This is a genomic window from Herbiconiux daphne (assembly GCF_024979295.1).
GTDB lineage: Bacteria > Actinomycetota > Actinomycetes > Actinomycetales > Microbacteriaceae > Herbiconiux > Herbiconiux daphnes.
Genome location: NZ_JANLCJ010000002.1, coordinates 396,075 through 509,796 on the forward strand (window position 1 = coordinate 396,075; position 113,722 = coordinate 509,796).

The following is a 113,722-nucleotide window of genomic DNA, read 5'->3' on the forward strand; positions in this document are numbered from 1 at the left end:
ACCACGACCGGACTGTCGGCGACCCGCGATCCGCTCACCACCGTGACGATTCTCGACGCCGGCGGTGCACCAGATGGCATCCTCTACAAGAACCTCGCGAGCGCGGTGGCGAGAGCGTCGGCCCGCGCGCGGAGCGGCTCCGCGGATGCCGCCACCACCGACATCCGCATCGACAGCGACGAGTTCGTCGTGCAGGCGCCCACGCACGACAGCGCCGTCGAGCTCGCTCTCGACCGTTTCGATCGAGATCATTCCTCGACGTCGGCCAGCCTTACCAGCGAGTTGCTCGCCGTCTGATATACAACAATTTTCACTTCCGACGCATGGAATAGGTCATACACACCGTATAGTGAGTTTTGCTCTCTCGGCTCCAGCGATATAGGGGAATTGCTATGACCATTGACGACGCTCACGCGACGGCACACCAGCCCGCTCGATCCTTCCGCGCAGTCCGTCGTCCGGCGGTGATAGGCCTGGCGTTGGCGGCGTTGATCGGGGCCGTCGTCGTCGCTCCGGCTTCCGCCGAGGCTGCCGCACCGGCGGGTGTCATCTCCGACACGGCGGCTCCCGAGACCCTCGCGCTCGACGACAACTCGAAAGTCGAGCTGGGGCTCAAGTTCTCCCCCGCAACCGACGGCACGCTGTCGGGGGTGCAGTTCTACCAGAACGCGGCCAACTCGGGCGTCACGAGCGTCTCGGTCTGGTCGGCCAACGGCTCGCTGCTCACCAGAGCCACCGTGAACCCCTCCGCTCCCGTCGGCTGGCGCACGATCCCGGTCGACGTCGACCTCACAGCCGGCACGACCTACACGGTCAGCGTGTTCGACTCGAACTCGCGGTTCCCCGCCACCTCGAAGGCCTTCACCCAGGCGTCGACGATCAACGGCATCAACCTGCCGGTGAACGCGGGCGTCTACCGCTACGGCAACTCGAGCGGCTTCCCCTCCACCACCACGTGGGCCGAGGGGTACAGCTTCCTCGTCGACGTCGCATTCGCGCCCGAAGCGCCCGTTGCGACCCCGACTCCGACGCCGACTCCGTCGGCCACGCCGACGCCCGATCCCTCGCCGACGGCCACGCCGGAGCCGAGCCCCACCGCCACGCCGGAGCCCACGGCGACGCCGGAGCCGACCGCCACGCCCGAGCCGACGACCACGCCCAAACCGACGCCGACTCCCGAGCCCGAAGCTCCGGCCGAGGCTCCTGAGCCGCCGGTCACCGCTCCGGCGCCGGTCGCGGCGATCTTCGGTCCTGACGGAACCCACTGGCCGCTCAACACGCCTCGGGCCTCTGCGGCTCGCGTCGTCAACGTCGCGGCAACCTGGTCGGCGATCTCGTCGGCGATCGTGGCCAACGCGGCATCCGCCGACCCCGTGGTGATCTGCGTCGCTCCGGGAACGATCGCGGGCGGCAACGGTGCCGGCTCCTCGGCCAAGGGCGTTCTGCAAGACATCGGCAACGCGGCTCGTGCCTCGCGCATCCTGGTTTCGGCCTGCAGCGGCGTGGGCACGGTGAAGGTCGGGTCGGGCACCGGCGTGGCCTTCGTGGGAGTGAAGGGCGTGTCGATCATCGGCATCGACTTCTCGGCCCAGCCCGTGATGGTGCGCAACACCGAGTCGTTCGCCATCGGCTACTCGATCGTTCCCCGGCTCCTCATCACCGCGAACGGCGGCAACGGCGTGCGCAACGTCGAGGTCGTCGAGATCGTCGCGGGGCCGAGCGCCGTGAACGGCGTGGCCTACGACCGGGTCGAGGTGAAGTCCGCCGGCGGGTTCAACGTCAACGGTCTGCGGTTCGACGGCTTCTACGCGGCGCCGAACTACAAGCCGAACAAGGCCACCGAGCACGTCGACACGCTGCAGTTCGTCACCACGTCGGGCAGCGGCACCATCACGAACGTGACCATCCAGGACTCGGCGCTGTTCCAGTCGAGCGACCAGGGCATCATGGCGGGCAGCAACGGCGGCGGCGCCCTCGTGCACTCCGCGTTCTTCGGCGGCACCACCGGGCAGCTGCGCTACCCGATGTACCTCGGCGGCGACCCGATCCGGCTCGCCAACACGATGAACGGCTCGTGGTCGAACGCCACGGTCACCGGCTCGATCGTGGCCGGCACGATCGCACCGACGTTCTCGTTCGCGGCGGTGGTCGACTCGAAGAGCACGGCGGGTGCGCTCGGGTTCACTCCGCTCGGCAACCTCACCCTGGCCGACATCAACCGCCTGGTGCCTCTGCCCAACGCGGCGCGGCTCGCGGCCATCTGGCACTGATCCGGCGGGGCTAGGCCCGAACGGGTCAGCCCCGAACGGGGCTAGCCCGAACGGGTCAGCCCCGAACGGGGCTAGCCCGAACGGGTCAGGCCCGAACGGGTCAGCCCCGAACGAAAAGAACCCCGCCCGAGGTGATCGGGCGGGGTTCTTTTCGTTATCTGGTGGACCTGAGGGGATTCGAACCCCTGACCCCCTGCATGCCATGCAGGTGCGCTACCAACTGCGCCACAGGCCCAAACCTGTCACCCGAACCAGCCGGGCTGTCGATTCCGTTTCAGCGGAAACAACTTGTCTAGATTACTACACCCGGAGAGTGCTCGCGAACCATCGCGCACCCCGGGCGTGGCATTCAGGCATCCGCTGCGGTGACCTGCAGGGGAACGACCGGGCAGTCCTTCCAGAGCCGCTCGAGCGAGTAGTACATGCGGTCTTCCTCGTGGAAGACGTGCACCACGAGGTCGCCGAAGTCGAGCAGGATCCAGCGGCCCTCCGACATGCCCTCGCGCCGCAGCACCTTCGTGCCGGCCTCGGCCAGTCGGTCGAGGATCTCTTCGGCGATGGCCATCACGTTGCGCTCGTTGCGCCCGGATGCCAGCAGGAACACGTCGGCGAGCGGCAGCGGCCCGGAGACGTCGAGTGCGACGAGGTTGTCGGCCTGCTTCGAGTCGGCCGCGACGGCGGCGAGCTGAGCGAGTTCGATCGAGTGAGTTGAGGCGGTCACGAAGACTTTCTGTCGGTGCGGAGCGAGCGGTGTTTCGACGCTCAGAAGACGCGGAAGACGAAGACGGCCAGCAGCAGGCTGACGACTCCGACGGCGAGAACGCCCGCCGTGATGGCGAGCACGACGGGAGCGTTCGCACGCGCCCGTTTCGGAGGGGCGATGATGGAGGTCGACGAGGTGTTCGTGCTGATCGCACGGCTCGCACTGACCGGGGCGACGGTGGAGCCGCCCTGTTCGGCCTCGGAGCGCTCCAGGAACGTGTCGAGGTCGTTGGATTCGAGACCGGATGCCGGTGCGCCGATTGTGCCGAAGCTGGCGGGCAGGTCGATCGACCCGGTGATGATGACCTCTCCGGTCTCGTCGAGCGCGGTGCCGACGTCGCCGGAACCCGGCACGTTCGGCAGCACGAGCGCGCTCGTGGTCGAGATCGAGTTGGTGGCGGCCGTGTTGCGCAGCGAGATGAGGTCGTCGAACGACGACGGCAGCTCGTCGCTCGAGGCCTGGCGGGCGCGGTCGGCGGGGCTCTGGAACAGCGGCGCGAGCGTGGGGCCGGCGGCGGCTTCGCGCTCCTCGGCTTCGACGTGCGCGGCGGCCTCGGCGGTGGGGTCGACGGTCTCGGCGATCGGAACATCGATCACCATCTCTTCGACCACGGTCTCGCCGGAGTCGTCGGACGAGGTCACGATCTCGGCGTGCTGCGCCTCGTCGTCGTCGCCCTCGTCGGCGAACTGCAGGTCGTTCTGGCTCGAGGCGACCACGATCGGCTCCGACATCGGCACGATGTCGATGATGGGCTCGGCGGTGGCGGGCTCCGGGTCGTCGACGGCCTCGTCGTCGGAGGTGACGATCTCGGGGATGATGGTGTCTTCGACGATCTCGGCGTCGACCGGGGCATCCGCGTCGTCGTTCTCGGCATCGACCGGCACGGCGACCGCGGGGCCCTGCTCGCGCACGACACGGCGCGAGGGCGCGCCGGCGACGGGCGCCTCTGCGGCTGCCTGCGCCTTGCGGGCGGCTTCGGCCTCTTCGGCGGCCTTGGCATCGGCCTCGCGCTCTTTGCGCGGCTTCTGCCGCTCCATTTCGCGTAGCTGCCGCCTTGTCAGCGGCGGCTGCTCATCGTGGGACGAACTCATTCAACACTCCGATATAGATGGTGCTTGGTGATGTACTGAACGACACCGTCGGGTACCAAGTACCACACCGGAAAACCCCGGCCAACCCGGCCGCGACAGTCAGTGGACGATATCGCAAGCGCCGGAACTTCCAAATAGCTTACGTCTTTACTGGGTAAAGATGAAATGGCGAAGGTGTGCCCCGGCCGTGAGACAGCCACGAAATGGGCGAGATCCCACAGCTCGTCGATGTCTTTCCAGCTCAGGATCTGCGCGATCGCGTCGGCCCCCGAGATGAAGAACAGGTCGGCATCCGGATGCGCGGTGTGCAGATCGCGCAGGGTGTCGATGGTGTAGGTGACGCCGCCGCGGTCGATGTCGACGCGGCTGACCGTGAACCGCGGGTTCGACGCGGTGGCGATGACGGTCATCAGGTAGCGGTGCTCCGCCGGCGACACGGGCGTCTTGTGCCACGGCCGACCGGTGGGCACGAACACCACCTCGTCGAGATCGAACGAGATCGCGACCTCACTCGCGGCCACGAGGTGACCGTGGTGGATGGGGTCGAAGGTGCCGCCCATCACCCCGATCCGCTGTCGCCGCGGCTCGCGCGAGTCGATCGTCACCGGCGTCAGTGATCGGCGCCCGTGCGGTCCGCGTGCCCGTGAACGTTGTGGGTCTGCGCGAACTTCGCAGACTTCTGCGGGTGGCGGTTGGCCACGTCGCGGTAGCTCCAGGTGACGAACCCGAGGGCCACGAACACGATCGCGGCGATCAGGCCGAACACGATGGGAGGGAAGGGCAGCTGGACTGGCTCATCCACGGCAGCGAGCACATTGACCAGATCAAGCATTTCTTCTCCCAGGGGATCGATTCGACGAACCCTCTTACGATACCGCTAACTGCGGAATTGACCCGAACCACGCACCAGCCACTTCGTGCTCGTGAGCTCGGGCAGGCCCATCGGCCCACGGGCGTGCAGTTTCTGGGTCGAGATGCCCACCTCGGCTCCGAAGCCGAACTCGCCGCCGTCGGTGAACCGGGTCGAGGCGTTGACCATCACGACCGCCGAGTCGACCTCGTTGAGGAACCGCTCCGCGTTGCCGAGGTCGTTGGTGATGATCGACTCCGTGTGGTGCGTGGAGTAGCGGCGGATGTGCTCCATCGCCTCGTCGACGTCGCGCACGACCCGCACCGCGATGTCGAGGCTCATGTATTCGGTCTGCCAGTCGTCGTCGGTGGCGACCACGGCATCCGGGAACACGGCGCGGGTGGCGTCGTCGCCGTGGATCACGACGCCTGAGCGCGCCAGGCGATCGAGCACCGGGCCGAGCAGGCGGTCGGCGGCCTTCTCGTGCACGAGCAGGGTCTCGAGCGCGTTGCACACGCTCGGGCGCTGCACCTTGGCGTTGTGCACGATGTCGACGGCCCACTGCTCGTTGGCCGACTCGTCGAGGAACACGTGCACGACCCCCGCGCCGGTCTCGATGACGGGCACCTTCGACTCGCTGACGACGGTCTCGATCAGGTGTGCGCTGCCCCTGGGGATGAGCACGTCGACGGCGCCGCGCGCCTGCATGAGGCGCTTGGCGCCGTCGCGGCCGAATTCGTCGATGGTCTGCACGGATGCCGCCGGCAGGCCCACCGAGGTGAGGGCTGTCTGGATCAATCCCACCAGCACGCGGTTCGTGTTCTCGGCGGCCGAGCCGCCGCGCAGCACGACGGCGTTGCCGCTCTTGAGCGCGAGAGCGGCGATGTCGACCGTGACATTCGGCCGGGCCTCGTAGATCGCGCCGACCACACCGAAGGGCACCCGCACCTGATCGATGCGCACGCCGTTCGGCAGGCTGCGCCCGCGCACCGACTCGCCCACCGGGTCGGTCAGCGACACGATCTCGCGCACGGCGGCGGCGAGTGACACCAGGCGGGCCTCGTCGAGGCGCAACCGGTCTTGCAGCGCGTCGGACAACCCGTTCTCGCGCCCGTTGGCGAGGTCGAGGTCGTTGGCGGGCACCACGTCGGCGGCCGCGCACTCGATCGCCCGCGCGACGGCCTCGAGCGCCCGGTTCTTGAGGTCGGTGTTCGCGGTCGCCAGCACCAAGGACGCGGCGCGGGCGTCGGCCAGCTTCTCGTCGAAACCCGACGCGGTGACGGACTCCAGAACGGTAACCTCAGGCATGCCCGAAGTCTACGCGAACGCCCCGCGCAGGCGTCGGGAGGGCGGTCGCCCGTGATCGTCGTGGTCGTGCTCAGCCTGGCGTCGAGCCTCTTCTACGGCACCTCCGACTTCCTCGGCGGGCTGGCCGCGCGCCGGCTCGCGGTGCTTCCGGCGACCCTCGTCACCTACCTTCTCGGCACGGCGGTGATCGGGGTCGCGCTGCTCGCCGGCGGCTGGAGCGCGACGCCCGACGCCCTTGCAGCGGGCGGAGCCGCGGCCGTGCTGGCGATCATCGGGTTCATCACCTTCTACGCCGCGCTCTCGATCGGGCCGATGAGCCTGCTCTCCCCCGGCATCGCGCTCGTGCAGGCGGTCGTTCCCGTGACCGCCGCGCTCGTCACCGGCCAGAGCCTCAGCGCGCTCGGCTGGGGGGCGGTCGCCCTCGCGGTGGTGGCCACGATTCTCATCTCGCTGCAGCATCCGGATGCCGCGGTGCGCGTCACACCGCGCGCCGCCGTGCTGGCTGCCGTCTCGGGCGTCGCGCTCGGCGCCTCGGTGGTGGCGCTCGACGCGTCGCCGGCCGACTCCGGGCTGCTGCCCGCTTTTCTCGAGATGGCGGGCGGCCTCGTGGCGCTCGCCGCGCTCATGCTGCTGCTTCGCCTCACGCGCCTCCGGCCCGCCTGGCTCGCTGCGGCGCCGCCCCTGCCGCCCGCGCCGCCTCCGGGCGGCCCAGACACCTCCCCCGCGGCCCCCTCCCCCGCCGCAGCTGCGGCCGACGCCTCTCGTCCCGCGGGCGCCGCGGCGCCCGCGGCGGCGTCTCGATCCCAGCGGGGGGCCTGGCTCGCGGCCGTCGCAGCGGGGGTTCTGCTCGGCGCCGCGAATGCGCTGCTCATGACGGCGTTGCACGCGGGCAACCTCGCGGTCGTGTCGGTGCTCTCGAGCCTCTACCCGCTCGCGACGGTGCTGCTCGCCGCGCTCGTGCTGCGCGAACGCGTCACCCGCCTGCAGATCGCGGGCATCGCCCTCGCCCTCGTGGCCGCGCTGCTCCTCAGCCTCTCCTGACCCCTCGCCGAATTGCGCCAAAGTGCCCTTTCCCGCGTGCGGGAAGGGCACTTTGGCGCAATTCGGCGGAGGGGACGGGGGGGCGGGTCAGGGGGCGGCGGGCTCGAACCAGGTGCCGATGGGGGCGCCCGCGAGTGCGTCGGCCACCAGGGTTGTCGAGGTGACGAGCACGGCGGTGCCCGAGGCGGCCGCCAGGCGGGCGGCGGAGACCTTGGTGGCCGCTCCCCCGGTGCCGACGCCGGCGGCGCCGATGTCGCCGAAGGTGACGCCCGCCAGGTCGTCGCCGACCGGCACATCCGTGATCTTCACCGCGCCGGGCTCCTGCGGAGGCCGGGTGTAGAGCGCATCGACGTCGGAGAGCAGGATGAGTGCGTCGGCACCCACGAGCTGCGACACCATCGCGGCCAGACGGTCGTTGTCGCCGAACCGGATCTCGTGGGTCGCCACGGTGTCGTTCTCATTGACGATCGGCAGGATGCGCAGGCCAAGCAGGCGGTCCATGGCGCGTTGCGCGTTGGAGCGGTGGGTCGGGTTCTCGAGGTCGCCCGCGGTGAGCAGCACCTGGCCCGCGACGATGCGGTAGCGGCGCAGGCTCTCCTGGTAACGGAAGATCAGCACGTTCTGCCCCACCGCCGCGGCCGCCTGCTGGGTGGCCAGGTCGTTCGGCCGGGCGTCGAGCTGCAGGTAGGGCATGCCCGTGGCGATCGCACCCGACGACACCAGGATGATCTCGGTGCCCCGCGCGTGCGCCGTGGCCAGCGCGTCGACGAGGGGGGCGATCTGGCCGGCGTTGTCGCCGCTGATCGACGACGAGCCCACCTTCACGACGACGCGACGCGCGGCCGGGATGTCGGCGCGCGAGCGGATGACGCTCCGCGTCACGACTCGTCCTCGTCTTGCCAGAGCCCCGCTTCCTTCTCGCGCACGAGCTCGGCGCGGGCCTCGGCCTTCGCGTCCATCAGCTCGAAGTACTCCTCGCGGCGCTGGTTGCTGGTGCGACGGCGCTTGTCGTCGAGGCGGGGATCGGAGCCGCGGGGGCTCGTGACGAGCTCGGCCGTCGAGGTGAGCGTGGGCTCCCAGTCGAACACGACGCCGTTGCCCGAGCCGATCACCACGGCCGAACCCGACTCGGCCCCGGCCTTGAAGAGCTTCTCTTCGACGCCGAGCTTCGCGAGCCGGTCGGCGAGGAAGCCGACGGCTTCGTCGTTGGTGAAGTCGGTCTGCTGCACCCAACGCTCGGGCTTCGCCCCGATGATGCGGAACACGTTGCCGTGCGTGCCGCCTTCGACGCGGATGACGAAGCCCGCGTCGTCGACGGCCTTCGGCCGCATGACGATCTTGGCGGGCTTCGGCTCGTCGATGGCCTTCTGACGTGCCGCCTCGACGATCTCGGCCATCGCGAACGACAGCTGGCGCAGGCCCTCGTGGCTCGCGGTCGAGATCTCGAACACGCGGTAGCCGCGCGCCTCGAGCTCGGGCTTCACGAAGTCGGCGAGCTCGCGCGCCTCGGGCACGTCGATCTTGTTGAGCGCGATGAGCTGCGGCCGGTCGAGCAGCGGCACCTGACCCTCGGGCACCGGGTAGGCGGCCAGCTCGGCGAGGATGATGTCGAGATCGCTGATCGGGTCGCGCCCGGGCTCGAGTGTGGCGCAGTCGAGCACGTGCAGCAGGGCGCTGCACCGCTCGACGTGGCGCAGGAACTCGAGGCCGAGCCCCTTGCCCTCGCTCGCGCCCTCGATGAGACCGGGCACGTCGGCGACGGTGTACCGCACCGAGCCGGCCTGCACGACACCGAGGTTCGGGTGCAGCGTGGTGAAGGGGTAGTCGGCGATCTTCGGCTTGGCGGCCGAGAGCGCGGCGACCAGGCTCGACTTGCCGGCGCTGGGGTAGCCCACCAGGGCGACGTCGGCGACCGTCTTGAGCTCGAGCAGCACGTCGCCCGTGAAGCCCTCGGTGCCGAGCAGCGCGAAGCCGGGCGCCTTGCGCTTGGTGGTGGCGAGGGCCGCGTTGCCGAGGCCGCCCTGGCCGCCCTCGGCGACCACGTAGCGCATGCCCGGCTCGGCCATGTCGATCAGCTCGACCCCGTCGGCGTCTTTGATGACGGTGCCGACCGGCACCAGCAACTCGCGCTCCTCGCCGTTGGCGCCGCTGCGGTGGTCGCCCATGCCGGGGCCGCCGTTGTCGGAGGAGACGTGCGGATGCCGGTGGAAGCCCAGCAATGTCGTCGTGCCCGGGTCGCTCACGAGCACGATGTCGCCGCCGTGACCGCCGTTGCCGCCGTCGGGGCCGGCGAGAGGCTTGAACTTCTCACGGCGCACCGACACGCATCCGTTGCCGCCGTTGCCCGCTCGCAGGTGGAGGGTGACGTGGTCGACGAAAGTCACCATTCCGGTTCCCTCACCATTCTTTGATCACAGTGCATGTATTTCGGTGCACGACGACTCATTCAGAGGTCGTGCAAAAGAAGAAGCAGGGGCAGGCATCGTGCCCACCCCTGCTTCATCGCGGTTCTTCGAGCGTGCTACTCAGCAGCCGCTACGACGATGTTGACGACCTTGCGGCCACCCTTGGTGCCGAACTCGACCGCACCGGCGGAGAGGGCGAACAGCGTGTCGTCGCCACCACGGCCGACGTTCAGGCCGGGGTGGAAGTGGGTGCCGCGCTGGCGGACGATGATCTCGCCCGCGCCGACGACCTGGCCACCGAAGCGCTTGACACCCAGACGCTGTGCGTTGGAGTCGCGACCGTTGCGAGTGGAACTCGCACCCTTTTTGTGTGCCATTGCTCTGTTATCCCTACTTGATTCCGGTGACCTTGACGCGGGTGAGCTCCTGGCGGTGGCCCTGGCGCTTCTTGTAGCCGGTCTTGTTCTTGAACTTCTGGATGATGATCTTCGGGCCGCGGAGGTCTTCGAGAACCTCGGCGGTGACCTTCACCTTGGCGAGCGACGAGGCGTCGGAGGTGATGTTCTCACCGTCGACGAGCAGCACAGCCGCCAGCTCGATGTTGCCGTCTTTGTCAGCCTTGATGCGGTCGAGGGTGACGATCGTGCCGACCTCTACCTTTTCTTGCCGACCACCGGCGCGCACAACTGCGTAAACCAATTTACGTACCTAACTCTTCAGGGTCCTCAAAAGCGCAATCTGCGACGCTTGGAAGTCTTGGCGAAAACGAGGGCGGAGCCCTACGCACACCAGCGGTCAAGCCTACTCGATTCCTCGATTTCGGTCAAACCGACACGGGTGGGATACTCGGGCTCGTGACCGTCTTGATCGATCGGCCGATGTGGCCGGCCCATGGAACCATCTGGGGTCACCTCGTGAGCGATGAATCGCTCGACGAATTGCACGCCTTCGCGGCCCGAGCGGGACTTCCGCCGCGCAGTTTCGACCTCGACCACTACGACGTTCCGGTCGACCGCTACGACGAGCTGGTTGCCGCCGGAGCGCTGCCCGTGAGCTATCGCGACCTCGTGGTGCGCCTGCGCGACAGCGGCCTGCGCGTGCGCGGCCGGGACCGGCACTGACGCCCGCGCAAGCACAGCCGCTGCGGTGACCACCGCGACGCTCAGGAGTCGCTGGGCTCCACGGGAGCCGAGACGGCAGCCGTGGAGACGCGGCGGCTGCGCGAGCGGCCCTGGCCGGGCTGCTTGGGCTCGGGAAGGGCGTCGAGCACCGAGTCGAGCAGGTGCGACGCGTCTTGAGCGCTGACGCGCGGTGCGCGGGCCGCCTTCGTGACCGGGATGTCGAGGATCTCGATGGCCGGCTCCGACGCCGCGACGGCCGCAGCGGCCTCGATCACGTCGGGCACGTGGCGGTCGCCCAGGGGCTCGCTGCTCAGCTGCGCCGGGAAGTCTCCGGATGCCGCCGACCCCGACGACCCCGTCGGCTCGCCGTTCGGCGCCGACTCGTTGTCGCCGCGCGTGTGACGCGCCTTGCGCCGGCGCGACGACTGGCTGGCCGCGCGGCCGGTGTCGGGGAGGGACGACTCGGGCTTCTCGGCACTGCTCTGGTCGGCACTGCTCTGGGGGGCACTGCTCTGACCGGCACTTGTCTGCGCGGCACTGCTCTGGTCGGCATCGCTCTGGGCGGCGGGCGACCCGTCACCGGCGACCCGCTCGGCCGGGGTGGACACCTCGGGTGCCGAATCGATCGGCCCGGTGGAGGCTGCTGCCGCGGCATCCGTCGACACCGGCTTCTCGTGGGCGGCGGACGCGGCCGCGATCGTGGAGGCCGCGATCTGGGCCAGCGCGTTCTTCGCGTCGTCGGTGATGGCGTGCGTCACGCCGGTCGCGGGGCTGCTGCCACCGTGCGATCCGTTGCCGCCGGAGCCGTTGCCGTGCCCGTTCGAGCCGCCGTTGCCGTTCGACGAGGCGCCTGTCGAACCGCCGCGACCACGACGGTTGCCGTTGCCGGCGTTGCCGCCGTTGCCCGCGGGCTGCTGCCCGGCGCCGCCCGACCGGTGCTTCACGACCGGGTCGTGGTGGATGATGATGCCCCGCCCGGCACAGACCTCGCAGGGCTCCGAGAACGACTCGATGAGGCCGAGGCCGAGCTTCTTGCGGGTCATCTGCACGAGTCCGAGCGAGGTGACCTCGGCCACCTGGTGCTTGGTGCGGTCGCGGCTCAGGCACTCGATGAGCCGCCGGAGCACGAGGTCGCGGTTCGACTCGAGCACCATGTCGATGAAGTCGACCACGATGATGCCGCCGATGTCGCGCAGCCGCAGCTGGCGCACGATCTCTTCGGCCGCTTCGAGGTTGTTCTTGGTGACGGTCTCTTCGAGGTTTCCGCCCGAACCGACGAACTTGCCGGTGTTGACGTCGACGACGGTCATGGCCTCGGTGCGGTCGATCACGAGCGAGCCGCCCGAGGGCAGCCAGACCTTGCGGTCGAGGGCTTTCTCGATCTGCTCGCTGACGCGGTATTCGTCGAAGGCGTCTTTCTCGCCCTCGTAACGCTCGACACGGTCGAGCAGGTCGGGTGCGACGGCCGCGAGGTAGTTCTCGATGGTGGCCCGGGCGTCGTCGCCCGAGATGACGAGCTTGTGGAAGTCCTCGTTGAAGACGTCGCGCACGATCTTGATCAGCAGGTCGGGCTCGGAGTGCAGCAGAGCCGGGGCCTGGAGCTTCTTGACCTGCTCGGAGACGTGCGCCCACTGGGCCGTGAGGCGGTTGACGTCGAGCGTCAGCTGCTCCTCGGTGGCGCCTTCCGACGCGGTGCGCACGATGACGCCCACGTTGTCGGGCAGCACCTCTTTGAGGATGCGCTTGAGGCGCGCGCGCTCGGTGTCGGGCAGCTTGCGCGAGATGCCGTTCATCGAGCCGTTGGGCACGTAGACCAGGTAGCGGCCGGGCAGGCTGACCTGGCTGGTGAGCCGGGCGCCCTTGTGACCCACCGGGTCTTTGGTGACCTGCACGAGCACGGTGTCGCCCGACTTCAGGGCGAGTTCGATGCGGCGGGCCTGGTTGCCCTTGCCCTCGTTGTTCTCGGCGGCGGCATCCCAGTCGACCTCGCCGGAGTAGAGCACGGCGTTGCGGCCCCGGCCGATGTCGACGAAGGCGGCCTCCATGCTCGGCAGCACGTTCTGCACGCGGCCGAGGTAGACGTTGCCGATGAGCGAGGCGTCTTGCGCCTTCGCCACGTAGTGCTCGACCAGCACGCCGTCTTCGAGAACGCCGATCTGGATCTTGTCGTTCTTGGCGCGCACGACCATGACGCGGTCGACGGCCTCGCGACGGGCGAGGAACTCGGCCTCGGTCACGACCGGGCGGCGGCGGCCCGCGTCGCGGCCGTCGCGGCGGCGCTGCTTCTTGGCCTCGAGCCGCGTGGAGCCCTTGACCTTCTGCGGCTCGGTGATGAGGTCGGGCTCGCGCGGGGTGCGCACCTTGACGACGGTGTTCGCGGGGTCGTTGTCGCCTCCGCGGTTCTCTTCGCCCGAGCGGCGGCGCGAGCGGCGGCGCACGGTCGACTCGCCGGCCTGGTCGTCGCGCGGGTCGCGGTCGCGGGGCTCGCGCGGGTCACGGTCACGCGGATCACGGTCGCGGGGGTCGCGGTCACGGGGCTCACGCGGCCCGTCGGCGCGGGGCGGCAGCGGCGGGAGCTCGGGTAGGTCGGGCGCCTGGAAGATGAGCGACGTGGTGCTGAGCGCACGCACGACGGGCTTCGAGGGGTCGGCCGCGGCATCCGGTGCCGGCGTGGCGGGAACGGTGAACGGCGACAGACCGGGCTCGTCGTCGTGCGCGGTCGCGCGCGCCGCCGAGCGATCGGACTGGGTGGGAGCGGCCGGCGCGGTGACGGCCTGGGCGGTGGGCTGAGCAGCGGCGGGCTGTGCAGCGGCGGGCTGAGCAGCGGCGGGCTGAGCAGCCTCGGCCGGCGCCGCAGGCGCGTCGGGAGCGGGTGCGGGCGGGGTGGTCGCGGCGGGCGGGGTGACGGATGCCGCGGCATCCGGCTTCTTCACCGCTCGACGGCCGCCGAACAAGCGACCCTTGCGCCGCGCTGTGCCCTCTCCGTTGCCGTTCTTGTCGTCATTGTCATTGTGTGAATTTTTCTCCACCATCTCTGGTGCACTCCTTGCCAGCCGGAGGCTTTCGCCTGCCGGCAGGTACTCTCACGAGCGAGCCTCCGCGTTCACGGAGCGCCTCGCTGATCTTTCACTAATGCGCCCGGTCGGCGTCTGGCCGGCCCTGGTCGCTCTGTCTCGTTGTAGTCGGGCCCAGCCCTGGTTGCGTCTGGCCCGAAAAGTCATCGTTGGTGGTTTTCGCGACAATCGCGAAGACCTCTCTCGATTATCGCATGCATTCCCAGAATGCTTGCGATCGCGCTATGCCATAATCCGAAAGTGCCCGATGAGACCCGAGAATACCGCCGCCCGATCGGCCTCGCCGTGTTGCTCATCGTGGCCGGCGTCATCGGCTGGTACTCGGCGTTCGACCTCACGCTGGAGCGCATCCAGACGCTGATCAACCCCGACTACGTGCCGTCGTGCAACATCTCGCCGTTGGTGACCTGCGGGCCCAACATGGCCAGTTCGCAGGGCTCGGTGTTCGGGTTCCCGAACCCCATCATCGGCGTGGCGGCGTTCGTGGCCCCCATCGTGGTGGGCGTGGCCATCCTGGCCGGGGCGCGCTTCGCGAAATGGTTCTGGGTGCTGTTCAACGTCGGCGTCGCGCTCGGCCTCGCCTTCGTGATCTGGCTGATCAGCCAGTCGATCTTCGTGCTCGGCACCCTGTGCCCCTATTGCATGCTGGTCTGGCTGGTCGTCATCCCGCTGTTCTGGTATGTCACGGCCTACAACGTCAAAGAAGGGCATTTCGGCAACGGCGCCGGCAGCCGCGAGATCGGCGCTCTGGTCTACCCGTGGGTCTGGACCGTCGTCGTGCTCAGCTATCTTGTGATCGTGGTGCTCGCCCAGCTGCGGCTCGAGGCGATCACGACCATCCTGCGGGGCTTCTAGCGCGGGGCACGACCCGCGCGGCTTCGCGTCGCGCATCCGAGATCTGGGGGATCCACATGACGGCACGGCCGACCATCGCGCTCTTCGGAGCGGCCGTTCCGGTGCTGCTCGCGTCGGCGCTGCTCGGAGCGACGGGGCCGGCTGCGGCTGCGGCTGCCGCTGCCCCCAGCGCCTCTGTCGCCGTGCCGGTGTCGTTCGCCGTCGAGTCCGGCGCCAGCGGGCGGTTCTACCCCACGGTCGACATCCTGCTGGGCTCCGATCCCGACCCCTACACCGTCATCCTCGACACCGGGTCGACCGCGCTGGTGATGACCGTTCCGGTTGCCGGCGCCACGGTGACGGATGCGCCGGCCTCCGTCACCTACGACGGCTTCAGCGTCGACGGCACCATCGCCACCACGGATCTCACGATCGGCGGCGCCACCGCCACCGGCGTGAACCTTCTGGCCGGAACCTGCTCGGGCTGCGACTTCGGCGGCGCGACCGGCATCGACGGCATCATGGGTGTGGGCCAGGCGTTGCAGACCCAGACCAGCCCGTCGACGGGCACCGCCTACCCGTGGTTCAGCCCGCTCATGCAGCTCGACGACACCGCCCTCGCGCAGGGCTTCACGATCGACCTCGGCGCGGGACCGGGCGCGAGCGGCGGCACCGGCGCCGGCTCGGGCACGGGCACGGGCGCCGGCACGCTCACGCTCGGTGCGCCCACCATCACCACCGGCGAGACCGGGGTCACGTCGATCGCGGCGGCCAAGACCTCGCAGACCTATCCCACCGCGCTCGCCTACCCCGTGTTCGACAAGCCCTTCCCGCTCTGCTGGCAGGTCGAACACGTCACACCGCTCTGCCAGGTGACCACGGTCGACACCGGCGCACCCACCGGTCTGCTGACGGGCGCCCAATTCGACGGCCTCCTGCCCGGACTGCCGGCCGACCCGTCGACTCTGCCGGCGCAGACCGACCTGGGAGCCCTGCCGACCGGCACGGCCCTGAAGTTCTCCGCGCCCGGATCGACCACCTCGTTCGCGAGCTGGCTGGCCGACGACACGACCCAGGAGATGCACCTCTACAACTCCATCACCGACGGGCACCTCAACACCGGCAACGCGTTCTTCCTCGACCGCACGGTCGCATTCCACTACGAGACCGGGCGCATGCTCGTGCAGGCCGGCACCACGGGCCCGGGGGCGCCCGCGACCGTGACGACCACGGCATCCGACAGCAGCGTCAAGGCACTCTGGGCCGACGCGGCCGATGGGGGCGGCACAGCCGGCACGGCCGCGTCCGGCGCGGCCGGCTCTGCCCTCGAGTCGCAGTCCGCGACGGCCGCCGCGTCGGTGACCGATCGGCTCGTGCGGGTTCGGGATGCCGCGACCGGCGCCGTCGTGCAGCGCTTCAACCTGCCCGGCTCGGCCACGAGCACCGTGATCACGGGTCTCACGAACGACCGGGCCTACGTGGTGGACATCGCGTCGGCGAGCCGGCACGGCATCAGCGACTACACCTCCGCCGAGGCGGTCACCCCGCGGGCCGGCGGCACCGGAGCGGCACCCGGCCCGGCAACGACCAGTGCGACCGATGCAGCCGGCGCGCCTCGTCTTGCGGCGACGGGCTCGTCGCCCGAGGGACTTCTCGCCATCGTCGCGAGCCTGCTCGCCGCCGGGCTACTGCTGCTGTTCACCCGCCGCTCACGACGGTCGTCGTAGCGGGCCGCCCCGCCTCAGAAAGCCTCAGCCGAATCGGCGGGCCCGGTGAGACCGGAGCTCAGTCGAACCAGAGAGCGAGCTCGCGCTCAGCCGACTCGGGCGAGTCGCTGCCGTGCACGAGGTTCTGCTGCACGGCGAGGCCCCAGTCGCGGGCGAGATCGCCGCGGATGGTGCCGGGAGCAGCCGTAGTGGGGTCGGTGGTGCCGGCCAGCGAGCGGAAACCCTCGATCACGCGGTTGCCCGCGATGCGCAGCGCCACGATCGGGCCCGACTCCATGAACTCCACCAGGGGCTCGTAGAACGGCTTGCCCTGGTGCTCCTCGTAGTGCTGGGCGAGCAGTTCGCGATCGGGCTCGACCAGCTTGATGTCGACCAGCTGGTAGCCCTTGGCCTCGATGCGGCGCAGGATCTCACCCGTCAGGTTGCGGGCGACCCCGTCGGGCTTGACGAGAACGAGGGTTTCTTCGACGTGCGTGGTCACGATGATCCTTCCGGGTTGCCGCGATCGCGGCTCGATCTTTCCGATGCCACCCTAGCGGGCGAACACGAATCCTGAATCCGGGTGCGCCAGGGCGCGTGCCGGGCGGCCCCAGGCTCGCGGCAACCGACCGCACTAAAAGACCTTCTCGGCCGGCCCGACGGTGAGAGTCACGACTCCGAGGTGCTGCGCTGGGGCGACCTGGAGGCCTGGATGCCGGCCGGCCGCGTGGGCGAGCTGAGCCTGCCGATCTCCGCCCGATCGGTAGAGCAGCTGCTCGACGGCGCTCGCGCCTCCGGCCGTCACCATTTCGTGTGGCACCCGGTTTCCGGAGTCACCGTCGTGGAGTTCGAGGGCCCGGTCAGCGTCTGCCGGAGCGACGAACAATGCCTCCTGCTCTGGCGCCGCCTCGTGCACGACCGGCAGCGGCACATCATGGCGCGGGTGGCGCCGGGCGGCGGCACCCCGTCGATCTCCCGAGCACGTCGCCGCCCCCGCCTGCGGTGGGCGGCCGTCATGGCCATCGACCACTACTGCGACGAGCACTCCCTGGCCGAGCACGAGTCCGAGAGGCTGCACCGCTTCCTGGTCGAGAGCGCGGCGGATGCGCGGGTGCGCGCCAGCGTCGACCGCGTGCTCCGGCGGCATCCGGCCCTCGCCTGAGGCCCGCCCGTGCCCCGATGATCCGAGCGGCGGTCAGCTCGTGGCGGCGGGCGGCTCGTGCGCCTGCGCCGAGGCGGCGGCGGCCGCGTTCTGCCGGTCGATGGATGCACCCTTGACCATGCAGTAGACCCAGAGGCCGATGAAGATGGCCGCGACGATCGAGAGCAGCGGAACCAGGAAGCACGCGGCCACGATCACGGCCTGCAGCACCCAGCCGAGGGCATAACCCCAGCGGAATCGCAGCAGTGCCGCGGTCGCGATCAGCAGCACGCAGAGCGCCGCTCCCCCGATCAGGGCGACCGGCGCGGGCAGCGCCTTCAGCCCGAAGATCACGAGCGCGGCGAAGAACATCACGATCGACTCGAACCCGAGCACGATCGCCCCGAGGCTCTGCCTGACCGAGCCGCCTCTCATTTCCAGCCCTCCTCCGCCGCGAGCGAGATGACCTCGCCGACGAGGGTGATCGAACCGGTCACGAGCACGGCGCCCTGCTCGCTGTCGCCCGCGATCTCGCGCGCCTGATCGAGCGCGGCCACGAGGTCGGGCTCGACGAGCACCCGGTCGGCGCCGACGACGCCCACCACCACCGAGGCCAGCTCGTCGGGGTCGATCGCGCGCTCGCTCGACGAGGTCGTCACGACGAACTCGGCGACGGCCGGGGCGAGGGCGCGGATGATTCCCTCGACGTCTTTGTCGGCCAGCACCGCGATAACGGCCACGACCTTGTCGAACGTGAAGTACTCCCCGAGCGCCGCGGCGAGGGCCTCGGCGCCGCCGGGGTTGTGCGCGGCATCGACGAGCACGGTCGGCTCGGTGCCGACGAGCTGCAGGCGGCCGGGCGACGTGGCGGTGGCGAAGCCCTCGGTGATCACGTCGTCGGTGAGCGCCTGGGTGCCGCCACCGATGAACGATTCGACAGCCGCGACGGCGACCGCCGCGTTGTGACCCTGGTGGTTGCCGTAGAGCGGCAGGAAGATCTCGCGGTAGGTGCCGGCGAGCCCTTGAATCGACACGAGCTGTCCGCCCACCGCCACCGTCGACTCCAGCAGGCGGAAACCGGCGTTCTCCGACACGAAGGTCGACTCCGTGAGCTCGGCCGCACGCGTGAGCTCGGCCAGCGCCTCGGGCGGCTGGGCCGCGCTGACGACCTGGGTGGCCGGCTTCACGATGCCCGACTTCGTGCGGGCGATCTCGGCCACCGTGTTGCCGAGCCGCGCCGTGTGATCGAGCGAGATCGGCGTGAAGACCGCCACCTGGCCGTCGCCGACGTTGGTCGAATCCCACTCGCCACCCATGCCGACCTCGATCACCGCGACATCCACCGGCGCGTCGGCGAAGCTCGCGAAGGCGAGCACCGAGAGCGCCTCGAAGAAGGTCAGCGCCGGTTCGCCCGCGGTCTCGAGCTCGGTGTCGACCAGGTCGAGGAACGGCTCGACGTCGCGCCAGTTGGCGGCCAGCGACTCGTTCGAGATCGGCACCCCGTCGATCATGATGCGCTCGTTCACGCGCTCGAGGTGCGGGCTCGTGAAGAGCCCCGTGCGCAGCCCCGACGCACGCAACAGGCTCTCGATGATGCGGCTCGTGCTGGTCTTGCCGTTGGTGCCCGTGATGTGGATGATCGGGTAGGCCCGCTGCGGGTCGCCGAGCAGCTCGACCGCCCGGCGCGTGGCCGAGAGCCGGGGCTGCGGCGCCGCCTCGCCGAGGCGCGAGAGCAGCGCTTCATAGACGGCGTCGCCCTCTTCGACGAACTCGTCGGGCGCGTCGAGGCCCGCTGCCTCGAACTCGTCTTCACCGCGCGAGTTGTAGCGCTCGGCGATCGAGTCGTCGCTGTTCTCCGGCTGCTCGCCGAAGTCGAGCTCGCTGTCGAACTCGTCGTCGGCGTCGCCGTCGCCGAACGGGTTGAAGGGACCGCCGGAACCGTTCCGATCAGACATTCTGGGTCACCGACTTCCGGCTCACGGCGATCACGAAATCGTCTTGGTTGGCATATCTCCCGGCCGCGATCCGGGCGAAGTGCTCGGGAGCCGCCGAGGCCACGCCCGGCAGCCACTCCGAGGCGAGCACGTCGCGGTAGTCGTCGATCGACGGGTTGTCTCGGGGCGAGAGCACCTCGAAGTCGGTCGCGAGGGTCTCCCCCGCGATGTCGACCGCCCCGGCGAGACCCGCCACGGCGGCGGCATCCGCGTCGGAGAAGAACACCAGGTCGAGCGCGATGCGGTCGCTGACGTCGAATCCGGCCGACTTGCGGGCATCCTGAACCGCGCGGATGACGTCGCGCGCCAGCCCTTCGGCCTCGAGCTCCGGGGTGAGTGTGGTGTCGAGCAGCACGAAGCCGCCCGCGGGCAGCAGCGCCAGGGCGGTGCTGCGGCCCGATCCGTCGTCGCCGGCGCCCGAGGCGGCTTCGAGCACGAGCTCGTATTCGCCCTCGAGCAGGTCGATGCCGCCCGACGTCACCACGCCGTTCGCCTCGCTCCACTGGCCGGTGCGGGCTCCCTGGATGGCCTGCTGCACGCTCTTGCCGAGCCGCGGGCCCGCGACCCGCGCGTTGACGGTGAGGCGCGACGTGATGCCGAACTCCGCGGCGCTGGTCTCGGCGAGCTCGACGAACACCACGGCCTTCACGTTGAGCTCGTCTTTCAGGATGCCCTCGAACTGCGCGAGCGCCTCGGCGTCGTCGGTCACGATGGTGAGCGACGCGAGCGGCAGCCGCACGCGCAGGCCGTCGTGCTTGCGTAGCGACAGCACCGTCGACGAGATGGCGCGCACGGTGTCCATCGTGTGCACGAGACCCGCGTCGGCCGGGTAGTCGTTCTCGTTCGGCCAGTCGGTCAGGTGCACGCTGCGGCCACCGGTGAGGCCCTTCCACATGGCGTCGGAGACGAGCGGGATGAGCGGCGCGGCCACCCGGGTCACGGTCTCGAGCACCGCGTAGAGGGTGTCGAACGCGGCGCGGTCGTCGCCCGACCAGAAGCGGTCGCGCGACCGGCGCACGTACCAGTTCGTCAGCACGTCGGCGAAGTCGCGCAGCTTGGCGGCGGCGAGGGTCGCGTCGAGCGCCTCGAGGTCGGCCGTGACCGACTGCACGAGTTCGCGGGTCTTGGCCAGCAGGTAGCGGTCGAGCACATCGGTGGAGTCGGTGCGCCAGGATGCCTCGTAGCCGGTGCCGCCGTCATCCGACGTCGCGCTGTTGGCGTAGAGGGTGAAGAAGTAATAGGTGCTCCACAGGGGCAGCAGCAGTTCGCGCACGCCCTGCCGGATGCCCTCCTCGGTCACGATCAGGTTGCCGCCGCGCAGCACGGGCGACGACATCAGGAACCAGCGCATCGCATCCGACCCGTCGCGATCGAACACCTCGCTGACGTCGGGGTAGTTGCGCAGCGACTTCGACATCTTCTGCCCGTCGTTGCCGAGCACGATGCCGTGACTGATCACGTTCTTGAACGCGGGCCGGTCGAACAGCGCGGTCGAGAGCACGTGCATCACATAGAACCAGCCGCGGGTCTGCCCGATGTACTCGACGATGAAGTCGGCCGGGCTGTGCGAGGCGAACCAGTCGCGGTTCTCGAACGGGTAGTGCACCTGGGCGAACGGCATCGAGCCCGAGTCGAACCACACGTCGAAGACGTCGGAGATGCGGCGCATCGTCGACTTCCCCGTGGGGTCGTCGGGGTTCGGCCGGGTGAGGTCGTCGATGTAGGGGCGGTGCAGGTCGACCTGGCCGTCGCGGTTGGTGGGCAGCGTGCCGAAGTCACGCTCGAGCTCGTCGAGCGAGCCGTAGACGTCGACGCGCGGGTGGTTCGGGTCGTCGCTCTTCCACACCGGGATGGGCGAGCCCCAATAGCGGTTGCGCGACACCGACCAGTCGCGCGCCCCGGAGAGCCACTTGCCGAACTGGCCGTCTTTGACGTTCTCGGGCACCCAGTCGATCTGCTGGTTGAGCTCTTCCATGCGGTCGCGGATGGTGGTGACCCGCACGAACCAGCTCGACACCGCCTTGTAGATCAGCGGGTTGCGGCAGCGCCAGCAGTGCGGGTAGCTGTGCTCGTAGCTCGCCTGACGGATGAGCCGGCCGTTCGCCCGCAGCAGCTGCGTGAGCGGCTTGTTGGCGTCGAACACCTGCAGGCCCTCGACATCCGGAACGCTCGAGAGGAACCGGCCGCCGTCGTCGACCGAGATGATGACGGGGATGCCCGCGGCCTCGCAGACCTTCTGATCTTCTTCACCGTAGGCGGGAGCCTGGTGCACGATGCCGGTGCCGTCGCTGGTCGACACGTAGTCGGCCACGAGGATCTGCCAGGCGTTCTGGGTGCCCCACTTCTCGGTGTCGGCGTAGTAGTCCCACAACCGGTCGTAGGCGACGCCCTCGAGCTCACGCCCGACGATGGTGCGTGACACGGCGGCACGGGCCTCGTCGGCCGAGTCGTAGCCGAGCTCTTTCGCGTAGTTGCCCACGAGGTCGACGGCCAGCAGGTAGTCGGCGCCGAGCACCGTCGGGTCGCCGGGGGTGGCCGACTCGCGCTTGACCTCGGAGTCGGCGGTTCCGTTCGGGCCCGCCGGCACCACGGCGTAGGTGATGTCGGGGCCCACGGCGAGCGCGAGGTTGGTGGGCAGGGTCCAGGGCGTGGTCGTCCAGGCCAGGGCGCGCACGCCGGTGAGCCCGAGCGACTCGGCCCGGCTGCCGACGAGCGGGAAGGTGACGGTGACCGTCTGGTCCTGCCGCATCTTGTAGACGTCGTCGTCCATCCGCAGCTCGTGGTTCGACAGCGGCGTCTCGTCGTTCCAGCAGTAGGGAAGCACGCGGTAGCCCTCGTAGGCGAGGCCCTTCGTGTGCAGTTCTTTGAAGGCCCAGATCACGCTCTCCATGAACGTGACGTCGAGCGTCTTGTAGTCGTGCTCGAAGTCGACCCAGCGGGCCTGGCGGGTGACGTACTCCTGCCATTCCTTGGTGTACTGCAGCACCGACTTGCGCGAGGCGGCGTTGAACACCTCGACGCCCATCTCGTCGATCTGCGACTTCTGGGTGATGCCGAGCTGGCGCATGGCCTCGAGCTCGGCGGGCAGGCCGTGGGTGTCCCAGCCGAAACGGCGTTCCACCTTCTTGCCGCGCATGGTCTGGAAGCGCGGAAAGAGGTCTTTGGCGTAGCCGGTGAGCAGGTGGCCGTAGTGCGGCAGACCGTTCGCGAACGGCGGGCCGTCGTAGAACACCCACTCCGCGGCATCCGCCCGGTTCTCGATCGAGGCACGGAAGGTGTCATCGCCCTTCCAGAAGGCGAGCACGCCCTCTTCGACGGCGGGGAAGCTCGGCGAGGGCACGACGGCCGAGAAGTCGTCGGAATCTTTGGGGTACGTCATGGGCTCTCCTGGACGGCGGATGTCGGCTGCCTGTTCCACGAGGACGGATGCCCGCATTCGGCGCTCATCCGTGGTACCACCTCGCTTGCCGGCCAGGCTCCTCGCGGAGGTCTGGTCGACCGCTTGTTCTTAGGCGCTGACGGGCCCGACCCGTCTGGTTCTACTGAGTGCCCGCTCGTGTCGCCACGCGGTGCCGGACACCGTTCTTCCAGAGGCTCACCGGTGATTGCCGGATCACAGCCATACAGCACACCATGTTACCTGCTATTGCAGCGTGCCGGCATCCGGTTCGAAACCGCGCACGACCGGATGCACCACGCGCTCCACGTAGGACACCAGCGGCTGGCGCGCGGGCCCGTCGGAGGCCCACCGCCCCACCGCGGCCGCCGCGGCCCCCACCACCGCGAGGGCGATCGCGCGGGCGCGCAGCGACGCGTCGACGCCGGTGAGCCGCGAGGCGAGGAAGCGCTCGATCACGTCGGCGTGACCCAGGGCGCGCGCGAGCCCGGCGGCGCGGAGTTCGTCGTCGATGCCCATCACGTCGTATTGCGTCAGCACGAGTGGCGCCCGGTCGGCCGTGAACCCGCGAGCCGTGGCCGCGAGCGCGATCTCGACCTGCTCGAGCGGGTCGCCGGTGGGGGCGGCGTCGGCGAGCGCCTCGTCGAGCGCGCGGATGCTGGCATCGAGCTCCACCCAGAGCAGCTCGCTCTTCGACGAGAAGTAGTTGAAGAAGGTGTTGCGGCTGACGCCGGCGCGCCGGGTGATCTGCTCGATGGTGGTCTTCGCGTAGCCGTTCTCGACGAAGAGCTCGGATGCCGCCTCCTCGAGCATCTGCTGCGACGACGCCCTCGGGCGGCCCGCTCGGCCCGTGCTGATGGCCACTCGACACCTCCGGGAATGACGATCGGGAATAAATAGATTCAGTACAACAATTAGACTCAAGAGCGATCACCGCAGATCGCCTTTCACACCTTGCCACAGCACCATCCCACAGAGACAGGCTTTTCCGTGCCACTGCGTCGTCACTCCGGGCCCCCCCGGCCCGCCATCCTCCGCTCGCTCGCCGCCCTCGGCGCCGCCGCCCTGCTGCTGGCGGGCTGCGCGGCCGGGCCGGCGGCGACCACCGCCACCCCGGCATCCGGTGGCACGCTCACCTACGCGACCGGCTTCGGCGAGCCGACCTGCCTCGACCCCCACGTGGGCGGCAACATGCCGCAGGCGCTCGTGGGCACCAACTTCGTGGAGTCGCTGTTCTCGCAAGACGCCGACGGCACGATCGTGCCGTGGCTCGCGACATCCGGAACCCCGTCGGCCGACGGGCTCAGCTGGGACATCGCGCTGCGCGACGACGTGACCTTCACCGACGGAACGCCGTTCGACGCGGCCGCGGTGAAGGCCAACGTCGAGCACATGCAAGACCCGGCCACGGCGTCGTCGACCGCCATCCTCGCGCTCGGCAAGGTGACCGAGGTGCAGGTCGTCGACCCCACCACCGCCCGCTTCGTTCTGAGCGAGCCCGACAGCGCCCTGCTCGAGTCGCTCGCGCAGACCTGGCTGGCCATGGAGTCGCCCACCGCGCTCCAGCGCACGCAGGAGGAGAACTGCGAGTCACCCGTCGGCACCGGCCCGTTCGTGGTGTCGAGCTGGACGAAGCAGGACAACATCACCCTCGTGCGGAACGACGACTACAACTCGCCGCCCGCGGGCTCGGCGCACGAGGGGCCGGCCTACCTCGACGAGATCGTCTGGCGCTTCATCCCCGACTCGGCCACCCGCTTCGCGGCGCTGCAGTCGGGTCAGGTCGACGTGATCGACGAGATGCAGCCCGACAACGTCGTGGCCGCCGAGTCGTCAGACCAGCTCGACGTGCTGACGGGCGCGCTGCCCGGCGCGTCCATCCGGCTCGAGCTCAACGCCGGCTACGCGCCGTTCGACGACGAGAAGGTGCGCAAGGCGTTCATCGCGTCGGCCGACGTGAACCCGGGCATCGAGAGCCTGTTCTTCGGCACGGTCGACCGGTCGTACTCGGTGCTCTCGAGCGGCACGCCGTTCGGCGCCAGCTACCCCGACGACTTCGCGATCGACCCCGACCGGGCGAACCAGCTGCTCGACGAGGCCGGCTGGACGGGCCGTGACGCCGACGGCTACCGCACCAAAGACGGCCAGCGCCTGACGGTCGACTTCCCGATCTCGACCAACCAGTCGATCCCGGCCGAGCAGTCGTTGTTCGAGCAGATCCAGGCCACCACCAAGGAGGTCGGTTTCGACGTGGAGCTGCACCCGCTCGACCTGTCGAGCTGGTATGCGGCCCTCGGCGCGTGGGACTTCGGGGTGACGAGCGCGATCTACACGAAGAACTCCCCCGACGTGCTGCGCATTCTCTACCACTCGTCGAACATCATCCCGGCGCCGAGTGGTTACCACCCCAACAACGCGCACGTGTCCATTCCCGAGCTCGACGCCGACCTGACCGAGGCCGGGCAGACGACGGATGCCGACCAGCGCGAGGCCCTCTACGCCGACGCGCAGAAGATCCTGTCCGACGGCGCCTACGTGCTTCCGCTCTACGACCACCTGCAGAAGATCGGCTACGGGCCGCGCGTGCAGGGGCTGTCGCTGTTGCCGACGTTGCAGATTCCGACGTTCTACGACGCGTGGGTGCAGCAGTAGGGGCGGCCTCCGCGGCGGGGGCGGGCGGGCTGGGTGGCGCGGGCGGCCTGGGTGGCCCGGCCGGCGCGGGCCGTGCGGGCGGGCTGGGTGGGCTGCGCCGGGGTCGTGCTCCCGGAGGGTCGGCCGGAGGTCGGGGTGCCGGTGGGGCTGCCGCGTCGCGCCGTGGCGGCATCCGGTTCTGGCCCGTCGTCAGAGGGGTGCTGGTGCGCCTGGTGGGCGCCGTGTTCGTGCTCTGGGCGGCGGCCACGCTCACCTTCTTCGGGTTGCGGCTCATTCCCGGCGACCCGGCGCAGGCCATTCTGGGCGGGCCCGGGTCGCAGGCGAGTGCGGAGGCGCTCGCGCAGGTGCGGGCGGAGTACGGGCTCGATCAGCCGATCGGGGTGCAGTACGTCGCGCAGCTCGGGCGGTTGGCCACCGGCGATCTCGGCACGTCGTATTCGCTGAAGAGCCCCGTCGCCGACATCATCGGATCGCAGATCGGCGGCACGCTGCTGCTCGCGGCGCTCGCGCTCCTGGTGGCGTGGGTGATCGCCCTCGGGCTCGCCGTGTGGTCGACCCGCGGTGGGCGGGTCGCCGCTGCGGTCGGATCGACCCTCGAGATCGTCGCCGCGGCCGTGCCGCACTTCTGGCTCGCGACCGTGCTGGTGCTGATCTTCAGCACGGCGCTGCGGTGGTTCCCCGCAGTGAGCACGGCAGGGCCCGAGGGGCTCGTGCTGCCGGTGCTGACCCTCGCGCTGCCGCTCGCCGGATTTCTCGGACAGGTGATGCGCGAGTCGGTGCTCAACGCGCTCGAGGCGCCGTTCACCCTGTCGGCCCGGGCCCGCGGCGAGAGCGAGACCGGCGTGCGGTGGCGGCACGTGCTGCGGCACGGGGCGCTGCCGGGCGTCGCGCTGTCGGGGTGGGCGTTCGGCTGGCTCATCTCGGGGGCGGTGGTGGTCGAGACCGTCTTCGCGCGTCCGGGGCTCGGGCGCACCCTGCTCAATGCCGTGCAGCTGCGCGACGTGCCGCTCGTGGTGGGGGTGGTGCTGGTCGTGGCCCTCGGTTACGTGCTGATGACGCTGGCGACGGATGCCGCCACCCGGCTGGTCGACCCGCGGGCGAGGTTCTCGTGAGCCTGCCGACGAGCGCGCTGGGCGCGGGCGAGCCGGCGTCGCCGCGGGGAGTGGGGGGCGCGGCGGGCGACGTGGAGGCCTTCGGGGTGGGCGGCGAGGCTTCTCGTGCGGGCGGCTCGGGCGGCGGCATCCGGGGGGCGGGGCCGGACGGATCGGGTGGGCTCGCCGGCACTTTAGGGCGCGGGAGTGGTGGCGCTGGGCGCGGGCTCGGGGCGCGGGGGCCCGGTGCTCGGGGATTCGTGGGGCGGCGGTTCGGGGGGCTCGGGGCGCTCGGGGCGCTCGGGGTGCCGCAGTGGATCGCCCTCGGGTTTCTCGTGCTGCTCGTGGTCGCGGCGGTCGTGCCGTGGTTGCTCGCGCCCGGCGATCCGCTCGCCATCGCACCGGCGGAGGCTTTTCGCCCGCCGGGGTGGGGGCATCCGTTCGGCACCGACGAATCGGGGCGCGACATCTACACCCGTGTCGTGCACGGAACGGGGGCGTCGCTCGTGATCGGCGTGGCCGCCACGGCCATCGGCGTGGCGCTGGCGCTCGTGCTCGGGGTGGCGGCGGCGCTCGGCGGGCGCGTGGTCGACTTCGGGGTGAGCCGGTTTCTCGAGGTGCTGTTCGCGTTTCCGGGACTGTTGCTGGCGCTGCTCGTGATCACGGTCTACGGGCCGGGCATCGTGACGTCGACGATCGCCGTGGGGCTCGCCACCGCGCCCGGGTATGCACGCATCATCCGGGCGCAGACGCGGTCGGTGGCGTCGTCGGCGTATGTCGAGGCGGCGGTGGTGCTCGGGCGGTCGAGGGGGCGCATCCTGGGGCGGCACATCCTGCCGAATGCGATCGCGCCGGTGTTCGTGCTGGTGACGCTCGGGGTCGGGCAGGCGATCGTGTGGGCGGCGGCGCTCAGCTACCTCGGGCTCGGTGCCGAGCCGCCGGCAGCCGAGTGGGGCGCGATGCTCTTCGCCGGCAAGAACTACGTGGCTACGGCGTGGTGGATGACGTTCTTCCCGGGCCTCGCGATCGTGCTGAGTGCCGCCGCCGCGACCGTGCTGGGGCGGGCGCTGCAGCGGCGGGGCCCGCGGTGAGCGGGGCGGGGCGCGAGCTCGGGCGCGCGGGTGGTGCGGAGGGTGACTCGGGATGGGCTGGCGCAGGAACGGCTGGCTCGGGCACGGGTGGCGCCGGCGGCACGGGCGGCTCGGGCGGCTCGGACGCGCGTGGCTCGGACGCGGCTGCCGCTGGCGGGCGTCGGGGTGAGGTCGTGCTGCGGGTCGAGGACCTGCGGGTGGGATTCGGGCGCATCGGTGCCGCGCCGGTGGTCGACGGGGTGTCGTTCGAGTTGACGGCGGGTCGGGCGATCGCGATCGTCGGCGAGTCGGGTTCGGGAAAGAGCGTCACGGCGCGATCGCTGGTGGGGCTGGCCGGCGCGGGATCGTGGCAGACGGCGACGGCGCTGGAAGTGCTGGGCGAGTCGCTGCTCGAAGAGCAGCCGGCGCGGGCTCGAGCAGGAGCGGCGGGTGGTGGCCCGGGGCGTGCGGACGCGGCATCCGGAGACCTCCGCCTCGGTGCGGGTGACAGCGGTACAGGGGCGCAACGGCTGGCGGGCCGGGGGCTCGGCCTGTCGGCGCGGGCCTGGCAGCGGGTGCGGGGGCGCCGCATCGGGCTCGTGGTGCAGGACGCCCTGGTGTCGCTCGACCCGCTGCGCCCGATCGGGCGTGAGATCGGTGACGCTCTGCGGCTGCACACGCGGCTCGGTGTCGGCGAACGGCATGCGCGGGTGCTCGAGCTGCTCGAGGCGGTCGGGATGCCGGAGCCCGAGGTGCGGGTGCGTCAGCGGTCCGGGGAGCTCTCGGGGGGCCTCCGGCAGAGGGCGCTGATCGCGTCCGCTCTCGCGGCCGACCCGGCGGTTCTCATCGCCGACGAGCCGACTACGGCGCTCGATTCGACGGTGCAGGCGCAGATTCTCGACCTGTTCGACACCATCAAGGCCCGCGGCACGAGCCTGCTCTTCATCAGCCACGATCTTGCCGTGGTGTCGCGCATCGCCGACGAGGTGCTCGTGATGCGGGGCGGGCGGGTGGTGGAATCCGGGCCGATCGACCAAGTGCTCGGGTCGCCACGACACGACTACACGCGCGCCCTCCTGCGCGCCGTGCCGACGGGCGTGCCCCGCGGGCTCCGGCTGGCGGCGCCGCCCGCCGGGGCAGTGACGGCCATGCCGGTCACCACCGCCGAACCCCCCACGACCACCCCTGTCACCTCACTTCCCACGACCACCGCCGTCGGCGGGCCCAGTGCGCCCGTGCTCGAGGTGCGTGGGGTGACCAAGACATTCCCGGTGCGAGGGGGGCCGCGCGGCGGCATCCGCAGCGCTGTCGACGACGTGACGCTCACTCTCGAGCGCGGCGCCACGCTCGGCATCGTCGGCGAATCCGGATCGGGCAAGACCACCCTCGCCCGCATCGTGCTCGGACTCACCGAACCCGACTCCGGCAGCGTGTCGCTGCTCGGCGAGCCGTGGGTGCCTGGCGCCGAGAAGCTGCGGCGCCCTCGCCGGCGCCTGGTCGGGGCCGTCTATCAGGATGCGTTGTCGTCGTTCGATCCGCGGCTCACGGTGGGGCAGATCCTCGCCGATGCGCTCGGCGCCACCGACCTCGACGGGGCCTCCTCGTCAGCGCACCCCTCGGCCGAGCGCGTCGCCGCGCTGCTAGCCGACGTCGCCCTCGACCCCGCGCTCGCCCGCGTGCGACCGCTGCAGCTCAGCGGTGGTCAGCGGCAGCGGGTCTCGATCGCGCGGGCGCTCGCGCCGCAGCCCGACATCCTGGTCTGCGACGAACCCGTGTCGGCGCTCGACGTGTCGGTGCAGGCGCAGATCCTCGACCTGCTCGACGAGCTGCAGCAGCGCCGCGATCTCAGCTACCTCTTCATCTCGCACGATCTCGGCGTGATCGGTCACATGAGCGATCGGGTCGCCGTCATGAAGAACGGCCGCGTGCTCGAGCAGGGCGCCACCGCCGACGTGTTCGCCGACCCGCACCACGACTACACACGGGCGTTGCTCGCCGCGGCGCCGCGGCTGCCGGCTCGGGGCTGATGGCGCCGGGCCGGGTCACCGATATCGGGCGTATCGATCGCGTACCTGGGGGGCAAGGCGGTTGGCATAGTCCACCACAGCGATGTTGAGAAGAATCCGCAGCATCCCGACCTGAGCGAAACGCTCCGGCATCTCGGAATGCCCGACTTTCGGCGGATTTTCGAGCTCGAATCGCTCGGCAGCCCCTCGGTATTCGTCGACGACATTTTCAAGGGCACCGACCGTCTCGATGGTCGTGTACGCCGAGATGTCCTCCATCAGCCCGGAGACGAACGAGTCGTCCGGAGGCGTGCGGTCCGGAAAGAACTTTTTCAGCGCGGCAGCCAGCGTGTCCGCGTTCAGCGGGATCTCGCTCGCCGTCAACGCGGCAAGATCGTCGGTGGCTGCCTGTTTCGAGTTCTGAGACGCCTCATAGAACCGTTCGAAGCTACTGTCCGCGACATAGAACAGTGCGCTCAAGGCGTTGAAGTCCTTCCTCAACTCTTTCGGAATGCTCGATTCGCCTTTGTAGTCGATGTGGTGCGAGACATTTGCCCAGGCGTCCATCAAGATCGTCCGAAGTTGGATTTCGAACTCGACGTCATGCAGCCCGTCGTAATGCGGCCCGCTGAGTGAGGAGTTGAAGCGGCACACCGAGTGCACCGACATGTAGCCGAACGAGTCCTCGTCGGCATCCTCGATCTTGTTCTCTGTGCCGACGACGACGAAGACGTCGCCGAGCTTGTCTTCGAGTCGCCTGAGGTCGGATCGGAAGAGCGTGACGACGCGTCCCCCCACCAAGTCCTGGACGTCTGTCGGCCGCGCGAGGTGCTGCTTCCGGTCGAACTTCTCGAGGTAGGAGTCGAGCGACTTCTTGCGCGCCGAGATGTGGTGCACCTTCACCCCTGCCGTATCGGCCACCTTGGTCAGGATCAAGGTCAGGGACGCGGTCAGCCGATCGAACCGAGTCTCGTTCGCCTCGAAGTATGCCCGTGCGCTGTTCTGAGTTTCACTCACATCCACAACGACAGCTTACCGAGCGCGGATCGCCTCGCCCAGCGTGAATCACCACCTCCGCGTGAACGGCAGCGGCTTGCGCATGCGCACCAGCAGCAGGATCGGAATGATCACATACGGCAGATTGAACGCCAGGAACTTCACCGGATTCTCGGTGCGATACTCCGGCTCGCCGAAGAATTCGACGCCGAACACCACGACCCCCGTGATCATCGAGATCGCCGACGCGTAGATCACCGCGGGCAGCTGAATCCAGTTGCGCCCCGTCAGCAGACAGAACGCCAGCAGCAAGTAGAACGGCCCGTAGACGAACGCCGACAGCCCGGTCACGAACCGCATCCACACCGGCGGGTCGATGAACAGCGGATCGGCGTCGTGCCCATACCAATAGTTCGACTGCGCCAGCCAGTTGGTGGAGTCGGCCGTGATCGGAATGCCGATCGTCGGCACGAGATCGCTGATGCCGCTCGTCACCGTGAACAGCAGAAACACCACCGCGAACGCAATGTCGAACGGCCGCTCCCGAAGCGGCAGATTCAGCGGCTTGGCCGGCGGAACGGCACGCGTGTCGAGCGTCACCTCGAGCGGCGGGCGCGCGCCCGCGGGGTCGCCGGGTCGGTCTTGGTCACGAGAGGCAGCGGTCACGCGTGAATTCTATGACCGCGCCCGAGCCCGACCCCTCCTGCACATTCCGTGGTGCCCGAAACTCGTCCACAGCTGCGGGACCCACTGTGAGCGCCGACCGAACAGTCCGGCACGATCGACGGATGCCGCTCCTCACGCTCCAGGCCCTTGGCGGTGTGGCCTCGTGCCGCACCCTCGAGGCGCACGGCGTCACCCCCGCCGCCATCGCGGCCGCAGTGCGCCGCGGCGACGTGCTCCGGGTGCGCCAGGGCTGGCTGGCCCTGCCCCGAGCCGACCGCGACGTCGTCGCTGCTGTGCGTGTGGGCGGGCACCTCACGTGCACATCCGTTCTGGCCAAGCACGACATCTGGTGCGAGCGCGACGAGCGCCTGCACGTGCGCACCCGCCCCACGGCCCAGCATCTCGGGTCGCCGATCGACCGATCACGCTCCCTGGCCCCGAGGCACCCGGTGGTCGTGCACCGCACCGGGCGGCTGGCGCTTCCCACGGCGGCGATCGACGATCTTCCTTCGGCTGTCGCCGTCGCAATGACCTGCCAGAACCGATTCAACGCCATCGCCACGCTCGATTGCCTGCTCAACAAGCGCATCATGTCCACCGCCCAACTTCACGAGGTGCTGGCGCCTATGCCCGCGAGCGCCCGCGGCTACCTGGCACTCACCGACGCCGGGTCGCAGTCGGGGCTGGAGACCAAGGCGCGGCTGTCGTTCCGGGGCCGCGGCATCACCGTTCGCACCCAGGTGCACATCTCGGGCGTCGGCCGAGTCGACATGCTCATCGGCGATCGGCTGGTGATCGAGGTCGACGGCTACCGCTGGCACTCCTCGAGGAGCGCGTTCGCCGAAGACCGACGCCGCGATCTCGAACTGGCACGCCAGGGCTACCTGGTCATCAGGCTCACCTACGACCAGGTCATGTTCGGCTGGGCAGCCGTCGAAGAGGTCGTTCTCGCCCACCTCCGCCGGCGCGAGCACCTCTGGGCGGTGCGCCATCGTCGCGCCGGATTCGGAACGGACTAATTTTCCGGTCGCCGTCCATGATCGATGGACGGTGGTGGGAAAATTATCCGATTCGAACGGAAGCGGCGGCTAGGCCGTCACGACCTCCGGGGCGCCGACCGCGCCGGCGGGCATCTCCGCCGCCAGGCGGTTCGCCTCTTCGATCAGGGTGGCCACGATATCCGACTCGGGCACGGTCTTGATGACCTCGCCCTTGACGAAGATCTGCCCCTTGCCGTTGCCCGACGCCACTCCGAGGTCGGCCTCGCGGGCCTCGCCCGGCCCGTTGACGACGCAGCCCATGACGGCCACGCGCAACGGAACGGTCATGCCCTCGAGCCCGTCGGTCACGTCGTTCGCGAGTTTGTAGACGTCGACCTGAGCGCGGCCGCACGACGGGCACGACACGATCTCGAGCTTGCGCTCGCGCAGGTTGAGCGACTGCAGAATCTGCAGGCCCACCTTCACCTCTTCGGCCGGCGGGGCCGACAGCGAGACGCGGATGGTGTCGCCGATGCCCTCCGAGAGCAGAATGCCGAACGCCGTGGCGCTCTTGATCGTGCCCTGGAACGACGGGCCGGCCTCGGTCACGCCGAGGTGCAGGGGCCAGTCTCCGCGCTCGGCGAGCAGGCGGTAGGCCTTCACCATGACGATGGGGTCGTTGTGCTTCACCGAGATCTTGAAGTCGTGGAAGTCGTGCTCCTCGAACAGCGATGCCTCCCACACGGCGCTCTCGACGAGCGCTTCGGGGGTGGCCTTGCCGTACTTCTCGAGCAGGCGCGGGTCGAGCGACCCGGCGTTCACACCGATGCGGATCGAGACCTCGGCGGCCTTCGCGGCGGCCGCGATCTCGCCGATTTTGTCGTCGAACTTGCGGATGTTGCCCGGGTTCACGCGCACCCCGGCACAGCCGGCGTCGATCGCGGCGAACACGTAGTTCGGCTGGAAGTGGATGTCGGCGATCACCGGAATCTGCGACTTCTTCGCGATGATCGGCAGCGCCTCGGCGTCGTCACGCGACGGCACCGCGACGCGCACGATGTCGCATCCGGAGGCCGTCAGCTCAGCGATCTGCTGCAGCGTGGCATTGATGTTGGGCGTGGGCGTGGTGGTCATCGACTGCACGCTCACCTGCGCGTCACCGCCGACCAGCACCTTGCCCACTTTGATCTGCCGGGACTTGCGGCGAGGGGCGAGGGTTTCGGGCGGGGGCTTGGGCATTCCCAGGTTGACTGCTGGCACGGATTCAGTCTAGAACCGCTGTCTGGATGCGCGGTCAGCGCGAGGGCGATCAGCCGAAGATGTTCACCGGCTTGACGATGTCGGCGTAGACCAGCAGGGCCGTCATGCCGCCGAACAGGATGACCACCGCGAACGTCAGCGGCATGAGCTTCGCCGCGTCGACCGGGCCCGGGTCTTTGCGGCCGAACAGCTTCGCGAAGAACCGGCGGATGCCCTCCCACGCCGCCGAGACGACGTGCCCGCCGTCGAGCGGGGTCAGCGGCACGAGGTTGATGACGAACAGCGCGATGTTGAGCGACCCGAGCAGGCCCAGCAGGCTCGCGATCTTCGAGGCGATGGGGATGGTGTCGATCGACGCGATCTCGCCCGCCACGCGGCCGACGCCCACCACGCTGATCGGCCCGTTGATGTCGCGCTCCCCCGGCCCGAACGCCGCCTGAGCCACGTCGTAGAGCCGCTGCGGCAGGTTGGCCACGAGTGCGACGGTCGATCCGATGTTCTCGCCGATCATGGCCGGCACGGCGGTGATCGGCTGGGGAACGAGTTCGCTGGCGGCGCCGATGCCCACGAAGCCGACCTCCTGGGTCTGCTTCGTGCCGTCGGCGTCGAGCGCCACCTTGCCCTCGTCGTCGACCACGTAGCGCTCGGTGAGCAGTGGGGTGATGGTCAATTCGACGTCGGAACCGTCGCGCGACACCACGACCGGCAGCGCCTGCCCGGCGGCTTCGCGGATGATGGCGGTCGACTGATCCCAGCTGGTGATCTCGGTGCCGCCGATGCTGACGAGCCGATCGCCCGGCTGCAGCCCGGCCGCGGCGCCGGGCGACTGCTGATCGCCTGCCTCGCAGGTCTGCCGGTCGCTCGTGGCCGGCAGCACGCACGCCGAGACGCTGCCGACGGTGGTCGACACCTGCGCGGTGCCGAAGCCGACCAGCACGATCGAGAAGAACACGACGGCCAGCACGAGGTTCATGAACGGCCCGCCGAGCATCACGATGATGCGCTGCCAGACCGGCTTGCGATAGAAGGCCCGGTCTTCTTCGGTGCCGATCGTGAGCTGTGACGCCTGGCGGGCATCCTGCACCATCGACTGGAAGAAGCCGGTGCTGTTGGCGACCGCCTTCTCGCCTGCCCGCCGCGGCGGGAACATGCCGATCATCGAGATGTAGCCGCCGAACGGGATGGCTTTCAGCCCGTATTCGGTCTCGCCGCGCTTGCGCGAGAAGATCGTCGGCCCGAAGCCGATCATGTACTGCGTCACCTTGATGCCGAAGAGCTTGGCCGGCACGAGGTGGCCGACTTCGTGCAGCCCGATGGAGACGGCGATGCCGACGGCGATGACGAGCACGCCGATGATGAACTGAAGGACCGTTTCCACACCAGGACCCTACCCTGGCGAAAACCGCGAGCGCTGATCGTTCGCTGAACGAACGTTGAGGAGTTCCGGCGGCGCTCAGGCCTTCGCGATGAGGGCGTCGGCGGTGGCGCGCGCCCAGGATTCCGCCTCGGCGAGCGACTCGATCGTGACGACGTCGGAGGGCATCTCGTGCGCATCGACCACGCGCTGCACCGTGTCGACGATGTCGAGGAACCCGATGCGCCCCGAGTGGAACGCCGCGACGGCCTGCTCGTTCGCGGCGTTGAACACGGCCGGGAAGCTGCCCCCGGCCCGCCCGACCTGCTTGGCCAGGGCGACCGCCGGGAAGGCGGACTCGTCGAGCGGCTCGAAGGTCCAGGCGTGGGAGGCCGTCCAGTCGATCGGCACGCCGACCCCCGCCACCCGCGAGGGCCAGTCGAGCCCGAGCGAGATGGGCAACCGCATGTCAGGCGGCGAGGCCTGGGCGATGGTCGACCCGTCGACGAACTCGACCATCGAGTGCACCACGGACTGCGGATGCACCGTCACCTCGATGTCGGCATAGGCCACGTCGAACAGCAGATGCGCCTCGATCACCTCGAGCCCCTTGTTCACGAGTGTGGCCGAGTTCGTGGTGACCACGAGCCCCATGTCCCAGGTGGGGTGCGCGAGCGCCTCGCGCGGTGTGACCCCGTGCATCGACTCGCGGCTGCGTCCGCGGAAAGGGCCTCCGGATGCCGTGAGCACCAGACGGGACACCTCACCGGCGGTGCCCGACCGCAGCGCTTGAGCGATGGCCGAGTGCTCGGAGTCGACGGGCACGATCTGCCCGGGCTCCGCGGCATCCTTCACCAGGTCGCCGCCGACGATCAGGCTCTCCTTGTTGGCCAGCGCGAGGGTGCGCCCGGCCGCGAGCGTCGCGAGCGTCGGTCCGAGCCCCACGGATCCGGTGATGCCGTTCAGTACGACGTCGGCCTCGACGTCGCGCACGATCTGCTCGGCGTCGGTGACCCCGAGCCCCGTGTCGGCCACCCCGAACTCGGCGGCCTGCGCGTCGAGCGCCTCGCGATTCGTGCCCGCGACGAGCCCCACCACCTCGAACCGCTCGGGATTGGCCCGGATGACGTCGAGCGCCTGAACCCCGATCGACCCGGTGCTGCCGAGGATGATTACGCGTCTCACAGAACCAACCATCTCACTGATCCCCTGCCAAACCCATTCGACGGCACCGAACGCAACAGGCCTTTGTCGACGACCCAAGGTGACGGCGTGGCCGCGCGAGCGACCGCGTCGTCACATGTCGCGCGGCGCCGGGCAGAGACCGGCGACGCCCGGTGCAGCCGCGCGAAGCACGGCCGCACCGGCAGCTAGCACAGCCGCATGAGCCTGCCACGAACTGCCGCGCCACGGTCGCGCGCCGTAGTGCCCGAGGGGCCGCCAGCTACCGCGCCACGATCACGCGCCGCAATGCCCCAGCCCCCATGCCCGCCCCGCTACTGCGTGGGCGCCGACGCACTCGCCAGGATGTCGATCACGAACACGAGCGTGTCGGTGCCCGAGATGCCGGCGGCGCTGTTGCCGTCGGTGCCGTAGCCCTGGTCGGGCGGGATGATGACGAGCACCTGCGAGCCGACCGTCTGGCCGATCATCGCGGCGGCGAAGCCCTTGACCACGCCGGTGGTCTGGAACGTGCGCGGCCCGCCGTTGCCCCAGCTCTGATCGAAGATCTTCGCGTCGGGTCCCCAGATGAGGCCCTGGTATTGCACGGTCACGTTGTCGCCGTCGCCCACGGTGGCGCCGTCGCCCTTCTTCAGCACCTCGGTCTGCAGCGTGGTCGGTGCCGCGGTGTCGGGGATGACGACGGTCGGCGCGCCGGTCTCGTCCAGCGTCACGGTCGGGAAGCCGTCCTGCGCGGGCTGGTCTTCGCCGTCGGCCTTGGTCGGGATGATCGCCTCGACGTCGGCCACCATCACCATCGAGTCGGTGGCGGCGATCCCGAGGTCGGTGTTGCCGGTGTCGCCGAAGCCCTCGGCCGGCGGGATGACCGCGACGACGCGCGAGCCCACGGTCGAGCAGGCGACGGCGTTGACGATGCCCGGGATGAACTGGGTGTCGTCGACGGTCAGCTGCAGCTGCGTGCCGCCCGCGTCCTTCGTCGAGAACACCTGGGTGCCGCTCGTGCCGTTGTAGATGGTGAAGTCGATCGTGGCGACATCGCCCTGCTGCACGACCTCGCCGTCGCCCTTGCTGACGACGGTGCGCTGAGTGGTGTCGACGGTGAGGGGGCCCTGGAAGGCGGTGGTGGGCAGCGCTTCGAAGTCGCCGGTCACGGTCACGCCGTCGGAGGCGCTTCCGGATGCCGCAGCGGTGCACTCACCGGAGTCGGCGGCGTCGGTGGCCGAATCGGTCGTCGACGCGGAACACCCCGCGAGCAGGAGGGCGGCGGCGACGGCGGCAGCGGCCAGGGCCGGAATTGAGCGCATGGTTCCTCTTCGTCAGAAATCGGGGGGATCGCTGACAGTCTGGCTCAGTCGCCTTGCGTCAAGCTGGTGGCCGGCTGGGAGGCAATCGTGTGCTTGGGGTTCTGGATGCCGATGAGCGACACGACTCCCCCGGCGATGAAGAAGATCGCCGTCACCAGCACCACCCGGTGGAAGCCCGCCAGGTCGAGCGTCGCCGCGCCGGCGATCAGGCTCGCGAGGGCGATCGCGATCAGCCCGGCGACGCGCGAGACGGCGTTGTTGACCGCCGACGCGATGCCCGAGCGCGCCGGCTCGATGGCTCCGAGAATGGCCGACGTCAGCGGTGCGACGGTGAGCGCCATGCCGAAGCCGAACACGACGACGGCGGGCAGCACCTGCGTCCAGTAGTCGGCCTGCTGGTCGAATCGCAGCATGAGCAAGAACCCGCCGCCGGCGATGAACGGCCCGATCGTCATGAACAGGCGCGGGCCGATGCGCCCGCTCAGGCGCCCGAACAGCGACGACAGGCCGATCAGCAGCAGGCTGGTCGGGATCATGGCGAAGCCCGCCGCGATCGCGCTGTAGCCGGCGACCTGCTGCAGGAAGACGGCGACGCTGAAGAACCCGAGCGAGAGGGCGCCGTAGATGAGGAAGGTCGAGACGTTGCCGACCGAGAAGTTGCGCACCCGGAACAGGCTGAGCGGCAGCATCGGCTGCTTCGTGCGCCGCTCGTTCACGAGGAACAATGCGAGCGCGACCACGCCGACGATCAGCGGCACCAGCACCACCGGCGACCCCCAGCCGAAGTGCGCCTGCTCGATCAGCGCGAAGACGGGCAGCCCGAGACCCACGATGCCGAGCACGGCGCCGAGGTAGTCGATGCGGGCGCCGGGGGCATGCGGGTGGTCGGGCTCGAGCTTCATCAGCAGCACGAGCGTGACCACGATCGGCAGCACGTTGATGCCGAACACGAAGCGCCACGACAACGTGTCGACGAGCACCCCGCCGAGGATGGGGCCGGCGATGTTGGCGACGCTCGTGAACGCCGTCCAGGTGCCGATCGCCCGGGCCTGGGCGGCGCCGGAGAAGTTCGCCAGGATCAATGCGAGCGACGACGGCACCAGCAGGGCCCCCGCGATGCCCTGCAGGGCGCGGGCGCCGATCAGAAACTCCGCCGACGGCGCGAACGCGCAGAGCAACGATGTGACGCCGAAGCCGATGAGCCCGGCGAAGAGCACCTTCTTGCGGCCGTAGACGTCGCTGAGCGACCCGGCCAGCAGGATGACGGCGCCGAGCGTGATGAGGTAGGCGTCGACCACCCACTGCTGCGAGGTGAGCCCGCCGCCGAGGTCTTTGCTGATCGCCGGCAAGGCGACGTTGATGACCGTCGCGTCGAGGAACGACACGAAAGCCGAGAGGATCGCGACCGCGAGAACGAACCGCTGCTGCCTGGACATTGCCTCAGTCAAGTGCATCGTGGCGGCATCCGCGAGCCTTCGCCGCCGATCGGGGTGTCCCCGATGGGGTCACCCGCCGCGACTGCCGGCCCCTGTCGGCCACCGCCGTCAGTCGCCCCGGCCAGCAGCTGCGCGTCAGCCGATCGTGTCGTCGGGCACGACCTCGAACCGCACGGCCACCGGATGCCGGCTGCCGCCCGCGTCTCCGACCGTCACCGTGATCGTGCGCGAGCGGTCGACGCCCGCCGGGCCCGCCACGGGCCGGATGCCGGCGAGCGACTCCGCGGCGACGCTCACGACCGAGCGACCCGCCGTCTCGGCCGACGCCACGTCGGTCGCGCGCCCGACCCCGAACGCGGGGTCGGCGATGCTCGTGTCGACCCGCACGAACGCGGCCCGGCTGACCGCCACGGCGGTGAGCTCGACGGTGCGGCTGAGACTCGCCGCGGGAGCGGGGCCCGGCCCCTCGAGCTCGTCGAACCGCTGCACGGCGAAGCGGCGGAAGCGCTCGCCCAGGGTGCCACGAAGGGTGCGGCCGATCACGAACACGACGACCGGGCGCTCCTCGAAGGCGAGCCCGTCGGCGTCAGTCGGCGACGACGACTCGAGGCTCATGGTGCACCGGGAAGTTCACCGAGTTGGCGATGAAGCACTTCTCACTCGCCTCGCGATGCATGGCCTCGAAGAGCTCGGGGTCGAGGGGCGCGCCGTCGGACAAGAGCACCGTGACGAGCGGATGCAGCGTCACCGAGGTGAACCGGCCGCCGTCGCCCTCCTGCTGCATGGTGCCGTCGGCGGCATCCGTGTAATCCGTCACGACGACCCCGTGGCCGACCGCGACGTGCAGGAACGAGAGCATGTGGCATTCGCTGAGCGCGGCGAGCAACAGTTCCTCGGGGTTCCAGCGGTCGGCGTCGCCGTGGAAGGTGCGGTCGGCCGACGCATCGATCGGATGCTTGCCGCGGGCGGTGATGGCGCTCTGCCGGCCGTACTCGCGGTAGTGGCTCGTGCCGCTGCCGCGATTGCCAAGCCAGGCGACATCCACGCTGTAGTGATGCTCACGATTCACTCGGCAATGCTAACTCTCCGCGCGGGGGCGGCTGGCCTAAACTTGCCTGACTATGACTGACACGATCGACGCGCAGGTTTCCGCCCCCGTTTACTCGGTTCCGCAGGAGCGGAGGATCGTCACCGCGATTCCCGGCCCGAAATCCGAGGCGCTGCACCAGCGCAGGCTCGCCGTCGTGCCGCGCGGAGTGTCGAGCGCGCTGCCGGTCTACATCGCGAAGGCCAACGGCGCCGTGCTCGTCGATGTCGACGGCAACCAGTTCATCGACCTGGGCGCCGGCATCGGCGTCACCACCATCGGTCACACCGAGAAGGCCGTCGTCGAGGCCGCGGCCGAGCAGCTGCACGACGTCGTGCACACCCTCTTCACCATCACTCCCTATGAAGAGTACGTGCGGGTCGCCGAGCTGCTCGCCGAACGCACACCCGGCGACTTCGCCAAGCGCACGGTGCTCGTGAACTCGGGTGCCGAGGCGGTCGAGAACGGCGTCAAGATCGCCCGCAAACACACCGGCCGCAACGGCATCGCGGTGCTCGAGCACGCCTACCACGGTCGCACCAACCTCACGATGGCCATGAACTTCAAGGCGTCGCCCTACTCCACCGGGTTCGGGCCGTTCGCAGGCGATGTCTACCGCGCGCCGAACTCCTACCCCTACCACGACGGTCTCTCGGGTGCCGAGGCGGCGGCCCGCACCATCAACTACCTCGAGAAGACGGTCGGCGCCGACGATCTCGCGTGCCTCGTGGTCGAGCCGATCCAGGGCGAGGGCGGCTTCGTCGTGCCGGCCGACGGCTACCTGCCGGCGCTGCAGGAGTGGTGCACGGCGAAGGGCATCGTGTTCATCGCCGACGAGATCCAGAGCGGGATGGCGCGCACCGGCGCCTACTTCGCGAGCGAGCACTTCGGTCTCGTGCCCGACATGGTGCTCTCGGCCAAGGGCATCGCCGGTGGCCTGCCGCTCGCGGGCGTGACGGGCCGGGCCGGGATCATGGACTCCGCACAGCCCGGCGGGCTCGGCGGCACCTTCGGCGGCAACCCGGTCGCGGCAGCGGCGGCTGTGGCCGTGTTCGAGCAGATCGAGAAGGGCGGGCTGCTCGCCGAGGCCAAGCGCATCGAGCAGACCCTGACGGCGGGCCTCCTCGACTTGCAGGCGAAATACGACATCATCGGCGACGTGCGGGGCATCGGCGCGATGATCGCGATCGAGCTCGTGGAGCCCGGCACCGCCACCACCACGAAGACGCCACACTCCGAGGCCGTCAGCGCGATCGCCGCCTACGCAGCCCAGCGCGGCGTGCTCGTGCTCACGGCCGGCACCTACGGCAACGTGCTGCGCTTCCTGCCGAGCCTCGCGATCAGCGACGAGCTGCTGCTCGATGCCCTCTCGGTCATCGACGACGCGCTCGCCTCGCTCACCGCCTAGCGCGCCGCGCGCCCGCGCCACCCGTCCCTCCCCCCTCCCAGCCCGTCCGCTCCCCTCCCGCCTCCCACCCCCACCCCCTCGCGAGTGGTCACTTTCGGCGCTAAGAACCGCGTTTTGGCGCCGAAAGTGACCACTCGCGACGACGTTCGACAGGAGCCCGCATGACGCCCGAAGACGAGAAGACGCCCGAGGGTGGAACCGCTGGGGTCGACCAGTCGGTGGAACTCGCGGTCGTTGATCGCAGCGGCTTCATCGAGTCCCGGCATGCCGGCTCGGCCGTGGTGCTGGATGCCGCGGGCGAGGTCGCGATGCGCTACGGGTCGCCCGATCTACCCGTCTACCCCCGCTCGTGCATGAAGCCGTTCCAGGCACTCACCGTGCTCGAGTCGGGCGTCGAGCTCGACCCGGTGCAGACCGTGCTGGCGACGGCGAGCCATGCGGCGACGCCGGCCCACATCGAGGTCGTGCTCTCCATCCTGGGCAGGGCGGGGCTCTCCCCCGACGCGCTCGGCTGCCCTCCCGACTGGCCCGGCGACTCACGCGCCCGCGACGAGGTCATCCGCGAGCACGGCCACCGCGAGCGCCTGTTCATGAACTGCTCGGGCAAGCACGCCGCCATGCTGCTCGCGTGCGTCGAGAACGGCTGGGACACGGCGACCTATCTCGACCCGTCGCATCCGCTTCAGCAACGCATCCTCGCCACCGTCGAACGCGAGACCGGCGCGCCGGTCGTGCACTCGGGCATCGACGGCTGCGGTGCCCCCGTGCACGCGATGTCGCTCGTCTCACTCGCGCGCGGCATCGGCCGCCTGCGCCGGGCCGAGTCCGGAGCGGCCAAGTGGCTCACCGACAGCATCCTCGCCAACGGCTGGGCCATCGACGGGCCCGGCCGCGCCAACACCGTCGTGATCGACCGTCTCGGTGTGGTCGCGAAGCTGGGCGCCGAGGGCGTCATGGTGATGGCCACCCCCGACGGCTCCTCCATCGCCCTCAAGATGCTCGACGGCAGCCTCCGCGCCGCCACCCTCGTGGCCCTCACGCTGCTCGCCCGCCACGGCGCCCTCACCGCCGCCCAGGTCGACGACCTTCGGCCCACCCTCGACCTCACGGTCACCGGTGGAGCAGCCCCGGTCGGAACGATCCGGGTCTCCCCCACCCTCTAACGGCGGCCTGCCCCTTCGCCTAGCGGCTCAGCCCACGTTGGCGACGAGGATGTGCGTCGGTGGCACAGGCCGAGAAGGGTAGGTGTCGCCGGTCAGGTTGGTGGCCCAGGTGGCCCACGTGACGAAGTGACCGTCCGCGGACACCACAGGCTGATGCGACGATCCGGATCCCACGTCGGGAACCCTGTTCTTGCTGATGAGGCGCACATCGTATGTAACGCGATCTCTGAGGTAGATCTGGCCTCCGGTCGCGTAGGCCAACGTCAGGCCGTCGGCCGACAAGGAGGGCCACCCCGCGTTGCTCACGAACTCGCCCGCGAGATCGACGGCTTCAGCCGTGGTCTTGCCGGTCACGCGGTCGTGAACGAACACACTGCTTCCCAATACCTCAGGTCCGCCGTCGTAGCAGTTGCAGCTGCTCTCGAACGCGATGTAGCGGGCGTCGGCGGACATCGAGATGTGATCGGCACCCTGCGAGCCGTCATAGGCGTGGCTGATCAGCTGGGTGGTTCCGAGAACGGTGTCGCGCAGGTTGACCTGCGCGGTGACCCAACGTCTCGGAGCCGTCGTAGGCTGCGAGAGATAGGCCACGAACCGGCCGTCCGCGGAGATGACCGGGCCGGTCTGCCACTGCGTTCCGTCCACCGCCACCTCGATGTCCGTCCCGGAGGCATCCTGCTTGTACACGCGGAGTGTGCGCTCGGGAGTCACGTCGCTCGCGATCACGTCAGTCGCCCAGGTGGAGTACGCCACCGCTCCACCCGCCGCCGCCAGGTCCACGGATTCGACGGAGTCGTTCACGCCGTGCCCGAGGTTCTCCCACGAGTCACTGAGCAGCGTCGTGCCGTCGCTGTCGACGGTCCACAGCACCGCCTGCGGATAGGGGCTCACGTCGGCATTCAGCGCGGTGTAGGCCACCTGCGATCCGTCGTCGGAGATCGAGGGCGCTGACTGCTGCGGAATCCAGTTCGTGTCGCCGATCTGCCGAGTGAAGCCGGAAAGCAGGTCACGCAGATACAACTCGGCGTGCCCGGGGAACGCACCAGGCAGGTCGGGGGAAGCCGATATGAAGACGATGTACCGACCGTCACCGGAGATCGTCTGCCCCCACGCCCCGTCGGCTTCCGCGACGCCGGGGGTCGTCGACACGTCGACCAGCTGGATGGTGCCGACCGGGGGTGGTGCGGCCTGTGCGGTGAGAGCGCCTGTGGCGAGGGTGAGCACCGCGCACAAGGCGGCGGCGGGCGCGAGAAAGCGGGTGGATTTCGAGAGGGTCATGAAGTGAGAGAATATCGGGTTCCGAAGAGAAGGCGAGATATTCTCAGCGAGATGTCAGCCCAGCTGCCGGGCCAGACGCTTCGCGCGCGCGGTGCGGGAGACCTGCGCGACCACGACGATCACGATCGCGAGCAGGAAGACCGCCGAGGCGATCACGTTGACCTGCGCCGGGATGCCTCGGGCGGCTGCGATGTAGATGAACTTCGGGAACGTGTCGACCGAGCCCGAGTTGAAGTTCGTGATGATGAAGTCGTCGAACGAGAGCGCGAACGACAGCAGCGCGGCAGCGGCGATACCCGGCAGCAGCAGCGGGAACGTGATGCGCCAGAACACCTGGCTCGGTGAGCCGCAGAGGTCGCGGCCCGCCTCCTCGAGCGCCGGGTCGAGCGAGGCGACCCGGGCCTTCACCGTCACCACGACGAAGCTGATGCAGAACATCGTGTGGGCCAGGATGATGGTCAGCAGCCCCTTCTCGGTGCCCAGCGTCAAGAACTGGGCTGCGAGCCCCGCGCCGAGCACCACCTCGGGCGTCGCCATCGGCAGGAACAGCAGCAGGCTGATCGACGACCGGAAGCGGAACCGGTAGCGCACGAGCGCGATCGCGATCAGCGTGCCGAGCGCGGTGGCGAGCACGGTCGCGATGACACCGACCAGGATGCTGTTGCCGAACGCCTCGCAGAGCCCCTGCGTGTTGCAGACCGTGAGCCACTTGTCGAAGGTGAAGCCCTGCCAGGCGATGTTGAGCTTGCCCGAGTCGTTGAACGAGAAGACGAACGTGTAGGCGATCGGGATGAGCAGGAACAACAGCGCGAGGGTCGTGTAGATCGGCAGCCCGATGCCGCGCAGGCGCATCCGGCGCCCGGCGCGCGGCGACGGCTCGAAGGATGCCTGTTCGAAGGCCTTGGCCGGAACGGCGCTGGTCATATCAGGTCCTCCGTTCCCGCGCGGCGCACGTAGACGCCGACGATGATGAGGATCACGGCCATCAGCACGATCGAGAGCGCCGCCGCGATCGGATAGTTCTGCAGCACCAGGAAGTTCGCCTCGATCGCATTGCCGACCATCGCGGTCGACGAACTGCCGAGGAAGTCACGGCTGGCGTTGATGTAGTCACCGGCCGCTGGAATGAAGGTCAGCAGCGTTCCCGACACGATGCCGGGCATCGTCAGCGGGATGGTGACCTTGCGGAACGTCGTCCACGGGCTCGCGTAGAGATCGGCGCCCGCCTCGATGTAGCGCAGATCGAGGCGCTCGAGCGTGGCATACAGCGGCAGCGTCATGAACGGGATGAAGTTGTAGGTCAGACCGAAGATCACCGAGAACGTCGTGCCGGTGAGGTGCCCGTCGGAGGGCAGCACGGCGATCGACTTGAGGAACACGACGATCGGCCCCTCGTCGGACATGATCTGCTTCCACGCCAGCGTGCGCAGCAGGAAGCTGATGAAGAACGGCGCGATCACGAGCGTGAGCATCAGGCTCTGCAGCAGCGGCCAGCGCCTCGCCTTCACCCCGATGAAGTAGGCGATCGGGTAGCTGATCACGAGCGCGAGCACCGTGGCGATGAGCGCGAAGCCGAACGCCCGCAGAATGAGCGGCAGGTATTCGCCGACCGCGTCGGTGTAGTTCTGCCACTGGAACCCCGTGGTGTACTCGCCGATGTCGCCGTCGAGCACCGGCTGCTGGAACGATGTGATGACCAGCGAGATCAGCGGCGCCAGAAAGAACAGCAGCAGATACAGGATGCCGGGAACGAGAAGCACCAGGGCGACGAAGCTCCGTTTGCGCGGCGCCTGTTCGACGACCGCCTGCGACGAGAACGCGGTGAAGGCCATGCCGGTCGCGCCTAGGCCTGTTCGAGTTCTTCTTCGAGCGCCACGCGGCGCTGGATGGCGATCGATTCGGTCGAGGCATCCGGAGCGAACCGCGGCAGATCGCCCGGCTCGTCGTCGAGCCCGAAACCGTGGTCGGCGTTCCACGACACCCACACCTCGGCCCCCACGTGCACGACCGGCCCGAACACCATGTTCTGGGCGAACACCACGAGCTCGCCGATGCCGGGCACCATCACGAGGTATTGCGTGCTCACGCCGCTGAACGAGACATCCGTCACCCGGCCCGGACCGAGCACGTTGCGCCCGGCCTGGGGCGCGGGCGCCGAGGTGAGCAGCGTGACCTTCTCGGGACGCACGCCGATGGCGATCTCGCCCGCGTGACGTTTGGCCCGGGTGCGGGGCACGACGATCGGCACACCGCCCACGTCGACCGTGATCGCGTCGGCGGTGCTGGAGGTGACCGGTCCCGTGAACAGGTTCGACTGGCCGAGGAAGTTCGCCACGAACGCCGTGCGCGGCAGCTCGTAGAGCTCTTCGGGCGCGCCCATCTGCTCGATGCGGCCCTTGTTCATCACGGCGACCGTGTCGGCCATGGTCATGGCCTCCTCCTGGTCGTGCGTGACGTGCAGGAACGTCAGGCCCACCTCGGTCTGGATGGTCTTCAGCTCGAGCTGCATCTGACGGCGGAGCTTCAGGTCGAGTGCACCGAGCGGTTCGTCGAGCAGCAGCAGGGCCGGGCGGTTCACGATGGCGCGGGCGAGGGCGACGCGCTGCTGCTGACCGCCGGAGAGCTGGGCCGGGCGCCGGGAGGCCAGGTGATCGAGCTCGACGAGTCTCAGCGCCTCGTGAGCCTTGGCCACCGGATCGCCGATCTTTCGGCGGCGCAACCCGAAGGCCACGTTCTCGAGGATGGTCATGTGCGGAAAGAGCGCATACGACTGGAACACGGTGTTCACCGGCCGCTGGAACGGCTTAGTCGACGTGACGTCTTTGCCGCCGATCAGGATGCGTCCTGCCGTGGCCTCCTCGAGGCCGGCGACGAGTCGCAGGGTCGTGGTCTTGCCGCAGCCGGAGGGGCCGAGCAGGGCGAAGAACGAGCCGGCGGGGATCGTCAGGTCGAGCGACTCGATCGCGGTGACGCCGGGGAACCGCTTGGTGATGCCGACGAGTTCGAGGTCGGCGCCCTTCTCGGCGAACGATGCAGTGGAGAGCGAGGCCATCAGCTGCCCAACAGCACCTTCTGGAACTGCGCCTGGTAGTCGTTCTCTTCTTGCGGGGTGAGCGTGCGGAACACGTGCACCGTCGACAGCGTCTCGTCGTCGGGGAAGATGAGCTGATTCGAGGCCAGCTCGGGGTCGATCGCGTCCATCGCCTCTTTGGCACCGACCACCGGGGTGACGTAGTTGACCCAGGCGGCGAGCTCGGCGGCCACGGCGGGGTCGTAGTAGTAGTTCATCACCGCTTCGGCGTTGGCCTTGTGCTCGGAGCCCATCGGCACGACGAAGGTGTCGTTCCAGAGGGTGCCACCGGCATCCGGAATCGCGAACTCCCACTTGTCGCCCGCCGTCGCGTTGAGCGAGGTGATGTCACCCGACCAGCAGATGGCGGCGAAGGTGTCTTCGGACTGCAGGTCGTTGAGGTACGCGTTGCCCTTGATGTTGCGGATCTGGCCGTTCTCGACCTGCTCGGTGAAGACGTCCATGGCGTTCGCGAACTCGTCGTCGCCCCACTCCCCCGTGATGTCGGTGCCCTGGGCCAGCATGATGAGGCCCATGGTGTCGCGCATCTCGCTGAGCACGCCGACGCGGCCCTTCAGCGCCGAGTCCCAGAGGTCGTCGACGCTCTCGAGGCCGCCGGGCACCTTCTCCTTGTTCCAGCAGATGCCGGCGAAACCGCCCTGCCACGGCAGGGAGAGGTTGCGGCCCTTGTCGAAGTCGGGGTTCGCGAACGCGGGGCTCAGGTTGGCGATGTTCGGGATGTTGGCGTGGTCGAGCTCCTGGATGTAGCCGTTCCGCACCAGGCGGGCGACCATCCAGTCGGTGAGGCAGACCGTGTCGGCTCCGATGTCTTGGCCCAAGGCCAGCTGGTCTTTGACCTTGGCGTAGTAGCTGTTGTTGTCGTCGACGCTGACGTTGTAGGTGACCGTGATGCCCGACTCGTCTTCGAAGCCGATCAGGGTGGGGTAGTTGCCGTCGTCGTCTTCGTCCATGTAGGCGGGCCAGTTGTCCCAGGTGAGGGTCTTCTGGGTCGACGAGAGGTCTTTCGCGGGGGTGAGCGCCTTCTTCTCGCCGGTGGAGCAGGCCGCGAGCGCGAGTGCCGTCGCCCCGAGCCCGGCGGCTCCCAGGAAGCCCCGTCGCGAGAGCGCCAGCGAGCGGGCCCGCTGCACGGCCTGGGAGTGGCGGATGGCCTGGAGCATCATCGGGTCGTGCGGGGGTCGTAGCGGCATGCTCTTCACGGGTCCTCTCGGTGGCCTGGCAGTGTGATCAGATCGTCGCACACAGGGTCACGTTTTCGACAGCGAACACGACGAAAAACAGCAGTTGGAAACATAGTCTTTACGAAATCAGTGCCGATATCGCGACGACACCGCCGTTTTCGTCTGTCGACGGTTTGGCCTGGTCAGTGCAGTCGAAGAACTAGTGCACGTCGAAGAACTGATCGCCGATGCCGATGCGGGTGCCGCGGGGCACGCGCATCCGCTCGCCCGGCTGCAGGTCGATCGGCTCGAGCAGGAACAGCCCGAAGCGGGTGCCGTTCGCCGAGTTGCGATCGGCGATCCAGAGCGTGTCGCCGTCGACGCCGAACTCGAGGTGCGTCTTCGACACGCTCCGATGCGGGTCGACGATCTGCACCAGGTAGTCGACGCGCTCGTCGGGAGCGGGAATCGGGTTGCGCCCGATCAGACCGCTGCCCGCCACCCGCACGCTCTCGCCCGTGCTGAACACGAGGCTGAACAGCGGCGCCCGGGGCGCGGGGTCGGCGGCGTGCTGGGGAGCGTGGTGATCGGGTCGCTCCGCCGGCGGAAAGACGATCTCGTCGAAGGGCGGGTGACCGAATGCCGGCGGCCCCTCCGCCTCGGCGGGGGGCGCGACGTCGGGCACCAGCGCCGCATCCAGGCCGGGTGACGGCGCCGGCACCGGCACCGACGGTTGGGCAGGTGCTTCCGCCGGCGCCTGCGCGGGCGTTGCCGCGGGTGCCGCCGCGGCTGCCGGCGCGGGCGCGGGCGCGGCCTCGGTGTGCACCTCGTGGAGCGGGGTCGACGTGGGCGCGGGCTCCGGCACGGGCATGGGCGCGGCATGCTGCGGTTGATGGCCGCTCGACTGGCGGGCGGCACCCTCGCGCGCGATCGCGTCGAGCAGGGCCCGGCGGTCGTGGCGCGCGGTGTCGCCGAGGGTCGGTCGCGGCGCGATGGCCGAGGTTCCGCACTCGCCGCACAGCAAGGCGCCGGCCGTCAGAGTCGTGCCGCAGGTTCTGCACTTCACCGGTAGTTCCGCCCCCTCGTGTTCCTGCCATGATACGTGCGCAACGACCTGGTCGACACGCGCGCCAGCAGGCGGGCGATGCGGCCGCGTCGTTCGAGCAGCCGGCGGCGCTCGGCATCCGAGGCCGCCCAGATATCGGCCAGGTCGCGCTCGCTCGGCTCGGCGGGCGAGTAGAGCGCCCCGTCGACCCGCTGGGCTAGCAAGGTGGCCGAGCCGCCGCCGAGGCTCTGAGCGGCCTCCCGGCGGGTCGCGTTGGGCGGCGGAATCGCTTCGGTGTCGGCAGCGGCGTCGGCGGCGGCGTCGAGCACCTCGGCCCAGCCGCCGGCCGCCCGCGACCGGGGCGTGCCGCGGGTGCGGCGGCGAACGCGCCTGCGCCGCTTGAGGGCGAGGATCACGCCGAATGGCGCCAGCACGACCGCGATGGCCGCGAGCGAGATCCCCGCGAGGAGTGCGACGCGGAGCACGGCCGCGAGGGTGTCGTTCGACGCGGGAGGCTTCTCGTCGTTCTGCTGCAGCGGTGCGGAGTCGACCGGGTCGTCGGGCTCGTCGGCGACGGGCGGGATGACCTCGGGGGGCTGCACCGCGGTCGAGGCGTCGTCGATCGCGCTCTGCGGCACCGGCCCGGGAGCGGGAGTCACGTCGAGCGCCACCCAGCCCGCCTCGGCGGTGTCGACCTCGACCCAGGCGGCGGCGTCTCGGCCGTGCACCTCGATCAGGCCCGAGTCGTCGGCCGCGGCATCCGGAACCGTGAAGCCCATCGCGACCCGCGCCGGGAACCCGGCCGCTTCGGCGAGCAGCGCACCGGCAACGGCGTACTGCTCGTCGTCGCCGAGCATCGGGGTGGCCGTCAGGAGCTCCTGGATGCGATCGGCCCCGTGCCCCGAGCGGCTGAACACCTCGCCCTCGCCGCCACTGGAGCGGTAGCCCTGCTGCAGGCCGTCGACGATGCCGCCGAGGCGCTCACCCGGGCTGAGCGACTCGGGCGCCCACTGGGCGAGCCGGTTCGCCACCGCGGGAGGCGCCGCCGGCGGCGGGGTGGCCGACGGGGTGGCGGGTGTCAGGCCGAGGAGGTCATCGGGCGCCGCCGGCCGCCGGGTGGTCACCGTGTAGGCGTCGCCCGGGCCGAGAGCCGCCGTGTCGGCCGCGGTGGCCAGCGCGGGGCTGTAGAACAGGGAGTTCTGCAGGGCGTCGGCACGGGCGGGGTCGGCTGCGTCGGCACGGGCGGGGTCGGCTGCGGCGCCGTCGGTAAGGGAGGCGTCGAACTCGATGGCGACCGGGTCGCCCGTCGTCGGCACCCAGACACCCTCGTAGGAGCCGATGCGGAACACGGCGTCGGTGAGCGGCCCCCCGGATGCCGCACCCACCTCGTCGAGCCGACCGGGCACGCGGCTGAAGAGCGCGGCGGCGTCGCTCGCACCGCCGACGTCGAACACCACGCCGTCGTAATCGTTCATGCGGGCGATCACGATCCTGACGCCGGGCGCGGCCGCCGGCCCGCCCACACTCAGCATCACGGCGTCGTCGTCGGGAGCCTTCAGAAAGGCGCGGAAGCCCGACAGCGGGCTCGCGTAGTCGCTCGGGTCGAACGGCTGTGCCACGAAATCGCGGGCCACCACCCGATCGGGCGCCGGGACGACGACCGCCACGGCGCCGGCCACCACGAGCCCGACCACCACCACCCCTCCCGCGGCCGCCAGGCGGCGTGCATTGACGCGGCCACGCACCACCAGGAGCCAGACGACGACTCCCACGGCGAAGAGCGCGCCGACGGCGACCGGGGCCGCCGGCGCCGTCGCGCCGAGCACGATCCCGGCCACCAGCACGACGGCCGGGAACACCACGGCGACCGCCGGATGCGCGCTGCGGGTGGCGACCGTGACGCCGAGGATCGAGGTGACGAGCAGCAGCACGAACACCGGCACCAGCAACGCCTGGTAGTCGCCGACCGGCACGGCGATGGTGAGCAGTTGCCGCCAGCCGGCCGCCGTGGTGACCACGAGGTCGGCCAGTCCGCTGCCGGTCGGCAGCACCCCCGCCACCGCTTTCGACGGCACGGCGAGGGGCACGCCGAGCAGCAGCCAGGCGGCCACTCCGGCGCCGAGCACGACGTAGCTCGGCCACGACCAGAGGGCGCCCGCGGCCCCGATGGCGACGCCGACGGTGACGGTCACGAGCGCGAGCAGCACGAACGGCGCCGATTCGTAGATCGGCCACCAGGTCGCGGCGGCCGTGAGGGTCAGCGCCTCGAAGACCACCGCGGCCGCCAGGATGCGACTGCCTCGGCCGCGCGTCTGCCGCGCCGTCATGCGCCGACCGCCCGGCTCAGGGTGCGCACGAGGTCGTCGAGGTAGCCGACGCGCGTGATGCGCAGGGAGTCGATGCGCACGAGGGTCGCCTCGGCCTCGGGCTCGGCGACCACGGCGATCACCTCCACCCCCGTCGCGAAGTGCGAGGCCGCGGCTCGCAGCTGCCGGGCGGTCACGGTCGAGCCGCACGCGACGAAGACGACCGAGGCATCCGGGGCCGACTCGCCCACGCTGCGCGCCACCGCCGTGAGCCGGGCGGCGTTCGGCGCCTCGGCGGTGGCGCTGAGGTCGTCGAGCAGGTCGCGAGGGGTGCGCACCCGCAGCCGGCCGCTGCCCGCCACCGCGGCGGAACCCCGGATGCCGGCAGCCGCCGCCGTGCCCGCCGCCGTGCCCGCCGCCGTGCCGCGACGACCGGTGCGCCGGCGGGCCGACCGCGGCTCCCCGGCGAAGACCGACACGGTCGTGCCGTCGGCGATCGCGCGCACCCCGATCGACGCCACGACGCTGATCGCGAGTTCGAACTCGTCGTCGGAGGCGTAGTCGGCCGGGTTGAGCGACTGCAGCACGATGAGGTGGCTGCGCCGCGTCTGCTCGAACTGCCGCACCAGGAACGCGCCGGTCTTCGCCGTGCTCTTCCAGTGGATGTAGCGGCGGTCGTCGCCGGTGACGTAGGGACGCAACGCGTGGAACGACATGTCGCTGTCGGTGAGGTCGGCGGTGGGGATGCCCTCGAGGTCACGCAGCAACCCGGTGGTGCTGACCGATAGGCCGACGGTGGCGGGATGCACGAACAGCTCGGCAGTGCCCGACCGCACCGAGTCGCGACGGGCGAGGCCGATGGGGTCGCGGCGCACGATCGTGACCGGCCCGAGCTGGATGACGCCCCGGCGCTCGGTGGGCACCGACACGACGACCTCGCGCGACCCGCCCGCCGCTACGGCCGGCAGCTGGATGCTCTCCACCCGGCCGCCCACGACGAACTCGGCCGGCTGCGAGCGGCTTCGCCGGCCGGAGTCGTTCGACACCCGCACGGCGACCGTCGCCGGGGTGCCGGCCGTGACCTGACGATCGAGCACCTCGATCGCGATGCGGCCGCGCGTGGCACCGACGAGGAACAGGCTCGCGCCGATCGCGATCGCGAGCGCGAACACCCCCGCCACGAGCAGCTCGGTCCAACCGAAGACCAGGCCGCCCGCGAGGCCGAGAACGGCCATCGAGCAGACCACCCACCCTGCGCCCGAGACCGACACCGGGTGCCGACGCCCGGTCATGCCGCCGAGACGTCCCCGGGCGGCGGCACGTCGAGCAGCACCTGCGAGATCACGCCGAGCGCGGTGACGCCGTCGAACTCGGCCTCGGGGTCGAGCACGAGCCGGTGCCCGAGCACGGGGCCGGCGAGGGACTTCACGTCGTCGGGCACCACGTAGTGCCGGCCGTCGGATGCCGCATACGTCTTCGCCGTGCGGATGAGCGCGAGTGCGGCGCGCACGCTCGCCCCGAGCCGCGTCTCGCCGGCGTCGCGGGTGGCCTGCACCAGGCGCGACACGTAGTCGTTGATCGTGGCGTCGACGTGCACGGTGCGGGCTTCGGCGGCGAGGAGCGTCACGCCCTCGGCGGTGATGATGGGCGGCAACGGATCGCCGTGCGCCCGGTGGGTGGCGCCCTCGAGGATGCGCAGGGTCGTCGCGTGATCGGGGTAGCCGATCGACGTCTTGATCAGGAACCGGTCGAGCTGCGCCTCGGGCAGCCGGTAGGTGCCGGCCTGCTCGATCGGGTTCTGGGTGGCGACCACCATGAACGGCTCCCCCACCGGGTGCGGGTGGCCGTCGACCGTGACGCGCCCCTCCTCCATCACCTCGAGCAAGGCGGCCTGGGTCTTGGGGCTCGCGCGATTGATCTCGTCGGCCAGCACGACGTTGGCGAAGATCGGCCCGGGGTGGAAGGTGAACGACCCGGAGCGCTGGTCGTAGACGCTGACGCCCGTGATGTCACCGGGTAGCAGATCGGGCGTGAACTGGATGCGGCTGCTGGTGCCGCGCACGCTGTCGGCGAGGGCGCGGGCCAGCGAGGTCTTGCCGGTGCCGGGCGCGTCTTCGAGCAGCAGGTGGCCTTCGCTGAACATCGCCGTGAGGGCGAGCCGGATGACGTGCGACTTGCCGTGCAGCGTTCGCTCGACGTTGGCGGTGAGGCGATCGAAGACATCGGCGAATCGCGTCGCCTGCTCGGCCGTCATGGTCATCGGTGCGCACCTCTTTCGTTAGCCACGGTACACATAGTCGTAGGGCTCGATCTCGAGGCGCAGCCAGGGCGCGCCGCTCCCGGTCGACGCCGGCGTGCACGAGGTGGCCGTGACCGTCTGGCCGCCGGGATTGTCGCCCACCGGAACCGAGCCGTCACCGCAGGAGTACTGCGGGGTGAGCGAGCCGTTGGCGGGGCCGTTGACCCAGGTCCAGGCGCCGTCGGCGTAGACCGGCGGCACGGCGAAGTCGAAGGTGAGCGAAGGGCCGGGAGCGGCGACCGGGTCGGAGAACGCGCCGCAGACCTCGGCGCCGCCATAGACGTTGCAGGCCTGCAGCTGGAACCGGTAGACCTCGCCGAAGGCGCCGCCGGTGACACCCCGCGGATAGCCGCCGAGGGTGAAGGCCGTGCGCCCGCGGACGGGGTTGCCGCCGGCATCGACGGGGCGCACGTAGTACCGCGGGTTCGAGGTGGCGTTGGGCGTCGGAGCGGCGTCGACCCGCAGGTCGACGATCGTGTCGTTCTGCACCAGGCTCATGCCGCTCGCGGCGAGGGCCGCGGCATCCACCTGGCCGGGGCTCGGGTAGGCGACGGCCGACACGACCTCCGACGCCACGCATCCGGCGGCGTTGTAGCCCCACACCACGAAGCTGTAGGCGGTGTCGATGTCGGTGAGACCGCCGAATGTGGCCGAGCCCGCGCCGCTGCCGAACTTCTGCTGGGCCACCACCGAGCCGCCCGCACGCGGCGGATCGAGGGTGCCCGGGGCCGGCGACGACACCGAGCACGCTTGCCCGCCTGCGGGCGCCGAGGTCGATCCTGGCGTGAGCTGCTGCACGAAGTAGCCGGCCACGCGGTCTCCGTTGCCGGCGAACTCGTCCCAGGTCACCGTCACCGCTCCCGGGCCGCCGCTCAGGTCGGCGACGGCCGACACCGCCGCGGCCGAGGGGGCGCCGAACGGAGTGCCGGCCGCGGACGCCGCAGGCCAGACCGCCAGCGCCGGGTAGGCGCTGTTGCGGGCGGTCACCGCCACGGTCACGGAGGTGCCGTTGGCGAGACCCTCGATGCGGGTGCCGCAGCGGGTGCCGCTGCAGTTGCGCCCGTCGGCGTCGAGCGTATCGACCGGGCGCCCGTCGACGGCGACGTCGTATTCGCGCACCGGCGAGCCGCCCGGGCCCACGGAGGCGGCCGACCAGGTCACGTCGAGGGCGCTGTCGCGGGGGGTCACGACGAGTGTGCCGGGGGGCGAGGGAAGGAGGTCGCTCCAGACGGGCACACCGTAGGTCGCGGTATCCGAGGCGCCGATGGCGTTGAGGGCGGTCACGCTCACGACCACCGCGTTGGCGGGCCCGTTGCCCGGCGTGCCGACGGTGCAGCTCGTGCTCGCGCAGCGGCTCGTGACGACCGCTCCCGAGTCGGAACGGGCGGTCACGTCGAAGGCGGTGATGGGCGAGTTGTTCGCCGGGCCGGCCGTGAACGCCACCGTCACCGAGCGGTCGCCGAAGCCGGTCACCTGCAGCCCGGTGACCGGGCCCGGTCGGTCGAGCACGGCGATGCGCACGGTGCCCCAGGTGGCGCGCTCGAGGTCGGCGGTGGCGTCGAGCACCTGGTATTGCACGGTGATGTCGGAGGAGGCGGCATCCGGGCCCACAGTCACCTGCAGCACGCTCTTGTCGGCGCTCGGCACGACCGAGACACCGGCGGGCAGCGATGAGGCGTCGGCACCACGCACGGCCAGCACGGTGAGGGGCTTGTCGGGGAACGGGTTCGTCGCGTTGTCGTTGGCGAGCACGTCGACGGTGGTCGTCTGCCCGCGCGGTGCGAGCACGGTGTCGGTCGCGGGAATGGCGAGCGGCCTCGTCGACGGCACGACCGACATCTCGATGCGGCCCGCCTTGCCCGCCGTCGCCCCATCGGAGACACCGATCGTGAACGCGCCCTGCGCGCCCTTCTTGGTGCTCACGTCGACCGTGATCGTGAGACTCGAACCGAGCAGCACGGCACTGAATCCGGCCGGTCGCGGGTCGAGCAACTGATAGCCGAGCTGAGCCGCCGACGTGCCCGAGGGCGAGGTGGTGAGCTTCGCGAGGTCGATCACCTTCTGCTGACCGGGTTCGAACTCGATCACGGCGCCGGTGAAGACCGGAGGCTGGTTCTCACGGGGCGTGACGGTGATGGGCAGCACGAGGGTGGCGGAGCGGGCGTCGGGGCCCGTGCCGTCGGAGACCTCGAACGAGATCGAGGCAGGCCCGTAGTAGTTGTCGGCGCTGCGGAAGGCGAGGGTGTGGGAGTCGGTCACGAGGGCGCCGCCGTCGGCGTGGGTGGCCCGCACCGAGTTGCGATCGCGCACGGCGACATCCCGGCCGCCCACAGCGACCACGTGGGCGGCCAGCGGGATCGAGAGCGTCGCGCCGCTCTCGACCGTGAGCTTCGGGGCGTCGGTGCGCAGTTGCGGCAGGGCGTCGTCGGAACCCGGCACCCAGATCAGGCCGGTCGATCGCACGTTGGGGTCGTCGGGATGCGCGACGCTGAACGGGATGACCTGCCGCTGCGGGTGCACCGTCACCCTCACGCGACCGTCGACGACGCGCGCGACCGAAGCCGACGACGGCAGCACCGACAACCACAGATCGGTCGCCGGACCCTCGGCGAAGAACACGTTGTCGAGCACGTCGACGTCGACCGAGGTGGTGTCGAGGATGTCGGTGAGCGACAGCACCGTGTCGCTCACCTGCGGGCGAGCGAGCGGTGCGTCGGCGCGAACGTCGATGGTGGCGAAACTCGAGCTCGTGCCCCCGCGCGCGTTCGACACGGTGTAGATGAAGCCGTAGCGCCCGGGCTCGGCCGGAGCGGTGAACGAGAGCATGTTGTCGACCACGGTCGCCTTCGCACCGGCGGTCACGGGTGCGATCTCGCTCAGGGTCAACCGGCTGCCGTCGGGGTCGGAGTCGTTCTCGAGCACGCGCACCAGCACGGTCTTGCCCGGACGCACGAGCACCTCGTCGGGGGTCGCGACCGGGTTGCGCGCGCCCTCGAGCCTGGGGCTGATGCCGACCCGGACGGTGCCGGTGGCGCGCGCGCCGAGCCGGTCGAGCACGGTGTAGCTGAATGTGTCGGTGCCGGTCGAGTAGTCGCCCGCGACGTAGTCGATCCAGTCCGCCCCGCTGTCGGTGACCGCGCCCTTGTCGGGCACCGAATCGATGCCGAGGAACTGCACGGAGTCGCCGTCGGGGTCGATGCCGCCGAGCGTGATCGGGATGCGCACTGATTCGCCGGCGATCACCCGGGCCGTCACGAGGGGTGGCACCGGCGCGGCGTTGGCCGTGGCATCCGCTTCTCGCACGCTGATCGTGACGCGGGCGGTGGCCCACTGGCCGTCGGGGGCGTCGACCCGGTAGACGGCGGTGAAGTCGCCAGGTGTGGTGGGGGCGAGATAGCGCAGGTGGGAACCGGAGGTGAAGAGCAGGCCGGAGTCGTCGCCCGGGCTCTGCACCAGGTCGGGGTCGAGGGTGAGCGGGTCTCCGTCGGGATGCACGTCGTTGGCGAGCACCGGGATGTCGACGACGTCGCCGACCCGCACCGCCGCGGTGTCGGGCACGGCCACCGGAGGCTGCCGCTGCAGCGGATCGGGGATGCCCACGACGCTCACCGATCCCTCGGCCTCGGCGAGCCCGTTGGTGACCGTGTAGCTGAACGACGTGCTGCCGGTCTCGAGCGGGCGGGTGAGGGTGACCCTCAGCAGTCGCTGCTCGATGATCTCGACCCGCACGCCGTCGCTCGCCGACACCCCGTCGACCCCGCTGACGATCAGAACGCCACCGGCCGGGTCGAAGTCGGTCGCGAGCACGTCGACCAGCACGGCGGTGTTCTGGCGGGCGAACGCGGCATGCGGCACCGTGACCGGCTTGGTGTTCGCGTCGGGCGCCAGGGTGGTGATGACGCGGATGATGCCCGACGCCGTCTTCGTGCCGTCGGTGACCGCGTAGTCGAGGTTCTCGGAGCCGACCGCCTGCGCCGTGATGCGCACCGTGCCACCGGTGTAGTCGGGGGCGATGGCGAAGCCGTCGTGCGAGGGAACGTTGGTGAGTCGCAGGGCGCTCGTGCCGCCGGTCACGTGTGCGAGTGGCGCGACCTCGACCTCTTCGCCCACGTGTGCGAGCATCACGAACCCCTTGGCGACGAGCGGAACGTCGACGGGCTGGTGCACCTCGACCGCGATCGAGCCGGCGGTGGACGACTGTCCGTCGCTGACGACGATGGACAGATCGCGGGCTCCGGCGCCCTGGCCGGCGTCGGAGTAGGTGACGACTCCCGCCGGGGTGAAGGTGACGGCGTCGGGGGCCGCGACGTTCGCGCTCTGCAGATAGAACGCGTCGCCGTCGGGGTCGAACCAGCCGGTGCGGATGTCGGCCTCTCCGCGGCCGCCGACCGGCACGTCGATCGTCTGACGGGTGGTCTGCACCGGCGCCGAGTTCTCGCCGGGGATCCTGACCGTCACCCGCACGGTGGCGTCGGCGGTGCCGCCGCGGCCGTCGGAGATCGTGTAGCCGAACGAGATCTCGCCCGCAGCATCCGGGGGCAGAGTGAGCTGCAGCTGCTGGTCGTCGCTGATCTTCTCGACGCCGAAGGTCGCGTCGTCGGGCACCCGCACCGAGTCGACCACGATGACGTCGCCATTCGGGTCGAAGTCGTTCTGCAGCACCGGCAGCACGGTCGAGCGGCCGGGACGCGCGCCCAGGGCGTCGTCGGTCGCGACCGGCGGGCGTTGCAGCGGGTCGACCTCGGCCGGCTGGTCGGTGGCGGTGTCGTTCGACGGCTGGTCGGGCGAGGTGTCGGGCAGAAGCGCGCTCCAGTTGTCGATCGCCGCGTTCTGGCGCGTGACGTCCCACGAGCGTCCGGAGACGGTGTCGCTCAGCAGCACACCTCCGCCGCCGTTGGTGCGGAAGGCCAGGTCGTCGCCGGCCACCGCACCCTCCAGCGCGCCCTCGGTCGGTGCCTCGTCGCCGCATCGGCTCCACGACCGCCCGTCACTCCAACCGGCGTACCAGCAGCCGGCGACCTCGAGCGGCGACACCGACGTTCCCGCGTGGCCGTCGGAGAGCACCTGCACCGATCCGTCGGTCAGCGAGACCTCGACGAGCGACTGCGGGGTCGCGATCAGCACTCCCCCGTGCGCCGCCGACGGGGCCTGCAGCCACGCGCGCTCGGGGGCGGTCGCCGGGGCGGAGGCGGCATCGTCGGGTGCGGCGTCGTCGGGTGCGGCATTCTGTGCAGCGTCGTTCGGTGCGACGGCGCCTGCTGCGCCGGTGGCGGCGGCGCCGTCGAACGCGACGTCGAAGGCGGCGTCGCGGGTGATCAGCCGCCCGGCCGTGCGGTCGAGAACGACCCAGCGGTCGCCGACGGCGGTGATCGACAGGTCGTCGTCGGCGTCGACCCCGATCGGCCACGGGGTCGCCTCGTCGGCGCCCGCGGCCGGGTCGACGCCGATCACCGAACCGGTCGCGGCCGACACACCGAAGACCGTGCCGCCGGCCGAGACCGCCGTGTCACCGCCCGCGCCGAGCGTGAGGTCGGGCGGGGCCGCCGCGTCGAAGGCGGCGAGCGAGTCGGTGTCGGTGATCCAGACGTCGCCGGTGGTGTGCGACGTGATCACGGCGACGGATGCCGCGAGCGCGAAGTCGACGTCGCCCACCGGCAGCGAGACGGTGTCGGCCACGGCGGCGCTCGACGTGTCGATGATGCTCGCCTCCGCCCGGCCGAGATCGCTGACCACCACGGTCTGGCCCGACTGGCTCACCGTGAGCGAGCCCGACTCCATGCGCACGGCCGTGTTGAGCTCGGCGATCTGCGGGTTGGCGCGGCCGGCGGCCTGGCGAACGTCGCTCGTGACCCACACGGAGGCGTCGTCGAGCTCGACCTTCTGGGCGGTGTAGCCGGTCGACGTGGCCGCGGCGACCGCCACGAGTGCCGCGACGACCGTGGCGGAGGTCACCGTGGTGACGAGGGAGCGGTGCGAGGTCAGCCACGCCATGGCGCGGGAACGGGGGATCATTCCACGGCTGCGCACTTCTCGGAGCTCAACGGGCCGGACCTGCCCGACCGAACGACGGCGACCGAGATGCAGATCGACCCGTCGTCGGTGGGGATGGCGGCGAACTCGTTGCTCCGCTGCACGGAGTTCTGCCCTGTTCCGGTGACCACGCGATAGCTGTCGCCGGAGCCCAGGCCCGGGTCGTCCCACGAGAACAGGATGCGGCCCTCGTTCGCCGCGGCCCGGATCTCGCCGACCCGCGGGATCGACCGCCCGGCATCCTGCAGCGACCAGGCCACGACCCCGCCGGCCACCAGCAGCACCATGAGTGCCGCGGCGCCGACGACCCAGGCGATCGCCCCACGGCGCACGGGCGTGCCCGCACCGGTCTCGGCGCCGGAACCGCCGCGCTCACTGCGACCCGTCGACCCCGACGGCGTGCGTGACCCGTTCGAGCCCGAACCGCCGGAACGCGTCGCCGCGGCGCCGGCATGACGACGGCGTCGAGGGGCGGCCGTGCCGGCGTGGATGACCGTGCGTTCGTCGACGTCGCGCGCGTAGTCGCTGGCCCATTCGGCCATCGCGATGTCGGCGCTCGTCTGGGCCAGCCCGAGCTCGCTCTCGACCGATTGCAGCTCGCGCAGGAGTTCGAGCACGGAGCCCTGGCGGTCGGCCGGGTTCTTCGACATGCCGCGGGCCAGGATGCGTTCGAGCGACACGGGCACGTCACGCCGGCCGATCGGCGCGAGGCGGGATCGGAGGATGCGCCGCGCGAGATCGCCGGGCGCCGACTGCGTTCCCGGCTGCTCGAACGGCGAGCGGCCCGCGAGCAGCGAGTAGAGGGTGGCCGAGAGGGCCCACACCTCGGAGGCCACCGTTCCCTGCGTGGCTTCGGAGACGACCTCCGGCGCCGACCACGGGATGGAGAGCCCCACGGCGTCGACCGGCGCGTGGCCTCTCGTGGTGGCCGAGATGCCGAAGTCGCTGAGCACCGGGGCGCCGTATGCCGTGATGAGAATATTCGACGGCTTCACGTCTCGATGCAGGATGCCCTGCTCGTGAGCCGTGTGCAGCGCCGCCGCGATCTTGACGCCGATGCGCAGCACTTCGGCCACCGGCAACGGTTCGCGGCGATAGGTCTGGCCGAGCGACGACGAGCACAGTTCCATCACCAGATAGGGCCGGCCGTCGGACGACACACCGGCTTCGTAGACGGTGAGGATGGCGGGATGCGCGCTGAGCTTGGCCATCAGGTCGGCTTCGACCTGGAACATGCGGCGCACCTGGTCGTTCACGACCTCGGGCAGCATGACCTTCACGGCCACTTGGCGGCGCGGCATGTTCTGCTCGAACAGGAAGACGTCGGCGAAACCGCCCGAACCGAGAACACGAACGGCGGTGAAGCCGGGTAACGGAGGGGGCGGTGAGGGCAGACGGCGAGGCATGGCGACTCTCACCCCCGGCCGAAACCGCGGCGCGGCGCGGGAGCCTCGGCGGAATCGGTCGTCACGGAGTCGGACTCGACGTCGACGACGACCACCGTCACGTTGTCGCGACCGCCGTTGGCCAGCGACGCGGTGACGAGTTCGGCGGCGGCACGCTCGGCGGTGGGCGTGGTGGAGAGGTAGTGCCGGATGCCGAAGTCGGTGAGCTCTTTGGTGAGGCCGTCGGAGCAGATCAGGATGCGCTGCCCGGCGACCACGGGCAGGCTCAGGTAGTCGGGCACCGGCTTCTCGTGGAACCCGACGGCGCGCGTGATGACGTTGCTGTCGGGGTGGTGCTCGGCCTGATCGCGGGTGATGAGCCCGGCGTCGATCAGCTCTTGCACCACCGAGTGGTCGATCGTGAGCTGTCGCAGCTCGCCGTCGGCGAAGAGATAGACGCGCGAGTCGCCGATGTTGAACACGGTCCAGGCGAGATCGTCGTCGACCTCCGACAGCGCGACCCCGGTCACGGTGGTGCCGGTGCCGAGGGCGGACTCGTCGCCCACCCGGTCGATGTCGGTGAGCGCCTTCGACAGCGCCTCTTCGATGGTGGCCGGGGTGGTCACCGCGTCGGTGATCTCGCCGAGTCGCTCGACGACCGCCGCGCTGGCGATGTCGCCGGCGGAGTGGCCGCCCATGCCGTCGGCCACAGCGAACAGGGGAACGTCGGAGATCGCGCTGTCTTCGTTGACGGCGCGCCGATTGCCCTTGTCGGTGAGCGCAGCCCACGACAGAGTGACACGGCGGGGATGCGCGCCTTCGCGCGTCACGCTCACGCGCGCGCTCGTTCGACCGATCTGGGTCACGGTGACCAACTCCTGATAGCTATCCGGGAATCCTAAAGGGTGATCCCGGTGATTCCCCGCTCTCGCGCCACGATGTGGATAACGTTTCCGTCGCCAATTTCGACGATAGCCGACCCGGATGCCACGACCGAATCCCCCTGCCGCAACCGCACCGTCGGGCGGCCGTGCACACGCACGGTCGTGCCGTTCGTCGAGCGCAGATCGGTGACCACCACGGTGCGGCCGCTGCGCGCGATCTCGACGTGATTGGCCGAGACCTCATGGTCGGGAGAGGGCACGGCGATGAGCGTCTGGGGTTCGCTCGACACCGTGCGCCTCGGCTGCGGATTGCGGCCGATGACGACCGCACCCGTGAGTTCGAACGTGGGCTCGTCGCCGACCTTGAGCTCGAAATACGGCTGCGGTTCGGGTCGGATGTCGGCCTGAGGCGGGATGTCGGCGAGGTCGAGCGACCCGAGGGTCAGGTCGGCGGGAGCGAAGCCCGCCGCCGCGACCGTCTCGCCGCCGGCCGGGTCGGCGTCGCCCGCGAGGTCTCGGGCGGCCGGGTCGGCGTCGCCCGCAGGGTTTCCGGCGCTCGGGTCGGCGTCGCGCACAGAGCTCTCGGCGCTCGGGTCGGCGGAACTCTCGGCGGTGCGCGCCGTGGTTCTCCCGGCGGCCGTCTCGGCCGTCGGTTCCGCCGTCGTCTCCCCCGGACGGTGCGTGCTGCGCTCGTTCACCATGTCGGCGGCCGATGCGGCCCACAGCACCCGGGAGGCATGCGCGATGCCGCGATCGAGCCCGCGGGCATCGGCCGGCACCCGCACCGACGACTCCGGCACCGGGGGCAGGGCGCCGGTCGAGATACCGGTGACCGCCGGGAACTCGCCGAGCGCCCAGGGCTCCGCTCCACCCGAGCCGAAACGGCGCGAGCCGCCTACCGAGAGCAGGTCGACCGCGGCGACGCCCCGCGCGACCACCGTCGCCGTCCAATCGAGCGGCGGATGGGCGGGATCGACCTCGACGCCGTCACCCGGCTCGAACCGCACCACCGAGAATGACAGGTCGGGCGCGGTGCGGATGGGGATGCTGGACACGACCGGTTCGAGCGCGGCATCCGGAGCGTCGAGTGCTTTCCAGATCGCCTGCACGACGGCTTCGGAGGCGCGCGCGGAGATGGTGACCACGGTCGGCCACGCCGCCAGCACCGTCCACTCCCCGTCGGCGGGAACGAAACGCAGACTCCCCATGCCGTCACGGTACTACCCGTCGCCACTCCTCCCGGTGATCTCGGACAGCAGCCGACGCGCCTCACCGACGATTTCAGCATTCGAAACGTGACTTTGCTACGGATTCCCTTGCTGGCGCCGGGTTCACCTGCCAAGATCGAAGCATGAGCACGAAGCCACGCTCCCCCGCGCTCGACGAGACCTCCAAGGCGATCATCGAGCAGCTCCAAGACGACGGCCGGCGCTCCTATGCCGAGATCGGCAAGGCCGTGGGGCTCAGCGAGGCGGCCGTTCGCCAGCGGGTGCAGAAGCTCACCGAGTCGGGTGTGATGCAGATCGTGGCGGTGACCGATCCACTGCAGCTCGGCTTCTTCCGACAGGCGATGATCGGCCTCAAGGTGTCGGGAGACACACGCGTCGTGGCCGACGCCCTCGCCCGCATGCCGTCGGTCGACTACGTGGTGCTCACCGCGGGCACCTTCGACATCCTCGCCGAAGTCGTCTGCGAAGACGACGACGACCTCATCGCCCTGCTGAACTCCGAGATCCGGCAGCTCGAGGGCGTGCAGTCCACCGAAACATTCGTCTATTTGAAGCTGCACAAGCAGCTCTACAACTGGGGTACACGATGACAACCACCGAACAGCCCGTCTCCTCGTCAAGCGCCCGGGCATCACGGTCCGACGCCGATCTGCAGCGGATGGCGAAAGACCACCTGTGGATGCACTTCGCCCGCCAGTCGGTCATGGAAGACGGCGGCGGCGTTCCGATCATCGTCAAGGGCGAGGGTCATCACATCTGGGACTCCAAGGGCAAGAAGTACATCGACGGCCTGGCCGGCCTCTTCACGGTCAACGCCGGCCACGGCCGGCGCCGCCTGGCCGAGGTGGCGGCCAAGCAGGCCGAAGAGCTGGCGTTCTTTCCGATCTGGTCGTATGCGCATCCGTCGGCCATCGAACTCGCCGACCGGCTCGCCCACTACGCCCCGGGCGACCTCAACCGCGTGTTCTTCTCGACTGGCGGAGGCGAAGCCGTCGAGACCGCGTTCAAGCTCGCCAAGTACTACTGGAAACTGCAGGGCCGCCCCACGAAGCACAAGGTGATCTCGCGTGCCGTTGCCTATCACGGCACGCCCCAAGGCGCCTTGGCTATCACAGGCATTCCCGCCATGAAGGAGATGTTCGAGCCCGTCACCCCGGGAGGCTTCCGGGTGCCGAACACGAACTACTACCGCGCGAAGGAGGCCGGCTTCGAGGGCACCGTAGAGGCGTTCGGCCTGTGGGCCGCGAATCGCATCGAAGAGATGATCCAGTTCGAGGGCCCGGAGACGGTGGCCGCCGTCTTCCTCGAGCCGGTGCAGAACTCGGGCGGCTGCTTCCCTCCCCCTCCCGGCTACTTCCAGCGGGTGCGCGAGATCTGCGACAAGTACGACGTGCTGCTCGTGAGCGATGAGGTCATCTGCGCCTTCGGCCGCATCGGCAACTACTTCGCGTGCGACACCTACGGGTTCGAGCCCGACATGATCACCTGCGCGAAAGCGATGACGAGCGGATACTCCCCCATCGGCGCGACCATCGTGAACGAGAAGGTCTATGAGCCGTTCAAGCACGGCCAGACCGCGTTCTACCACGGCTACACCTTCGGCGGGCATCCGGTGTCGGCTGCCGTCGCCCTCGAGAACCTCGACATCTTCGAGGAGGAGCGCCTCAACGAACGGGTGCAGGAGAACTCGCCGATCTTCCGGCAGACCCTCGAGAAGCTGCACGACCTGCCGATCGTGGGCGACGTGCGCGGAGACGGCTACTTCTTCGGCATCGAGCTCGTGAAAGACAAGGCGACCCGTGAGACATTCGACGACGACGAGTCGGAGCGACTGCTGCGCGGATTCCTGTCGAAGGCCCTGTTCGACGCCGGTCTCTACTGCCGCGCCGACGACCGCGGCGACCCCGTGATTCAACTCTCGCCCCCGCTCACCATCGGGCCGAGCGAGTTCGACGAGATCGAGCAGATTCTGCGCAGCGTTCTGACGGAAGCGTGGACCCGGCTCTGAGCGACGACCGACTCCGGGGAATGGTCGACGGGCCTGCCGACGGGCGCTTCGGCGACGGGCGTTCCGGCGCCCGAGCCGACGGGCGCTCCGCGCATCGCGACGTGTCGTTCTGGTTCGACTCGCTCGCCGAATCGGGTCAAGACGCCCTTGCGCCGCGGGCCCCGCTCTCGGGCGACAGCTCGACCGGCGTGTGCATCGTCGGCGGCGGACTCACTGGATTGTGGACCGCGTACTACCTGAAGAAGGCCGACCCGTCGCTGCAGGTCACGATCGTCGAGAAGCACGTCGTGGGCTTCGGCGCCTCGGGCCGGAACGGCGGCTGGTGCTCGGCACTCTTTCCTCGCTCGACCGATTCGCTGCGCCGGGAGTACGGCGACGACGCGGCCCGCGCCATGCGGGAGGCGATGATCGACACCGTCGACGAGGTCGGACGGGTGATCGACGCGGAGGGCATCGACTGCGACTTCGTCAAGGGCGGCACGATCGTGTTCGCGCGCGACACCGTGCAGCGCTCCGCCGCGATGACGGAGGTCGACGAGGCCCGGCGGTTCGGCGTGGATCGCCTCGAGCTCGTGACCTCGGGATCGCACGACGACCCCCGCTCGCGCGCTCTCGCCGCCACGTCGTCGCTCGCCGCCGCGTTCGACCCGGCGTGCGCACGGCTGCACCCGGGCAAGCTCGTGCGGCAGTTGGCGTCGGTGCTCGAGGCAATGGGCGTGGTGATCGCCGAGCAGACCGAGATCGTCGAGTGGGCACCGCATCGCGCCCTGTTCTCGGGTGCGGGTGGGGATGGTCTCGTGTCGTGCGACCAGCTGGTGCTGGCGACCGAGGCCTATGGCTCGCAGCTGCCGGGAGTCGGACGCCGCATCATGCCGCTGTATTCGCTGATGATCGCGACCGAGCCGCTGCCCGACGATCTGTGGGAGGAACTCGGCATCGAGCACGGCATGACGTTCAGCGATTACCGCCACCTGCTCATCTACGGCCAGCGCACTGCCGACAATCGGTTCGCGTTCGGCGGCCGCGGTGCCCGCTATCACTGGGGAAGCTCCATCAAGCCCGGTCACGACCGGGTCGCCAGGGTGTTCGACCACTTGCAGAGCGCCCTCGGCGACCTGTTCCCGGCCGCACGGAACGCGCGCTTCACCCACCGCTGGGGCGGACCGCTGGGCGTGGCACGCGACTGGCACCCGACGGCGAGCTTCAACCCGCGCACCGGAGTGGCGTTCGCCGGTGGTTACGTCGGCGACGGATTGAGCACCACGAACCTCGCCGGCCGTACCCTCGCGGTGCTGATCGGGGACGCGAGAGGCGTCGCGACCGATGTATCGGGCCCGACCAGCGACGCCCCGACCGCGCTGCGCCCGACCTCGCTGCACCCGACCTCGCTGCACCCGACCTCGCCGGGCCCGACCTCGGCCGCGACCCTTCGCACGCTGCCCTGGGTCAATCACCTGTCGCCCAAATGGGAGCCTGAGCCCCTGCGATTCCTGGGCGCCAACCTCGGCCTGGTGGGAACGGGCGCGGCCGACCTCGAAGAATCGGTCACCGGGCGCCGATCGATCGCCGCCCGGCTGCTGGGACCACTGACCGGTCACTGACTCGGCGAAGGCGGAGGCGCGGGCGGAGTCGCGACGTCTCTGCCCGTTCTCGGGCCACTGCCATGCCGACGGTCATCGGTGGATCGTGAGGGGTGAGCCCGGCGCCTCGCCGAGCCACTCCGGAACAAGGGCGTGGTCGATGACCTGCAGGAAGAGGCCGGCGAGCTCGTAGTCGGGATCGGCGCGAAGGCCCTCCTCGAAGTAGCGAGCAGCGACCGAACCCCGCCCGCGGGCCCACTCGAGCCAGCCGAGCATGGTGAGCGGAGGCGCCGCGATGGAGTCGGGCACGCACGACACGATGTGCCGCAGCAGACCGACCGCTCGGGCGAGGTCGGCCGGCGCCGGGGCCCGGGTTCCTTCGCCGAGGAAGGTGCTGAGCAGCCGATCCTCGGGCAGGTGTTCGGGTGCATCGGGGTGCGCCGCATGCTGAACCGACTCGTGGAGTGCCACGACACCGGCTTCGAGCCCCCACGCGCACATCATGAGCACGCAATCGCGCACGAGCTTGTGCCGCAGCGACCAGGCCAGCGACACCGTTCGGGCGTCGGACGGAGGACCGGCCGCCGGGTCGGCGCGCAAGGCGTCGTGCCACCGCAACAGCACGTCGACGACGTCGGCATCAGGATCGGCACGCCCCGGCCGATCGAGCACCGCGACGGAGGCCATGGCCCGGGAGCGACGGCGCTCCGAGAGCGGCACGATGGGCACGAACGGGCCGTGGTGCGGGTCGCCACCCCGGGTGACGTCGCCGGCGGGAGGCACGACGGCCGCGGGCAAGGGGTGCCACGCTTCGGGTCGCTCGGCGGCATCCGCCCACCGGCCTCGAATCACGAAGAACGCGCGGGGAACCTCGAAACCGGCGGCACTGAGGCGCGACCGCACCCGTTCGAGCACGGGACGCAAGGCTGCCGACGACGGAGGGCCGTCGTCGGGACCGTCGTCGGGACCTCCATAGAGCACGATCTCGGCCGCGGTGGCCGCTGTGACCCGGGCCACGACCCCGGTGATGGCGTGGGCGTAGTCGTCGCCCGCCGCTCCGCCCGGAGGGGGCAGGTCGACCCGCACGACAGCCGGCGGGCGCCGTCGTCGCCGGATGACGAGCACGAGCGAGTTCGATGGGCGGAGGCCAAGCACGGAATCGACTTCGCGCACGATCTCGGCGAGGCGATGGGTGGTCGGTGGACTGGTGGTGATGGTGGACATGACGACAGTGTCGTGACCGGCCGGGCGGAGCGGGGGCGGCCGAGCGGATCTGTGCAGAGAATCGACGCGCGCCTGAGCTGTGGAGAACCCGCGCTGTGGAGAACCGGAGCAGCGGAGAATCGGAGCAGCGGAGAACCGGAGCGATCCGACATCCGGTGCCGGGGCGAGCGAATCGCCGCGGAGACGACGACACCGCCGACCGGAGAACCGATCGGCGGTGTCAGACGTGGAGCTGCGGCCGAGGGCCGCGTCGGGGTTACGGCTGCAGAACGGCCTGGACCTCGATGGTGATGGTGACCTTGTCGCCGACCAGCACGCCGCCGGTCTCGAGGGCGGCGTTCCAGTTCACGCCGAACTCGTTGCGGTCGACCTCGGTGGTGGCGGTGAAGCCGGCCTTGTAGTTGCCGTAGGGGTCGGTGCCGAAGCCGCCGAACTCGAAGTCGAAGGTGACGGGCTTGGTGACGCCCTTGATCGTCAGATCGCCGTCGACCTTGTAGTCGCCGCCCTCGAGGCGCACGCCGGTCGACACGAAGGTGAGCTCGGGGTGGGTCGGGGCGTCGAAGAAGTCGTTGGTGGCCAGGTGGCCGTCGCGGTTCTTGTCGTTGGTGTTCACCGAAGCCACATCGGCCGAAGCGGTGACCTTGGTGTCGAGCGGGTTCTCACCGGTGACGAAGGTGGCGTCGAACTTCTCGAACTTGCCCTTCACCTTGCTGATGAGCATGTGGCGAACGCTGAAGGCGACCTCGGAGTGCGAGGGGTCGATGGTCCAGGTGCCTGCTTTGTAACCGGGGATCTCGATGGTGTCTGTCATTGTGTCTCTCTTCGTGAGTCGTGGGTCGTTCTCGAGGCGCGAAGGTGGCCCGTGTCAATGCAAATGCATTGACAGCCTCAATTATTCCCGGGTTCAGCACAGGAAATTCAGCGCAGGAAATTCAGCGCAAGATCTCCACCATCAGCACCCACGCGTTCAGGATGGCCACGATGAAGATGGCGACGAACCCGGATGCCACCACGTTGAGACCCGCCTCGGAGCCGAAAGCCACCATCACCCCGCCGATCAGCACCAGACCGATCGAGCCGATGCCGAGCACGGCGGTTCCGATCTTCGAGTTCAGACTTGCCCCCTCGGTGGTGGCGAACATGCGGCGCACCGAGTCGACCTCGAATCCGAGAGCCGCGGCCGAGAACGCGATGAGCTGAAGGCCGAGCAGCAGTGCCGGCTGATCGGGGATGAGCATCGTGGCGGCACCCACCAAGATCGCCGTGATCGACGCCACCGTCGCGCCGGCGCGGGCGGGTAGGCCGGAGCCGGCGATGATCTCTTTCAGGTTGACCGAGATCGCCACGATGATGAGGCCCGCGAGGGCGGCGGCCGCCCCGGCGGTGGCCACGGCGAAGTCGTGCCAGCCTTCCATGTCGAGCGGATGCATGGGCACATGGTATCGGGACGCGCGCGTCGCCTTTCAACAACTTTCACTCTCGTCACATACTCTGGAGGCCATGTGGAAGCTTTCGGCGCGCGGCTGGAGCGTGATGACGATCGTCGTCGCACTCGTCGCAGGATCGAGCGCGACGGCCGCTGCCCAGGGCGCGCCGGCGTCTCTCGTGCGTGACGACTACCCCACCTGGGACGAGGTGAACGCCGCTCTCAACAACGAGCAGGCCACCAAGAACGAGGTCGACCGCATCCAGACCGCTCTGCAGCAAGATGAGGCGAACGCCGCCGCCGCCGAGAACCTCAGCCTGCAGCGGGGCAGCGAATACCTCACCGCGAAGTACAACCTCGACGTCGCGACCACCTACGCCGACAACCTCACCACCCAGGCGTCGGCCGCCACCGCCGAGGCCCAGCGCGCGACCCTGCAGGTCGGCCAGCTGGTGGCGCAGCTCTACCGCTCGGGCGGCGACTCCACCCTCAACCTGATCCTCAACCAGAACGACTCCGACTCCCTGCTCTACCAGCTCGGCACGATGTCGAAGCTCACCGAGCAGACCGCCGGCATCCGCGACGCGGCGGTCGCGGCGCAGAACACCGCCGATCAACTCGCTCAGCAGGCCGAGGTCGCCCAGAACGAACGCAACGCGCTCGAGCAGGCGGCCGAGGAAGCCAAGCAGCAGGCCGAGGCAGCCGCGGCCGAAGCCCAGGACCAGGTCGCCGCGACATCCTCTCGTCGTGACCAGATGCAGGCGCAGCTGGCCGCTCTGCAGAAGGTCAGCGTCGACGTGGTGCAGAAGTTCCAGGAGGGCGAGGCCTACCGCGCGGCCGAAGAGGCGAAGCGCGCCGCCGCCGCGGCCGCGAGTGACGCGCCGGGCAGCAGCTGGGTTCCCGACGGTGGTGCGGTCGCCTCGCCGACGGAGGCGAAGGCGATCGCCGCGGGGCTGATGGGTTCCTACGGCTGGAGCGGCGGGCAGTACGACTGCCTGGTTCAACTCTGGATCGGCGAGTCGGGCTGGCGGGTGAACGCCTACAACGAGTCGAGCGGCGCCTACGGCATTCCGCAGTCGCTGCCCGCGTCGAAGATGGCATCGGTCGGCGCCGACTACGTCACCAACGCGCAGACCCAGATCATCTGGGGCATGAACTACATCGCTGGCCGCTACGGCACGCCCTGCAGCGCCCTCTCGACCTGGCAGGCGCGGTCGCCGCACTGGTACTAGGCCGGCGCGGGGCGGCTACCGGCGGCGGCGCTCGATGCCAGCGGTAGCGGTCAGTGCCAGCGGTGGTCCTGGATCGTCATGCGCGGCCCGTGGCGCGGCGGCCTGAAGCCGCTCGCCAGCACGAGCCGCACGATGCGCTGACGCTGGCCGGCCCAGGGTGCGAGCAGGTCGGCCAGCGCGTCGTCGTCGATCGCCTCGCCCACCAGGGCCCAGCCTATGGTGGCGGCGAGGTGGTAGTCGCCGAAGCTGACGGCGTCGGGATCGCCGTGCGACCGCTGCGAGGTCTCGGCGGCCGTCCACACGCCGACCCCCGTGACGGTGCGCAGCAGACGCTGCACCTCGGCGCCTCCGCGACCGATCGACGTAGTGCGTTCGAGCCCGCTCGCGACCGTCGCGGCCCCGATCACCGTCTTCGAGCGACGCGGATCCACGCCCGCCCGATGCCACTCCCACGACGGGATGCGCCGCCACTGCTCCGCGGTGAGCGGCACCCGCAATGCTGCCGGCACGGGGCCCGGCGGGCGCTCCCCGTGCTTGGTGACGAGCACCCGCCAGGCCCGGAAGGCCTCGGTCGACGTGACCTTCTGCTCGATGATGGCGGCGGCGAGCGAATCGAGCACCCGGGCCGTGCGGGTGAGCCGCAGCCCCGGGTTGCGATGCCTCGACGACTCGAGCAGCTCGAACGCGGTGAGGTCGAGATCGCTCCAGTCGTCGCCGTCTCCGAGCAGTTCAGGCACCGAGGCGAGAGCAGCGGATGCTCCGCTCCCCCACGCCCGGGCCCGCACCCGGCCGCGCGTGCCCGAGATGTGCAGGCTGGCCGCGCCCTCCGCGGTGCGCAGAGTCAGCCACACCCCGGTGCCCGCTTCGTCGAACCGCACGCACGGGTCACCGGGCCCGCGCCGCAGCGGGCCGAGGGTCGCGCGCCAGTCGACCGGCTCGCGCGGCTCGTAGACCAGCTCGAGGGGCGCCTCGGCCACGCTCTCGGCGCGGGCCGGCTCGCTGGTGATCGTCATCGACATGAAGACTACGTGAGGCGACGGACATCCGCGTCGCGCCACGAGCGGCACGAGCGGCATGCCGATGAGGCAGGAGGTGGTCGGCGGTACTTCGGCCGCGGCATCGCACCCGCGCGAGCCAAGCCCTCACACCCGCGCGAGCCCGGGTCATGCACGGGTCGAGCACACGCGGCGATCAGGCGCCCGGCAGCCCGTCCGGCGGCCCGCCCGGCAGCCCGTCCAGCAGCGTCAGCAGCCAGCCCGGCCCCCGCACCTCGGCGCCGAACTCCTCGACCCGTCGGGCGAGGGCGCGATCAGCGGTCACCACGATCGTCGTGGCCGGCGGCCCGGCCCTGACCAGGTCGACCACCGAGTCGACGATGGTGTCATCGCCCGACCCGGCAGCCCGCACCACGTCGAGCGCCGGAACGAGCGAGCCCGCCTCGGGCACGGGCACCGCGGCATCCCGCGCCTGCCCTTCGACCACCACCGTGAACGCGGGCCAGCTGCGGCCCGCCGCCGCACCGAACTCGCTCGAGGCGACTCCGGTCGCGTTCAGCCGGGAGATCCGCGCGAGCAGCGCCTCGTTGGCGCCACGGCGGTCTTTCCACCAGCCGTCGGGCCGGCTGCCGACCACGTTCGCCGCGTCGACCACCACCCGGATGCGCTCGTCGAGCCGCCCGCGAAGGAGGGGCCATGCCGACCCGAACCCCGGATGCAGCGGCAGCCCGTCGACCTCCTCCACCGGCACCCAGCGCAGCTCGAGACTCTCGGCGTCGCCGATGCTCGGCTCGAAGAAGCGCGTGGTGCGCGCCAGCACCGTGACATATGACCAGTAGCCGAGATCGAGGGTCGACGTCACCGCGATCTGCAACGCGTCGGCCGGCACTCCGGCCTCTTCGCCCGCCTCGCGGATGGCGCCCGCCACCGCCGTCTCACCCTCGTGCCGCGCGCCGCCCGGCAGCCCCCAGGTGCCACCGAAATGGCTCCATTCGGCCCGATGCTGCAGCAGGATGCCGGCACCCTCGTCGTGCACGAGCAGCCCCGCGGCACCGTAGCGCCCCCAGTAGCGGCGACCGTCGGGACCTTCGACCCACGCGTCTCCGCTGTCGCGCGGCGGGAGTCGGGGCGGCACCTCGGTCATGCTCCAACCCTCTCATGACCCGTCGCCCGCCGCCGGTGCGAGCGACCAAGATGGAAACATGCAGATCGCGATGCCACCGTTGACCCACCCGGTGCGGCAGCTCGGCAGCCGCCGCTTCGACTTCGACCGGCAGGCCGCGGTGATGGCCATCGTGAACCGCACACCCGACTCGTTCTTCGACCAGGGAGCGACCTTCGCGCTGGAGAGCGCGGTCGGCGCCGCTCTGGCCGCCGCCGCGGGCGGGGCCGACTGGGTCGACGTCGGCGGCGTGAAGTTCGCGCCGGGCCCGGAGGTCGAGGCGTCCGTCGAGCTCGACCGCGTGCTGCCGGTCGTCGAAGCGGTCGCGGCGGCGAGCGACGTCGTGATCTCGGTCGACACGTTCCGGGCCGAGGTGGCGGCCGCCTGCATCGCGGCGGGAGCCCACGTGGTCAACGACACCACGGGGCTGCGCGACCCCGAGATGGCGTCGGCGGTGGCGGCGTCCGGCGCCTCGCTCATCATCACGCACAGCCTCGCCGAGCCGCGGCAGCCCTACCCGAGCCCCCGCTACGACGACATCGCCACCGAGGTGCGCGCGGCCCTCGAAGAGCGGGTGCAGCGGGCGGTGGATGCCGGCATCCCTGAACAGCGACTGTTCATCGACCCCGGACACGACCTCAACAAGAACACCGTGCAGAGCCTCGAACTGACCCGCCGCATGGATGAGATCACGCGCATCGGCATTCCCACGCTCGCGGCGGTGTCGAACAAGGACTTCATCGGCGAGACCCTGGGAGTCGCGAAATCGGAGCGGCGCGAGGGCTCGATCGTGGCCGCGACCGTGTGCGTGATGCTCGGCGCGCGCGTGGTGCGCATGCACGACGTGCCGGCCGCGGTGGCATCGATGCGCATGCTGGAGGGCATCCTCGGATTCCGCGAGCCCGTGCAGGCGGAGCACAATGTCTAGAGCGAGCCGCGACCCGCGACGCCCGCGACCCGCCGAACGGAGCTGACGAGCGATGCCCGACGAGATCGAGATGCTCTACCCGACGACCGCGTCGGCAGCCGCAGCCGCACCGGCGGGCCTCACCGGCGACGATCTGCTCGCCCTCTACGCGCCCGCCGACCGCGGCACCCCGCACCTGCGGGTCAACTTCATCGAGAGCCTCGACGGCTCGGCGACGCTCGAAGGCCGGTCGGGAGGACTCGGCCGCCCCGCCGACAAACTCGTGTTCGACACCCTGCGCGGCGTGGCCGACGTCGTGCTGGTCGGGGCCGGCACCGCGCGGGCCGAGGGCTACGGCGCCCTGACCGTCGCACCGCGATTCGACGGATGGCGCCGGGATGCCGGCCTCTCACCCCAACCCGCGATGGCCCTCGTGAGCGGCCGCCTCGACTTCGACCCCACGAGCGACCTGTTCGCCAAGGCCGCGACGAAGCCGCTCGTGTTCACCGCGAGATCGGCGCCGCAGCAGGCCAGGGACCGGCTCTCGGATGTCGCCACCATCGTCGACGCGGGCGACACCGTCGTCGACGCGGCGGTCGTGGTGCACGAGCTCACCTCCCGCGGTCTCACCCAGGTGCTCTGCGAGGGCGGCCCGTCGTTCTTCGGCGACCTGATCGCGGCCGACCTCGTCGATGAGCTCTGCCTCAGCATGAGCCCCGTGCTCGAGGGCGGAAAGGGGTCGCGGGTGGCCACGGCTCGCGCGGCGGCATCCATGCCCCGTGGCCTGCGACTGGCGCACCTGCTGAAAAGCGGCAGCCTGCTGCTCACGCGGTGGGTGCGCGAGGAGCAGCCCGCCTAGAGCTGGTCGACCGCCGTCACCCGCAGAACGGCGACGCCGGCCTCGTTCGAGGCGGCGAGATCGATCTCGGCCGAGATGCCCCAGTCGTGGTCGCCGGCCGGGTCGTCGAAGATCTGACGTGCGCGCCAGACCTCGGTGCCCTCGTCGAGGATGAGCAGGGCGGCGCTGCGCGCGTGCGGGCCGATGCCGACCGAGTCGTGCACGTCGTAGTAGGCGTCCATCGCCTCGGCCCAGCGGTCGGCGCCGAATCCGGATGCCGCGTCGAGCTCGCCGAGCTCGTCCCACGCCTCCCGGGCGGCGAGCGTGACCCGGCGGAACAGCTCGTTGCGCACCAGGATGCGGAACGCCCGCGGGTTCGAGGTGAGCAGGCGCGGCGCGGGAGGCACGATCGCGTCGTCCTCCGCCTCGTGCGCGGCGGCGGCGGCCACCGCGTCGGGGTTGATCAGCGCCTCCCACTCGTCGAGCACGCTCGAGTCGGTCTGCCGCACGAGCTCGCCGAGCCACTCGATCAGGTCGAGCAGGTCGTCGTTCTTGAACTCGTCGGGAACCGTGGTGCGCAGGGTGCGGTAGGCGTCGGAGAGGTAGCGCAGCACGAGCCCTTCCGACCGCGCGAGCCGGTAGAACGCGATGTACTCGCCGAACGACATCGCCCGCTCGTACATGTCGCGGATGACCGACTTCGGCGAGATGTCGAAGTCGCCGATCCAGGGCTGCGAGGCGCGGTAAGTGTCGAAGGCCTCGCTCAAGAGGCCGAGCAGCGGCTTCGGGTAGGTGACGTCGTCGAGCAGGTCCATGCGCTGGTCGTAGTCGAGCCCCTCGGCCTTCATCGCCTGCACCGCCTCGCCGCGCGCCACGAACTGTTGCGCCGAGAGCACCGCCCGGGGGTCGTCGAGAATGGCCTCCGTCACCGACACGACGTCGAGGGCGAAGGTCGGCGAGTTCTCGTCGAGCAGGTCGTAGACCGCGAGGGCGAAGGGCGAGAGCGGCTGGTTGAGGGCGAAATTGGGCTGCAGATCGACGGTGAGCCGGATGACGGTGTCGCCGGTCGTGGCATCCGTCACCTGTTCGACCACCCCGGCCGTGCGCAGGGTGCGGTAGATGGCGAGGGCCTGGCGGATGAGGTCGCGCTGCCGCGGGCGGGGCTCGTGGTTGTCTTCGAGCAGCGAGCGCATGCTCGTGAAGACGTCGCCGCCGCGCGCGATGGTGTTGAGCACCATGGCGTGCGTCACGGTCATGTGCGACGTGAGGCGCTCAGGTTCGGCGGCGATGAGTTTCTCGAAACTCGGCTCGCCCCACGACACGAATCCCTCGGGCGCCTTCTTGCGGATGAACTTGCGGCGCTTCTTCGGGTCGTCGCCCATCTTCGCGAGCGCCTTGAGGTTCTCGGTCTCGTGCTCGGGCGCCTGCACCACCACGGTGCCGGCCGTGTCGTAGCCGGCGCGGCCCGCGCGACCGGCGATCTGGTGGAACTCGCGGGCGGTGAGCTGGCGCATCCGGGTGCCGTCGAACTTCGTCAGCGCCGAGAGCAGCACGGTGCGGATAGGCACGTTGATGCCGACGCCGAGGGTGTCGGTGCCGCAGATCACCTTGAGCAGGCCGCGTTGGGCGAGGCGCTCGACCAGGCGGCGGTACTTCGGCAGCATGCCCGCGTGGTGCACGCCGATGCCCATGCGGATGAGACGCGACAGGGTCTTGCCGAACGCCGTCGTGAACCGGAACGGGCCGATCAGCTCGGCGATCTCGTCGCGCTGCTCGCGACTGGCCACCCGGATGCTCGACAGGGCCTGGGCCCGCTCGACCGCCGCGAGCTGCGAGAAGTGCACGATGTAGACCGGTGCCTGGTTGGTCTGCAAGAGCTCTTCGACGGTCTCCTGAATCGGCGTGGTGGCGTAGTGGTAGGTGAGCGGGACCGGGCGGTCGACCCCCGTGATGACGGTGGTCTCGCGGCCGGTGCGGCGGGAGAGGTCGGTGGCGAGCCACTCGACGTCGCCGAGGGTCGCCGACATGAGGATGAACTGCGCGCCCGGGATGGACAGGATGGGCACCTGCCAGGCCCAGCCGCGGTCGGGCTCGGCGTAGAAGTGGAACTCGTCCATCACGATCTGGCCGACCTCGGTGTCGGGGCCGTGGCGCAGCGCGAGATTGGCGAGGATCTCGGCGGTCGCGCAGATGATGGGCGCGTCGGCGTTGACCGACGAGTCGCCCGTGACCATGCCCACGTTCTCGGCGCCGAAGATGCCGACGAGGTCGAAGAACTTCTCGGAGACGAGCGCCTTGATGGGCGCCGTGTAATAGGTGCGGATGCCCTGGGCCAGGGCGACCGCGTGCGCCCCGACGGCGACGAGCGACTTCCCGGTGCCGGTGGGGGTGGAGAGGATGACGTTCTCGCCCGACACGATGGCGACGATCGACTCGTCCTGCGCGGGGTAGAGCGGAGTGCCCCGATCGGCGGCCCACTCGGAGAACGCCTCGTAGGCGGCGTCCGGATCGAAAGGATGCGGCATCGCCGGGCGGGAGGGGAAGGCGGATGCGGGCACCCGCCCAGCCTAGGCGGTGGCGTGAGGTCGTTTCGGGCCGATTCGGGAGGACTCGGGAGGAGTCCGGGAGGACTCGGGAGGAGGAGAAGCGAAGCAGGACCCCAGGCGGGGTGCTTCCCTTCTCCTCCTCCCGAAATGGCGATCGGCCGGATGTGCGAGGCTGTGGGCATGGTTTCGGAAGGCTCGGTGCGCGTCGACAGCTGGCTGTGGGCAGTGCGGGTCTACAAGACGCGCTCGCTCGCCACTGCCGCGTGCCGGGCCGGGCACGTGCGCCTCAACGGCGAGCGGGTCAAGGCGGCCCAGAACGTGCGCGTGGGCGACGAGGTGCGGGCGCGCATCAGCGGGTTCGACCGCATCCTGAAGGTGAGCCGGCTGGCCGTGAAGCGCGGATCGGCGACGGCCGCGGCGGAGTGCTTCATCGACCTCACTCCCCCGCCACCGCCCCGCGATTCGGTCGCCTTCGTGCCCGTGCGCGATCGCGGAACCGGGCGCCCGACCAAACGCGACCGCCGCGAGATGGAACGGCTGCGGGGTGTCAGGGACGACTACTAACCTTGGTTACGACCCCCGCGACGACGAGCGGTGGGTACCCCGAACCGCGAGGCCAGTAGGAGCATCATGTCTGACGCCACCACGACCGAATACCAGCTCACCGGGCGCGACAGAACCGCGCTGAGCTTCGTCAACGCGTCGCTGAAGATCGGCACCCCCGAGTTCCGCGAGCGCTACGAGACCATCGTCGACGAGCTCTACCGGCACCACTTCGTCGACCCGACGGCGCACCCGGCCTACGAGCCGCCCGTCGTCGTGCCGGTCGAGGAGGTCGAGGGTGAGAGCGATCCGCTCGAGATCATCCGGTCGCAGCTCGGGCTCGTGATCGACGACCGTCGGGTGCGCGACAACGCGCGAACGGATGCCGAGCGTCGCCTCGCCGAGACCTCCGCCCAGCTCGCCGACATGACCGCTCGCTACGAAGACACCCAGGCCCGCCTCGACGAGACCACCGCCGCGCTGCGCCAGCGCGAGTCGGAGCTGGCTGAGCTGCAGCAGCGCCTGGCCGCCGACACGGCCGCGCTGCAGGCGCAGCTCGCCGACGAGACCGGCCGACTTCGGGCGCAGCTGACCGACGAGACGGGCCGGCTGCAGGCCGAGCTGGCCGCGACGACCGCCCGGCTGACCGACGAGCAGCAGTCGGCGGCGGCGGGCTACGAGACCCAGATCGTGGGCCTGCAGACCGCCCACGCGGCCCAGCTCGACGAGGTGCGCTCGGCGCACACCGCGCAGATCGAGCAGCTGACCGTCGCCCACGCGGGCCAGGTGGAGCAGTTCACCGGTGCCTACACGGTGCAGATCGACGAGCTGCGGGCCGCCCACGCCGCCCAGGTCGAGCAGCTCACCTCGGCGCACGCCGCTGAGACCGAGCAGTTGCGGGCCGGGCACGCGTCGGAGTCCGACGAGCTGCGCGCGCACGACGAGACCCTTCGGGCCGAGCATGCCGCCGAGCTCGAGCAGCTGCGCGCGGAGCACGAGGCGTCGACCGCGCACCTGCAGGCCGAGCAGGCCGCCGCGAACGACCAGGTCGCCGCGGCGCACGAAGCCGAGATCGAGCAGCTCCGGGCCGCGCACGCGGCCGAGATCGAGTCGGTGCGGGCCGAGCACGAGTCGGCGCTCGAGCGGGTGACGGCAACGAATGATTCCGAGCTCGATCGTCTGCGCGAGCAGAACGAGGCGACGGATGCCGCGGCTCTCGCCGCGGGCGGCGCGGCGGTCGCGGCCTCGGCCACGGTGGCGGCGCCCTCGCCGTTCGCGGAGACGGTGGGATCGGACGAGTCCTTCTCCGAGGCACCGGGCCGCTCCTCGGCTACCAGCGACGCCGCGGATCAGGCGGCGGCGCTCGACGCCGCGCGCGCTCGCGTGGCCGATCTCGAGATCGAACTCCGCGAGGCGCGCACCGAGATCGGCATCCTCGCCGACGAGCGCGACCGCGCGCTGTCCGACGCAGCGATCTCGCTCGAAGACCGCGAGCATCTGAGCGACTCGCTCATGGCGCTCCAGTCTGAGCGCGCGACGGTCGCCGTCACCCTCGAGACCGAGTTGCGCGACGCGCGGGCGTTGCTCACCGAGATCGAGGACATCGCCACCGGCCAGCTCTGCGCCGAAGACGAGACCAACGAATACGCCATCGGCGCCAACGACGCCGCCGTCCTCGTGCTCAACGCGATCGCGGGCGAGTAGCCACCTCCCCCTCCCCCTCTCGTTGAGTTGCGCCGAAGTGCCCATCCCCGCTCCGCGGGTGGGCACTTCGGCGCAACTCGTGGGGCTAGGAACGCAGGGGGTTCGCGAGCTCGTCGCGGGGCATCCTGGCGGCCAGGATCGCGATGATCGCCAGCGGAATCGGCACGATCCCCGCCACGAGGAACACGGGCGCGATGCCGACCGCCTCACCCACCGGGCCCGCGATGGCCATCGAGATGGGCATGAAGGCGAGCGACACGAAGAAGTCGAGACTCGAGACGCGGCCCAGCATCTCGGGCGGCACCCGGCGCTGCAGCAGGGTGCCCCAGATGACGGTCGCGGCCGAGAAGGTGAAGCCCACCACGAACAGGGCGATCACCATCGCCCAGAGTTGTGAGGTGAGTCCGATCACCGCGAGCGGCGCGCTGCCGGCACCCCACAGCAGCAGCATCACGGTGAGGTAGCGGCGCGGCAGCGGGAACGACGCGACCAGGATCGACCCGGCCGCTCCCCCTATGCCGAACGCCGCGAGCGCCACGGCGAACGCGCCCGCGCCGCCACCGGTCTGGTCGCGCACGGCGAACGGCAGCAGAACCTCGATCGGCCCCATGATGACGAGGATCAGCAAGCTCGCGAACAGCAGCGTTCCGAGCAGCCACGGGGTGCGCCCCATGTAGCGGAACCCGTCGCGCAGGTCGACGAAGACACCGCGAACCGGATGCTGCGACGGCACCACCTCGCGCCGCAACGCCATCGGGCGCAGGAAGGCCACGCCCGCGACCGCGAGCAACTGCTACCCGGCGACCACCGCGAACGCGGCGCCGGGCGAGAACACCGCGATCACCCCGCTCGCCACCGCGGGCCCGGCCGCCTGCATCACGGCAGGGCGCAGCACTCCCTCGACCCCGTTGGCCGCGAGCAGGTCGTCGGCCGGCAGCACCGACGGCAGCATCGCCGAGTAGGCCGGATAGAAGAAGCCGCTCGCGAGGCCGAGCACAAGCGCCACCAGTGTGAGGTGCCAGAGCGCGAGGGTTCCGGTGAGGGCGAGCACCGCCGCCGTGGCGATGACCACGGTCTTCGTCGACTCGACCACGACCAAGATGCTGCGTTGCGGCACGCGATCGGCGATGACCCCGCCGAACAGCACCGCCGCGATGAGGCCCACGCTCGACGCCGTCGCGACCAGCGAGAGGTCGGCCGGGCCCCCGCCCGACTCGATCACCTGCCACACGATGGCGACCAGCCAGACTCCCTCCCCGAAAAGGGATAACGTGAGAGCGACGATGAGAACCCGATACTGGCGCACCAGGAACGGCCGCAGTGCCCGTGGCGCCGTCATGCGCCCCTCCTCCCCGGTCGGCGGTCGACCCGCTCCCTCGATGCGGCCGCTCTCGGCCCCATCGCCCATGTGTACACTGTCCACAACAGCAACCCGTCAACCCTGCCAGGCGTCTGGAGCCCGTGTCCAGTCGCCCCTCGTTCAGTCAGAAGGCCTTCATGAGTGACGATCTTGAAGTTCATGGTCGCACCACCTACCGACACGGCGACCTGCGCGGCGCGCTTCTCGCGGCCGGCGTCGAGATGGCCCGCGAGGGCGGGCCCGCCGCGGTGGTGCTCCGAGAAGCGACCCGCCGGGCGGGAGTGTCGCCCAACGCGGCCTACCGCCACTTCGCCGATCGCGACGCGTTGCTGCAGGCGGTGTCGGATGCCTGCCTCGGGCTGGTCGCCGACCGCATCGAAACCGAACTCGACGCCCATCCCGCCACCGGCGATACCGTCGCCGATGCACGCATGCAGCTTCGCGCCGTCGGACTCGGCTACATCGCCTTCGCGCGTGAAGAACCGGGACTGTTCCGCACCGCCTTCTCGGTGCCCGACAACCTTCAGAGCGCTGCCGAACCGCGCAAGGCCGGCATCCGGGGACGCACCCCGTTCCAGCTCGTCGGAAGCGCGCTAGACGCCCTGGTCGCCGCCGGGGTTCTTCCGCCCGAACGCCGCCAGAACGCGGAGTTCCTCGCGTGGGCCGCGGTGCACGGGCTCGGCATGCTCGTGATCGACGGCCCCCTCCGCGGCCTCGACGACCACATGATCGCCTTCGCGACCGACCGCCTGCTCGACATGGTCGACCGGGGGCTGTGAGAGACGTTCTGGCTGCCGCCGCGGGTGTGGTGGCTGCCGCCGCGGGTGTGCTAGCTGCCGCCGCGGCCGTGTTAGCTGCCGCCGCGGCCGTGCTTCGCGCGGCTGCGGCGGGGCGCGCCGCCGCCTCTGCGGCGCGCCGGAACATGTGAGCGCGCGGTCGCTGCGCGGCCACGCGCTCACCCTGGGTCGTCTAGGAGCGCCCAGCAGCTCGCGCCCCCGCACCCAAGCACTCCCAAGAAGTCACTTTCCGTTGCTCCCGGGTCACATTTGCAACAGATGGTGACTTCTCGCGCGCGGGGTGCGGTGGTGGGTGGGATGGTGCCACAACTCCACCTCCGCCGAGAAGTCACTTTTGGGTGGTTGGAGGGGGCAGTTGCAACGAAAAGTGACTTCTCGCGGAAAGGGCGCGGTGCTCCGGGGCGGGGGCGGCACGGCAGCGCACGCAACGGGCCCTACCCGACGACCCAGGCTGAGCGCGTGGCCGCGCCAGCGACCGCGCGCTCAGGTGCCGCGGCGCGCCGCAGAAGCGGCGGCGCGCCCCGTGGACGCCGCGCGCAGCACGGCGCCCACGGCAGCCAGCAGCCCAGCCAGCCCCACCACTCCTCGATACACTCGAACCATGCCCGACCGCGAAGTCGACCACTCCCTCCCGGGGGCTGACGAGCGGATCGTCGCTGCCACACTCCAGCTGCTGCGCGACCGGGGTCCGGCGGGGGTGAACGTCGAGGCGGTGGCCGCGGCATCCGGAGTCGCGAAGACCACGATCTACCGCCGCTACGAAGACCGCGAAGCCCTGCTGGTGGCCGCCATCGACGCCGCCACCACCGAGGTCACCCTGCCGACGGGGCTGTCGACCTACGACACCCTGCACTGGCTGCTCGGGCAGGCGCGCGTGCGCGTGCAGGACATCGTGGGCCGCGGCACGGTCGCCGCCATCCTGATCGACGACGACGCGCCGTTCACCGATCAGCTGCGCGACATGATCCGCATGCGCAGCCACCAGCTCGTGGCCTTTCTCGACGAGGCGGTCGCCCGCGGCGACCTGCGCGCCGGACTCGACGTGAAGCTCGTCGTGAGCGTGCTGCTCGGGTCGGCGGTGGGTCACGTCATCCGCGGCGGCGAACCCGACGAGGAGTGGGCCGACCGCCTGCTCACCCTGCTCTGGCCGGCTCTGACTCCGGATGCCGCCGACGCACCCACCCCGCCGGCACCCGCCTGAGCCGACGACGGTGTTCACGCGCGCGAGCGCGCGGCCCCGCGCCCCTAGTGCTCGGCGGGCGCCGGCACCGCGCGCTTGGCGTCGGTGGACTCCACGAGCAGCTCCACGTCGGCCTTGCCCAACTGCACCGGACCGAGCACCTTGCCCGGGTTGAACAGGTGCTGCGGGTCGGCCGAGTCGAACAGGCCCTGGATGAGGGCGACGCCGCCGGCCGAGATGTCCTGCTCCATCCACGGGGCGTGCTCGACGCCCACGCCGTGGTGGTGCGACAGGGTGCCGCCGGCATCCTGGAACGCCTGCTGGATGGAGTATTTGACCACCTCGTACTGCGCGATCGGGTCGTCACCGTGCACGAACGCGAACGTGAAGTAGAGGCATGCGCCCGAGTGGTAGGAGTGCGAGAGGTGGCACATGATCCAGCCGTGCACCCCGAGCGCGTCGTAGGCCCGCTGCGCCGCGGCGACGGTGGTGTCGTAGACCTCCTGCAGGCGCGACCAGGGCGCCGCGGTCTCCGACACGTCGGCTGCCGCTCCGCGGTCGAGCAGGAAGTCGCGCAGGTAGGGCGTGTCGAACTTCTTCTGGTCGTAGAGCGCGCCGGGGCCCTTGCCGACGCCGATGCCGCCGTGCTTCTTCACGATCGCGCCCACGAGCTTCTTCTCGTAGGACACGTGCGACGCCGCACCCTCGTAGCCTATGAACGACAGGCACATGTCGTCGAGCACCCAGCCGCGGCGCTTCAGCACCGACATCAGCACGCTCTGCGCCGCGCCCGTGACGCCCTTCGACGCCTTGCGGGTGGCGAGTGAGAAGCCGCTCTCGCGGGCATCCGACACCCTAGTGACCGACGGCGACGCGTCGGACTCCGAGATCTCGTGCATGGCCGCGAGCCCGGCCTTCCAGTTCGGGAAGAAGTAGGCCTGCACCTCGCGCACCTCGGGGGTGCGGTGCACCTGCACCGTGACCTCGGTGATGACGCCGAGGCGCCCCTCCGAGCCGATGATCATCTCGCGCACCGACGGGCCGGTCGACGTGGACGGCAGGGGTCGCAGCTCGACGACGGTGCCGGGGCGAACCATCCGGAGCCCGCGCGCGATGTCGGCGATGTCGCCGTACTTGTCGCTCTGCATGCCCGAGGAGCGGGTGGCGACCCAGCCGCCGAGCGTGGAGTGGGTGAAGCTGTCGGGGAAGTGACCGAGCGTCCAGCCCTTCGCACCCAGCTGCTCCTCGATGTCGGGGCCCTGGGCGCCGGCCTGGATGCGGGCGAGGCCTGATCCCTCATCGATCTCGAGCACCTGGTTGAGCCGGCCGAGGTCGAGCGACACGATGGTGCGCTGCTCGTCGGGCAACGGCTCGAGGCTGCCGGCGATGTTGCTGCCGCCGCCGAACGGGATGATGACGGCGCCTTGGGAGACCGCCGCGTCGACGATCTGCTGCACGTCCCACTCGTCGGCCGGGTAGACCACGATGTCGGGAACGCGCGCGATCTCGTTGCGGCGGATGCGCAGCAGGTCGCGGATCGACTTGCCGTAGGTGTGCACCACGCGCACCTCGTCGGAGGTGTGCGCGTTGTCCTCGCCCACGATGGCGACGAGCTCGGCCTCGAACGACGGCGAGAGCCGCGGCGGCGCCACGGTCAGCTGGTCGAACGAGAGCGGGGGCACGGGCGGCGTGCGCACGTCGAGGGCGACCGCCTTCTGCACGAACGGCACGAAGTCGGGCTTGTCTTCGAAGTGGAAGCCCACACCCTCGACTCCCCAGCCCCACCACTTCATGTGCTTGACGTCGGTCATGCGGCTCCCTTCGAGATGTTCCTGTTCGACGACTTCGTCGTGGCGACCGGCAGAGCCGGGATGTCATCGGTGGCGGCGGCACTGGAGTGCAGGCGCCGCACCTCCCGCTGGATGCGGGCGGAGAACTGGTCGGGCGTCTCGCCCGGCAGGCTGAGCATGGGCTCGCCGAAGATCACGGCCACGGGCGGGCGACCCGGGATGGGCCAGTTGCGCCCTCGCGGCATGGCGAGCGACGCCCCCACGAGCGCGACCGGAACGCACGGCACGTCGCACGAGATCGACAGCGCCGCGGCACCGGCCTTGAACTCTGCCATGGCACCCGTCTTCGATCGCGTGCCCTCCGGGAACACCAGCAACGGCACCCCCCGGCCGAGCAGTTTCTTCGACACGCCCTGACGGGCGGCGGTGCCGGTGCGGTCGATCGGGAACGCGTTGAAGAAGAGGGCGGTGAGGATGCGCCGCCACCAGATGTCGAAGAAGTAGTCGGCCGCGGCACCGGCGGCGAGGTAACGCCCGAGCCGGCGCGGCAGTGCGCACATGATGAGCGGCGCGTCGAGATGGCTCGAGTGGTTGGCGACGGCGATGAACGCGCCGTGCACGCCCTTGACCGCCTCGTGGCCGCGCACGCTCACACGGGTGATCGACCAGACCACCGGTTTCAGCAGCATCCGCTGGGCGACGAATCGCATGCCCGCCATCACGCCCGAGGTGAAGCGGTCTTTGGGCGCACGGATCAGGTGTGGATGCTTGTCGGTCATCGAGTCGCCTTCTGCTCTCCGGCGGTCGCCGCCCCCGTCTCGACGGGCTTGTTGCGGCTCGACGAGATGCGGCCCGACACCCAGCGCACGACGCGTCGCGGCAGGTGGTGGGTGAAGAAGATGAGCACCTTGAACCGCGCCGACGGCACCGAGAGCACCTTGCCGCGGGCGACATCCCTGAGGCACTCCTCGACCAGGTCGTCGGCATCGAGCCAGAGCACGTTCGGGATGGACTTCGTGCGGATGCCGGCGCGATCGTGGAACTCGGTGCGCACCCAGCCGGGCAGCACGGCACTGACCTGCACGTTCGTGGAGCGCAGCTCGACGGCGAGCGACTCGGTGTAGGCCGTCGTCCAGGCCTTCACGGCCGAGTAGTTGCCCGTGGCGATGGTTCCCGCCACGCTCGAGACGTTGAGGATGGTGCCCTTGTGGCGCGCCTTCATGGCCCGCCCGGCCGCCGCGCCGAGCAGGAGGACGGCGACGCACATGACGGCGATCGCGTTCTCCTGCAGCGACGTGTCTTCGTCGATGAGGGAACCGTGGATGCCGAAACCGGCGTTGTTGACGAGGAAGTCGATCGGCTCGTCGGTCGACGAGAGCCGCTCGGCGACGCGCTCGACGTCGGCGCGCACGGCGAGGTCGGCCGAGATGGTCTCGACCCGCGCGGCGCCGTCGCGACCGAGTTCGTCGGCCATCGCGCGGAGCCGGGATTCGTCGCGCGCCACCAGCACGAGGTCGTACCCGCGCAGGGAGAGCGCACGAGCGAATGCGGCACCGATACCGGATGTGCCACCGGTCACCAGAGCCGTCGCCATGATGCTTAGGATACGCTACGGAGTGCGTAGCGTCAGACGTGCGCACCCACACCACACCTCACGTCCACCGCCAGCGCGAAGGGATTCCGTTGACCGGAGAACACACGATGGCAATCGAAGATCGATCTCCCGACCGGTTCAGTGTGCGTGAATTCGCCCGCACGGCCGTCGGCAGCCACCGATCGGAGATCGATCTCGCCGCGTTCGCCGAGCATCCGCTCGACCCGGGCACCGTGCGCCTGCTCGCTTATCTGCGCGAGCTCGAGCGCTCGACCATGACCTACCTGCGCAACGTGCTCGTGACCCCCACCCACAAAGACGCCCGGGTCACCGCCTTCCTCACCACCTGGGCGTTCGAGAAGTACTGGATCGCCGACGCCTTCGAGGTGATCGTGAAAGCCCACGGCTATGACCCGACCGGCATCCAGGATCTCTCCCGCTTCCGCACCATCGCGCTCGAGATCGCCGAACGCGCGACCCCGATCGTCGAATCGTTCCGCGCCAACTCGATCGGCCCCGACATCGTGGGCGTGCACCTCGCCTCGGTGACGGTCGACGAGTGGATCACCGAAGCGGCCTACACGCGACTCGCCCAGCTCGACCCGCACCCCGAGCTCGTGTCGCTGCTCGAGCGCGTGCTCGAGGTGAAGAAGCGGCACCGCTCGTTCGTCGAGCCCGAGACCATCGGGCGCCTCGCCGACTCGCCGCGGGCCCAGGGCCTCGCCCGGCGCAGCCTGCCGAAGACCTCGTGGCCGATCGGCGCGGCGAGTCTGGCGAAGAGCGAGACGGCCGACTTCTATGCGTCGCTGCTCGACGGCCGGCTCGCCGAGACGATCGATGCGCAGGTGCGCGCTCTTCCGGGCCTCGCCTCGTTGCACCTCGTGCGCGACGCCCGCGGTTCGGCGCTGAACGGCACCTCGGGCACCCGCGCACGCGCCTGGGGCCGCCGGGTCGGCCGCGCGGTGGCCGGCCTGACCCATAGACTCGCTGCCTCCCCCCGCGACACGAACTCGCGCGACACGACCCCCACGAACCCTCACGACACGAAAGGCGGAACGAACGGATGACCGACTCCACCCCGATCGACCCGGCGACGCCTCCTGCCGACGCGGAGTTCTCGCTCGGCTCCTCGCACGTGCTGCTCACCGGAGCCACAGGCTTCGTCGGGCAGGCGGTGCTCGAACGACTGCTCTCGTCGCATCCCGACACCCGCATCTCGCTGCTCATCCGCCCCAAGTCGAGCGCGAGCGGTGAATCGCGACTGACCACGCTGCTGAAGAAGCCCGTGTTCAAGGCATGGCGCGAGAGCGTCGGCGACGACGAGGTCGCGCGGGCCCTGCGCGAGCGCATCTCGGTGGTGCAGGGTGACCTCGCGAACCCGGGCGAGCTTCCCGGTGACATCGACGTCGTGATCCACGGCGCCTCGACGGTGTCGTTCGACCCGCCGATCGACGAGGCCTTCCAGACCAACGTCGACGGCGCGACCGGCATCTACGGCGCGCTGCTGGCCTCGGGCAGCGACCCGCACGTCGTGCACGTCTCCACCGCCTACGTGGGCGGCATGCGCAAGGGCGTCTCGCTCGAGGCGCCGCTCGAGCACGACATCGACTGGCGGGCCGAGAACTACGCGGCGCGCTCGGCGCGCCGCCGGGTCGAGATGGCCTCGCGCCAGCCCGAGGTGCTGCGGCCGATCCTCGCCTCCTCGCGCGCCAAGCTCGGCAAGGTGGGCCCGCAGGCGGTGGCTCAGGATGCCGAGGCCGCACGCATCGAGTGGGTCAACGCCCGCCTGGTCGACTACGGCCGCATCCGCGCCGAGTCGCTCGGCTGGACCGACGTCTACACGCTCACCAAGGCCTTCGCCGAGCGCGCCGCCGAAGAGCTGTGGGGCACCGCCGGGCACCGCCTGTCGATCGTGCGCCCCTCGATCATCGAGAGCGCCCTGCGGCATCCGTTCCCCGGCTGGCTCGACGGCTTCAAGGTGGCCGACCCCCTGATCATGGCCTACGGCCGCGGGCAGCTGCCCGAGTTCCCGGGCGTGCCCGACTCCATCCTCGACGTCATCCCGGTCGATTTCGTGGTGAACGCGATCCTCGCCGCCGCCGTAACCCCGGCGCCGGTCGACGAGCCGAAGTACTACCAGATCGTGTCGGGCGCCCGCAATCCGCTGCCGTTCCACCGCATGTACGAGAACGTCAAGGAGTTCTTCACCACCAACCCCATGCCGCACGAAGACGGTCCGATCCAGGTGCCGTCGTGGCGGTTCCCGGGCGGCCGGTCGCTCGAGCGCACCCTGCGCACGCAGGAGCGCATCGCGGCATCCGCCGACAACGCCGTGGCCCGGCTGCCCTCCACGAAGCGCACCCGGCAGTGGACCCACTCGCTGCACCAGCGTCAGCGGGGGCTCGAGCAGCTGCGCTACTTCACCGAGCTCTACCGGGCCTACGTGCAGACCGAGCTCATCTTCGACGACCGCAACGCGCACGCGCTCAACCAGACGATCCCGGCCGATCTCGTGGCCGATCGCGGCTTCGACGTCGTGGAGATCGACTGGAACGACTACTTCCAGAACATCCACTTCCCCTCGATCACAGGCCTCACCAAGGCCTACGCGAACCGACCGGCCGGCCGCGCCCGCGCGAAACGGGCCCTCCCGGTGCGCAGCGACGTGCTCGCCGTGTTCGACTTCGAGGGCACGGTCGTGGAGTCGAACCTGGTCGAGCAGTACCTCTGGGTGCGGCTCGGCCTCATTCCGAAGGCCCAGTGGCCGCAGGAGTTCGCGAGCCTGATGCTCTCGGTGCCGAAATACCTGCGGGCCGAGCACCGCGACCGGGGCGAGTTCATCCGCACGCTGATGCGCCGCTACAAGGGCATCCGGGTCAGCGACCTGCAGCAGCTCGTGCAGGGCCGGTTCGGCGCCGCGATGCTGTCGCGGGCGATTCCGGATGCGCTCGACCGCGTCGCGCAGCACCGCGCGGCCGGTCACCGCACCGTGCTGGTCACCGGCGCCATCCGCCCGGCCGCCGAGCCGTTCGCGGCGTTCTTCGACGAGGTCGTGGCCGGCGAGATGCACGCCTCGAAGGGCGTGATGACGGGCTACCTCGCCACTCCCCCGCTGGTCGACGAGGCGCGCGCGGCGTGGCTGCGTGAATACGCGGCCCAGCACGGCGCGAACCTCACGCAGTCCTACGGTTACGGCGACAGCCTCGCGGATGTCGCCTGGCTCGGCTTGCTGGGAAACGCCACCGTGGTCAACCCCGACACCGAACTGTATCGGCACGCGCAACGAACCAAGTGGACGGTGGAGGACTGGACCAGACGTTCATCCGAACGTTCAGTCGCACCCGCTAATCTGAGCCTGCTGCCCGACCCCGCGACGAAGGCGACGGCATCCGCACCCGAGGAAGGAGACCGGTCGAACGGCTGAGCCGACACGACCGACATTCCCATGGCATTCGACATCGACAAGTACACCGAGACCTCGACGAAGGTCGCCTGGCAAGATCTCGACTTCTCCGACTTCCGCGAGCACCCGCTGCCCGAGGGCACCCTGCGGAGCCTGCGCTACATGTGCGACATCGAATACCACACCGTCTGCTACCTGCGGGACATGCTCGTGACACCCTCGCACAAAGACGAAGACGTCACCGCCTTCATGACCATGTGGAACCGCGAGGAGTTCTGGCACGGCGAGGCCCTCGCGGCCGTGCTGGCCGAGCACGACGTGATCGTCGACTTCGACGAGCTCAAGGCCACCCGCCTGAAGCTCGGCTGGAAGGACCGCCTCGATCCGGTGAAGCAGTCGCTGCTCGGCAACATCGTGGGCTCGGGCTTCATCGCCGTGCACATGATCTGGGGCGCGGCGAACGAGTGGTCGGCGGTCGCCGCCTACAACCGCCTGGCCGACCTCGAGGCGCATCCCGTGCTCGCCGAACTGCTGCGGCGCATCGCCAAGCAGGAGGCCCGGCACGTGGCGTTCTATGCCACCCAGGCCCGTGAGCGTCTGGCGAAGAGCAAGAAGGCGCAGGTGCTCGCGCGCTTCGCCCTGAAGAACTTCTGGGGCCCGGTGGGCTCGGGCGTGATGACGGATGCCGAGGTCAAGCACGTGATGGGCCACCTCATGGGCGGGCCCGACGGCCGCCGCGAGGCCGCCAAGATCGACGCCCACATCGCGCGCATGCCCGGCCTCGACGGCCTCACCATCGTGCAGGACGCCCTCGACGCCCGGGGCATCGCGGCCTGACCCCGCCCGGGCACCCTCCCGACCCCCGCCGAGTGGGCACTTTCGGCGCCAACGGCGACGCCGTGGCGCCGAAAGTGCCCACTCGCGAGGGTGACGGTGAGGGTGCGAGGGCGCTAGCGGGAGGGCGCCGCGCTAGCGGTTGAGCGGGGTCATGTCGGCGTAGCGGTCGCCGGCCGCCGGGGCGATTGCTCCGAGCCGGTCGCGCTGCTCGGGCGTCAGCACGACATCCGCCGCCGCCGCGTTCTCCTCGATGCGCGAGACGCGCTTCGTGCCCGGGATCGGCGCGATGTCGTCTCCCTGGGCGAGCAGCCAGGCGAGCGCGACCTGTGCCGGGGTGGCGCCGACCTCCGTCGCCACGGCATCGACGACCTCGACGATGCGGATGTTCGCGGCCAGGTTCTCGCCCTCGAACCGCGGGTTGTTGCGCCGGAAATCGCTCTCGTCGAGCTGGTCGAGCGACCGGATGTCGCCGGTGAGGAATCCCCGGCCGAGCGGCGAGTAGGCCACGAAACCGATGCCGAGTTCGCGCACGGTCGGCAGGATCTCGGCCTCGGGGTCGCGGGTCCAGAGCGAGTACTCGGTCTGCAGCGCCGTCACCGGGCGCACCGCGTGGGCGCGGCGGATGGTCTCGGGCGCCGCCTCGGAGAGGCCGTAGTGCCGGATCTTGCCCTCGTCGATGAGCTCGCCGAGCGCGCCGGCGGTCTCTTCGATCGGGGTCGACGGGTCCATGCGGTGCTGGTAGTAGAGGTCGATGTAGTCGGTGCCGAGACGGCGGAGCGATCCCTCGACCGCGAGCCGCACGTTCTCGGCGCTGCCGTCGAGACCGTAGGAGTCGTCGGTGCGGTGCCGCAGGGTGCCGAACTTCGTGGCCACCACGACGTCGCCGCGGCGGCCGCCGAGGGCCTTGCCGAGCAGGATCTCGTTCTCGTAAGGTCCGTACATCTCGGCTGTGTCGAACAGCGTGACCCCGAGATCGATGGCGCGGTGGATGGTGCGGATCGACTCCGCCTCATCGACTCCGGCACCGGTGTAGAAGGCCGACATGCCCATGCAGCCGAGTCCGAGCTGCGAGACGTCGAGGGGGCTCTGACGGCCGAGGGTGATGTGCTTCATTGCTGAGCGGTCCTTTCTTCGTAGGTCGCGATCTTGTAGTCGATCGCGGCCAGGCTCTTGGTCATCTCCTCGAGTTGGGCGACGACACTCATGCGATGCACCAGCAGCAGGTCGAGACGCGCCTGACGGGTCGCGTCGCCCTGGCGGGCGAGCGCCGCGTACTCCTTGATGCGCGCGATCGGCATCGCGGTGGAGCGCAGCTTCGTGACGAAGCGCACCCAGTTCACGTCGGCCTCGGTGTAGCGGCGATGGCTCGACGACGCACGCTCGATCGGGTTGCGCAGCAACCCCTCGCGCTCGTAGTAGCGCAGCGCGTGCGCCGAGACTCCGACGAGTTCGGCGACCTGCGCGATCGACAGGCCCTGTTCGGTGATCGTCATGGTCGCAACGATAGAACTTCGAGCGCACTCGAAGTCAAACCGTGGCGCCATTCACGCCGCACCCGCATACTTTGCACATGAAGTTTCGCTCGACGATCCTGGCCAGCGGCAAGACGGCCACCGGCATCCCCGTTCCCGACGAAGTCGTCGAGGCCCTCGACGCCGGCAAGCGCATCCCGGTGGTGGTCACCATCGGTGACTACCACTACCGCAGCTCGATCGTGTTCTACACCGGCCGGTTCCTGATCGCGCTGAGCGCCGAGAACCGCGCCGGAGCGGGTGTGGCGGCGGGCGACGAGATCGAGGTCGACGTGGTGGTCGACGACGCTCCCCGCGAGGTGGAGGTGCCGGCCGATCTCGCCGAGGCGCTCGCGGCCAGCAGCACCGCGGCAGCCGCCTTCGCGGCGCTGTCGTTCAGCAACCAGAAGCGCATCGTGCTCTCGGTCGAGGGCGCGAAGACGGATGCGACCCGCCGGCGTCGCATCGACAAGGCGCTCGACGAGCTCGGCTGAGCAGATGCGCGCGATCGTCTACACGAAACCCACCCCCGTCGACGGCCCCGGCAGCTTCGTCGACCTCGAGCTCGCCCGGCCCGGAGTGGGGCCGCACGACCTGCTGGTGGCGGTGGAGGCCGTCTCGGTGAACCCCGCCGACGTGAAGAGACGTGCCGGCGCCGAGCCCACGGGCGACGGACTGCTCGGGTTCGACGCATCCGGAACCGTGGTCGAGGTGGGCGACGACGTCACCCTGTTCGCCGTGGGTGACGAGGTGTTCTACGCCGGCAGCAGCGGCCGGCCGGGCGCGAACGCCGAGCTGCACGCGGTCGACGAGCGGCTGGTCGGGCGGAAGCCCCGCACCCTGTCGTTCGCGGAGGCCGCCGCTCTTCCGTTGACGTCGCTCACCGCCTGGGAGGGCCTCGTGTCGAAGCTGCGGCTCACCCGCGACACGCGGGGCACGCTGCTCGTGATCGGAGCCGCGGGCGGAGTCGGCTCGATGGTGGTGCAGCTCGCCAAGACCATCACGTCGGCCACCGTGATCGGCACCGCATCCCGCGACGAGACCCGTGACTGGCTCCTGGGGCTCGGCGCCGACCACGTCGTCGACCACAGTCGTGAGCTGCCGCCGCAACTCGCCGCGATCGCGCCCGACGGCATCGACTGGGTGTTCAGCACCCAGCGCACCGACGAGAACCTGCCGATGCTGGTCGAGGTGCTGAAGCCGTTCGGGCAGATCGTGGCGATCGACGACCCTCAGACGCTCGACGTGACCCCGCTGAAACGGAAGGCGCTCTCGTTCCACTGGGAACTGATGTTCGTGCGGTCGGCGTTCCAGACGCCCGACATGGTCGAGCAGCACCGCATCCTCGACACGGTGGCCGAGCTCGTGGAGTCGGGGGCGCTCCGCAGCACGCTCAGCCGCACGCTGACGCCGTTCGACGCCGCGTCGCTGCGCGAGGCGCACCGCATCGTGGAGTCGGGGCGCAGCATCGGCAAGGTCGTCGTCAGCCGCGCGTGACGACCACGGGCACTGGGCCGCGCGTCAGCAACCGACCGGGTCAGTCGCCAGCCGGCGTCAGCAGCCAGCCCGCGTAAGCAGCTAGCCGGGTCAGTGGCGACGCTGCGTCGGCAGCACCGAGAACGCGAGGAACAGCGACGCCGAGACGCACAGGATGCCGCCGAAGAACACCCAGGCGTTCGAGAACATGCCGAACAGGAAGATTCCGACGAGGAACAGCAGAATCGCTCCGATTGCCGCGAGCACGTTCATCTCAATCCTCCGCTTCAGTTACTTCCCCAATACTAGAGGGTGTGGATGACGTGGTGCGTGGCGACGACGGCCTGGCGCGGCCGGCGTGGGCAGCCGTCGACCCGCTGCTGCGGAACTACTACGACACCGAGTGGGGCATGCCGGTGCGCGACGAGCGCGGACTGTTCGAACGCCTCAGTCTCGAGGCGTTCCAGTCGGGGCTCTCGTGGGCGACGATCCTGCGCAAGCGGCCCGCATTCCGCGCGGCCTTCGACGACTTCGATCCGGACGCCGTCTCCCTCTACGGCGACGCCGACGTCGACCGCCTGCTCGCCGACCCCGGCATCATCCGCAACCGCGCCAAGATCACGGCGACGATCGGCAACGCGCGGGCGACCGTGGCCCTCCGCAGCGATCCGGATGCCGCGGGAGGGCTGCCCGGGCTGATCTGGTCGTTCCAGCCCGCGCAGACTCCCCGGCCGGAGTCGTTCGCCGACATCCCGACCACCTCGCCCGAATCGATCGCTCTCGCGAAAGCCCTGCGGGCCAAGGGGTTCCGCTTCGTCGGGCCCACGACGATGCACGCCCTGATGGAGGCGGTGGGCCTCATCGACACCCACCTCGTCGGCAGCCATCGACGCGGATCGTCGGGTGTGTGGCCCACCTGACCCCACCCTCGCGCTCGCAATTGCCGGCCCGGTCTGGTTCGCTGGTGAGATGAGCGAAGAGAACGAGACCGTGACGCCCGAGGTCGTCAACACACCGGGCGACCACCGCTACGTCATCCGGGTCGGCGGCACCGAGGTCGGACACACCGTCTACACCGATCGCGGCAACCAGCGCGTCTTCCTGCACACCGAGATCGACCCGGCGTTCGAGGGCCACGGCTACGGCAGCACCCTCATGTTCGACACGCTCACCCAAGTGCGCGAGGCGGGCCTGCGCGCGGTGCCCGTCTGCCCCTTCATGGTGGGCTACCTCAAGCGCCACCGCGACTTCGACGACATCGTCGACCCGGTGTCGATCGAGCTGCGCAAGACGCTCTAGACGCCCCGGCGCATCGAAGCCCCGGCCGCTCCGGGTGCTCCCGGCACGCCGACGCCCCGGCCGCTCCCGCTCAGTTCGACAGCACAGACAGGATGTTGCCCGCCGGGTCGAGGAACCACGCGATGTCGGGCCCCCTGTTCTGTGCCTTGCCGCGCAGCACGCCCTTGTCGTCTTGCGGCATGCCCTCGTAGCGCTCGAGGGTCACGCCCGCGGCCACGAGCTCGTCGACCGCGCGGTCGATGTCGTCGACCTCGAAGTTGAGAACGGTGAACGTCGCCGGCGCGTGGTCGTTCTTCTGATAGGCGATCGACGGCGCCCCACCGGGCAGCGTGATCTCGAGGATGCCCATGTCGTTGAGCTTCACGGCGAAGCCGAGCGACTCACCGTAGAAGACGCGCGCCGCCTCGATGTCGTCGACGCTGAAGCCGCTGAATGAATTGCCGGTGGTGAGCATGTCGGTTCCTCTCGTTGCCTGGTGTCACGAATGTGTACACCGTCCACAATGTCACGGGCGTGCCCGTGGGTCCAGCGCTCAGCCGAAGACCTCGGCGAGGAATTGCTGCAGCGCCACCCAGCTGCGCCGGTCGGCCTTCGGCCGGTAGTTCGGTGTCGACGGCAGGGTGAACGCGTGCGGCGCCCCGCTGTAGGAGACGATCTGCCAGTCGAGCTCGGGCGCCGTGCGCAGCTCGTCTTCGAAGGCGACGACGGCGGCGTCGGGCACCACCGGGTCGGCCGCGCCGGTGAGCACCAGCAGCGGTGCGGCGATGGCCGCGACATCCGCCGGTTCGTGCGTGATGAGACCGCCGTGGAACGAGACCGTGCCCACGACAGCCGCCCCCGTTCGGGCGAACTCGACCGCCGCCGAGCCGCCGAAGCAGTAGCCGATGACCGCGATGCGCTCGGGGTCGACCCGGGGGTCGTGGCGCAGCACCTCGAAGCCGGCGCGCACCCGTTCGCGCAGCAACGGCAGGTCGGCGTAGAACGCATGAGCCTGCTCGGCCGCCGCGTCGCTCACCGGGCGGATGCCGGTGCCGTAGATGTCGGCGGTGAACGCCACGTAGCCGAGTCGCGCGAGCATCCGGGCCCTCGTGCGCACGTATTCGCCCTCGCCGGTCCAGTCGTGCAGCACGAGCACCCCGGGGCGGGGGCCGTCGGCCGCGGCATCCCACACCAGCAGGCCGTCGAGCGGCGCACCCGACTCGTCGTAGGCCACCCCCTCGGTCTGGATCACGCTGCCCGGTGAGAGCGGAACGGTGTCGAGCAGATCGAGGTGCTCGGGCCGGTAGTCGAGGGTCATGTCTCCGGTCTACCACGGGCGGCCGACGACGGGCGCCCGCTCGCCGCGCCGCGATCGCCCGCCCCGCTCACCCGACGGCGGCGTGCCGCCCCACCCGCGACCGCAGGTCTTTGCGCAAGATCTTGCCCGAGGTCGACTTGGGGATCACGTCGATGAACTCCACCATCCGCACCTTCTCGTGCGGGGCGACGCGCTCCTCGACGAACGCGATCAGCACGGCCTCGTCGAGCTCGCCCTCGGCACGGCGCACCACGAAGGCCTTGGGCACCTCCTGTCCGTCGTCATCGGGCACGCCGATCACGGCGGCGTCGACGACATCCGGATGCGACAGCAGCACGGCCTCGAGCACCGCGGGAGCGACCTGGTAGCCCTTGTACTTGATGAGCTCTTTGAGGCGGTCGACGATGGCGTAGACGCCGTCGGAGTCGACGGTCGCGATGTCGCCGGTGTGCAACCAGCCGTCGTCGTCGATGGCGTGCCGGGTGGCCTCCTCGTCGTGCAGATAGCCGCGCATGACCTGCGGGCCACGGATGAGCAGCTCCCCCGGAGCGCTCGGCCCCTGCTCGGGCACCTCGACGTCACGCCCGGTCTCGGGGTCGACCACCCGGCACTCGGTGTTCGGCGCGGCACGGCCGATCGACGACCGGTCGATGCCCGACTCCGCGACGGGGATGGCATGGGTGACCGGGCTGGTCTCGGTCATTCCGTAGCCCTGGCACACCGTGCAGCCGATGCGCTCGGCCACGGCGCCCGCGAGCGCGCGGTCGAGCGGTGCCGCACCGGAGAAGATGACCTTGACGCCCGAGAGGTCGTATTCCTCGACCAGCGGATGCTTCGCCAGGGCGACCGCGATCGGCGGAGCGATGAACACCCACGTGCAGCGGTGCTCGCTGGTGACCCGCAGGAATTCGGCCAGGTCGAACTTCGGCATGGTCACGAGGCCGGCGCGCTTCAGCAGGGCGAAGTCGAGCAGCACCGACATGCCGTAGATGTGGAAGAACGGCAGCACGGCGAGCGCGCGGTCGTCGCGGGTGAGCGGGATGATGCCCTCGCACTGCAGCACGTTCGCCACGAGGTTGCGGTGGGTGAGCATGACCCCTTTCGGGTGGCCGGTGGTGCCCGACGAGTAGGGCAGCACCGCCACGTGGGTCGCCGGGTCGAACTGCACGTCGGGCGGAGCGGCGCGGTCGAAGAGCAGGTCGCGCAGCGCCGGGTGCCCGTCGGCGCCGTCGATCACCACGAGATGGTCGTCGGCGATGCCGACCGCCGCCGCCGCCTCGGCCGCCTGGGGCAGCAGGGCCGACACGGTGAACAGCCAGTGCGCCTCGGCGCTGTTCAGCTGGTTGGCGATCTCGCCCACGGTGTAGAGCGAGTTGATCGTGGTGGCGGTGCCGCCGGCGCGGAGCACCCCGTGGAAGACCGTGGCGAAGGCCGGGATGTTGGGGCACAGGATGCCGACGGTGTCGCCCACCGCGAGCCCGCGCGCGGCGAGCGAGCCGGCGAGCGCGTCGATCTGGGCGATGAGCTGGCGAAAGCTCGTCTCATCGCCCGAGCTGCCGTCGACGAGGGCCACCCGGTCGAGATCGACGTCGGCCAGATCGGCGAACAGCAGTTCGTAGACGCTCTTGGCGGGGATGTCGACGTCGGGATAGGTCGATCGGGCCATGACTATCTCCTTCGATAGGTGTCTGGCTATTTGACTCCCCAAGTCGCGTCCGCCGCAATATGCCCGCCTGCCGCGGCGTAGCGTGGAGCGCATGAGAGCAGTAGTGGTGACGCGGCCCGGGGATGCCTCGGTGCTCGAGGTGGCGGAGGTTCGACTGGCGGGGCCCGGAGCGGGCGAGCTGCAGATCGACGTGGTGGCGGCGGGGGTGAACCGGGCCGACGTGTCGCAGCGCGAGGGGCGCTACCCGTCGCCTCCGGGCGTGCCGGAGTGGCCGGGGCTCGAGGTGTCGGGCATCGTGTCGGCGATCGGGCCGGCCGCTGAACGCACCGCGGACGACCGCGGGTCGACGGGCCCGGGTGCGGCAGGCACCGGTGCGCCCGGCACGGGCGCGCCCGGCTTCGCGGTGGGCGACCACGTGTGCGCCCTGCTGGGCGGCGGCGGCTACGCCGAACGCGTCGTGGTGCCGGTCGGCCAGGTGCTGCCGGTGCCCCGCGGCGTCGACCTCGTGGATGCCGCCGGGCTCGTGGAGGTGGTGGCGACCGTGTGGTCGAACGTGTTCATGCTCGCCGGCCTCGCGGCCGGCGAGACGCTGCTCGTGCACGGCGGGTCGAGCGGCATCGGCACCATGGCGATCCAGCTCGGCCACGCCCTCGGCGCCCGGGTGGCGGTGACGGCGAGGTCGGCGGCGAAGCTCGAGGCGTGCCGTGAGCTCGGCGCCGACATCCTGATCGACTACACGCACGACGACTTCGTCGAGCGGGTGAACGACGAGGCCGGGGGCGCCGACGTGATCCTCGACGTGGTGGGCGGCGACTACCTCGACCGCAACGTGCGGGCCCTCGCAACGAACGGCCGCATCGCCAACATCGCGAGCATGGGAGGCGCCGAGGCTCGGCTCGATCTCGGCGCCCTGATGAGGAAGCGCGGAACCATCCGGTCGACCAGCCTGCGCGCCCGCCCGGCGGCCGAGAAGGCCGAGATCATCCAGAGCGTGCGCGAGAACGTGTGGCCGCTGCTGGAGAGCGGTGCGGTGCGCCCGCTGATCGCCGCCCGGTTTCCGCTCGCCGAGGCATCCGCGGCTCACCGGTTGATGGAGAGCTCCGATCACATCGGCAAGATCCTGCTGCTGGTCTGACGGGGTTGCGGCGACAGCACAGCGCCGACAGCACGGCGCGGACGGCACAGCGGCGACAGCACAGCGCCGACAGCACGGGTCTGACATGGTGTCAGTTCTCGGCCAGCACGATCACCCGGTCGCCCGCCGCGAACGCGATCTGCTCTTCCTTGGGCGGATTGACATGCACGCCGTAGGCCCGCTCGGCGGTGTGCGCGTCGGCCGCCACCCGGTAGCCGATCGCCGTCTCGCCCGAGCGCCGGGCCGCCTCGAGAACGGTGTAGAAGTCGACCGGCACACCGGGAACGATATAGGCCTCGGCGGGCCGCAGGTAGATCTCGCTGCCCTGGCTCGAGAACAGGGTCGCGAACACGTCGGCGAGCAGCCGGTTCTCGCTCACCTGCGAGAGCATCAGGCTCACGAGCTTCTCGCTCACGATGAAGTCGTCGGCGTTGGTGACCTCCGCCAGCTCGCGATTGCGGTCGTCGAGCATCTCGCTCACCACGTTGAGATCGACTTCGTGCCGCTCGGCGATGTCACGCAGGTGCAGCAGGGTGATCAGCGTGCGGGCATCGGCGCGCTGGGCCGGCAACGTCTCCTTCGCCGCGAGCACGATGATGTGGTCGGCCTCGTAGACCCGCAGGTCGTCGAGCACCGCCCGGCTGGTCACGTCGGCGCGCAGGAACGTCACGTCGAGCCCCCGCAGGTGCGGCAGCGGCGGCGGCTCCTGGTCGGCGACGACCCGCACGGTCGACCCCGGCGCCACGTAGTCGTGCAACTCGCGCAGCATCATGGCGAGCCCCGCGTTGCAGCCGAGCACGAGGGTGTGCTCGGGCACCGCCTCGATCTCGACCGGCGCGACGATCGCCCGCTCGTCGGGGGCGACGGATGCCGCGAGCGCGATGGTGCTGTCGTCTTCTGCGATCACGATCAGCTCGTCTCCCGCGGCCAGCACGGTGTCGCCCGATGGGTTGATCACCACCGTTCCGCCCGAGACCATGCCGATGACGGTCGAGCGCGAGAAGGCGCCCTGGATCTCGGCCATCGGCCTGCCGGTGAGGGAGGGCTGTTCGGTGAAGTAGATCTCGTCGCCGCCGAAGTCGAGCAGCTCGGTGTAGACGACGCTGAGCCCGCTCTGCCGGCAGGTCTGCACGGTGACCCGGCTGATGAGGTCGCTCGCCAGCACCCAGTGCGTCTCGTCGCGGCCGACCAGACGCGCCGCCTCGAGGTTGCCGGGATCTTCGAGCTCCCCCACGATGTGATAGGCGCCGGCCTTGCGGCCCGGATTGTTGGTGAGGGCCAGCGCGGTCTTGATGACGGTGGAGTCGGGATCGTCGTCACCGTCGGAGGCGAGCAGCACGATGCTGCGGGCGTCGTGGGGGCTGACGAGCTCGAGGTCGTGGAGGTTCATCGGGTCGCCGGTGCGGCAGATCACCCGGGTGCGGCCGGTCGGGCCGACCTCGGCACGGATGGCGTCTTCCATCTCGACCTTGTCGCGGTCGGCGAGCACCACGATGGCGCTACGCCCGCGCGACTCGTTGGCGAGGGCGAGCTCGCCGATGAGCGAGAACACCTTGGGACTCCAGCCGAGGATGAGGGTATGGTCCGACTCGAGCACGCGCGAGCGGCCCTTGCGGAGCTCGTCGACCTTCGAGTCGAACGCGCCCGACACGATGCCGATCAGGCTCGCCACGATGACGAGGCCGCCGACCGTGACGACGAGCATCAGCGCCCGGAACCCCCACCCGCTGTCGCCGCCCATCGTGCCGGGGTCGAGCGTGCGCATGAGGTTGCCCCAGAGCACGTCGAGGAAGTCGGCGCTCGAGGCGTCGTCGGGGTAGGCGTGCACGAGGTAGACGATGACGGCGAGCACCACGACGAAGACGACGGTGGCCGCCGCGAGCAGCAGCATGAGGGCGACAGTGCCCCGCGACATCCAGGTGTCGAACCGATAGCGTGCGCGCTCGGCCAGGCCGGGTCTCGACACGGTGCTCTCCTTCGAACAGGGTGATCGTCGACGGGGTGATCGTCGACAGGGTGATCCTCGAACAGGGTGATCGAACCCTACCGAGCCGGCGGTGTTGAGAACAACTCAGCTCGGCCCCCGCGTTGTGGGGGCAGGCGTCAGGCCAAGCGGATGCCGCGCTGCAGGCGCGGGCGCAGTTCGAAGGCGCGGTCGATGCTCGTGCGGTCGGCGGTTCCGACCCCGTTGCGCAACAACTGGGGCAGCAGCGACCGCCGCACCACGACCGACCCGGCCAGCCGGCCGCGTTCGACCGAGAGCACCGGTTCCGCCAGGGCGTCATCCGGAACCACCACGACGAGACAGGTGAACTTCACACCGAGCGACCTCCCGAGCGCCCGCGCTCCCCGACTGAGCTCGTGCAGCGGCTCGGCGTCGGGGTGCACGCCCTCGCCCACGATCTCGCCCTTGCGCAGGCGCACCTCGCCACCCCAGTCTTCGGACTGGATGGCGAACAGGCCTGCGGGGCCGAGCACGACGTGGTCGATCGTCTCGGGCACGCCGCCGATGCTGCGGCCGGTGAGCACGTTGTTCCAGATGGTGAAGCCGATGCCGAGGTTCGACACCAGGCCCGCGGTCGACTCCTCGGCGATCGCCTTGGCGAGCCAGCCGCGGATCTCGCGCGGCGCCGACCGCACGAGCCCCGGGTCGTAGGGGTCGGAGACGGTGACGCCGCGGCCGACCCACTCGCGCAGCAGGGTGAGGTACTGCTCGCGCTCCTGGCCGCCCGGGTGGCCGTAGCTGCGGGCGCGCACCGACGAGCTGCGGGCGCGGCCGCTGCCGCCGAACCCGGCACCGGGCGTCGACGACGAACCCGAGGCGCCGGCGGCGTGGGCGGTGGGGGCATCCGGTGCCATCGTGCGGGCTCCGTGGCCCTGGTCGTAGGCGGCGCGGTCTTCGGGGGTGCCGACCCGTTCCCAGGCGTGCTGAACGGCGGTGAACCGCGCGGCGGTGCCCCCGGTGTCGGGGTGCGTGGCGCGCAGCAGGCGGCGGTAGGCACGGCGCAGCTCGTCGTGGCTGGCCTGGGGGTCGACGCCCAGCACCTCGTAGGGCGTTTGCGCAGCGGGACTGTCGGACACACGGACACGATACCGGCCGAATCCGGGCGCGCGCCGCAGGGTGGCCGAGCGTTCGCCGACGGCGTGCGGGCGCAGGGGGTGCCGCGCCGAGCGTGCGGGGGGCGCGGGCTACCGCGTCTGGGCGATCCTGAGCACGATGACCGGGCACGGGGTGTGGATGAGCACGTCGTGACTCACGGAGCCGAGCAGGAACCGGCTGATGCCGCGGCGCCCGTGGCTGCCGATGACGAGCAGGGCGGCATCCTTCGACGCTTTGATCAGGGCCGCGGCGGGCGAGTCGAGCACGACCTCGGTGCGGATCGACACGGCCGGGTGGTCGGGGTCGATCTGGGCGAGTGCCGCTTCGACGCCCGCCTGGGCGCGCTCCTCGAGGGCGTCGTAGAGCTCGGAGCCGTCGGTGAAGTCGGGCATGGTGAGGGGAGGCACGGTCCAGGCGCTCACGACGTGCAGGGGCTCGCCGAGCCGCGCGGCCTCGGCGACGCCGTGCTCGAGGATGTCGGCGGAGGCGTCGGAGCCGTCGATTCCGACCACGACTCCGGCCCGGTGCGTGACCGGCAGGTCGGGGATGACCGCCACCGGCACCTTCGCCGACGCCGCCACCCGCAGGCTGACCGCGCTCGTCGTGAGCCGCTCGTAGGCGTCTTTGCGGTAGGTGCCCACCACGAGCAGGTCGACTCCCGCCGCCTCGGCCTCGGCACAGAGCACCGTGACCGGGTTGCCCGAGAGCACCCGCGAGGTGACCGACACGTGGGGCGCCTTCGAGTCGGCGTTGAAGGCCGCGCTCGCGAGCACCACCTCGCCCTGCTGCTGCAGCAGAGGGGCGGCGGTGAAGGCCGGGGAGTCCCACGAGGTGTCGGCCACGTAGACCACGTCGACGTCGCTCTGCGTGGCCTCGCCGCGCCGCAGCGCCCAGTCGAGCGCCACCTTGCCCGACGGCGATCCGTCGTAGCCGACCATGATCGTGCTCATGCGTGTTCTCCCCTGCTGGTCATCGCGCTTCGGTCATCTCGCCGTCATCCCGTAATGTCGACGCGCGAGATGCGGTCGCCCTCGAGCGCGAATGCGATGGTTCCGCCGCCGTTGTAGCCGTTGCCCGTCACCGTGATCGCCACGGCGTAGACGCCGTTCGACACGGTGAACCCCGACGACTCGAAGTGGCTCTGCACGCCGATGTTATCGCTCTCGTTCCAGCTCGCGATGCCGTCGCGGCCACGGAATGAGCGACCCCAGTCGTCGAGCACCGCGTCGTCGGCGAAGGCGTTCAGAAACCGCTCGCGGTCGCCGTCGTTGGTCGCCTCGAAGAAATCCACGATCGCGGGCGGCAGACTCTCGAAACCGGTCATGGCTCCATCCTCACGCTTTCGCCCGTGGGGCACCAGCGCTGCCGGGCGTGTCCACAGGCGCCGGGGCGGCCGACGGATGCCGCGATCGTCGCGATTCTTCAAGACTCCAGCCCCGGCGCATCCGTACCCTGGTCGCATGACCGACCACGACACCATCACCGCCCGCTTCGCCGTCACCGGGTGGGAGCCGGCCGACCTCACCGGGCTCGCCGAGCCGCCGCAACCCCCGCAGGCCCCGGTCGACTGGGTGGGCGCGATCGTGATGCGCAAGGCCTACTCGGCCGGACTCGTCGGGTCGAGCGTCGCCCATTTCGTGTCGTCGGGCGACGAGCAGAGCCGCGGCTACCTCGCGGTGGAGCGCATCACCGGCACGCTCGACGACGGCCGGTCGGGGTCGGTCACCGTGCATCACGGGGCGTTGCAGCATCCCGACGACTCGTCGGCGTTCGGCTACATCGTGCCGGGAACGGGCACGGTCGACTTCGCAGGGTTCCGGGGGCAGGCTCGCATCCTGCAAGACGACGACGGGCCCTACTTCGTCATCACGCTCGAGCACTGACCGTCCTGACCGCCCGTCGCTTGAGCGCTGACCGCCCGGTCGCTCGAGCAGAGGCATCCCGGTCGCGGAATACTGGGCCGTGACGTCCGGTTGGGAGCTTCATACGTTCGTATGAACATGGCGCTCCGCACCGGCGCGCACGACGGCAGGCAGGGAGCACACGCATGGCACAGCAGCTCGAATTGGGACTCGACACGTTCGGCGACGTGACCGCCGACGAGAGCGGCACGCCGCTGCCTCACGGGCAGGTGCTGCGCAACCTCGTCGATCAGGGCGTGCTGGCCGATCAGGTCGGCGTCGACTTCATCGGCTTCGGCGAGCACCACCGCGCCGACTTCGCGGTGTCGGCCCCCGAGGTCGTGCTGGCGGCGGTCGCGGCCCGCACCGAGCGCATCCGTCTGGGGTCGGCGGTGACGGTGCTGAGTTCCGACGACCCGGTGCGGGTGTTCCAGCGGTTCTCGACGCTCGACGCGCTCTCGAACGGGCGAGCGGAGGCGATTCTCGGTCGCGGGTCGTTCACCGAGTCGTTCCCGCTGTTCGGCTACGAGCTCTCCGACTACGAAGAGCTCTTCGAAGAGAAGCTCAATCTGTTCGCCGCGGTGCGCGAACAGACGCCCGTCACCTGGTCGGGCAGCACGCGGGCACCGCTCGTCGACCAGGCGGTCTACCCGCCCGTCGAGCACGGCCTGCTGAAGACCTGGGTCGGCGTCGGCGGCAGCCCGGAGTCGGTGGTGCGCACCGCGCGCTACGGCTTCTCGCTCATGCTCGCCGTCATCGGCGGCGACCCGGTGCGCTTCGCGCCCTACGTCGACCTGTTCTCGCGGGCGCTCGACCAGTACGGGTTCGAGAAGCAGCCGGTGGGCGTGCACTCCCCCGGCCACATCGCGGCGACCGACGAAGAAGCCCGCGAGCAGCTCTGGCCGCACTACCAGGCGCTGATGAACCGCATCGGCCGCGAGCGCGGCTGGTCGCCGATGGGCCGGGCGCACTTCGAGCAGGAGGTCGGGCCGCACGGTTCGCTCTACGTCGGAGCGCCCGAGACCGTCGCCACGAAGATCGCGAACGCCGTCAGAACCCTCGGCGTCGACCGCTTCGACCTCAAGTACGGCAACGGCGGCCTCGGCCACGACAAGCTCATGACGAGCATCGAGCTCTATGGCACGCGGGTCATTCCGCGCGTTCGGGAGCTGCTCGCCTGACCCTCGGCCCGACGCTGTTGGAATGGGCGGAATTTCGGGGCCTTCGAGCCCGCCTGATGGACGATGGGTGCTTTTTTCCGCCGATTCGGGCGGCGGGTGCTGGTGGCGGCGGTGCTCGTGCGGCGGTTGGCGCACCGGCTGGCGCTGCATCGGGGCGGCCTCGCGCGCGAGCAGCGAGCGCTTGACGTCGACACCCAGCGAATCCGTCACTGGGATCTTCGGCCGGCCCGACTGTTCGAATGAGCGGAGTTTCGGGCCTTCGAGCCCCCATGGTGGATGATGGCTGCCTTTTTCCGCCGATTCCGGCGGCGGGTGCTGGTGGCGGCGGTGCTCGTGCGGCATCCGGGCGGCCTCGCGCGCGAGCAACGAGCGCTTGACGCCGACGCCCCGCCAATCCGCCACCGGCAGCTGCTCGCCTGACTGCGGGCCCGATGCTGTTCGAACGGGCGAATTTTCGGGCCTTCGAGCCCTAATGGTGGACGAGTGTGCCTTTTTTCGCCGATTCCGGCAGCGGGTGCTGGTGGCGGTGTCCCCGCTGCAGCCGGCGCAACGGCTGGTGCTGCATCGCGGCGGCGGTACGCACGAGCAACGAGCGCTTGACGTCGACGCCCCAGCCGAATCCGCTTTGGGACCACCTCGCCTGACAGCGGGCCCGATGCTGTTCGAACGGGCGAGTTTTCGGGCCTTCGAGCCTCCATAGCGACGCAGGTGCCTTTTTTCGCCGATTCAGTCGTTGGGTGCTGGTGGTGGCGGTGCTAGTGCTGCAGCTGGTGCTGCATCGCGGCGGCCTCGCGCGCGAGCAGCGAGCGCTTGACGTCGACGCCCCAAGCGAATCCGCCGAGCGAGCCGTCGCTGCGCAGCACCCGGTGGCACGGCACGAACAGCGCCGGAGCGTTGCGGGCGCACGCGCTGGCCGCGGCACGCACCGCGGTGGGCCGGTCGAGGGCTGCCGCGAACTCCTGATAGGAGAGCGGGGCGCCGGGGGCGATCTCGCGCAGCTTCTGCCACCCGCGGCGGTGGAACTCTCCCCCGCTCTGCACCACGACGACGTCGTCGATGGCGGTGACGTCACCCGCGTAGTAGTCGCGCACGGCGTCGGCGGCGGCGGTCTCGCCGGGCTCGACCTCGGCCGGGCGGAGAGCCGGACCCAGGCGGCCGAGCAGGGCGTCGACGTCGCTGGTCCACCCCGACGACAGCACTCGCCCCTCGTCGTCGGCGATGATGCCGAACGGGCCGTCGGGCGTCTCGACGAACTGGATGGTGGCGCTCATGCGATCTCCTCGGTGGTGGGGGTGGTGGTGGGTGCGGTGGTGCGGGTGGTCCGTGGCGCGGCAACGCTGAGGGCGGTGGCGGCGGTGCCGACAGCGCGTCCAGAGCGGACGGTCGGCGACGTGGCCGGTGTGAGCGCCGGGGTGGCCTTGGTGGTGCGTGGGACCCGCGGCGCATCGGCGGCCGCCGATGCGGGAGTGAGCCTGGCGGCGGCCGGCGCGGCGGCATCGGCGGTAGCCGTCGCGGCCGACGCGGCGGGGGCGCGCCGGAGAGGCGGGGGCGCGGCTGCCCAGAGGTGCAGGCAGAGGTAGGAGCGCCAGGGGGCGAAGTCGGCGGCCCAGGCGGCCAGGTCGCGTGGGGTGTGCGGAAAGCCGAGTGCGCGCGCGCCGCTGCGCACGGCGACGTCACCGGTTAGCAGCACGTCGGGACTTTTCAGCACCCGCATGGCGAGATAGCCGGCGGTCCAGTCGCCGATGCCCGGGATGGCGACGAGTCGCTGCCGCTGCTCGGCGGCGTCGTCGCCGAACGAGATCTCGAGGTCGCCCGAGGCGAGGGCTTCGGCCACGCGCACGACGGTGGCGATCTTCGCGCGCGGGCCGGTGAGCACCGAGCCGGCGTGCTCGGCCACCTGTGCCGCCGTGGGAAAGAGGAGGGTGGGGGGCGATGACGCGGTGGTGGACGAGGATGCTGCGGCGGCGGCATCCGGAACCTGTTCGAGCGGCGAGCCCGCGGCCAGGGTGAGGCGGTGCAGCAGCGTGCGCGCCGACGCCACCGAGATCTGCTGCCCGATGATGGCGCGGAAGAGCATTTCGTGGGCGTCGACGGCTCCGGGCAGGCGGATGCCGGGCAGCGCACGTACCCGCTCCGCGAGCACCGGGTCGGCCGAGAGCGCCGCGTCGACCGCCACCGGGTCGGCATCGAGGTCGAACAGGCGACGGATGCGCGACACGAGCACCGGCAGGTCGGCCAGCGCGGTGAGGTGGGCGTCGAGCACGAGCTTCGAGGCGCTCTGGCGCACGGTGAACCACGCGGGCCCACCGGGCAACGCCACCGACCGGGTGTAGCTGTCGGTGCCGACGGTTTCGACCCCGGGCACGGCACGGGCCGCGAGCCAGGTGAAGACTCCGGCCGCGTCGAACGGCTCGCGATAGGGCAGGGTGAGTTCGATCGCCCCGGGCACGGCGGGCTGCGCCCGGGACTGCCGCGCGCGCATCTCGGTGGGCGTGAGCTGGAAGACCTCCGCCACCGTGTCGTTGAACTGCCGGATGCTCGAGAATCCGGCAGCGAAGGCGATGTCACTCATCGAGAGATCGGTGGAGGTGAGCAGGGTGCGGGCGGTCTGGGCCCGCAGTGCGCGCGAGATGGCGAGGGGCCCGGCGCCGAGTTCGTGGCTCAGCACGCGGTTGAGGTGGCGGTTCGAGTAGCCGAGGCGGCGGGAGAGGCCGTCGACGCCCTCGCGCTCGATGAGTCCGTCGCCGATGAGCCGCATGGCACGGGCGGCCAGGTCGTCGCGGAGGTTCCAGGCGGGGGTGCCGGGCACCGCCTCGGGCAGGCACCTCTTGCACGCGCGGTAGCCGGCCTCGTGGGCCGCGGCGCTGGTCTCATAGAAGGTGACGTTGGCGGCGTGCGGCGTGCGGGCGGGGCAGCTCGGGCGGCAGTAGATGCCGGTGGAGCGCACGGCCGTGATGAACTGGCCGTCGAAGCGGCGGTCGCGCGACTGGATGATGCGGTAGCGCTCGTCGAAGTCCATGCATCGAGTCTCACACGCGCCGGCGACCCTCACTAGCGGAAATCGGACATCGCGGTGCAGTGTCGGCGGCCCACCGTAGGGTCGAGTCATGTCGCACTTGCCGAACCCTCTCGCGTCGAACACCCCTCTGCCCAGCACCGCCGCCAGTCCGCCCGCCGGGGCCGTGCACCGGTCTCGCGGGGCGCATTCGATCGTGCCGCCCTACCTGCTGGCCCGCATCGCGCAGGCCGACGCCTTCGGTCTGCAGAGAGCGGCCGAGGCCGCGAGGCGGTCGCTGCTCGCCGATTCCCCGCTGCGCGATGAGCGGGTGCGGGCCACCGCGTCGAGCCCTGCGACGCCGCAGGAGCTGCTCGCGGCCGCACCGCTCGTGCCCGTCGTCGACCGCACCATCGCCGACGCCGGAAACACCGAGACGCTGCCGGGCCGCTTGGTGCGTCGCGAGTCCGACGCCCCGACCGGCGACGTGGCCGTCAACGAGGCCTACGACGGCCTCGGCGCCACCTTCGCACTGCTGCTCGACGCGTTCGGCCGCGACTCGGTCGACGGCAAGGGCCTGCCGCTCGAGGCCACCGTGCACTACGGCGACGACTACGACAACGCGTTCTGGGACGGCGAGCGCATGGTGTTCGGCGACGGCGACGGCGAGGTCTTCGGCCGTTTCACCGCGTCGCTCTCGGTCATCGGCCACGAACTCGCCCACGGCGTCACCCAATACACGGCGGGCCTGGCCTACGAGGGGCAGTCGGGGGCGCTCAACGAGTCGTTCTCCGACGTGATCGGAGCCCTCGTCGAGCAGCACAGCCTCGGCCAGCGAGCGGATGCCGCGAGCTGGCTGATCGGCGAGGGCCTGTTCACCGACGCCGTCGAGGGGCGCGCGCTGCGCTCGATGATCGAGCCCGGCACCGCCTACGACGACGACGTGCTGGGCAAAGACCCACAGCCCGCCGACATGGCCGGCTACATCGACACCGCCGACGACAACGGCGGGGTGCACCTGAACTCCGGCATCCCGAATCGCGCGTTCGCCCTCGCGGCCGTCGAGCTCGGCGGAAACGCCTGGGAGGGCGTCGGGCGGGTCTGGTACGACACGATCATCGGCCCGCTCAGCCCCACCGCGACCTTCGCCGAGTTCGCCGACGCCACCCTCGCTGCGGCCCGGGTGCGCTTCGGCGACGATTCGGCCGAACTCTCGGCCATCGAGCGCGCATGGTCTACCGTGGGCGTGAGGAGTGATGACCGAGCAGAGTGACGAGCGGCGCGGCGGGGCGCAGGTCGGCGACGCGCCCGGGAGCGATTCGGCCGGCGACGGCGGGCCTGGCGGTGGTTCGACCCAAGACGGCGCGCCAGGCAGCGGTTCGGCTCGCGACGGCGCGGTCAGCGGCGACAACGCGACCGGCGACGGATCAGCCCCCGACGACGGGCACGGCAGCGGCTCAGTCCGCAACGACGCGCCCGGCAGTCGTGCAGGCCGCGACGACGGGCCCGGCAGCGACGCAGGCGGCGACGGCGCGGACGGCAGCGATTCGGCCAGCGGCGACAGCTCGCCGGGCAGCTCCTCCAGCGCCGACATGCCCGCGCGCGAGTTGCGCATCACCGTGGCGCGCACGGGCGGGGTGGCGGGGCTGCGACCCAGCTGGACCGTCACCGCGTCGGAGCCCGCCGACGTCGACTCCTGGCTCTCTCTCGTGGAGTCCTGCCCGTGGAACGGCCCCGAGCCGGTCGACGCCGATCCCGACCGGTTCGTCTACACGATCCGCGTGCTGCAACCCGAGACCGAGCGCGACGCTCAGGTGCCGGAGCGCCACCTCGGCCCCTGGCGCGACCTGATCGACCGGGTCAAGAAGGCCAGTTCGACCTGATCGGCGGGCCCGCCCGGTGCGTGCGGCCGCGCGCACAGCGGCAGAATGGTCGGGTGAACTCAACAGCGCCTGTGCTCGAACTCCGGTCGGTGCGCTTCGTGCGCAAGGGCCGCGTCATCCTCGACGACATCGACCTGGCGGTGCGCGCCGGCGAGCACTGGGCGCTGATCGGGCCGAACGGGGCCGGCAAGAGCACCATCCTCAGCCTGTGCGGAGCGGTGCAGCACCCCACCTCGGGCGAGGTGTTCGTGCTCGGCCACCGCCTGGGTCGCGTCGAGCTGCAGAGGTTGCGGCAGTCGATCGGGCATGTGAATCCGCGGCATCCGCTCACGTCGGCCCTCACCATCCGCGAGGTCGTCCTCACCGGACTCACGGGCACGATCGAGCTGGTGCCGCACTGGAGACCCACGGATGCCGACCTCGCACGCGCCGACGACTACGTGCACCTGCTCGGCCTCGACGGCAAGGCGGATGAACCGTGGACCACCCTCTCGCAGGGCGAACGCGGTCGCACCCTCATCGCACGTGCCCTCATGACCGACCCCCGACTGCTGCTGCTCGACGAGCCGTCGACCGGCCTTGACGTCGCCGCACGCGAGCAGCTGCTCGACACGGTCGACCGGGTGCGGGCGGCGCATCCGGAGCTCGCCTCGGTGCTCGTGACTCACCACCTCGAAGAGCTGCCGCGCACCACCACCCACGCCATGCTGCTCGCCGACGGCCGCGTCACCTCGGTCGGGCCGGCAACCGACGTGCTCACCACCGCGAACATCACCGCGTGCTTCGACCACCCCATCGAGATCGAGCACCGCCACGGTCGCTGGCACGCGCGCTCGGTCGCACAGGGCGCGGCTGAGGCGGGCCGGGCTGGGGCGGGCCCGGGCTGACGGCACTTGGCGTCGGCGCCCGGCTCGAGCGGGCGAGCTGCCATGGGCTGCCTCCCGAACAAGCGCGCGGCGGCCCCGGGCCGACCAGGCTTGGCGTCGGCGAGCTGACGCGCGCCCACCTGGCGAAGTCCGGCCCCCGTCAGGCGTAGTCGGCGCGGATGCGGGCTACATAGCGACGCTGCGGCCAGCGACGGATGCCGCGGGGAAGCACCCGGTAGATCGGCGCTCCCACCCGCACGAGCCGCGCGAAGCGGCGCTGACGCGCGTCGGACCAGGCGAATCCGAACTCGCGCCGCACCGCCTCGGGCAGCAGGGCGACCGTCACGAGTCGCGCGACGGGCATCGCCCGCCGGATGACGAGCGGCGCCTTCTCGGCACGCAGCAGTGCACCGGCCACCGCCCGCACGGTGTCGTCGACCCGCAAGCGCTCGAGGGTCTCGTCGAAGTAGGCCCGGAACTCGGCGCGCGTCGCCGGCCAGAGGTGCTCCGGCATCTGCAAAGTGGTGCCGAGCCGCGAATACTCGCGGTAGACCCGCTCGGCCGACACGTCGTCGAGCTCACCGTAGACCGTCTCGTACACCGTGAGCGCCGTGTCGTAGAGCGTCGCCGCCACCCACAACTGCAGTTGCGGATCACGGGCGTCGTAGTGCGGGTCTCCGGCCCGCGGTCCCGGCGCGCTCCCCTCGCGGTCGCGCAAAGTGTCCCCTGCGCCCCCGTTTACCGCCCTTTGTGCGACCGCGGCACCACCGGATGCCGCCCCGCGAGCATCGGGGTCGCGCAAAGTGTCGGCTACCGCGGCGGGTGGAGCATTTTGCGCGACCGCGGGGCGCGGCGAGGCATCCGGAGTCCGTCGCGTGCCGGGGGTGGAGGGCACGGCGGGCGGGTTGCGCACGCCGGCGTGGGCGCGGTTCACGGCACGCTGCATGATGCGCACGTCGTCGTCGGAGCCGCTCGAGAGCGCGTAGATGTAGCTGAGGGTGGCGTTGAGGCGGTCCATGGGGCGGTTCGCGAAGTCGCTGTGCCGGGCCACGCCGTAGCCGATCTCGGGGTAGGCGATCTGCAGCAGGATGGCGCGCCCGGCGCCCGCGAGCAGCACGCCCTCGGGCGCGATGTCGGCGAGCGTCAGCATGCAGCGACGGTAGCACCCGGCGCCCGGCACTAGCCTGAAACAATGCCGACCACCGCCGGTGCTCCCGACTGGACCTTTGACTCCCTCACCTGGGATGTGATCGTCATCGGCGCCGGTCCCGCCGGATCGACTGCCGCCCGCGTCGCCGCCGAACACGGCGCATCCGTTCTGCTGCTCGATCGTGCGCGGTTTCCGCGCTACAAGACCTGCGGCGGCGGGCTGCTCGGCGAGTCGCTGCAGCTCATTCCCAAAGCGGCCCGGGCCACGATCGAGTCGAGGGTCACCGATTCGGTCATCACCGACCGGTTCCGTCGCTCGACGCGGTTGCGCGCGCCCGATCCCTATCTCGCCATGGTGCGCCGGGCCGCGTTCGACGACGCTCTCGCGACGGCGGCGACGGATGCCGGTGCCCGCTTCGTCGAGGGCGTGACCGTGCGCGAGATCGCCGAGGGCGACGCGTCCCCCGGGCCGGGCGGGCCTGCCGGCGGCGAAGCCGGGCCGATCCTCGTGCGCACCACGCTCGGCACGGCGGCGGCGCGGGTCGTGATCGGCGCCGACGGCACGGGCGGACGAACTGGCCGCCACGTCGGCGTCATGCCGGGCGGCATCGACCTCGGCCTCGAAGACGAAGTGGCGATGCCCGCCGACGACCGCCGCTGGCGCGACCGCGTCTACCTCGACTGGGGCGGCGCCGCCGGCAGCTACGCGTGGGTGTTCCCGAAGCGTGACAGCCTGACGGTGGGTGTCATCCAGCGCAAGGGATCGCCCGATCAGACCCGCGACTACCTCGCCGCCTGGCGGCACCACCTCGCGCTCGACGACGCCGAGACGCTGCACTCGTCGGGTCACCTGACGCAGTGGCGCACGCCCGACTCGCCGGTGCGCCGCGGCCGGGTCATCGTGGCGGGCGACGCCGCCGGCCTGCTCGAACCCTGGACCCGCGAGGGCATCTCGTTCGCCCTCCGCTCCGGATCCTGGGCCGGCGAGGCCGCGGCCGCCACCGCGTCTGCGGGTGCTGCCAGCAGCCCCGCCCCCCTCGCCGGCTACGAGCACCGCGTTCGCACCGAACTCGGCGCCGAACAACGCGTCGGCGCCGAGCTGCTGGCCGCTTTCGAACGCCGCCGCGGACTCGTGCACACCCTGCTACGCACCCGCTCCGGCGCCCGCTTCTTCGTGCGCTTCTGCCGCGGAGAAACGACCCTCGCCCGCTTCGGCCGTCACCGCCTGGTGATGCGCCTCGTGCGCGCCCTCGGCCGACTCGGCCGGCTCCCCCGGCCTCCGGATGTCTCTGCGGCCCCGCGGTCAACGCAACCCGCGGGGCGCATCACGGTGCGGAGACACCCCTGTGCATTCGGCCGTCACTGTGTCGTCGTGCGCCTCATGGCACCCTCGCTGAACCCGTTCGGCCGCTCGGCGCACGGATTCGTCGTGCGACGTCAGCGGCCCGCGCGGCCCTCGAACTGCATCGCGGAGCAGCGGCGAATCGGTCTGGCGCGGCCGCGCTGCCTCGTAGGCGTCCTCGGCTCACCCGCTCTCCCCGGATGCGTCATGCGGCGCCCGCGTCCGGCTCAACCTGCTAGGCGCATCGCGGCGGTGATACACCGGCTCGACCGCCTCGTGGCACACCTCGTGCGCGCTCTCTGCCGAAGTGCTCGTCCGCCTGACCAACGGATGCTTCGAGTGGCACCCCCGGCCGAAGCAATCCGCGACGCAGCCCGTCGTGATGCGGCGATGCGACGACCTCCCGATGCGACGACCTCCCGGTGCGACCAGGTGCCCCTC

General features: G+C 70.4%; 100 protein-coding genes, 1 tRNA gene and 1 pseudogene (2 of these 102 only partly in view). 41 read left to right on the forward strand and 61 right to left on the reverse strand.

Features of this window, described 5'->3' with window-relative positions; all coding sequences use genetic code 11:
• Both N1032_RS07395 and N1032_RS07400 read left to right on the forward strand, forming a co-directional pair.
• Positions 1-297, forward strand: partial view of a hypothetical protein gene (locus tag N1032_RS07395; protein WP_259538382.1) — the 3' portion only. The gene continues 78 nt to the left of window position 1, outside the view; the window shows 297 of its 375 coding nt (coding positions 79-375); the start codon falls outside the window, past its left edge; it ends in the stop codon at positions 295-297.
• Positions 298-392: 95 nt separating this feature from the next.
• The gene (locus tag N1032_RS07400) at positions 393-2,270 is read left to right on the forward strand and encodes a DUF4082 domain-containing protein (protein ID WP_259538383.1); all 1,878 of its coding nucleotides are present in this window, start codon (positions 393-395) and stop codon (positions 2,268-2,270) included.
• Positions 2,271-2,429: 159 nt separating this feature from the next.
• Here the strand turns inward: N1032_RS07400 and N1032_RS07405 are convergent.
• The 6 genes from N1032_RS07405 to N1032_RS07430 form a co-directional block, all read right to left on the reverse strand.
• A tRNA-Ala gene (locus N1032_RS07405) sits at positions 2,430-2,505 on the reverse strand.
• Between the two features lie 114 nt (positions 2,506-2,619).
• A complete protein-coding gene (gene rsfS, locus N1032_RS07410) occupies positions 2,620-2,991 on the reverse strand; it encodes a ribosome silencing factor (protein ID WP_259538384.1) in 372 nt (123 codons plus the stop codon).
• 41 nt (positions 2,992-3,032) lie between these two features.
• A complete protein-coding gene (locus tag N1032_RS07415; RefSeq protein WP_259538385.1) occupies positions 3,033-4,070 on the reverse strand; it encodes a hypothetical protein in 1,038 nt (345 codons plus the stop codon).
• Between the two features lie 50 nt (positions 4,071-4,120).
• Entirely contained in the window at positions 4,121-4,723 is a 603-nt protein-coding gene (gene nadD / locus N1032_RS07420; RefSeq protein ID WP_259538675.1) for a nicotinate-nucleotide adenylyltransferase, read from the reverse strand.
• A gap of 11 nt (positions 4,724-4,734) precedes the next feature.
• Positions 4,735-4,926: a hypothetical protein gene (locus N1032_RS07425; RefSeq protein WP_259538386.1), complete on the reverse strand. Its 192-nt coding sequence runs from the start codon at positions 4,924-4,926 to the stop codon at positions 4,735-4,737.
• A gap of 75 nt (positions 4,927-5,001) precedes the next feature.
• On the reverse strand, positions 5,002-6,282 hold the full coding sequence (locus tag N1032_RS07430; protein WP_259538387.1) for a glutamate-5-semialdehyde dehydrogenase: 1,281 nt from the start codon (positions 6,280-6,282) through the stop codon (positions 5,002-5,004).
• Positions 6,283-6,333: 51 nt separating this feature from the next.
• On the opposite strand from N1032_RS07430, the gene N1032_RS07435 reads away from it, so the two are divergent.
• The gene (locus N1032_RS07435; protein ID WP_259538388.1) at positions 6,334-7,323 is read left to right on the forward strand and encodes an EamA family transporter; all 990 of its coding nucleotides are present in this window, start codon (positions 6,334-6,336) and stop codon (positions 7,321-7,323) included.
• 87 nt (positions 7,324-7,410) lie between these two features.
• On the opposite strand, the gene proB is transcribed toward N1032_RS07435, so the two are convergent.
• From proB to rplU, 4 genes are all read right to left on the reverse strand, one after another.
• The gene (proB, locus tag N1032_RS07440) at positions 7,411-8,205 is read right to left on the reverse strand and encodes a glutamate 5-kinase (protein ID WP_259538389.1); all 795 of its coding nucleotides are present in this window, start codon (positions 8,203-8,205) and stop codon (positions 7,411-7,413) included.
• Positions 8,202-9,710 (reverse strand): GTPase ObgE, encoded by a 1,509-nt coding sequence (obgE, locus tag N1032_RS07445; RefSeq protein ID WP_259538390.1) that lies wholly within the window; start codon positions 9,708-9,710, stop codon positions 8,202-8,204. The genes proB and obgE overlap by 4 nt, the downstream gene beginning before the upstream one ends.
• A gap of 134 nt (positions 9,711-9,844) precedes the next feature.
• The gene (rpmA, locus tag N1032_RS07450; RefSeq protein ID WP_259538391.1) at positions 9,845-10,105 is read right to left on the reverse strand and encodes a 50S ribosomal protein L27; all 261 of its coding nucleotides are present in this window, start codon (positions 10,103-10,105) and stop codon (positions 9,845-9,847) included.
• Positions 10,106-10,118: 13 nt separating this feature from the next.
• Complete coding sequence (gene rplU / locus N1032_RS07455) at positions 10,119-10,427, reverse strand: 50S ribosomal protein L21 (protein ID WP_259538392.1); 309 nt, start codon at positions 10,425-10,427, stop codon at positions 10,119-10,121.
• A gap of 155 nt (positions 10,428-10,582) precedes the next feature.
• On the opposite strand from rplU, the gene N1032_RS07460 reads away from it, so the two are divergent.
• Positions 10,583-10,849 carry a DUF4031 domain-containing protein gene (locus N1032_RS07460; RefSeq protein WP_259538393.1) on the forward strand — a complete coding sequence of 89 codons (267 nt, stop codon included), beginning with the start codon at positions 10,583-10,585 and terminating at the stop codon, positions 10,847-10,849.
• A 41-nt stretch (positions 10,850-10,890) separates the two neighbouring features.
• Here N1032_RS07460 and N1032_RS07465 read toward each other — a convergent pair whose 3' ends face one another.
• Positions 10,891-13,881: an Rne/Rng family ribonuclease gene (locus N1032_RS07465; protein WP_259538394.1), complete on the reverse strand. Its 2,991-nt coding sequence runs from the start codon at positions 13,879-13,881 to the stop codon at positions 10,891-10,893.
• Between the two features lie 282 nt (positions 13,882-14,163).
• On the opposite strand from N1032_RS07465, the gene N1032_RS07470 reads away from it, so the two are divergent.
• Both N1032_RS07470 and N1032_RS07475 read left to right on the forward strand, forming a co-directional pair.
• Complete coding sequence (locus tag N1032_RS07470; protein WP_259538395.1) at positions 14,164-14,778, forward strand: vitamin K epoxide reductase family protein; 615 nt, start codon at positions 14,164-14,166, stop codon at positions 14,776-14,778.
• A gap of 56 nt (positions 14,779-14,834) precedes the next feature.
• Complete coding sequence (locus N1032_RS07475) at positions 14,835-16,484, forward strand: hypothetical protein (RefSeq protein WP_259538396.1); 1,650 nt, start codon at positions 14,835-14,837, stop codon at positions 16,482-16,484.
• 58 nt (positions 16,485-16,542) lie between these two features.
• On the opposite strand, the gene ndk is transcribed toward N1032_RS07475, so the two are convergent.
• Positions 16,543-16,965 carry a nucleoside-diphosphate kinase gene (ndk, locus tag N1032_RS07480; protein ID WP_259538397.1) on the reverse strand — a complete coding sequence of 141 codons (423 nt, stop codon included), beginning with the start codon at positions 16,963-16,965 and terminating at the stop codon, positions 16,543-16,545.
• 81 nt (positions 16,966-17,046) lie between these two features.
• Between ndk and N1032_RS07485 the strand changes: the two genes are divergently transcribed.
• Complete coding sequence (locus N1032_RS07485) at positions 17,047-17,625, forward strand: hypothetical protein (protein ID WP_259538398.1); 579 nt, start codon at positions 17,047-17,049, stop codon at positions 17,623-17,625.
• A gap of 33 nt (positions 17,626-17,658) precedes the next feature.
• On the opposite strand, the gene N1032_RS07490 is transcribed toward N1032_RS07485, so the two are convergent.
• The 4 genes from N1032_RS07490 to N1032_RS07505 form a co-directional block, all read right to left on the reverse strand.
• Positions 17,659-18,039 carry a DUF4233 domain-containing protein gene (locus N1032_RS07490; RefSeq protein WP_259538399.1) on the reverse strand — a complete coding sequence of 127 codons (381 nt, stop codon included), beginning with the start codon at positions 18,037-18,039 and terminating at the stop codon, positions 17,659-17,661.
• The gene (locus N1032_RS07495; protein ID WP_259538400.1) at positions 18,036-19,559 is read right to left on the reverse strand and encodes a bifunctional folylpolyglutamate synthase/dihydrofolate synthase; all 1,524 of its coding nucleotides are present in this window, start codon (positions 19,557-19,559) and stop codon (positions 18,036-18,038) included. The genes N1032_RS07490 and N1032_RS07495 overlap by 4 nt, the downstream gene beginning before the upstream one ends.
• Positions 19,552-22,977 carry an isoleucine--tRNA ligase gene (gene ileS, locus N1032_RS07500; RefSeq protein WP_259538401.1) on the reverse strand — a complete coding sequence of 1,142 codons (3,426 nt, stop codon included), beginning with the start codon at positions 22,975-22,977 and terminating at the stop codon, positions 19,552-19,554. Before ileS ends, N1032_RS07495 begins: the two co-directional genes overlap by 8 nt.
• 264 nt (positions 22,978-23,241) lie before the next feature.
• Positions 23,242-23,859, reverse strand: a complete 618-nt coding sequence (locus N1032_RS07505; protein WP_259538402.1) for a TetR/AcrR family transcriptional regulator — start codon at positions 23,857-23,859, stop codon at positions 23,242-23,244.
• Between the two features lie 126 nt (positions 23,860-23,985).
• Between N1032_RS07505 and N1032_RS07510 the strand changes: the two genes are divergently transcribed.
• The 4 genes from N1032_RS07510 to N1032_RS07525 all read left to right on the forward strand — a co-directional run bounded on the left by N1032_RS07510 (position 23,986) and on the right by N1032_RS07525 (position 29,835).
• Complete coding sequence (locus N1032_RS07510; protein ID WP_259538403.1) at positions 23,986-25,647, forward strand: ABC transporter substrate-binding protein; 1,662 nt, start codon at positions 23,986-23,988, stop codon at positions 25,645-25,647.
• Between the two features lie 92 nt (positions 25,648-25,739).
• Positions 25,740-26,759: an ABC transporter permease gene (locus tag N1032_RS07515; protein ID WP_407933018.1), complete on the forward strand. Its 1,020-nt coding sequence runs from the start codon at positions 25,740-25,742 to the stop codon at positions 26,757-26,759.
• A complete protein-coding gene (locus N1032_RS07520; RefSeq protein ID WP_310795931.1) occupies positions 26,756-27,829 on the forward strand; it encodes an ABC transporter permease in 1,074 nt (357 codons plus the stop codon). Before N1032_RS07515 ends, N1032_RS07520 begins: the two co-directional genes overlap by 4 nt.
• Positions 27,736-29,835, forward strand: a complete 2,100-nt coding sequence (locus N1032_RS07525; protein WP_407933013.1) for a dipeptide ABC transporter ATP-binding protein — start codon at positions 27,736-27,738, stop codon at positions 29,833-29,835. The genes N1032_RS07520 and N1032_RS07525 overlap by 94 nt, the downstream gene beginning before the upstream one ends.
• A gap of 15 nt (positions 29,836-29,850) precedes the next feature.
• On the opposite strand, the gene N1032_RS07530 is transcribed toward N1032_RS07525, so the two are convergent.
• On the reverse strand, positions 29,851-30,837 hold the full coding sequence (locus N1032_RS07530; RefSeq protein WP_259538404.1) for a GTP pyrophosphokinase: 987 nt from the start codon (positions 30,835-30,837) through the stop codon (positions 29,851-29,853).
• A 42-nt stretch (positions 30,838-30,879) separates the two neighbouring features.
• Positions 30,880-31,476 (reverse strand): EXPERA domain-containing protein, encoded by a 597-nt coding sequence (locus tag N1032_RS07535; protein WP_259538405.1) that lies wholly within the window; start codon positions 31,474-31,476, stop codon positions 30,880-30,882.
• Positions 31,477-31,598: 122 nt separating this feature from the next.
• On the opposite strand from N1032_RS07535, the gene N1032_RS07540 reads away from it, so the two are divergent.
• Positions 31,599-32,495 (forward strand): endonuclease domain-containing protein, encoded by an 897-nt coding sequence (locus N1032_RS07540; RefSeq protein WP_259538406.1) that lies wholly within the window; start codon positions 31,599-31,601, stop codon positions 32,493-32,495.
• Between the two features lie 69 nt (positions 32,496-32,564).
• Here the strand turns inward: N1032_RS07540 and ispG are convergent, their stop codons facing one another.
• From ispG to N1032_RS07575, 7 genes are all read right to left on the reverse strand, one after another.
• Positions 32,565-33,716 (reverse strand): flavodoxin-dependent (E)-4-hydroxy-3-methylbut-2-enyl-diphosphate synthase, encoded by a 1,152-nt coding sequence (gene ispG / locus N1032_RS07545; protein ID WP_259538407.1) that lies wholly within the window; start codon positions 33,714-33,716, stop codon positions 32,565-32,567.
• 49 nt (positions 33,717-33,765) lie between these two features.
• The gene (locus N1032_RS07550) at positions 33,766-35,094 is read right to left on the reverse strand and encodes a M50 family metallopeptidase (RefSeq protein ID WP_259538408.1); all 1,329 of its coding nucleotides are present in this window, start codon (positions 35,092-35,094) and stop codon (positions 33,766-33,768) included.
• Between the two features lie 75 nt (positions 35,095-35,169).
• Positions 35,170-36,255, reverse strand: a complete 1,086-nt coding sequence (gene dxr / locus N1032_RS07555; protein WP_259538409.1) for a 1-deoxy-D-xylulose-5-phosphate reductoisomerase — start codon at positions 36,253-36,255, stop codon at positions 35,170-35,172.
• Between the two features lie 311 nt (positions 36,256-36,566).
• On the reverse strand, positions 36,567-37,556 hold the full coding sequence (locus N1032_RS07560) for an FKBP-type peptidyl-prolyl cis-trans isomerase (protein WP_259538410.1): 990 nt from the start codon (positions 37,554-37,556) through the stop codon (positions 36,567-36,569).
• A gap of 44 nt (positions 37,557-37,600) precedes the next feature.
• Positions 37,601-38,992: a DHA2 family efflux MFS transporter permease subunit gene (locus N1032_RS07565; RefSeq protein WP_259538411.1), complete on the reverse strand. Its 1,392-nt coding sequence runs from the start codon at positions 38,990-38,992 to the stop codon at positions 37,601-37,603.
• Between the two features lie 135 nt (positions 38,993-39,127).
• Positions 39,128-39,607 carry a hypothetical protein gene (locus tag N1032_RS07570; RefSeq protein ID WP_259538412.1) on the reverse strand — a complete coding sequence of 160 codons (480 nt, stop codon included), beginning with the start codon at positions 39,605-39,607 and terminating at the stop codon, positions 39,128-39,130.
• The gene (locus tag N1032_RS07575; protein ID WP_259538413.1) at positions 39,579-40,061 is read right to left on the reverse strand and encodes an OsmC family protein; all 483 of its coding nucleotides are present in this window, start codon (positions 40,059-40,061) and stop codon (positions 39,579-39,581) included. Before N1032_RS07575 ends, N1032_RS07570 begins: the two co-directional genes overlap by 29 nt.
• Before the next feature lie 52 nt (positions 40,062-40,113).
• Here N1032_RS07575 and gabT point away from each other — a divergent pair, with 52 nt between their 5' ends.
• Positions 40,114-41,487, forward strand: coding sequence for a 4-aminobutyrate--2-oxoglutarate transaminase (gabT, locus tag N1032_RS07580; protein WP_259538414.1), 1,374 nt, complete (start codon positions 40,114-40,116; stop codon positions 41,485-41,487).
• Positions 41,488-41,648: 161 nt separating this feature from the next.
• Positions 41,649-42,650, forward strand: a complete 1,002-nt coding sequence (locus tag N1032_RS07585; RefSeq protein WP_259538415.1) for an asparaginase — start codon at positions 41,649-41,651, stop codon at positions 42,648-42,650.
• A 27-nt stretch (positions 42,651-42,677) separates the two neighbouring features.
• On the opposite strand, the gene N1032_RS07590 is transcribed toward N1032_RS07585, so the two are convergent.
• The 13 genes from N1032_RS07590 to N1032_RS07650 all read right to left on the reverse strand — a co-directional run bounded on the left by N1032_RS07590 (position 42,678) and on the right by N1032_RS07650 (position 63,333).
• Positions 42,678-43,928, reverse strand: coding sequence for a TolB family protein (locus tag N1032_RS07590; RefSeq protein ID WP_259538416.1), 1,251 nt, complete (start codon positions 43,926-43,928; stop codon positions 42,678-42,680).
• Between the two features lie 54 nt (positions 43,929-43,982).
• Positions 43,983-44,780 (reverse strand): ABC transporter permease, encoded by a 798-nt coding sequence (locus tag N1032_RS07595; RefSeq protein ID WP_259538680.1) that lies wholly within the window; start codon positions 44,778-44,780, stop codon positions 43,983-43,985.
• Positions 44,781-44,848: 68 nt separating this feature from the next.
• Positions 44,849-45,760: an ABC transporter permease gene (locus tag N1032_RS07600; protein WP_259538417.1), complete on the reverse strand. Its 912-nt coding sequence runs from the start codon at positions 45,758-45,760 to the stop codon at positions 44,849-44,851.
• A gap of 11 nt (positions 45,761-45,771) precedes the next feature.
• The gene (locus N1032_RS07605; RefSeq protein WP_259538418.1) at positions 45,772-46,980 is read right to left on the reverse strand and encodes an ABC transporter ATP-binding protein; all 1,209 of its coding nucleotides are present in this window, start codon (positions 46,978-46,980) and stop codon (positions 45,772-45,774) included.
• Entirely contained in the window at positions 46,980-48,206 is a 1,227-nt protein-coding gene (locus N1032_RS07610) for an ABC transporter substrate-binding protein (RefSeq protein ID WP_259538419.1), read from the reverse strand. Before N1032_RS07610 ends, N1032_RS07605 begins: the two co-directional genes overlap by 1 nt.
• 190 nt (positions 48,207-48,396) lie before the next feature.
• Complete coding sequence (locus tag N1032_RS07615; protein ID WP_259538420.1) at positions 48,397-49,242, reverse strand: FHA domain-containing protein; 846 nt, start codon at positions 49,240-49,242, stop codon at positions 48,397-48,399.
• Entirely contained in the window at positions 49,239-51,548 is a 2,310-nt protein-coding gene (locus N1032_RS07620; protein ID WP_259538421.1) for a transglutaminase-like domain-containing protein, read from the reverse strand. The genes N1032_RS07615 and N1032_RS07620 overlap by 4 nt, the downstream gene beginning before the upstream one ends.
• Positions 51,545-52,819, reverse strand: a complete 1,275-nt coding sequence (locus tag N1032_RS07625) for a DUF58 domain-containing protein (protein WP_259538422.1) — start codon at positions 52,817-52,819, stop codon at positions 51,545-51,547. Before N1032_RS07625 ends, N1032_RS07620 begins: the two co-directional genes overlap by 4 nt.
• Positions 52,816-53,787, reverse strand: coding sequence for an AAA family ATPase (locus tag N1032_RS07630; RefSeq protein ID WP_259538424.1), 972 nt, complete (start codon positions 53,785-53,787; stop codon positions 52,816-52,818). The genes N1032_RS07625 and N1032_RS07630 overlap by 4 nt, the downstream gene beginning before the upstream one ends.
• 18 nt (positions 53,788-53,805) lie before the next feature.
• Positions 53,806-59,838 (reverse strand): Ig-like domain-containing protein, encoded by a 6,033-nt coding sequence (locus N1032_RS07635; protein WP_259538425.1) that lies wholly within the window; start codon positions 59,836-59,838, stop codon positions 53,806-53,808.
• On the reverse strand, positions 59,835-61,262 hold the full coding sequence (locus N1032_RS07640; RefSeq protein ID WP_259538426.1) for a serine/threonine-protein kinase: 1,428 nt from the start codon (positions 61,260-61,262) through the stop codon (positions 59,835-59,837). The genes N1032_RS07635 and N1032_RS07640 overlap by 4 nt, the downstream gene beginning before the upstream one ends.
• Before the next feature lie 8 nt (positions 61,263-61,270).
• The gene (locus N1032_RS07645) at positions 61,271-62,107 is read right to left on the reverse strand and encodes a PP2C family protein-serine/threonine phosphatase (RefSeq protein WP_259538427.1); all 837 of its coding nucleotides are present in this window, start codon (positions 62,105-62,107) and stop codon (positions 61,271-61,273) included.
• Between the two features lie 32 nt (positions 62,108-62,139).
• A complete protein-coding gene (locus tag N1032_RS07650) occupies positions 62,140-63,333 on the reverse strand; it encodes an FHA domain-containing protein (RefSeq protein ID WP_259538428.1) in 1,194 nt (397 codons plus the stop codon).
• 143 nt (positions 63,334-63,476) lie between these two features.
• Between N1032_RS07650 and N1032_RS07655 the strand changes: the two genes are divergently transcribed.
• The 3 genes from N1032_RS07655 to N1032_RS07665 are packed head-to-tail and all read left to right on the forward strand — an operon-like array spanning position 63,477 to position 66,963.
• Entirely contained in the window at positions 63,477-63,944 is a 468-nt protein-coding gene (locus N1032_RS07655; protein ID WP_259538429.1) for an Lrp/AsnC family transcriptional regulator, read from the forward strand.
• Positions 63,941-65,362, forward strand: a complete 1,422-nt coding sequence (locus N1032_RS07660; protein WP_259538430.1) for an aspartate aminotransferase family protein — start codon at positions 63,941-63,943, stop codon at positions 65,360-65,362. The genes N1032_RS07655 and N1032_RS07660 overlap by 4 nt, the downstream gene beginning before the upstream one ends.
• A gap of 20 nt (positions 65,363-65,382) precedes the next feature.
• The gene (locus N1032_RS07665) at positions 65,383-66,963 is read left to right on the forward strand and encodes an NAD(P)/FAD-dependent oxidoreductase (protein ID WP_259538431.1); all 1,581 of its coding nucleotides are present in this window, start codon (positions 65,383-65,385) and stop codon (positions 66,961-66,963) included.
• Between the two features lie 72 nt (positions 66,964-67,035).
• Here the strand turns inward: N1032_RS07665 and N1032_RS07670 are convergent, their stop codons facing one another.
• From N1032_RS07670 to N1032_RS07680, 3 genes are all read right to left on the reverse strand, one after another.
• On the reverse strand, positions 67,036-68,166 hold the full coding sequence (locus N1032_RS07670) for a DUF4192 domain-containing protein (RefSeq protein WP_259538432.1): 1,131 nt from the start codon (positions 68,164-68,166) through the stop codon (positions 67,036-67,038).
• Positions 68,167-68,422: 256 nt separating this feature from the next.
• Positions 68,423-68,977 carry a YceI family protein gene (locus N1032_RS07675; RefSeq protein WP_259538433.1) on the reverse strand — a complete coding sequence of 185 codons (555 nt, stop codon included), beginning with the start codon at positions 68,975-68,977 and terminating at the stop codon, positions 68,423-68,425.
• Between the two features lie 121 nt (positions 68,978-69,098).
• Complete coding sequence (locus N1032_RS07680) at positions 69,099-69,596, reverse strand: hypothetical protein (protein ID WP_259538434.1); 498 nt, start codon at positions 69,594-69,596, stop codon at positions 69,099-69,101.
• A gap of 70 nt (positions 69,597-69,666) precedes the next feature.
• Between N1032_RS07680 and N1032_RS07685 the strand changes: the two genes are divergently transcribed.
• Positions 69,667-70,824: a coiled-coil domain-containing protein gene (locus N1032_RS07685; protein WP_259538435.1), complete on the forward strand. Its 1,158-nt coding sequence runs from the start codon at positions 69,667-69,669 to the stop codon at positions 70,822-70,824.
• 50 nt (positions 70,825-70,874) lie between these two features.
• Here the strand turns inward: N1032_RS07685 and N1032_RS07690 are convergent, their stop codons facing one another.
• On the reverse strand, positions 70,875-71,837 hold the full coding sequence (locus N1032_RS07690; RefSeq protein WP_259538436.1) for a DNA-3-methyladenine glycosylase family protein: 963 nt from the start codon (positions 71,835-71,837) through the stop codon (positions 70,875-70,877).
• 178 nt (positions 71,838-72,015) lie between these two features.
• A complete protein-coding gene (locus tag N1032_RS07695) occupies positions 72,016-72,963 on the reverse strand; it encodes an NUDIX domain-containing protein (protein ID WP_259538437.1) in 948 nt (315 codons plus the stop codon).
• A gap of 58 nt (positions 72,964-73,021) precedes the next feature.
• Between N1032_RS07695 and folP the strand changes: the two genes are divergently transcribed.
• Both folP and N1032_RS07705 read left to right on the forward strand, forming a co-directional pair.
• A complete protein-coding gene (gene folP / locus N1032_RS07700) occupies positions 73,022-73,909 on the forward strand; it encodes a dihydropteroate synthase (protein ID WP_259538438.1) in 888 nt (295 codons plus the stop codon).
• Positions 73,910-73,961: 52 nt separating this feature from the next.
• On the forward strand, positions 73,962-74,747 hold the full coding sequence (locus tag N1032_RS07705) for a pyrimidine reductase family protein (RefSeq protein WP_259538439.1): 786 nt from the start codon (positions 73,962-73,964) through the stop codon (positions 74,745-74,747).
• Here the strand turns inward: N1032_RS07705 and N1032_RS07710 are convergent.
• The gene (locus tag N1032_RS07710) at positions 74,744-77,251 is read right to left on the reverse strand and encodes a DEAD/DEAH box helicase (RefSeq protein ID WP_259538682.1); all 2,508 of its coding nucleotides are present in this window, start codon (positions 77,249-77,251) and stop codon (positions 74,744-74,746) included. The genes N1032_RS07705 and N1032_RS07710 overlap by 4 nt on opposite strands.
• A 201-nt stretch (positions 77,252-77,452) precedes the next feature.
• Between N1032_RS07710 and N1032_RS07715 the strand changes: the two genes are divergently transcribed.
• Positions 77,453-77,836 carry an RNA-binding S4 domain-containing protein gene (locus tag N1032_RS07715; protein WP_259538440.1) on the forward strand — a complete coding sequence of 128 codons (384 nt, stop codon included), beginning with the start codon at positions 77,453-77,455 and terminating at the stop codon, positions 77,834-77,836.
• Between the two features lie 66 nt (positions 77,837-77,902).
• A complete protein-coding gene (locus tag N1032_RS07720) occupies positions 77,903-79,519 on the forward strand; it encodes a coiled-coil domain-containing protein (protein ID WP_259538441.1) in 1,617 nt (538 codons plus the stop codon).
• Positions 79,520-79,604: 85 nt separating this feature from the next.
• Here the strand turns inward: N1032_RS07720 and N1032_RS07725 are convergent.
• Positions 79,605-80,858: pseudogene (locus N1032_RS07725) on the reverse strand (MFS transporter).
• Between the two features lie 158 nt (positions 80,859-81,016).
• Here N1032_RS07725 and N1032_RS07730 point away from each other — a divergent pair.
• From N1032_RS07730 to N1032_RS07740, 3 genes are all read left to right on the forward strand, one after another.
• Positions 81,017-81,658 (forward strand): TetR/AcrR family transcriptional regulator, encoded by a 642-nt coding sequence (locus tag N1032_RS07730; RefSeq protein ID WP_259538442.1) that lies wholly within the window; start codon positions 81,017-81,019, stop codon positions 81,656-81,658.
• Complete coding sequence (locus N1032_RS07735) at positions 81,655-81,807, forward strand: hypothetical protein (RefSeq protein ID WP_259538443.1); 153 nt, start codon at positions 81,655-81,657, stop codon at positions 81,805-81,807. Before N1032_RS07730 ends, N1032_RS07735 begins: the two co-directional genes overlap by 4 nt.
• 470 nt (positions 81,808-82,277) lie before the next feature.
• Positions 82,278-82,877, forward strand: a complete 600-nt coding sequence (locus N1032_RS07740) for a TetR/AcrR family transcriptional regulator (protein WP_259538444.1) — start codon at positions 82,278-82,280, stop codon at positions 82,875-82,877.
• A 44-nt stretch (positions 82,878-82,921) separates the two neighbouring features.
• Here N1032_RS07740 and N1032_RS07745 read toward each other — a convergent pair whose 3' ends face one another.
• The 3 genes from N1032_RS07745 to N1032_RS07755 are packed head-to-tail and all read right to left on the reverse strand — an operon-like array spanning position 82,922 to position 86,240.
• On the reverse strand, positions 82,922-84,667 hold the full coding sequence (locus N1032_RS07745; protein ID WP_259538445.1) for an FAD-binding oxidoreductase: 1,746 nt from the start codon (positions 84,665-84,667) through the stop codon (positions 82,922-82,924).
• The gene (locus N1032_RS07750) at positions 84,664-85,425 is read right to left on the reverse strand and encodes a lysophospholipid acyltransferase family protein (RefSeq protein ID WP_259538446.1); all 762 of its coding nucleotides are present in this window, start codon (positions 85,423-85,425) and stop codon (positions 84,664-84,666) included. Before N1032_RS07750 ends, N1032_RS07745 begins: the two co-directional genes overlap by 4 nt.
• Positions 85,422-86,240: an SDR family NAD(P)-dependent oxidoreductase gene (locus tag N1032_RS07755; RefSeq protein WP_259538447.1), complete on the reverse strand. Its 819-nt coding sequence runs from the start codon at positions 86,238-86,240 to the stop codon at positions 85,422-85,424. Before N1032_RS07755 ends, N1032_RS07750 begins: the two co-directional genes overlap by 4 nt.
• Positions 86,241-86,347: 107 nt before the next feature.
• Between N1032_RS07755 and N1032_RS07760 the strand changes: the two genes are divergently transcribed.
• Genes N1032_RS07760 through N1032_RS07770 form a run of 3 tightly spaced genes read left to right on the forward strand, consistent with a single transcriptional unit; the run spans position 86,348 to position 90,480 of the window.
• Entirely contained in the window at positions 86,348-87,307 is a 960-nt protein-coding gene (locus N1032_RS07760; RefSeq protein WP_259538448.1) for a hypothetical protein, read from the forward strand.
• Positions 87,304-89,664 carry an SDR family oxidoreductase gene (locus N1032_RS07765; RefSeq protein WP_259538449.1) on the forward strand — a complete coding sequence of 787 codons (2,361 nt, stop codon included), beginning with the start codon at positions 87,304-87,306 and terminating at the stop codon, positions 89,662-89,664. Before N1032_RS07760 ends, N1032_RS07765 begins: the two co-directional genes overlap by 4 nt.
• Before the next feature lie 21 nt (positions 89,665-89,685).
• The gene (locus tag N1032_RS07770; RefSeq protein ID WP_259538450.1) at positions 89,686-90,480 is read left to right on the forward strand and encodes a ferritin-like domain-containing protein; all 795 of its coding nucleotides are present in this window, start codon (positions 89,686-89,688) and stop codon (positions 90,478-90,480) included.
• 132 nt (positions 90,481-90,612) lie between these two features.
• On the opposite strand, the gene N1032_RS07775 is transcribed toward N1032_RS07770, so the two are convergent.
• Together N1032_RS07775 and N1032_RS07780 are read right to left on the reverse strand one after the other, a co-directional pair.
• Complete coding sequence (locus tag N1032_RS07775) at positions 90,613-91,593, reverse strand: aldo/keto reductase (protein WP_259538451.1); 981 nt, start codon at positions 91,591-91,593, stop codon at positions 90,613-90,615.
• Complete coding sequence (locus N1032_RS07780; protein WP_259538452.1) at positions 91,590-91,973, reverse strand: MerR family transcriptional regulator; 384 nt, start codon at positions 91,971-91,973, stop codon at positions 91,590-91,592. The genes N1032_RS07775 and N1032_RS07780 overlap by 4 nt, the downstream gene beginning before the upstream one ends.
• Positions 91,974-92,050: 77 nt before the next feature.
• Here N1032_RS07780 and N1032_RS07785 point away from each other — a divergent pair, with 77 nt between their 5' ends.
• Positions 92,051-92,485 (forward strand): YdeI/OmpD-associated family protein, encoded by a 435-nt coding sequence (locus N1032_RS07785; RefSeq protein ID WP_259538453.1) that lies wholly within the window; start codon positions 92,051-92,053, stop codon positions 92,483-92,485.
• Positions 92,486-92,489: 4 nt separating this feature from the next.
• Complete coding sequence (locus N1032_RS07790) at positions 92,490-93,488, forward strand: zinc-binding alcohol dehydrogenase family protein (RefSeq protein ID WP_259538454.1); 999 nt, start codon at positions 92,490-92,492, stop codon at positions 93,486-93,488.
• Positions 93,489-93,578: 90 nt separating this feature from the next.
• Here N1032_RS07790 and N1032_RS07795 read toward each other — a convergent pair whose 3' ends face one another.
• Positions 93,579-93,740: a hypothetical protein gene (locus N1032_RS07795; protein ID WP_259538455.1), complete on the reverse strand. Its 162-nt coding sequence runs from the start codon at positions 93,738-93,740 to the stop codon at positions 93,579-93,581.
• Positions 93,741-93,781: 41 nt separating this feature from the next.
• On the opposite strand from N1032_RS07795, the gene N1032_RS07800 reads away from it, so the two are divergent.
• Positions 93,782-94,387: a DNA-3-methyladenine glycosylase I gene (locus tag N1032_RS07800; RefSeq protein WP_259538456.1), complete on the forward strand. Its 606-nt coding sequence runs from the start codon at positions 93,782-93,784 to the stop codon at positions 94,385-94,387.
• A gap of 49 nt (positions 94,388-94,436) precedes the next feature.
• Complete coding sequence (locus N1032_RS07805) at positions 94,437-94,766, forward strand: GNAT family N-acetyltransferase (protein ID WP_331485925.1); 330 nt, start codon at positions 94,437-94,439, stop codon at positions 94,764-94,766.
• Between the two features lie 70 nt (positions 94,767-94,836).
• On the opposite strand, the gene N1032_RS07810 is transcribed toward N1032_RS07805, so the two are convergent.
• The 3 genes from N1032_RS07810 to N1032_RS07820 all read right to left on the reverse strand — a co-directional run bounded on the left by N1032_RS07810 (position 94,837) and on the right by N1032_RS07820 (position 97,729).
• Positions 94,837-95,220 carry a VOC family protein gene (locus N1032_RS07810; protein ID WP_259538459.1) on the reverse strand — a complete coding sequence of 128 codons (384 nt, stop codon included), beginning with the start codon at positions 95,218-95,220 and terminating at the stop codon, positions 94,837-94,839.
• A 78-nt stretch (positions 95,221-95,298) separates the two neighbouring features.
• On the reverse strand, positions 95,299-96,063 hold the full coding sequence (locus N1032_RS07815; RefSeq protein ID WP_259538460.1) for a dienelactone hydrolase family protein: 765 nt from the start codon (positions 96,061-96,063) through the stop codon (positions 95,299-95,301).
• A gap of 67 nt (positions 96,064-96,130) precedes the next feature.
• Positions 96,131-97,729: an AMP-binding protein gene (locus tag N1032_RS07820; protein WP_259538461.1), complete on the reverse strand. Its 1,599-nt coding sequence runs from the start codon at positions 97,727-97,729 to the stop codon at positions 96,131-96,133.
• A 91-nt stretch (positions 97,730-97,820) separates the two neighbouring features.
• Between N1032_RS07820 and N1032_RS07825 the strand changes: the two genes are divergently transcribed.
• Positions 97,821-98,864 (forward strand): NAD(P)H-quinone oxidoreductase, encoded by a 1,044-nt coding sequence (locus N1032_RS07825; RefSeq protein ID WP_259538462.1) that lies wholly within the window; start codon positions 97,821-97,823, stop codon positions 98,862-98,864.
• 91 nt (positions 98,865-98,955) lie between these two features.
• Here the strand turns inward: N1032_RS07825 and N1032_RS07830 are convergent, their stop codons facing one another.
• The 4 genes from N1032_RS07830 to N1032_RS07845 all read right to left on the reverse strand — a co-directional run bounded on the left by N1032_RS07830 (position 98,956) and on the right by N1032_RS07845 (position 103,288).
• Positions 98,956-100,830, reverse strand: coding sequence for a CASTOR/POLLUX-related putative ion channel (locus N1032_RS07830; RefSeq protein WP_259538463.1), 1,875 nt, complete (start codon positions 100,828-100,830; stop codon positions 98,956-98,958).
• 137 nt (positions 100,831-100,967) lie between these two features.
• Entirely contained in the window at positions 100,968-101,945 is a 978-nt protein-coding gene (locus N1032_RS07835; RefSeq protein WP_259538464.1) for a DnaJ domain-containing protein, read from the reverse strand.
• A 108-nt stretch (positions 101,946-102,053) separates the two neighbouring features.
• Positions 102,054-102,914 (reverse strand): universal stress protein, encoded by an 861-nt coding sequence (locus N1032_RS07840; protein ID WP_259538465.1) that lies wholly within the window; start codon positions 102,912-102,914, stop codon positions 102,054-102,056.
• 44 nt (positions 102,915-102,958) lie between these two features.
• Positions 102,959-103,288, reverse strand: a complete 330-nt coding sequence (locus N1032_RS07845; protein WP_259538466.1) for a nuclear transport factor 2 family protein — start codon at positions 103,286-103,288, stop codon at positions 102,959-102,961.
• Between the two features lie 136 nt (positions 103,289-103,424).
• Here N1032_RS07845 and N1032_RS07850 point away from each other — a divergent pair, with 136 nt between their 5' ends.
• From N1032_RS07850 to N1032_RS07865, 4 genes are all read left to right on the forward strand, one after another.
• Positions 103,425-103,847, forward strand: a complete 423-nt coding sequence (locus tag N1032_RS07850) for a DUF3224 domain-containing protein (RefSeq protein WP_259538467.1) — start codon at positions 103,425-103,427, stop codon at positions 103,845-103,847.
• A 164-nt stretch (positions 103,848-104,011) separates the two neighbouring features.
• The gene (locus N1032_RS07855) at positions 104,012-105,046 is read left to right on the forward strand and encodes an LLM class flavin-dependent oxidoreductase (RefSeq protein WP_259538468.1); all 1,035 of its coding nucleotides are present in this window, start codon (positions 104,012-104,014) and stop codon (positions 105,044-105,046) included.
• Positions 105,047-105,109: 63 nt separating this feature from the next.
• Positions 105,110-105,289 (forward strand): hypothetical protein, encoded by a 180-nt coding sequence (locus N1032_RS07860; protein WP_259538469.1) that lies wholly within the window; start codon positions 105,110-105,112, stop codon positions 105,287-105,289.
• A gap of 33 nt (positions 105,290-105,322) precedes the next feature.
• On the forward strand, positions 105,323-105,466 hold the full coding sequence (locus tag N1032_RS07865) for a hypothetical protein (protein WP_259538470.1): 144 nt from the start codon (positions 105,323-105,325) through the stop codon (positions 105,464-105,466).
• 335 nt (positions 105,467-105,801) lie between these two features.
• On the opposite strand, the gene N1032_RS07870 is transcribed toward N1032_RS07865, so the two are convergent.
• Positions 105,802-106,317, reverse strand: coding sequence for a methylated-DNA--[protein]-cysteine S-methyltransferase (locus N1032_RS07870; protein ID WP_259538471.1), 516 nt, complete (start codon positions 106,315-106,317; stop codon positions 105,802-105,804).
• On the reverse strand, positions 106,314-108,065 hold the full coding sequence (locus N1032_RS07875) for a DNA-3-methyladenine glycosylase 2 family protein (protein WP_259538472.1): 1,752 nt from the start codon (positions 108,063-108,065) through the stop codon (positions 106,314-106,316). Before N1032_RS07875 ends, N1032_RS07870 begins: the two co-directional genes overlap by 4 nt.
• 88 nt (positions 108,066-108,153) lie before the next feature.
• Here N1032_RS07875 and N1032_RS07880 point away from each other — a divergent pair, with 88 nt between their 5' ends.
• The 3 genes from N1032_RS07880 to N1032_RS07890 are packed head-to-tail and all read left to right on the forward strand — an operon-like array spanning position 108,154 to position 110,811.
• On the forward strand, positions 108,154-109,314 hold the full coding sequence (locus N1032_RS07880) for a M4 family metallopeptidase (protein ID WP_259538473.1): 1,161 nt from the start codon (positions 108,154-108,156) through the stop codon (positions 109,312-109,314).
• Positions 109,298-109,924, forward strand: a complete 627-nt coding sequence (locus N1032_RS07885) for a protealysin inhibitor emfourin (protein WP_259538474.1) — start codon at positions 109,298-109,300, stop codon at positions 109,922-109,924. The genes N1032_RS07880 and N1032_RS07885 overlap by 17 nt, the downstream gene beginning before the upstream one ends.
• Positions 109,925-109,977: 53 nt before the next feature.
• Entirely contained in the window at positions 109,978-110,811 is an 834-nt protein-coding gene (locus tag N1032_RS07890; protein ID WP_259538475.1) for an ABC transporter ATP-binding protein, read from the forward strand.
• Positions 110,812-110,950: 139 nt separating this feature from the next.
• Here N1032_RS07890 and N1032_RS07895 read toward each other — a convergent pair whose 3' ends face one another.
• Positions 110,951-111,940, reverse strand: coding sequence for an oxygenase MpaB family protein (locus N1032_RS07895; protein ID WP_259538476.1), 990 nt, complete (start codon positions 111,938-111,940; stop codon positions 110,951-110,953).
• A 42-nt stretch (positions 111,941-111,982) separates the two neighbouring features.
• Here N1032_RS07895 and N1032_RS07900 point away from each other — a divergent pair, with 42 nt between their 5' ends.
• A protein-coding gene (locus N1032_RS07900; protein ID WP_259538477.1) for a geranylgeranyl reductase family protein crosses the window boundary here: on the forward strand, positions 111,983-113,722 show its 5' portion. Its footprint extends 30 nt past the window's final position; 1,740 of the gene's 1,770 nt are visible here — the first part of the coding sequence; its start codon is at positions 111,983-111,985; its stop codon lies beyond the right edge, outside the window.

Excerpts from the sequence above, each read along its gene's own strand:
- N1032_RS07745 (WP_259538445.1), bottom strand. The coding sequence starts at position 84,667 with ATGACCGACGTCAAGCACATGAAGTGGTGGGGCTGGGGAGTCGAGGGT.
- N1032_RS07870 (WP_259538471.1), bottom strand. The coding sequence starts at position 106,317 with ATGAGCGCCACCATCCAGTTCGTCGAGACGCCCGACGGCCCGTTCGGC.
- N1032_RS07610 (WP_259538419.1), bottom strand. The coding sequence starts at position 48,206 with ATGCCGCTACGACCCCCGCACGACCCGATGATGCTCCAGGCCATCCGC.
- N1032_RS07770 (WP_259538450.1), top strand. The coding sequence starts at position 89,686 with ATGGCATTCGACATCGACAAGTACACCGAGACCTCGACGAAGGTCGCC.
- N1032_RS07670 (WP_259538432.1), bottom strand. The coding sequence starts at position 68,166 with ATGTCCACCATCACCACCAGTCCACCGACCACCCATCGCCTCGCCGAG.
- N1032_RS07565 (WP_259538411.1), bottom strand. The coding sequence starts at position 38,992 with ATGTCCAGGCAGCAGCGGTTCGTTCTCGCGGTCGCGATCCTCTCGGCT.
- N1032_RS07585 (WP_259538415.1), top strand. The coding sequence starts at position 41,649 with ATGACGCCCGAAGACGAGAAGACGCCCGAGGGTGGAACCGCTGGGGTC.
- N1032_RS07755 (WP_259538447.1), bottom strand. The coding sequence starts at position 86,240 with ATGGCGACGGCTCTGGTGACCGGTGGCACATCCGGTATCGGTGCCGCA.
- N1032_RS07805 (WP_331485925.1), top strand. The coding sequence starts at position 94,437 with ATGAGCGAAGAGAACGAGACCGTGACGCCCGAGGTCGTCAACACACCG.
- N1032_RS07715 (WP_259538440.1), top strand. The coding sequence starts at position 77,453 with ATGGTTTCGGAAGGCTCGGTGCGCGTCGACAGCTGGCTGTGGGCAGTG.
- N1032_RS07880 (WP_259538473.1), top strand. The coding sequence starts at position 108,154 with ATGTCGCACTTGCCGAACCCTCTCGCGTCGAACACCCCTCTGCCCAGC.
- N1032_RS07695 (WP_259538437.1), bottom strand. The coding sequence starts at position 72,963 with ATGACCGAGGTGCCGCCCCGACTCCCGCCGCGCGACAGCGGAGACGCG.
- N1032_RS07875 (WP_259538472.1), bottom strand. The coding sequence starts at position 108,065 with ATGGACTTCGACGAGCGCTACCGCATCATCCAGTCGCGCGACCGCCGC.
- N1032_RS07590 (WP_259538416.1), bottom strand. The coding sequence starts at position 43,928 with ATGACCCTCTCGAAATCCACCCGCTTTCTCGCGCCCGCCGCCGCCTTG.
- N1032_RS07740 (WP_259538444.1), top strand. The coding sequence starts at position 82,278 with ATGCCCGACCGCGAAGTCGACCACTCCCTCCCGGGGGCTGACGAGCGG.
- N1032_RS07730 (WP_259538442.1), top strand. The coding sequence starts at position 81,017 with ATGAGTGACGATCTTGAAGTTCATGGTCGCACCACCTACCGACACGGC.
- N1032_RS07675 (WP_259538433.1), bottom strand. The coding sequence starts at position 68,977 with ATGACAGACACCATCGAGATCCCCGGTTACAAAGCAGGCACCTGGACC.
- N1032_RS07660 (WP_259538430.1), top strand. The coding sequence starts at position 63,941 with ATGACAACCACCGAACAGCCCGTCTCCTCGTCAAGCGCCCGGGCATCA.
- N1032_RS07825 (WP_259538462.1), top strand. The coding sequence starts at position 97,821 with ATGAGAGCAGTAGTGGTGACGCGGCCCGGGGATGCCTCGGTGCTCGAG.
- N1032_RS07780 (WP_259538452.1), bottom strand. The coding sequence starts at position 91,973 with ATGACGATCACCGAACAGGGCCTGTCGATCGCGCAGGTCGCCGAACTC.
- N1032_RS07815 (WP_259538460.1), bottom strand. The coding sequence starts at position 96,063 with ATGACCCTCGACTACCGGCCCGAGCACCTCGATCTGCTCGACACCGTT.
- N1032_RS07475 (WP_259538396.1), top strand. The coding sequence starts at position 14,835 with ATGACGGCACGGCCGACCATCGCGCTCTTCGGAGCGGCCGTTCCGGTG.
- N1032_RS07665 (WP_259538431.1), top strand. The coding sequence starts at position 65,383 with ATGGTCGACGGGCCTGCCGACGGGCGCTTCGGCGACGGGCGTTCCGGC.
- ileS (WP_259538401.1), bottom strand. The coding sequence starts at position 22,977 with ATGACGTACCCCAAAGATTCCGACGACTTCTCGGCCGTCGTGCCCTCG.
- N1032_RS07705 (WP_259538439.1), top strand. The coding sequence starts at position 73,962 with ATGCCCGACGAGATCGAGATGCTCTACCCGACGACCGCGTCGGCAGCC.
- N1032_RS07810 (WP_259538459.1), bottom strand. The coding sequence starts at position 95,220 with ATGCTCACCACCGGCAATTCATTCAGCGGCTTCAGCGTCGACGACATC.
- N1032_RS07765 (WP_259538449.1), top strand. The coding sequence starts at position 87,304 with ATGACCGACTCCACCCCGATCGACCCGGCGACGCCTCCTGCCGACGCG.
- rpmA (WP_259538391.1), bottom strand. The coding sequence starts at position 10,105 with ATGGCACACAAAAAGGGTGCGAGTTCCACTCGCAACGGTCGCGACTCC.
- N1032_RS07685 (WP_259538435.1), top strand. The coding sequence starts at position 69,667 with ATGTGGAAGCTTTCGGCGCGCGGCTGGAGCGTGATGACGATCGTCGTC.
- N1032_RS07785 (WP_259538453.1), top strand. The coding sequence starts at position 92,051 with ATGAAGTTTCGCTCGACGATCCTGGCCAGCGGCAAGACGGCCACCGGC.
- N1032_RS07630 (WP_259538424.1), bottom strand. The coding sequence starts at position 53,787 with ATGACCATGACGGCCGAGCAGGCGACGCGATTCGCCGATGTCTTCGAT.
- N1032_RS07400 (WP_259538383.1), top strand. The coding sequence starts at position 393 with ATGACCATTGACGACGCTCACGCGACGGCACACCAGCCCGCTCGATCC.
- N1032_RS07570 (WP_259538412.1), bottom strand. The coding sequence starts at position 39,607 with ATGAGCCTCGAGTCGTCGTCGCCGACTGACGCCGACGGGCTCGCCTTC.
- N1032_RS07855 (WP_259538468.1), top strand. The coding sequence starts at position 104,012 with ATGGCACAGCAGCTCGAATTGGGACTCGACACGTTCGGCGACGTGACC.
- N1032_RS07850 (WP_259538467.1), top strand. The coding sequence starts at position 103,425 with ATGACCGACCACGACACCATCACCGCCCGCTTCGCCGTCACCGGGTGG.
- N1032_RS07640 (WP_259538426.1), bottom strand. The coding sequence starts at position 61,262 with ATGCCTCGCCGTCTGCCCTCACCGCCCCCTCCGTTACCCGGCTTCACC.
- N1032_RS07490 (WP_259538399.1), bottom strand. The coding sequence starts at position 18,039 with ATGAGAGGCGGCTCGGTCAGGCAGAGCCTCGGGGCGATCGTGCTCGGG.
- N1032_RS07865 (WP_259538470.1), top strand. The coding sequence starts at position 105,323 with ATGATGGCTGCCTTTTTCCGCCGATTCCGGCGGCGGGTGCTGGTGGCG.
- N1032_RS07775 (WP_259538451.1), bottom strand. The coding sequence starts at position 91,593 with ATGAAGCACATCACCCTCGGCCGTCAGAGCCCCCTCGACGTCTCGCAG.
- N1032_RS07860 (WP_259538469.1), top strand. The coding sequence starts at position 105,110 with ATGGGTGCTTTTTTCCGCCGATTCGGGCGGCGGGTGCTGGTGGCGGCG.
- N1032_RS07635 (WP_259538425.1), bottom strand. The coding sequence starts at position 59,838 with ATGATCCCCCGTTCCCGCGCCATGGCGTGGCTGACCTCGCACCGCTCC.
- N1032_RS07790 (WP_259538454.1), top strand. The coding sequence starts at position 92,490 with ATGCGCGCGATCGTCTACACGAAACCCACCCCCGTCGACGGCCCCGGC.
- N1032_RS07465 (WP_259538394.1), bottom strand. The coding sequence starts at position 13,881 with ATGGTGGAGAAAAATTCACACAATGACAATGACGACAAGAACGGCAAC.
- N1032_RS07710 (WP_259538682.1), bottom strand. The coding sequence starts at position 77,251 with ATGCCGCATCCTTTCGATCCGGACGCCGCCTACGAGGCGTTCTCCGAG.
- N1032_RS07750 (WP_259538446.1), bottom strand. The coding sequence starts at position 85,425 with ATGACCGACAAGCATCCACACCTGATCCGTGCGCCCAAAGACCGCTTC.
- gabT (WP_259538414.1), top strand. The coding sequence starts at position 40,114 with ATGACTGACACGATCGACGCGCAGGTTTCCGCCCCCGTTTACTCGGTT.
- N1032_RS07885 (WP_259538474.1), top strand. The coding sequence starts at position 109,298 with ATGACCGAGCAGAGTGACGAGCGGCGCGGCGGGGCGCAGGTCGGCGAC.
- N1032_RS07680 (WP_259538434.1), bottom strand. The coding sequence starts at position 69,596 with ATGCATCCGCTCGACATGGAAGGCTGGCACGACTTCGCCGTGGCCACC.
- N1032_RS07655 (WP_259538429.1), top strand. The coding sequence starts at position 63,477 with ATGAGCACGAAGCCACGCTCCCCCGCGCTCGACGAGACCTCCAAGGCG.
- N1032_RS07560 (WP_259538410.1), bottom strand. The coding sequence starts at position 37,556 with ATGCGCTCAATTCCGGCCCTGGCCGCTGCCGCCGTCGCCGCCGCCCTC.
- N1032_RS07720 (WP_259538441.1), top strand. The coding sequence starts at position 77,903 with ATGTCTGACGCCACCACGACCGAATACCAGCTCACCGGGCGCGACAGA.
- N1032_RS07595 (WP_259538680.1), bottom strand. The coding sequence starts at position 44,780 with ATGCGCCTGCGCGGCATCGGGCTGCCGATCTACACGACCCTCGCGCTG.
- N1032_RS07605 (WP_259538418.1), bottom strand. The coding sequence starts at position 46,980 with ATGGCCTCGCTCTCCACTGCATCGTTCGCCGAGAAGGGCGCCGACCTC.
- N1032_RS07625 (WP_259538422.1), bottom strand. The coding sequence starts at position 52,819 with ATGACCGGGCGTCGGCACCCGGTGTCGGTCTCGGGCGCAGGGTGGGTG.
- N1032_RS07430 (WP_259538387.1), bottom strand. The coding sequence starts at position 6,282 with ATGCCTGAGGTTACCGTTCTGGAGTCCGTCACCGCGTCGGGTTTCGAC.
- N1032_RS07415 (WP_259538385.1), bottom strand. The coding sequence starts at position 4,070 with ATGGAGCGGCAGAAGCCGCGCAAAGAGCGCGAGGCCGATGCCAAGGCC.
- N1032_RS07495 (WP_259538400.1), bottom strand. The coding sequence starts at position 19,559 with ATGTCTGATCGGAACGGTTCCGGCGGTCCCTTCAACCCGTTCGGCGAC.
- N1032_RS07540 (WP_259538406.1), top strand. The coding sequence starts at position 31,599 with ATGCCGCTCCTCACGCTCCAGGCCCTTGGCGGTGTGGCCTCGTGCCGC.
- obgE (WP_259538390.1), bottom strand. The coding sequence starts at position 9,710 with ATGGTGACTTTCGTCGACCACGTCACCCTCCACCTGCGAGCGGGCAAC.
- folP (WP_259538438.1), top strand. The coding sequence starts at position 73,022 with ATGCAGATCGCGATGCCACCGTTGACCCACCCGGTGCGGCAGCTCGGC.
- N1032_RS07820 (WP_259538461.1), bottom strand. The coding sequence starts at position 97,729 with ATGGCCCGATCGACCTATCCCGACGTCGACATCCCCGCCAAGAGCGTC.
- N1032_RS07795 (WP_259538455.1), bottom strand. The coding sequence starts at position 93,740 with ATGAACGTGCTCGCGGCAATCGGAGCGATTCTGCTGTTCCTCGTCGGA.
- N1032_RS07650 (WP_259538428.1), bottom strand. The coding sequence starts at position 63,333 with ATGGGGAGTCTGCGTTTCGTTCCCGCCGACGGGGAGTGGACGGTGCTG.
- N1032_RS07620 (WP_259538421.1), bottom strand. The coding sequence starts at position 51,548 with ATGACGGCGCGGCAGACGCGCGGCCGAGGCAGTCGCATCCTGGCGGCC.
- N1032_RS07845 (WP_259538466.1), bottom strand. The coding sequence starts at position 103,288 with ATGACCGGTTTCGAGAGTCTGCCGCCCGCGATCGTGGATTTCTTCGAG.
- N1032_RS07760 (WP_259538448.1), top strand. The coding sequence starts at position 86,348 with ATGGCAATCGAAGATCGATCTCCCGACCGGTTCAGTGTGCGTGAATTC.
- N1032_RS07895 (WP_259538476.1), bottom strand. The coding sequence starts at position 111,940 with ATGCTGACGCTCGCCGACATCGCGCCCGAGGGCGTGCTGCTCGCGGGC.
- N1032_RS07840 (WP_259538465.1), bottom strand. The coding sequence starts at position 102,914 with ATGAGCACGATCATGGTCGGCTACGACGGATCGCCGTCGGGCAAGGTG.
- N1032_RS07690 (WP_259538436.1), bottom strand. The coding sequence starts at position 71,837 with ATGACGATCACCAGCGAGCCGGCCCGCGCCGAGAGCGTGGCCGAGGCG.
- N1032_RS07600 (WP_259538417.1), bottom strand. The coding sequence starts at position 45,760 with ATGGCCTTCACCGCGTTCTCGTCGCAGGCGGTCGTCGAACAGGCGCCG.